Genomic DNA, 89,729 nt, shown 5'->3' on the forward strand with positions numbered 1-89,729 from the left:
AATCGATAGAGAGATTCATGTTGCTAGTTACTTCTTTTATAAATTTTTCCGTCTCTTGCACGGGATCTTTCGCTATACAAACCTTAACAACTGCGCGTTTAGATCCAAAGATGCCTAGTACACCTTTTTTTCCTTCATCAATGACATCAATTTCTACTTGATCTCTAGTTGCATTCAATTGAGCTAATGCAGATTGAATTGCTTCTTCAACTGATTGACCGCTAGCAGTTACTTCTCTCACTATCTTTCCCCTCCATTATTTTTTAGCCATCATTGGCTTATTAATAAGAAGCGTTTGGAATACCATAAATACGTTACCTGTAACCCAGTATAATGCCAACGCTGCTGGGAAGAAGAATGCCATTACACCAATCATAATCGGCATTACGTATAGCATAATCTGCATTTGTAATTTCATTTGCGGATTACTATTCATCGATGAATTTGTTGACATCATCATTTTCTGTTGTAAGAACGTAAATAATGCAGTTAATATAGGTAAAATATAATCTGGTGATCCTAATTGGAACCATAAGAAACTATGTGTACTAATTTCCGGTGTACGCATAATCGCATGGTACATGGCAACAAATATAGGCATCTGTACCAAGATTGGTAAACACCCTGCTAATGGATTAACTCCATTTTTTTGGAATAATTCCATTGTTTCTTGTTGTAACTTCTGCTGCGTATTTGCATCTTTAGAAGTATACTTCTTTTGAATTTCTTGAAGTTTTGGTTGAATTTCTTGCATCGCCTTAGAACTCTTAATTTGTTTTACATTTAATGGCATAAGTAATAAACGAACAAATATAGTAACGATAATAATAGCAAGTCCATAACCTTCATTAAATATCCCTGCTACTGCCGTAATTAACCAAGAAACTGGATATACAAAAATTGTATTCCAAATACCATCACTATCAGGTGTTATCGGTTCATTAATTTCCGTACAACCTGAAAGTAACATCGTTAGTGCTATTAAAGCAACTATAATTCCAAATTTTTTACGCAACGTTTTTCCTCCTTAACGCTTTCCTTGCTTACTTGTTATTCTAGCTTAATTGTATACATTATTCTATCTTAAACTTGTTTTACTTCTTGTATTTTTAAGTAATCCTTCTTTATATAAAAGATGAGATAAGCTTTTTTTGATTTCTCCACAATTCATGTTTTTAGTTGGATTTCTAGCAATTATAACTATGTCAAAGGCTGGTTTTATATCCGGTTCTAGTTCATGAAATGATTGACGTAAACAACGTTTTATTCTATTTCTCACTACGGCATTGCCAATTTTTTTTCCTACAGAAAGACCTACTCGAAAATGGCTTTGATCATCTATTTTCCGATAATATATTACCAATTGCCGATTCGCGAAAGAATGACCTTTTTTAAATGTATATTGAAATTCTTCATTTTGTTTTATACGATATTGTTTTTTCAACGTCATCACCTTTTACCCACATTAAACCGCCTAAGCTTGTACTTATTTATTAGTATGTATCCATTTATATGCTTTGTAACCCCTAAAATCTATCTATAACAGAAAAAAAACCACTGATTTTTCAGTGGCTTATGCAGATAATACTTTACGTCCTTTGCGACGACGACGAGCTAGTACATTACGTCCATTTTTAGTGCTCATACGTGCGCGAAAGCCGTGAACTTTTTTGCGTTTACGATTATTTGGTTGAAATGTTCTTTTCATGTCTATGCACCTCCTAGGAGAATTCAATTCATATTTAAACTCTTTCATCTTATAACTAATCAATTTAGACAGTCCTTGACATTATACGAAAAAAACAAACTACTTGTCAACCACTATTTAAATCCTCTTTTATCCACAGCTCTTGTTTGCTATTTTTTTCTTAGAATTAATTATCCACACAAGAAATTTACAAGTTAATCACAAAATATAGTGCTGTTTATAACTTTTGACCACAAGCGATTGAATATGTGGATAACCATGTAAAACCCATTGATTTTCTGCTCTTTATTTGGTATTATATTTATGTTTTAACCTGTGGAAACAGAAATCAACCTTTTGACTTATACACACAATGTGGATAATTTGTGGATATTTATCCAACCCTCGTTAATAATGTTTTCAACAGAGGTGTGGATAACGTTTATAATTCTTTTAAAGCTTATTATGCTCTTATATTGTTATCCACAGTAATTTATTTTACAAATTAAGTTGGTCATCTATGTTTTGATACATAGATAAAAGATATTAATGCCTTTCCATCTTTTTAGATTGAGAGAGGCTTTTTCTGTCATGATTAAATTAGGAAAGGAGTGAGCATTACTTTGGAAAATATTGAAGAATTATGGAGCGCTACATTAAAAAAAATTGAAGAAAAATTGAGTAAACCTAGTTTTGATACGTGGCTTAAAAATACCAAAGCAGAAGCATTAGAAAAAGATACCCTTATTATTTCTGCACCTAATGAATTTGCAAGAGATTGGCTAGAAAACCAATATACGAACCTAATTTCGCAAATGTTGCTTGAAGTAACTGGGTCTGAATTAAATACAAAATTTATCATTCCAGATTCATTAGAGGAAATTGAAGAACAAAAACCCATGCCAAAACCAAAACAGTCTGCAGATGCAGGTGATTCACCAAAATCGATGCTTAATTCTAAATATACATTTGATACATTTGTTATTGGCGCTGGTAATCGTTTCGCTCACGCTGCTTCGTTAGCTGTAGCTGAAGCTCCTGCAAAAGCATATAATCCTTTATTTATTTATGGAGGAGTTGGCTTAGGTAAAACACATTTAATGCACGCTATTGGTCATTATGTTCGAGATCATAATCCAAATGCTAAGGTCGTTTACTTAACATCAGAAAAATTTACAAATGAGTTTATTAACGCAATTATGGATAATAAATCCAATCATTTTCGTAATAAATATAGAAATATTGATGTTTTATTAATTGATGATATTCAATTTATTGCTGGGAAAGAATCTACACAAGAAGAATTTTTCCATACATTTAATGCATTGCACGGTGAAAGTAAACAAATTATTATCTCTAGTGATCGACCACCAAAAGAAATTCCAACTTTAGAAGATCGATTGCGTTCACGTTTTGAGTGGGGATTAATTACCGATATTACTCCTCCAGACTTAGAGACACGGATCGCAATTCTCAATAAGAAAGCAAAAGCAGAAGGGCTCGATATACCAAATGAAGTGATGCTCTACATTGCAAATCAAATTAATACAAATATTCGCGAACTAGAAGGTGCATTAATTAGAGTGGTAGCTTATTCATCATTGGTTAATCAAGATATCGATGCTTCGTTAGCAGCGGATGCTTTAAAAGATATTATTCCTAGTAGTAAACCAAAAGAAATTACCATACCAGCTATTCAAGAAATAGTTGCAGAACGCTATCACATTCGTTTGGAAGATTTCGCAGCGAAAAAACGGACAAAGTCTATCGCATTTCCTAGGCAGATAGCTATGTATTTATCGAGAGAATTAACCGATGCTTCCTTGCCTAAAATCGGAGAAGAATTTGGCGGTCGTGATCATACTACTGTCATTCATGCTCATGAAAAAATATCGAAAATGCTAGAACAAGATACAGAATTAGATAGAGATATAGAAGAATTAAAAGAAAAGCTTAAATCATTATAGAGATATCCTCATGTGTATACTGTGTAAAATGCGTCACACTCATGCACAGTTTATCCACATATGGAAAACCTTTTGTAAAATACAAAAATAGTAGTTATCCACATAATCACAAGCCCTATTATTATTATTACTGTATTTTATAAATAAAAATAATAAATATAACTTCCAAATTAGGAGGGAAATGAAATGAGATTTACAATTCAACGAGATAAGTTAATTAATGGTGTATCAAATGTAATGAAGGCCATTTCTGCAAGAACGGTAATTCCAATTTTGACAGGTATGAAAATTGAAGTAAAAAATCATGGAGTTACTTTAACTGGAAGTGATTCTGATATTTCAATTGAATATTATATTCCAACCGAAGAAGAAGGTATTATTCATGTTGAGAATATCGAAGAAGGAACAATTATACTCCAAGCAAAATACTTTCCTGATATTGTTAGAAAACTACCAGAAAGTACCGTTGATATTGTAGTAGATGACCAATTAAATGTACGAATTACTTCTGGAAAAGCAGAATTTAATCTAAATGGACAAAGCGCAGAAGAATATCCACAGTTACCAAAAGTTCAAACAGAAAATAGCTTTGAATTACCAATTGATCTTTTAAAAAGCATGATTAAACAAACCGTATTTGCGGTATCCACAATGGAAACTCGTCCCATTTTAACGGGTGTAAATATGAAACTTGTGGATAATTTACTTTCGTTCACGGCAACAGATAGTCATCGTTTAGCTAGAAGAGAAATTCCAGTTTCCAATGCACCTATGGAAGTATCACAAATTGTTGTACCTGGAAAAAGTCTAAATGAACTAAATAAAATTCTCGCTGATTCCGAAGAGACCGTAGAAATTAGTGTGACAAATAATCAAATTTTATTCCGAACCAAGCACTTAAACTTCCTTTCAAGACTGCTTGATGGAAATTATCCTGAGACTTCTAGACTGATTCCTGAACAGAGTAAGACAAAAATTCAAGTAAAAACTAAAGAATTGTTAGGTACAATTGATCGTGCTTCATTATTGGCAAAAGAAGAAAGAAATAATGTGGTAAAATTTAACGCACCAGGTAATTCAATGATCGAGATCTCCAGTAATTCACCAGAAGTTGGAAACGTTGTTGAAGAGATTACAGCTGATCAAATGGAAGGTGAAGAGGTTAAAATTTCATTTAGCTCTAAATATATGATTGATGCATTAAAAGCAATCGAATATGATGAAGTCCAAATTGAGTTTACTGGCGCAATGCGTCCATTTATCATACGACCAGTAGGAGATGACTCTATCTTACAACTCATCTTACCTGTAAGAACTTATTAATCAATCTAATAATATGGGAAGAAGCTCTTTCAACATAAGGGCTTCTTTTCATTTTAGGTAGAGGTACTGGAAAAGCTTAATAAAAAGTAGATTAAAGAAGTAATTTCTTCTGTTCAGTTTGCTAAATTATGATGGGAGTAGAATTAAAAAAGCAAAATTAAGCCATTTTAAGGCGTTTTTGTATATTTTGAGAGGTAAACTTCCTTTTCGAGCAAATCTTTAGTAGAATAGATATATAAGACTTTTAAAGTATATACGGTTTTAAAATACAAAAAGAATTTGGTGATAAACATGCACGAACAAATACAAATAGACACGGAGTATATTACTTTAGGACAATTAATTAAGCTTTTAAATTTCTTGGAATCTGGAGGGATGGTTAAGACTTTCCTTCAAGAAGAAGGTGCCTTAGTAAATGGACATCTCGAACAAAGACGAGGAAGAAAGCTATATCCAAAAGATGTCGTAGAAATTCAGGGCATTGGTTCATATATCGTGATTAAAGAGGACTAAGCATGCATATTGAAAAATTAGAACTAACGAATTATCGGAATTATGACCAACTGGAGATAGCATTTGATGATCAAATTAATGTGATTATCGGTGAGAATGCTCAAGGTAAAACCAATTTAATGGAAGCTATTTATGTTCTATCATTTGCACGCAGTCACCGTACTCCTAGAGAAAAAGAATTAATTCAATGGGATAAAGATTATGCTAAAATAGAAGGTAGAATTACAAAAAGAAATCAATCTGTACCGTTGCAAATCTCCATAACTTCCAAAGGAAAAAAAGCAAAGGTCAATCACCTTGAGCAACATCGTTTAAGCGACTATATTGGATCGGTCAATGTCGTGATGTTTGCTCCAGAGGATCTGACAATTGTCAAAGGTGCTCCCCAAATTCGACGACGCTTTATGGACATGGAACTTGGTCAAATACAGCCAACCTATATTTATCATTTAGCCCAGTATCAAAAAGTATTGAAACAACGAAACCATTTATTAAAACAATTACAACGAAAACCAAATTCCGATACGACCATGTTAGAAGTATTAACCGATCAATTGATTGAACATGCTTCTATTTTATTGGAACGACGTTTTATTTACTTAGAATTGTTAAGAAAATGGGCAGAACCGATTCATAGAGGAATAAGTCGAGAATTAGAGCAACTCGAAATTCAATATAGTCCAACAATTGAAGTATCAGAAGAGGCAAATAAGGAAAAAATAGGTAATATATATCAAATGAAGTTTTCTGATGTAAAGCAAAAGGAGATAGAGCGTGGAACCACTTTAGTTGGCCCACATCGAGATGATTTGATTTTTTATGTGAATGGAAAAGATGTTCAAACTTACGGTTCACAAGGTCAGCAGCGCACAACTGCTTTATCGATTAAATTGGCGGAAATAGAGCTGATTTATCAAGAGGTTGGGGAGTATCCTATCTTGCTATTAGATGATGTTCTAAGTGAATTAGATGATTATCGCCAATCGCATTTACTTAATACCATTCAAGGTAAAGTACAAACATTTGTATCAACGACAAGTGTGGAAGGTATTCATCATGAGACATTACAACAAGCAGAGCTATTTCGAGTTACCAATGGTGTAGTTAATTAAATTAGCAGAAATAAATTAAAAGGAAGTGACGATTTATGTTTATCCATATTGGAAACGGAAATGTCATTCGAACAAAGGAGATCGTAGCCATTATTGATTGCAATCTACTTTCGTCATCTTCCATTGTTGATGAAATGATTGAGGCTTGGGAAAAAATTAAAAAAGTCTCTGGCCCAAGAAAAAATGCTAAATCGATTATGCTAACGGAAGATCATGTGTATTTTAGCTCATTGTCCGTTTCAACGTTAAAAAAACGTTCAAGTATGATATCCACGATTAACAAACTGGATGATTATTCAGATGAACTATCCATTTAATCGTTTTAAATATAGAAAATAAGCTTCCGAATAGAAGGACACCGACAAAGATCGGTCTCCTATTTAAGTGTATTTCAACAGAAATGAGTGTGAGAAGATGTCTATGGAAGATAAAATTACGGAAAACCAAGAATATGGTGCAGATCAGATACAAGTTCTTGAAGGATTAGAAGCAGTAAGAAAAAGACCTGGTATGTATATCGGCTCAACTAGTGAAAAAGGGCTCCATCATTTAGTTTGGGAAATCGTCGATAATAGTATTGATGAAGCATTGGCAGGCTATTGTGACCATATTGAAGTAGTGGTTGAAGAAGATAATAGTATTACAGTAAAGGATAATGGACGTGGTATTCCAGTTGATATCCAACAAAAAACTGGAAGACCGGCACTTGAAGTAATTATGACTGTACTACATGCTGGTGGTAAATTCGGTGGAGGCGGTTATAAGGTTTCTGGCGGATTACACGGCGTAGGGGCATCAGTTGTAAATGCACTTTCTAGTGAATTAGAAGTATACGTACATCGTGATGGGAAAGTTCATTTTCTATCTTTCAAAAAAGGTGTTCCTGATGGAGAAATTGAAGTGATTGGAGATACCGATATTACTGGTACTGTAACTCACTTTAGACCAGATTCAGAAATCTTCACAGAAACAACAGAATATAACTTTGATACATTGGAGCAACGTCTTCGTGAGCTTGCATTTTTAAATAAAGGATTAAAAATCTCGATTGAAGATAAACGTACGGACAAAGAACAAGTGACGTATCACTATGAGGGCGGAATAAGTTCTTATGTTGAATTTATTAATAAAAATAAAGAAGTTCTTCATGAGCCTTTCTTTGCAGAAGGAGAAGACCAAGGGATTTCTGTAGAGGTAGCTATTCAATACAATGATGGATTTGCAAGCAGTTTATATTCATTTGCGAACAATATCCATACGTATGAAGGTGGATCACATGAAGTCGGTTTCCGTAGTGGTTTGACACGTATCATAAATGATTATGCGAAGAAAAACGGTTTAATCAAGGATGGAGATTCGAACTTATCTGGAGACGATGTTCGTGAAGGAATGACAACGATCGTTTCTATTAAGCATCCAGATCCGCAATTTGAAGGACAAACAAAGACAAAACTTGGAAATAGTGAAGTTCGTGCGATTACAGATGGAGTCTTTTCTGAAACATTTTCTAAATTTTTATATGAAAATCCTTCTATAGCAAAAATCATTGTAGAAAAAGGATTGATGGCGTCACGGGCACGTCTTGCAGCAAAAAAAGCAAGAGAACTTACACGTCGTAAAAGTAACTTAGAAATATCGAATTTACCTGGTAAGTTAGCTGACTGTTCCTCACGGGATGCCTCTATAAGTGAACTATATATTGTAGAGGGGGACTCAGCCGGAGGTTCCGCAAAATCAGGAAGGGATCGTCATTTCCAAGCAATCCTCCCATTGAGAGGTAAAATTTTAAACGTTGAAAAAGCACGTTTGGATCGTATTTTATCTAATAATGAAGTACGTGCCATGATAACAGCTTTAGGAAGTGGTGTTGGTGAAGAATTCGATATTTCCAAAGCACGTTATCACAAAATCGTTATCATGACAGATGCGGATGTAGATGGCGCACATATTCGAACATTATTATTAACTTTCTTCTACCGATATATGCGTCCACTTATTGAACACGGCTATATTTATATCGCCCAACCACCACTTTATCAAATAAAGCAAGGAAAAACGGTGAATTATGCGTATAATGATAAAGAATTGGATCGGATATTAGACGAAATTCCAAAAGCACCAAAACCAAATATCCAACGTTATAAAGGTCTAGGAGAAATGAACGCAGATCAATTATGGGATACAACGATGGATCCAGATACTCGTACACTCCTGCAAGTAGAGTTAAGCGATGCGATTGATGCTGACCAAGTATTCGATATGTTAATGGGTGACAAAGTAGAGCCACGTCGAATCTTTATCGAAGAAAATGCACAGTATGTGAAGAACTTAGATATTTAACCTTAGTATTTTCTTGTTTTAATATAAAGGATTAAATAGATAACGGAAGATCGATTGAAGGAAATCACTAAGTTGCACTTAGTGATTGGGAGGTATTGAAAGAATGGCAGATATAAATCGTCCGAGAGTATCGGAAATAAATATAAGTAATGAAATGCGTACATCATTCCTTGATTATGCGATGAGTGTAATTGTATCTCGTGCATTACCAGATGTACGTGATGGAATGAAACCAGTTCATCGTCGTATTCTTTATGCGATGAATGACTTAGGTATGCATTCAGATAAAGCATATAAAAAGTCAGCTCGTATTGTCGGTGAAGTTATTGGTAAATATCACCCACATGGTGATTCTGCTGTATATGAAACGATGGTACGTATGGCTCAAGATTTTAGTTATCGATATATGTTAGTAGATGGTCACGGAAACTTCGGTTCTGTCGATGGTGACTCAGCAGCGGCAATGCGTTATACCGAAGCTCGTATGTCTAAAATTTCCATGGAATTAATTCGTGATATTAATAAAGACACGATCGATTATCAAGATAACTATGACGGTACAGAAAGAGAGCCTGTTGTATTTCCAGCACGTTTTCCTAATTTACTAGTAAATGGTACATCTGGAATTGCAGTTGGTATGGCGACGAATATCCCACCTCATCATTTAGGTGAAACAATTGATGCTGTATTAGCCGTTAGTCAAAATCCTGACATTACTATAGACGAAATAATGGAAAATCATCTTCCAGGACCTGATTTTCCAACAGCGGCACAAATATTAGGACGAAGCGGTATTCGAAAAGCATATGAGACTGGTAAAGGATCGATTACTATTCGTGCGAAATTGAATATTGAACAAGGTAAAAATGATAAAGAAACAATTATTGTCACTGAGTTACCTTACCAGGTTAACAAAGCAAAGCTAATCGAAAAAATAGCAGAATTAGTACGTGATAAGAAAGTGGAAGGTATCACCGATCTGCGTGATGAATCTGATCGTAATGGAATGCGTATTGTCATTGAATTAAGACGTGATGCAAATGCGAATGTTGTACTTAATAATTTATATAAGCATACGTCCCTACAAACTACCTTTGGCATCAATATGCTAGCACTTGTAGATGGACAACCAAGAGTTCTTAATATAAAGCAATGTCTTAGCTACTACTTAGAGCATCAAAAAGTCATCATAAAACGTCGTACGCAATTTGAATTAAATAAAGCGGAAGCACGTGCACATATTCTAGAAGGTCTACGCATAGCACTTGATCACTTGGATGAAGTAATCGAATTAATCCGTAGTTCAAAGACAGCGGATATTGCCCGCGAAGGCTTAATGGAAAGATTTAAGTTAAGTGAGAAACAAGCACAAGCTATCTTAGATATGCGTCTTCAACGTTTAACTGGATTAGAACGAGAAAAAATTGAAGATGAATATAAAGAGCTTAAGGCTTTGATTGAAGAATTAAAAGCAATTTTAGCGGATGAAGAAAAAGTATTAGAAATCATTCGTGAAGAATTAATGGAGATCAAAGAAAAATATAAAGAAGATCGAAGAACAGAAATAGTAGCAGGTGGAGCAGGATTCTTTGAAGATGAAGATCTTATTCCAGAAGAAAATATCGTAATAACGTTAACTCATCAAGGTTATATCAAGCGATTACCTGCATCTACGTACCGCACACAAAAACGTGGTGGACGCGGAATACAAGGAATGGGTACCAATGAGGATGATTTTGTAGAACATCTAGTATCTACTTCTACACATGATACGATCCTCTTCTTTACCAACAAAGGGAAGGTATATAAGGCGAAAGGATATGAAATTCCGGAGTTCAGCCGAACTGCAAAAGGAATACCGATTATCAACCTCCTTCAAGTTGAAAAAGGAGAATGGGTAAATGCTGTAATATCAGTTAATCAATTTGATGAAGAAGCATACTTATTCTTTACAACAAAACATGGAATTGCGAAGCGTACAACACTTGAGAAATTCCGTAATATCCGTAAAGGTGGATTAATTGCTGTTAACCTTAGGGAAGATGATGAACTCATTTCTGTTCGTCTGACTGATGGCCAAAAAGAAATAATGATAGCAACGAAGAATGGTTATCTTATTCGTTTTGAAGAAACACAAATTCGGTCTATGGGACGAACTGCTGCTGGTGTAAAAGGAATTTCCTTACGTGGCGATGATGTCGTTGTTTCCATGGAAATTATAGAACCAGGATCTAAAATTCTTCATGTTACCAACAAAGGATTCGGTAAACAAACCGATGAAGCAGAATACCGTCGTATTAATCGTGGAGGTAAAGGGGTATTTACTTGTAAAATAGATGAAAAGACGGGATATGTTGTTGCTGTGAAAGCAGTAAATGGCGACGAAGACTTAATGTTAATTACTATTGCCGGTGTATTAATCCGAATACAAGTGCAGGACATTTCACAAACGGGTAGAAATACAAAAGGGGTTCACTTAATTCGATTGCAGGATGGTGAAGAAGTAGCTACGGTTACTCGTATAGAAAAAGATGAAGAAGAAGTCGAGGATATTGAAGTAGTAGAAGGAGAAACAACGGATTCATCAACAGAGTCAAACGAAGATAACGAATAGTTAATGAAGTGCTGTCTCTTATGTTAATAGAGGCAGCACTTCCATATTATCTATCTTAGGGGGAAATGTTATATGAAAGTGAAGACTTCACATCTCATGCCTGGATATGTATTACAAAAAGATATTATCGGTAAATCCAATCGGCCAATTGCATTAAAAGGGACAGAACTCACAGAACATCAAATCCAAATGATTCGTAAATTTCTAATCGATACTGTCGAAATTGATGAGCCGTTATCTGGTAATAAACCGAGTAAGAAAGTAAAAGAACAAACAGAAGAAAAGAAAGCAGTAGATAATATTCGTTCTGCTTCTATACAGGATAAGGAAAATGGATATAAATACTTTCTCAAAGTGTATAAAAATGTTGTAAATGTCTTTAAAGAACAATTTTTACAATGGCAACAATCTATGCCTATTTCTATACCAGATTTACGAAATGCTATTATTCCCTTGCTAGAGGAATTAGAGAACATAGATGCCAATGTGATTTTCTCTCTGCATCATTATGCACGTTCTGACGAATACATTTTTCATCATAGTGTAGCAACTTCATTGATATCGGCGTTCATCGCGAAGGAAATGGGCTATCGACGAGGGGAATGGATTCAAGTTGGGTTGGCTGGAGTTCTTTGTGATTGTGGAATGGCGAAAATGGATACAGATGTAATTCAAAAACAAGGATCTTTAACATCCGAAGAATTCAAAAATATCAAAAAACACCCACAAACAAGTTATGCCATGATCAAAGATCTTCCTTCTTTAACAAGTGGAGTACAACTCGCTGTTTTACAACATCACGAACGGGGCAATGGAGAAGGATATCCTTTAGGCATGACGTTAAATAAAGTACACCCTTATGCTCGGATTATAGCAGTTGCGGATTCTTATCATGCAATGGCAACCACGACCTGTTATCGTAAGGCAAGGAATCTCGTGAATGTAATAGAGGAATTACATATTAGCACGATTCGTTTATATGATCCAGACGTAGTGAACACATTTCTGAATATCTTCTCTAACTGGTTAGAAAATTCAAAAGTAGTACTAAATAACGGAATTACTGGAGAAATTGTATTTGTAAATAAACAAGAACCAACACGTCCGATTGTAAAAAGTAATGACAGCGATGATATATTCTCGTTAGAACAGCTTCCGGAATTATATATAGATAAGATAATTGGCTAAAATGATGAGCCTATTCTATTTTATTGGTATCTCTTATAGTATTCAAAAAGAGATTAATTACTTCTCGTTACATGCAGAATAAATAGAATGGAGCTCTTTCTCTATTAAATAAGGAATTTTCCTTCTCGTAATTTCTAAAAAATGATCAATCATTGGATAAGCACTATCTGCTTTTGATACCATTAATTCGCCCCACCACTCTGTCTCATAACGACAAAGCATACTCAAATTATACAAAATTAAATAATGTACGATTATTTCCGAGTATGGAAAGTAAATATCCCGTGATGCAGGAAAATATAATCGTTGATTATCCATATGAACAAAAAATGGACCATTAGCTTGCATTATTCCTTCTCGTAAATCGATTCTAAACAAAGTAGTTTGTTCACTAACCCTCTTAATAGGTGGAAGGAAAGGTTGAATACGCTGTACAAATGCATTTCGTGTCAAATGAAAACGATCTAATATCGATGTAGGAAATAATAATTGGTCACTATTAATTTCCCCTATATCAATTAATGTTTTCCGTTGTTGATAGTTCCATAACACATGTAATTCAGGAATGTTAGCTAATAATAATCGCATGGTTGCTTTCTCCAAAGGAAAAGGGTTGAAGTGATACATATGTTTTGCAAAATATGGGAAAAGTCCTTGTTGTTGAATCTTGACTTCATCATCAAAAAACTGATAATCCTTTCGTTTTCGCTTTCTTGAAGTTACTCCATGGGCAAGTAATGCAGTACTTTCAGGATAATCCGCACGCTTGGTTAATAACCATCCTTTTAAGAGATGGACCATGCCATAAAAATAAAGAACCGGTCTTACAATTGGACTGCTTTCTTCTCCACTTTTATAAAACTGTATGCCGTGTTGAATATAGTGCATAAACGTTGTGCCATTTTGATAGCTTTTTTTCGTTTGTCCATCGATATTTTGATAACATTTATGTAAAAATGACTGTGCATTTTCTTGAGCACTTAAATGTGTAAACAACTGATTTGTTTCCATCATTCTCCAACCTCATAACTATCATAATATTTTGAATTACAGTTCTTCTTTTTTACAAATTTATCTTCTTGAAAAAGCGAAAAATATAGAGTAATGTAAATAAAAATAGCTTTGTTAGTACTTTTAGTTTGAGCGAGATTACTGGCATTATTCATGCCTAGAAAATGATATTACCGCTATTAGCTATAATTGCAAAAGCGGTTAAAATATGGGAATTCAAATATAAAAGGAGGAAGTAAAAATGAGAGAAGACAAGTTTGCAAAAGAAGGATTAACCTTTGATGATGTATTATTAATGCCTGCAAAATCGGAAGTATTGCCAAATCAAGTAGATTTAAGTGTTGAATTGACTTCTACGCTTAAATTAAAATCTCCATTCATTAGTGCTGGTATGGATACAGTTACAGAAGCTGAAATGGCGATTGCAATGGCACGTCAAGGTGGATTTGGTGTTATTCATAAAAATATGTCGATTGAAGATCAAGCGGAACAGGTAGATAAAGTAAAACGTTCTGAGAGTGGTGTCATTACGAATCCATTCTTTTTAACTCCAGAGCATCAAGTTTATGATGCAGAGCATTTAATGGGTAAGTTTCGTATTTCTGGTGTTCCAATTGTAAACAATATTGAAGAACAAAAACTTGTCGGTATTTTAACGAATCGTGATCTTCGTTTTATACAAGATTATTCGATCTCTATTTCAGAAGTAATGACAAGTGAAAATCTTGTAACTGCTCCTGTAGGAACAACCTTAGAAGAAGCAGAAAAGTTACTTCAGAAATATAAAATTGAAAAACTTCCACTGGTAGATAATCAAGATATATTAAAAGGACTTATTACAATTAAAGATATTGAGAAAGTCATTGAATTCCCAAATTCAGCGAAAGATGCTCAAGGAAGATTAATCGTAGGAGCAGCTGTAGGTGTAACTGGCGATGCGATGAAACGCATTGAAAAACTAGTTAGTGTTGGAGTCGATGCAATTGTTATTGATACAGCTCATGGACACTCACAAGGAGTACTTGACCAATTAAGAAATATTCGTCAAGCATACCCAGATCTTCAAATCATAGCTGGTAATGTAGCTACATCAGAGGGGACAAAAGCATTAATCGAAGCAGGTGTATCGGTAGTTAAAGTAGGAATTGGACCCGGATCTATTTGTACCACTCGTGTTGTAGCTGGAGTAGGGGTACCACAAATTACTGCAGTTCATGATTGTGCTGTAGCTGCTGCAGAGTATGGTGTTCCGATTATCGCGGATGGAGGAATTAAATACTCTGGCGATATTGTAAAAGCACTAGCAGCTGGTGCACATGCAGTTATGATTGGAAGTATGTTCGCAGGTGTATCAGAAAGCCCGGGAGAAACAGAAATCTTCCAAGGACGTCAATATAAAGTATATCGTGGAATGGGCTCGGTTGGAGCCATGGAAGCTGGTTCAAAAGATCGTTACTTCCAGAGTGAATCGGAAAACAAAAAACTTGTACCAGAAGGAATTGAAGGCCGTGTAGCTTACAAAGGACCATTGAGTGACACATTCCATCAGCTTGTTGGTGGTTTACGTTCTGGAATGGGATATTGTGGTACAAAAACAATAGAGGATCTTCGTAATGATGGTAAATTTATCCGTATAACAAATGCTGGATTACGTGAAAGTCATCCACATGATGTACAAATCACGAAAGAAGCACCAAACTATTCGTTATAAAGTGAAACTTCATGAATAACTACTTGGTAAAGTGAATATCATCATTTTTTAATAAAAATGTAAATAAATTTTTCCTTTGCCATACAATTGCCATATTCCTAGATTAAAATAGATGGGGGGACAATCCTCATCTATTTTTTTTATGTCTGCTATGTTAAAATATGAAAGGTGCTAAGCAGAATACATAGTATTATGTAATATAGCGATACTTATGATGGAGGTACAAGAAATTGAGAAATAAATTAAACAAAGTTTTACTGTTAGCGGTAGCAAGCATCCTCGTATTTACATCCATGTTGACAGCCACAACAACTGTCCAAGCAAATGAATTAGACCTAGTATCTGAATCAGCAATACTCGTGGATGGTGAAACAGGCAAGGTCCTGTATGCAAAAAATCCTGATGTTGCGTTACCTCCTGCTAGCATGACAAAAATGATGACAGAATATCTTGTTTGGGAAGCAATTGAAAATGGCAATATCACGTGGGATACAACAACAGAAATTAGTGATTATCCATATAGTATATCCGCAAATAATTCTTTTTCTGGTGTTGGATTAAAACAACAACAGGAATATACAGTAAAAGAATTATATGAAGCGATGGCGATTAACTCCGATAATGCAACAACAATTGCATTAGCAGAATTAATTGCTGGTTCTGAATCTGAGTTTGTTAAAATGATGAATGAAAAAGGTGAAGAAATGGGTTTACAAGAATTTAAGTTTGTAAACTCTACTGGATTAGATAATGAAGATTTAGGTGATAATTATCCGGAGGGAACAAACCCAAACGATACGAATCTATTATCTGCACGTTCAGCAGCTCTATTAGCCTATCATTTAGTTAATGACTATGAAGAAGCATTAGAAATTTCTAGCATTCCGCAAACCACGTTTGGTGGACAAACCATCAATAACTGGAACTACATGCTTCCGCATGAAGGAGAAAACCTAGCATCGTATTATTACGAAGGTGTCGATGGGTTAAAGACAGGCTTTACGGACTTAGCTGGTTATAGTTTTACAGGAACAGCGGAACGTAATGGACAACGATTAATTACCGTAGTAATGAAAACTGGAAGTGAAACCGAACGATTTGAAGAGACAGCGAAGTTATTAGACTATGGTTTCTCTAATTTTGAAAATACAGAGCTATTTTCAGCAGGATATCAAGAAGAAGGAAATGAAACGGTACCGGTAGCAAAAGGTAAAGAAGACCAGGTGTCGATATCACTTCAAGATAGCGTTAGTGTACCAATTAAAGCAGACGAAAAAGATTTATATCATTTAGAATATAACATAGATCAAGATCGATTGAATGAAGATGGTGAATTAATTGCTCCCATTGAAGCAAATGAAGCAATTGGAACAGCGAAGCTTGTCTATGATGGTGAAACCGAAGATTATGGATATATAAGTGATGCAGGTTCGAATACAGGAGAGTTCACACTTGTAACGAATGAAGCAGTTGAAAAATCAAATTGGTTTATGCTAACGCTACAAGCAATTGGAGACTTCTTTGTAAATATATTTACAAGTGCAGTGGATTGGATTAAAGGCTTATTTAGCTAATCCTTTCTATTTTGAACGATACTAACTAGGCAATCTTATTAACTTTTGTATAAGGTCTTGCAATGTTGGTAAAAATTGATTATGATATACCTTAATAAATGAGATGTAATGATAGGAAGTAGTAGTGATAGTTTGATCTTTAGAGAGTCAATGGTTGGTGTAAATTGACGTTCAACTATAATGAATCCATCCTTGAACATGCTTATGAAGGAATTAATTCTGTAAGTAAGCACGGCAGACACCGTTAAAAGTTATTAGAGCCGGAAGGTATACATATGCCTTCAATCAGGGTGGCAACGCGGGAAATAACACTCTCGTCCCTTTTTCACAGGGACGGGAGTTTTTTATTTGGATATTTATATTTTTCCCTGTATTACTATCAATACCGATTTGATATATAAAAGGAGGAATTGGAACATGTTAGATATGAAATATCTACGACAAAATTTTGAAGATGTACAGCGACGTTTAAAGCATCGTGGAGAAGATTTAGCGGATTTAGATAAATTTGGTGAATTAGACACGAAACGTCGTCAATTAATTGCAGAAACTGAGAAGTTAAAGGCAAAAAGAAACGAAGCTACCAAGAAAATATCTGAACTTAAAAGAGAGAAAAAAGATGCAGAACCTGCAATTAAAGAGATGCGAGAAGTTGGCCAAGAAATTGCTGCATTAGATAAACAATTGAAGGATATTGAAGAAAAGCTAGAACAAATTATGCTGTCGATTCCAAATCTACCTCATGAGAGCGTTCCAGTTGGTGAAGATGAAGAAGATAATATTGAAGCAAGAAAATGGGGAGAGGTGCCTAATTTTGCATTTGAAGCACAACCTCATTGGGATGTTGCGACAAATCTAGACATTTTAGATTTTGAGCGTGCTGGAAAAGTAACAGGAAGTCGTTTTGTTTTTTATAAAGGCTTAGGAGCAAGATTAGAGCGAGCGTTATGGAACTTTATGATGGATTTACATGCAGATGAGCATGGCTATCAAGAAATGCTTCCACCGTATATTGTAAATCGAACAAGTATGACTGGAACAGGACAGCTTCCTAAATTTGAAGAGGATGCGTTTAAATTAGAAGAATGGGATTATTTTATGGTTCCGACAGCAGAAGTACCAGTGACTAACTATCATCGTGAAGAAATTCTTGGAATGGATGATCTCCCTAAAAAATACGTAGCGTTTAGTGCCAGCTTTCGTTCTGAGGCAGGATCTGCGGGAAGAGATACACGCGGATTAATTCGCCAGCATCAGTTTAATAAAGTAGAACTGGTTAATTTCGTAAAACCAGAGGATTCTTACGAAGTATTAGAAAGATTAACAGGGGAAGCGGAAAAAGTCTTACAACTGCTAAAGCTTCCTTATCGTGTAATGAGCATGTGCACTGGAGATTTAGGATTTACTGCAGCGAAGAAATACGATATTGAAGTATGGATTCCAAGTCAGGAAACATACCGAGAAATTTCTTCTTGCTCTAATTTTGAGGATTTTCAAGCCCGTCGTGCAGGTATTCGTTTCCGACGTGAAGTAAATGGAAAACCGGAATTTGTGCATACGTTGAATGGTTCTGGTTTAGCGATTGGACGCACAGTAGCAGCAATCTTAGAAAATTATCAGCAAGAAGATGGCACTGTCGTCGTACCTGAAGTTTTACGTCCTTATATGGGTGGAAAAGAAATTATTGGATAAACTAAAATTATCTATCTTTCCTGATCTTTGGTTAGCTTCATAGATCAGGTGAAGATAGATTAATTTAGGATTTTTTACAGGTTTTATCAATTTTTTTTAATAATTTGTTGACAATGCTCGAAAAAGCATGTTATATTATTTCTTGTGTTCAGGGAGGTATACCCAAGTCCGGCTGAAGGGATCGGTCTTGAAAACCGAGAGGCGGGTCAAACCGCGCGGGGGTTCGAATCCCTCTACCTCCTCCATTTTAAATTAGCGCATAAATATTGGAGATAAAAAACCCGTTGCATTTGGCAGCGGGTTTTTCTTATTGATGTATTATAAGCGTATCTTGACAAAATGATGGGAAAGCCTTATAGTACAAATCAATCTAGGTAAACAAGTACGTGGAACGGACGAGTAATACAGTATAAAAATTGTGTAGAGAATGGAATCCATTGGCTGGAAGATTCCTACAATTACCTGTGTGAACCTACCCGGGAGTATGTTAGTGTAATGCTAACCGCAGTGAACTGCGATATCAATGGAGCTGGGTAATGAAATACCAATAAAGGTGGTACCGCGGATAACTGATTCCGTCCTTTGACAAAGGATGTGTAATCAGTTTTTTTATTTATCTGCTCGTAAACGAATACATGTGTCAGTTAATGTATCTATGTGTATTCGATGCTCCACATATATTTTATACTTATCTCAACTCTATGATAAAAGAACATATCTTGTTAAGGAGGATATTAACATGAATCAAAAGATTGCATTTATGGGGGCAGGATCGCTTGCAGAAGCGATTATATCTGGAATTACAAAAGCTAAGATTGTCCCAAATGAAAATATACTCGTAACCAATAAAAGTGACAAAAACCGATTAAAACGAATGGAAGAGGGTTATGCCATTCAAGGAAATACAAATAAAAAAGAAGTAATCACACAAGCAGATATCATCATTTTGGCGATGAAACCAAAAGACGCTGCTACATCATTATCTTTTATGAAAGAATATATTCGTTCAAATCAAATGGTGATTTCTGTAATTGCAGGACTTACAACGGAAAGAATGGAATCGATCTTAGAAAAAGAAATTCCAGTTATTCGTACCATGCCTAATACCTCTGCATTAATCGGTCATTCAGCAACAGCGATTGCTAAAGGGACGTATGTTACTAATGAACAATTAGCGATCGCTGAACAATTATTTCAAACAGTTGGTATGACTACAATTATTGAAGAAGAAGATATGCATACAGTTACAGCTATTGCTGGTAGCGGACCGGCTTTCTTTTATTATATGGTGGAAGCGATGGAACAAGCAGCTACAGAAGCAGGATTAGATTCAGAATTAGCTTCCCAACTATTAGCTCAAACCGTCATTGGTGCAGGAAAAATGTTAGAATTATCTGGGGACCCAAAAACCCTACGAAAAAATATTACAAGTCCTGGCGGAACAACTGAAGCAGGTGTCAAGCAGCTAATGAGTGAAGATTTTGCAGCCATCGTACAATCCTGTGTTCAGCGAGCACGAGAACGTTCCATGGAACTTGCTGCGAAGTCATGAAGGGAGAAACGTCATGCATACACCATCTTGTAAATATTGTGAAGCACAGTGGAGCTATGGTGAAACGTTTAAAAATATCTTTAAACCTCGTATGATATGTTCACATTGTGGGGAAGAAAATTATTACCAATCCAATAGTAAAAATAGTTGGATTACGCTATTTGGAATACCGATTGTTTTAATTGTTGCTTTATTATTAGATTTGTCGACAAGTTTAATTATACTTATTTCCATAATATTAGTGATTGTGCACATCGCGCTTTTCCCGTATCGGACACAATTAAAGAAGAAAGAAAAGAAATAACAAAAAACGTGTAGAAAATAGAATCTTCTACACGTTTTTATTACTAGTTCGTGATAATCTCACCTTTTTTATATTTTCTAGAAAGTTGAATGGAACGCCCTATTTTTTCTAAAATTAACGCTAGGGAATCATTTTCTTTCATTAAATCATAATCAGAGATATTAATGCGTAATACCGGACAAGCATTGAAATTATCTATCCAGTCACTATAACGGCGATACATTTCTTCCCAATACTCAATTGGAGTGTTTTTCTCCATATCACGTCCACGACTTTTTATACGCGATACAACTTCATCAAAAGATCCTTCTAGATAAATGAGTAAATCCGGATGAGGAAAATACGGCGTCATTACCATTGCATCAAATAAACTTTTGTACGTCTCGTAATCAGTTGGATTCATGGTTCCATTATCGTAATGCATTTTAGCGAAAATCCCTGTATCTTCGTAAATAGAGCGGTCTTGAATAAATCCACCACCGTATTCAAAAATCTTTTTCTGTTCTTTAAAGCGTTCTGCTAAGAAATAGATTTGCAAGTGAAAGCTCCAACGTTCAAAGTCATTGTAGAAATCACTTAAATAGGGATTGGAATCCACTTTTTCAAAAGAAGTTTTAAATTGTAATGCCTCTGCTAATGCATTGGTCATGGTTGATTTTCCAACTCCAACTGTTCCTGCAATGGTAATAATACTGTCATTAGGAATTTGATATTTTTCTCGTAAATTCATTTTGTTACTCCCTTTTTTGGTTAGTTAGACGGTAATGCATCACAATGTTCGTGAATAAGGCTTTTGACATCACCAATGATTTTTTTTAAATGATCTTGATATTGAACAAAATCCATTTGGTCTCCATCAATACGCAATACAGGAATATGAGGGTGAGTACGTTCAAATTCCAACATAAATGCCTCGTAATCAGCAGATAGCTGTCGCAAGTATTCTGGATCAATTTGTTGCTCAACTTCACGTCCACGCATACGAATTCGTTTAAGAATCGTATCTAAATCTGCATGAATATAAATAAGTATATTTGGTGTTGGCATGTCTTCTGTTAATATTTGATAGATCTTTTCATATTTCTCTAATTTATCTTGTTGTAACGTACGTTTCGCAAAGATCATATTTTTCGTTATATGGTAATCAGCTATTACTGATTGCTTTTGTTGTAAATAATCACGATTAATATCTTCAAGTTGTTTGAATCGATTGCATAAAAAGAACATTTCTGTTTGGAAACTCCATTCATTGATGTTCTGGTAAAATTTACCTAGAAATGGATTTTCTTCTACAATTTCTTTTAGTAAATGAAATTCAAAGTGGTCCGATAGTTTTTTTGCTAAGGATGTTTTTCCAATACCAATCGGTCCTTCGATGGCGATAAAAGGTACATCTGTCATTGGTTCCCCTCCTATTTCCCACAGACATAAAACACGCTACTTATTCTACCATAAATCGACATTATCTACTACAGAACAACAAATAGTATTCATTTCTTGACAGAAAGGTAATGGACGATTAAAATTCTTCCATTAAGGAGTGATTGCTTATTTCACGCGAACAACAAGAAAAACCAAATTCTATATTACATAATCCCACTGGGAAAACGCGGATTGGATTAGCATTATTATTAGGATTACTGGCTTTTTTAGGCCCGCTTAATATTGATATGTATTTGCCAAGCTTTCCGGGGATTTCTGCAGATTTCGGCGTAAGTGCTACACTTGTCCAGTTTAGTTTGACTGCATGCTTAATAGGGCTAGCAGTTGGTCAATTAGTAGTTGGACCTATTAGTGATGCTCAAGGTAGGAAGAAACCATTATTAATTTCGACTTTCTTATTTGCATTATCTTCGCTTCTATGTGCTTTTGCACCCAATATTACAACGCTAATTATTGCGCGTTTCTTGCAAGGTTTAACTGCATCTGCAGGAGTAGTCTTATCTCGTGCTGTTGTACGTGATGTGTTTACAGGAAAACAACTGACGAAGTTTTTTGCACTTTTAATGGTAATTAATGCAATTGCACCAATGATTGCACCAATGATTGGTGGAGGGATATTAGCTATTCCGTCAACAAATTGGCAATCTATCTTTTATTTTCTCGCTATGATTGGAATTTTTATTGTGCTAATCGTTGCCATAAAATTAAAGGAAACCTTGCCTCTTGAAAAACGTATTCCAAGTTCGATTGGATCTTCTGTGAAAACAATGGGAAGTTTACTCAAGGATCGTTCATTTATCGGCTATGCATTAGTGGTTGGATTTGTGCATGGGGGAAGTTTCGCTTATGTATCCGGTACACCATTTGTTTACCAAGAAATCTATGGTGTATCACCACAGGTATTCAGTGTCTTATTTGGAATTAATGGACTTGCTATTATTACCGGAAGCTTTATCATTGGACGTTTTAGTGACATTATTTCAGAGAAAAAACTGCTACAAACAGCAGTTACAATTGCATTAACTGCGACTTCCCTTCTTTTACTAATGACAATAATTAAAGGTCCGTTAGCGTCACTAGTGATTTTAATCTTTATATACATGATTACTATGGGGATGACGATCACAAGCACATTTACTTTAGGAATGGCCAAACAGGGGCATCGTGCAGGAAGTGCTAGTGCCGTATTAGGCATGCTTCCAATGTTACTTGGAGCATTATTTTCTCCTCTTGCTGGTATTAATGAAGCATCTGCTGTTCCAATGGGGACGATATTGTTTACAACATCTCTTATCGGTTTCATTGCTTTCTATACATTGGTTAAAAAGGATCAAAATGAAAAGAAACAAGAAAAAGGTTAGAAAAAAGCTATATATTCAGTGATTTGTTAGCTTTTCAAATAGAAAAGTATTTAGTATAATAGCTTCTGTTATTACCTTTTTGCCCTCGTAGCTCAGGGGATAGAGCATCGGTTTCCTAAACCGTGTGTCGCAGGTTCGAATCCTGCCGAGGGCGTTGGTTTTATGTTCTAGCTTTTCTTAATCCAGTAATAAATTCATAATCAAGTATTTTGTATGATCTGAATGTTGATTCTTATTGCAGACGGACACTTTCTGCAGGAGTTGTCGTCTTCCATTACAATCAAAGCCAAATGTTTCTTATAATCTGAACTCTTTCAGAGGCGAATGATCTTATTAAAGAATTATATAAAAAAGTAAAAGAAAATGAATAAATTATATACTAAAAAGAGGAGTTTACTAATATAATATTTCAGAATAATCAAATATTAAATAAGATGGAATTAATTTTAATTTTCCATGTTGATTAAGGAGGAAAAGCTTAAAATCCAATCTACAACCACCTTTTTAAAGTTGTAAATTGGATTTATAAGCCGAAATGTAAGCTACACATTTCATGCAACAATTGCTACTTTAAATGTTTCAGCGCTATTTTTAGTTCATCAATCTGTTCGTTAATTTGCGTAATTTGCTCTCTTGTTAGATAATTTAACGACGATTTTAAATTTTTAAGGTAAAACAAGTCTCTAAGTAGCAGTGTTATTTCAGTGGAGTTCAATTTCATAATATCGCTCCTTGAAATGCGATTCATGTACTCTTTTTCCTTTTTATAAAGAAACTCAAACTATCAATTTACTAAAGCAAAAATAATGTTTTCATTAATTCAGTTTATTATAGAGAGAATTTAATGTAGCTTTCAATGATTGGTACCATAGGTTTAGTAAGTAAATACAAATTACCAATTTTTGTAACTGTTTTCATACTTATACAGATGAATGAATAAGTATATAAATCTTAATTTTAAAGGGTCTCATCGGAATTTTTAATGAAATTCAATGAAAGATAAGAAGGAGGTGTTTTAGTAACATAAGAAAAGATTAGTCTGTCCAAAATCTATTGTTTTATGATAGAATATTGTTTACCGGTTGGTAAACCGCGTGTAGTGGGGATTATAATCCCCACCGGGCACAGGATGTATTTTATTAATTCACCTATCTTAAGACACCAATTCAAAAAACTCCTTCCACAAATTAACATCATATCGTTTATTATCCCAATGCCCATTCATAATTACTAAGTATAGAGAGGATATCACACATATAAGAAAGAATTTTCAGAATAGAAAGGATGGAATTACACCATGAGTTTAACTAAAAAGATATTAATTGCGCTCATTGCAGGTGCTGTTGTTGGAGGAATTTTAACATTTACACCTGATTCATTTTTTGGACCAGTAGATAAGTATTTTCTAAATCCAATTGGTCAAATATTCTTAAATTTAATTATGATGCTTGTTGTACCGCTAGTATTCGTATCTATTACTCTAGGAACAGCTGGATTAGGTGAACCAGCTAAACTAGGTAAAATTGGTGTAACTACTGTTGGGTTTTTCTTATGTACTACTGCACTTGCAATTACAATAGGATTAGGTTTAGGTTATATCATACAACCAGGAGAAGCAGGAATGTTCGATACCGAAAATGCGAACTATGAGCCAAGTGAAGCTCCTCCGATAATGGATACATTAATAAACATCATTCCAGAAAATCCAATTGCAGCAATGTCATCAGGAGAAATGTTACAAATAATTGCTTTTGCAATATTTATTGGTATTGCTTTAGCTTACCTTGGAGATAAAACTCAAGGGATTTATAATTTATTTGAACAAGCAAATGAAATATTGAATTGGTTAGTTATGGTAGTAATGAAATTCGCCCCTTATGGAGCTTTTGCCTTGATCGCATCGGCCATAGGTGGTGCTGGGATAGACGCAGTAGGATCTATGCTAAGCTATATGTTAACGGTTATACTTGGATTATTTGTTCATGGTCTATTAGTATATGGTTTGGTCATTTGGTTCTTAGGAAAACAGAATCCATTTACCTTTTATAAAGGATTTTTCCCGGCAATGTCTGTTGCGTTTAGTACATCAAGTTCCAATGCAACATTACCACTTTCCATGAAGACAGCACAGGAAAATCTCGGGGTAAAGAAAGAAATTAGTAGTTTTGTTCAGCCTCTAGGCGCAACCATAAATATGGATGGTACTGCAATAATGCAGGCCGTTGCGACCGTGTTTATCTCGCAAGTATATAGTATACCATTAGGATTTTCAGAACTACTAATGGTAGTGTTAGTTGCAACATTAGCTAGTGTTGGAACAGCAGGAGTACCAGGTGTAGGAATGATTATGTTAGCAATGGTATTAAATCAAATTGGTTTACCTGCAGAGGGTATTGCATTAATTATTGGTATTGACCGTATTTTAGATATGCTACGTACATCATTAAACATTACTGGTGATGCAACAATAGCGTATGTAATTTCTGAAAGAGAAAAACGTAAAGAAGCAGCTAGCGTGAAATAGTAAAACAAATTTGCAGGAAGAAAACCATTCGCTATAAGAGTGGCTTTCTTCCTGTTTTTTTGCAAAATGCGGACAAGGGACTTTAAAAAAGTCACGAAATGTTCTAAAATAGATAACAGTTACCAAAATGTTTTAATAATTTCGTGTAATTAGAATTGTAATCGTTTGCAAAATCATAGTGAGGTGATTAAATGGATATGCAAGTAGTACCTGCACGTGAAGGTAATCATAATTTAAAGGATTATGAAGCTTTTAGAAAGAATTTTTCATGGGAGGAAGTCAAGAAAAATTTCTCTTGGTATGAAACAGGAAAGGTGAATATGGCCTATGAAGCAGTAGATAAGCATGCAGCTAATCCAAACAAAAAAGATCAAGCAGCCTTATTATACTCTGCTCCCAATCATGAAGAGAAAGTAACGTTTGAACAACTTCGACTAAAGAGTAATCAATTTGCAAATGTACTAAAGAAATATAACATTGAAAAAGGCGATCGTGTCTTTTTGTTTATGCCGAGGAGTCCAGAATTCTATGCAGCATTTTTTGGAATTCTAAAAATCGGAGCTATTGCCGGTCCATTATTTGAAGCGTTTATGGAACAGGCAGTAGGAGATCGGTTGGAAGACAGCGAGGCTCGAGTGTTAATTACAACGCCAGAATTATTATATCGTGTACCACAGGATAAGCTCCCGAATTTAGAAAAAATTGTACTTGTAGGTGATAATTCAGAAACAGATGATAAATATATTCATTATGATGAAGAGATGAAAGACGCATCTGAAGAATTTGATATTGTCTGGGTTGATTTAGAGGATGGAATGTTATTGCATTACACATCTGGTTCAACAGGAAAACCAAAAGGAATCCTTCATGTGCACAATGCCATGATTCAGCATTATGCTACTGCAGAATGGGTCCTTGATTTAAAAGAAGATGATATTTATTGGTGTACCGCAGATCCAGGTTGGGTAACTGGTACGAGTTATGGAATCTTTGCCCCGTGGCTTCACGGAGTAACCAATGTTATTCGCGGTGGACGGTTTACACCAGATGATTGGTATCAAACATTACAAGATTATAAAGTATCGGTCTGGTATACGGCACCAACTGCATTACGAATGTTGGTAAGTTATGGAGAAGACACAGTGAAAAAATATGATCTATCTTCTGTTCGGCACATCCTTAGTGTTGGAGAGCCATTGAATCCAGAAGTAATTACATGGGGGTTAAAAGCTTTTGATCTGCGAATTCATGATACATGGTGGATGACAGAGACAGGTGCGCAATTAATTGTGAACATCCCTTCTCTTGAGATTAGACCAGGATCCATGGGAAAACCAATACCTGGCGTAGAAGCTTCAATCGTTGATAATGAAGGAAATGAAATTCCACCAAACCAAATGGGGAACCTTGCTATTAAGGAAGGCTGGCCATCGATGATGCGGGAAGTGTGGAATAATAAAGGTAAGTATGATAGCTATTTCGTAAATGGCTGGTATGTGTCGGGTGATAGTGCATACCGTGATGAAGATGGGTATTTTTGGTTCCAAGGTCGTCTGGATGATGTCATTAATACATCAGGCGAAAGAGTCGGCCCATTTGAAGTAGAAAGTAAATTAATAGAACATCCAGCGGTTTCAGAAGCAGGTGTTATCGGAAAACCGCACCCTGAACGCGGTGAAATTATTAAGGCATTTATTACTTTAAATGCAGGGTATGAAGATAGTGAAGAATTATTAGAGGATATTCGTCAATTTGTCAAAACAGGCTTAAGTGCACATGCAGCTCCTCGAGAAATTGAGGTGAAGGATAGTATTCCAAAAACGAGAAGTGGGAAAATTATGCGTAGACTTCTAAAATCTTGGGAACTTGGTTTGCCTACAGGAGATACATCTACTTTAGAAAAATAATAATAGGGTATTAGAAGTGGCTGGGATGACCTCCCAGCCTTTGTCGTGCATTTTTACGACTTAAGAAAGGGTTTTGTTCAAAGTTAATGATGTTTAGCAAAAATGTAACTGGGGAACAAAATATTATATAAGTCATTAAAGGAGTGGATAAATAATGAAAAAACGTATAGCAACTGTAATTACGGATATGTTTGAAGATGTGGAATACACCGACCCTGTCCAATCCTTTAAAGAGGCAGGACATGAAGTGATTACGATTGAAAAAGAAAAAGGAAATTCAGTTAAAGGAAAATCAAATGATACCAACGTAACAATAGATGAAGGTATTGATAATGTGAATCCAGAAAACTTTGATGCATTATTTATACCTGGTGGTTTTTCTCCCGATATGCTTCGTGGAGATGATCGGTTCGTAACTTTTGCTAAGCATTTTATGGACGAGAAAAAACCAGTAATGGCGATTTGCCATGGACCACAGCTCTTAATTACTGCTAGATCGTTAGAAGGAAGAGGGGCGACTGGCTATAAATCTATTCAAGTAGACATGGAATATGCAGGTGCAAAAGTGAAAGACGAAGAAGTAGTAGTTTGCCAAAATCAATTGGTAACTAGTCGTCAACCTGATGATATCCCTGCATTTAATCGAGAATCATTAAAAGTTCTCGAAGGATAAATAATCAATGTATAGGAAAGCCTCAAGGAATTATGAAAAATCCTTGAGGCTTTTTTTGGACATAAGTAAGCACAAATATTTGGACTTTATATTTATTTATAATCAGGTGCCTAAGCTTTGTTCTTTCTTATTCTAGTTTGGTGATGGTGAATTGATCGTTTAGTAACAACCAGTTTTGTGGGAAGGCTAAGCCGAGTTTCCAATAAGCAATCCCAAGCAAGTTGAATTCACGAATTAAATCGAATTTACCTTGAATCGAACGAGCATCCTCAAACCAAACTTCATGATTTGCTCCAGCACTATCTGTATATGTGAAAAAAGGTGCTTGGGCTACAGGATCAAATTGAATAGCAGCATTATTTTCGATAGCAATTTGTATTGCTTGTTGTGGACTGACTGCTTGAGCTGGACCACCACCTTCTACAAAAGGAAGCGTCCAATCGTATCCATATAGATTTTGCCCCATCAATATTTTTTCCGGTGGGATAACGGAAACAGCATATTCAATTACATCACGGACCGAATTTAATGGGGAAACTGCCATTGGAGGCCCGTAGCTGTATCCCCATTCATATGTCATAAGAACAACAAAATCTACTATTTCTCCATGGGCCGCATAATCATGTGCTTCATACCACTGTCCAGTCTGAGTACCACTTGTTTTAGGAGCAAGCGCAGTGGAGACAAGTAACCCTTCCTGCGATAAACGTTCTTTTGCAGTCCGAAGAAATTGATTATAAGCTTCGCGATCATCTCCAGGCAGAAATTCAAGGTCAAAATGCACGTCTCTAAATCCTTGTTGAAGTGCTGTATTGATAATTTCTGTTAACAATGTATTTTGTACGGCACTTACGGTAACGATAATATGCCCCAGTTCATCACTGAACGCGCCCTCTTCTAAATTGGTTATAACCATGGCCATTGCTGTATTATTTGCATTTGCCGTTTGAAATAAATTACCAGCCGGAGGAGCCTTCAATGTTCCATCTCGGTTTACTTGATAACTAAATAGTGCAAGGTAGGTTAAATAAGGAGATCTATTTTCTGCTGCTGTTTCTAGAGTTGAAGATACTGTATCCCCGAAAGGTTCTACATAAGCATAAGAAGTGATAGGGCGTTTTTCAATCGGTGGTATATAAATCCGCATGCCAGACGATAATGTCTGATTTATAGATAATCCATTAATCCGTGCAATTTCCTGTACTGTAAAACCAAATTGATTAGCAATAGAAGTTAACGTATCACCAGGTTGAACAAAATAAAATTGACCAACAATTGGAATAACAAGTGCTTGCCCAATAGCAAGTGCATCAGGAGAAGTTAAATCATTTGCTTCTATAATATCAGCGACGGAGGATTCATATGTATTAGCAAGTTGATATACACTATCTCCTTGTTGCACAACGTGAATTTGCAAAGGAACTACCTCCTTACATAGAGTCTCTAACTATCTATATGAGGAGGTTGGAGGCATTATGCTAAACTGGAGATATATCTGCATCCATAACTGATTCCATTAAATATAAAGCGTAGTTATTGTTTTCTTTTTGTTCAGAAGCCATACAATTTTTGGGAATAGACATTTTTATTTTATACATGTAAGCATCTTTTGCACTAAACAAAATACAAATATCTCCTGCTATTCCAGCAAGAATAATATGGTTTTTCTCCAATTCTATAAGTAAGGAATGAAGAGGAGTTTGAAAAAAAGCGGAATGCTGTGGTTTAATCAAAAAGTAATCATTGTCATCGGGTTTAACCTGTTCGATAATTTCTCTACTTTTTTCATTCGAACAATAATCGATTACCTTGCTAAAATCAGCTTGCCACAAGCCATAATGATCATTAACATAGATAATAGGTAAATTGTTTTCTTTGGCAAAGGAGCGTAGTTTTATAATATTCGGTATGATTTGTTTCGTATTGTAAAGCAGGTCGTCTCCACCATCAAATTGAAAATCATTGATTAAATCGACAAAGACTACTGCAGTATTTGTAGGTGAAAAATCCATAATGCCCCTCCTTTGATATTCTAGTGTTATTATTACCGTTCAAATCTAAATTAAAACTCTAAATAAAGTGATGTGATACAGTGAAAGACGAAATAACAGTGAGCCAAGATGAATTATTTATGGCAGCTGCAATAAGAGAAGCAAGACGAGCGTGGGTTCTGAATGAAGTTCCAATTGGAGCAGTAATTGTTCATGATGGAGAAATTATTGGCAAAGGCTTTAATCTTCGTGAATCGATGCAAGCCACCCTCACACATGCTGAACTATTAGCCATGCAAGAAGCAAATAATGAAATTGGTAGTTGGCGATTAGAAGATTGTACGTTGTATGTCACATTGGAGCCTTGTCCGATGTGTGCAGGTGCGATTGTTCAATCAAGAATGAAACGGGTAGTTTATGGAGCATCTGATACGAAAGCAGGATGTGCGGGGACTTTAATGAACTTGTTAAATGAACCTCAATTTAATCACCAAGTTGAGGTAACATCTGGAATTTTAGAGCAACAATGTAGTACAATTTTAAAAGAATTTTTCAAAGAACTAAGAGAAAAAAAGTCTAAAAATACTTCGGCAGATGACTAGAACGGTTTGCTCATCCTAACAGTTAGTAGTACGGTGCTTCAAGACGATGAGTCTATAACCAAAAAGGATAATTCTGCTCGTAAAGATTCGATTCTGTTCATCTAATATTCGGTGATGCAGAACGAACACCGCCATAGAATGAAGTATCACTTTATCATTGCAATTTTATGTCGCTGACTTTATAATAGAAAATACGTGCTAAGCGGGGAGGTAGCGGTGCCCTGTACTCGCAATCCGCTATAGCGAGGCCGAATTCCCACTCGAGGTGGGACGACTTTATGGTCTGACTTAAGGGATTGGTGTTGACGCCCGGGTCCTGCGCAACAGGAACCCACGAATCCTGTCAGGTCCGGAAGGAAGCAGCAGTAAGTGGTTATTCTTGTGTGCCGCAGGGAAGCCTAGGCTGAGCCATGAACTTAAGTAGCGCATAGGGTCGTTTCATCGAAAGTGGGTGCACGTATACATATACGTGATAACTTAAATAATTTATAGCATTATGAATAAATTAATAATTTTAGGCTGATTAATTATATCAGCCTTTTTAATTTTTAATGAAGGGGTGCTTTAATGTTTAAGCAAAAAAGAAAAAAGGTAGTAGGATTTTTCAGTAGTCTATTTTTAGTGTTCTTATTAGCGGCTTGTGGTTCGGATGATGCAAGCAATGATAGTGCTGAAGAAGAAAGTGATAGTGCAGTAGTGGAGCACTCTATCACTGGTATTGAACCGGGTGCAGGAATCACGGTAACAACAGAAACAGCGATGGAAGAGTATGATCAGTTATCCGGATGGGAACTGGAGCAATCCTCAACAGCAGCAATGATTGTGGAATTGGAAAAAGCAATTGAAAATGAAGAACCAATTGTTGTAACGGGATGGAATCCACATTGGATGTTTGCAAAATTTGATAACCTTAAGTACTTAGAAGATCCACAAAATATTTATGGTGATACAGAAGAAATTCGTAGCTTAGCAAGAGAAGGATTTGAAGACGAAAATCCAAATGCATATAAATTAATTGACCAGTTCAACTGGAGCGTAGAAGATATGGAAAGTATCATGTACGAATCATCGGAGACTGGTCAAGATATAGCAGAAGTATCGAAACAATGGGTAGAAGATAATCCTGATAAGGTAGATGCTTGGACAGCAGGTGTGGAAGATGGAAATGGAGAAACAGTTGAATTAGTTTCTACTCCATGGGATTCCGAGCGTGCTTCTTCCAATGTAGTAGCAGAGGTACTGCGCTCCAAAGGGTTTGAAGTAAAAATTACCGATGTTGATGTTGCAGTAGTGTTTGAAGCTCTCGCAAATGGTGATGCTGACGCAACATTAGCAGCATGGATGCCAAATACACATAAAGACTTTTATGAAAGCATAGAAGGACAATTTGTAGATATGGGAGCAAATCTTGAAGGTGCTAAAATTGGACTTGTCGTACCGGATTACATGGATATTGACTCCATTGAAGATCTAGAAGCAAAATAAATATTAGTATTTTTTACCCGAGCAAATTCATATAGAAAATATATGGATTTGTTCTTTTTTTGTGGCATAGGAAACTATAAAATTTGTGTGCTGTGGATAACTAAATAACTGAACCAGCCACGTTCAGCGCTCGATAAAGCAGATAAATTGCATTACGTACAACGGGCTCGTAAGATGTAATATAATTACTATCTTGGAAAGAGGTGTTTACATGACTCAACTAGATAAGCAATACAAAGTAAAAGGATTATCATTAAAAAATAGAATTGTAATGGCTCCGATGTGCCAATATTCTGTAAATGAAAAGGATGGAGTACCAAATGATTGGCATTTTGTTCATTATGTATCACGGGCAGTGGGTGGTGCAGGACTAATTATTGTAGAGATGACAGATGTTGATCCTGATGGTCGTATTACAGATTATGATTTAGGGCTATGGTCAGACGATCATGTTCCAGCATATCGTCGTATTGTTGATGAAGTACATCGCCACGATGCAAAGATTGGAATTCAAATCGCACATGCGGGTCGTAAAGCAGAAGATGCGGAGCCGCCTGTAGCACCATCTGCAATCCCTGTAACGTCTGAAAGTAAAGTACCTCGTGCGTTGACTACAGAAGAAGTAAAACAAACAGTCAAACAGTTTCAAGATGCTGCAAAGCGTGCAGTAGAAGCGGGATTTGATACGATTGAAATACATGGTGCGCATGGGTATTTAATTCATCAATTTCACTCCCCATTGATTAACAAACGAAATGACCAATATGGGGAAGATCTATCTTTATTTGGTGTAGAAATAATTCAAGCAATAAAAGAAGTGATTCCAGAAGATATGCCACTTCTCATGCGTATTTCAGCGATGGAGTACATGGATGATGGATATGATTTAAATCATTCTATAGAAATTGCTAAAAAATATCAAGAAGCGGGTGTGGATGTTTTCCATATTTCTAGTGGTGGAGAGGGAACTCCAGGAAAACGTAAACCTGCCAATCATCCAGGCTACCAACTTCGATTTGCTCGTACATTTAGACAAGAATTAAATGTACCTATTATTGCAGTTGGCGTATTAGAGAATCCAAAAGTTGCGGAAGCGGCACTTGGTAATGAAGATGCAGATTTAATTGCCATTGGACGTGGAATGTTAAAAGATCCCTATTGGGCAATGCACGCGATTGAAGAAATTACAGGAATAGTGGTTCCGCCTAAACAATATGAACGGGCATTTCCACGAAAAAAATAATTGCTACAGAAAATGCTAATAACGAATGGGATAGGCTATGTTAGTGAATATTATGCTAATATAGCTTTTTCGTTATGTAGAGATAGAAAAATGTACGTTACTAAACGGGTGTTCTGTGCTTTTCTTAATCTCCAAGGTTCACATAAGACCCTTTCATCGGGTATAATGAAAATTAGATTAATAAGGGGAATGTAAACTATGAGTTATCAAGCATTATACCGTGTATGGCGGCCACGAACATTTGAAGATGTAGTAGGACAAACACATATTACTCGAACATTACAAAATGCGATTGAACAGGATAAATTTTCGCATGCTTATTTGTTCTCTGGTCCACGTGGAACAGGGAAAACAAGTGCTGCAAAAATATTTGCACAAACCATCAATTGTGAGCATGCCCCTGTGAAAGAACCTTGTAATGAATGTGCAGCATGTAGAGGCATTCAAGATGGATCAGTATCGGATGTTATTGAAATTGACGCTGCTTCCAATACAAGTGTAGATGATATTCGTGATATTCGTGATAAAGTGAAGTATGCACCAAGTACGGTGCCGTATAAAGTGTACATTATTGATGAGGTACACATGATATCGGTAAATGCATTTAATGCTTTGCTGAAAACATTAGAAGAACCACCAAAGCATGTTGTGTTTATTCTTGCAACAACTGAACCACATAAAATCCCCTTAACGATTATATCTCGCTGTCAACGTTTTGACTTTAAATCAATATCCAATCAATCGATTGTTGGAAGAATGCAAACGATTATGCAAGCCGAAAATATACAAGTGACGGATGAGGCTTTAGAATCTGTTGCGCTTGCTGCAGAAGGTGGAATGCGTGATGCCTTAAGTATACTGGATCAAGCCATTTCTTATAGTAAAGAGCAAGTCACCTTAGAAGATGTTTTAGCAGTTACAGGTGGCGTCTCGCAAATCGTTCTTCATAAAGTGGTTTCTGCGATGGAGGAAAATAATGTCCAAGATGTATTAGTAGCATTAGATGAGATGATTCGTACTGGTAAAGACCCAGGGAAATTTGTACAGGATTTAATTTATTTTATGCGAGATCTTTTATTATATAGAAGCTCTGCATCATTAGCAGATATGCTAGAAAGAGCAGTAGCTGATGATTCATTTAAACAACTGTCAGAACGTGTAACCAATCAATGGATTCAGCGCTCGATTATTGAATTGAATCAATGCCAACAAGAAATGAAATGGTCCAACAGCCCGAAAGTTTTTATCGAGATTGCCTTACTCACTATCACTAATTATGGACAAGAACATGCTGTAGAAGTTGGGAATCATGCAACATCTGCCTCTGAATCGGAAGTTGTATTACAATTACAAAGTAAGATGCAACAAATGGAAAAAGATATAATGACTTTAAAAGAAAATCCACCTGCATCTAATACACCTATTAAACAAACGCCAACCGAGCGAAGAAGACCAAATACCCGGTCATCGAAAAATAGTTATAAGATTCCATATGACCGAATTCGTGATACACTAGGGAGAGCAGAGAAGAGTGAATTAAAAAATGTACACGCGCACTGGGCTAATTTCTTAAGTAAGTTAAAAACTACAAATGCACCAGCGCATGCCACGATACAAGATAGTAAACCAGCTGCTGCTTCAAATGATACATTGATTGTTGCATTCAAATATGAAATTCATTGTTCTTTATTTTTAGATCACCGAGAAATGGCAGAGTCATTACTTGGAGGTATGGATAAACAACGTACTATTATCCCAATTCCAGAAGAAGCATGGAATGAAGTACGTAATGATTATATTCAAAATCAAGATAAGCCAAAAGAAGAATCTGAAGATCAACAATCAAATCCTGTAGTTGATGAAGCAAGAAAGCTGTTTGGTGATGACCTGTTAGAGATACATGATTAATAATTATAGTTAACTATTTAAAGGAGGTATTTTCCATGAAGGGAAATATGAACAATATGATGAAGCAAATGCAAAAAATGCAAAAGAAAATGATGCAAGCGCAGGATGAGCTACATGAGATGACATTTGAAGCTACTGCTGGCGGTGGAATGGTAACTGTAAAAGCAAACGGCAAAAAAGAAATTATCGATGTAGAAATTAAAGAAGAAGTGGTAGATCCAGATGATATCGATATGTTACAAGATCTTATTTTAGCAGCGACAAATGAAGTGCTTAATCAAATTGATGAAAAAACGAATGATACAATGGGTCAATTTACTAAAGGCTTAAATATGCCAGGAATGTTTTAAACAAGGTATACAAAGACAAGGCGTCTGGCTAATGCGAGACGCCTTATTTTAGCAGTTAAGAAAGTACAAATCTTTCTTTCTGTGTAGTTTGCAGCAGGTATTGGTTTTTACCAAGGAGTTCAACCATAAAATAGCACTTATGGTTGTGTAGGAGGAAACATCATGTATTATCCAGAACCTATCACTAAATTAATAGATAGCTTCTCCAAGTTGCCAGGAATCGGCCCAAAAACAGCCGCTCGTTTGGCTTTCTTTGTGTTGAATATGAAAGAAGATGACGTTTTAAATTTTGCTAATGCACTAGTTAGTGCAAAACGAGAGTTATCTCATTGTACAGTATGTGGACATATAACGGATCAAGATCCATGTGCGATTTGTACGGATACGAGCCGTGATGGATCAATTATTTGTGTTGTTCAAGATCCAAAAGATGTTATTGCAATGGAAAAGATGAAAGAATTTCATGGGAAATACCACGTGCTTCATGGAGCTATCTCACCTATGGATGGAATCGGACCAGAGGATATTAATGTTCCTGACTTAATTAATCGCTTAAAAGATGAGGAAGTAGAGGAACTTATACTTGCAACCAATCCTAATATTGAAGGAGAAGCAACGGCAATGTATATTTCACGATTAGTAAAACCATCTGGAATCCGAACGACGAGGATAGCCCACGGACTGCCAGTAGGTGGAGATTTAGAATATGCGGATGAAGTAACATTATCAAAAGCTTTAGAGGGTAGAAGAGACGTTTAATAATGCAGGAATGTAGGGGTTAGGTGAAGGGTTATGGGGAAAAAACTTAGAAAAAGAGATGTAGATCAAGAATTATTAAATTCTCTGTACCATGTAGATCATGAATGGAAACAACTTCAGAACATTGTAAGGCAAAGTATTGAACCAACACAAAGTGGTCAGCATGAAGAAAAGTTAGCGAAAGCTAAATATATGTTTCTTATTCGAGAAGCACGTATACGTAAAGTAAGTGCGGTACGTGTATAGTTTTATAAAGTGTAAGGAAAGTATAGAAGTTGTAAGATAACCATACTGCTGAATAAGTAGTGTACGATAATGTGAAACTTCATCTATTGGAGCTTTAGCTCGTTCTACATGCGGGATGTACGGCGAGTCTGTAAAAGTCTCTATGCTGTTCAGGTTTTTCTTAGAAAATATAGTTCTATCAACCAACCTTTCTTCATACGTTTACAGTAAGAGATATGGAGAAGAGGTTGATGCGAGATGAGTTCGACCATATTTATAAGCATTATTGTTGGATTAATAATTATTCTATTACTCGTTGGAGCGCCTGTGAAACCAATGAAGTATATTGGACAGGCTACTATTAAGCTAGGGATTGGAATGTTGTTCTTATTTTTTATTAATGTGTTTGGTGGAGCAATTGGCCTCCATATTCCGATTAATGTATTTACCGTGTTTGTATCAGGATTCTTAGGCGTGTTTGGTATCGGCTCACTTGCTGCCATTCATCTCTTTGTATTGTAGGAGCTTTCAAAGATTTTGGGTATACTTTCCGTTAGATTAGGAGATACTAGCTTTTAACGGAGGTGGAGAAATGGAGCATACAAACGTCTTTGAGTTAGAGTGTTGTGGGATATGTGAAGAAAGAAAAAAAGAAGGGATTCACTTATACACGATGTTCATTTGCACGGAATGTGAGTACAACATGATCCATACAGAACCTAGAGAAGAAAAATATAATTATTATTTACGTAAATTAAAAAATATGAATCAACCAAAATTATATTCATAGTTCAAAAATTTAAATTATGAAATAGTGAAAAGTCTTTGCTTACAAAGGCTTTTTTTGTTCGGGAAAAAGTACTAGTCTACCCGTTTTTGACAGGGCTTTGTGTTTTTCTTATTGTATATGGTAGAGGAAATAAGGGAGATGAACAAATTGGATCAATCTTGTATGCCATTAATAGATCATTTAAAAAATTTCAGTTCAAAAAAACCGGTATCATTCCATGTTCCAGGGCATAAGCATGGGGACATTTTTCCTGAAGCAGCTAAAGAATTATTTGATTCTGTATTACCTGTAGATGTAACTGAAATAGCTGGAATGGATGACTTGCATGCACCTAGTAAAATCATTGCAGAAGCAGAAGAATTAGCAAAAGATTATTTCAAGTCTGACCATACATTTTTTTTAGTTGGTGGATCCACTGTAGGAAATTTAGCAATGATCATGACTGCTTGTAATCCAGGAGATGAGGTAATTGTTCAACGAAATTGCCATAAGTCGATAATAAATGGTTTAGAACTTGCAGGTGCAAAACCAATCTTTATAGCTCCAGAGTGGAGAGTTGATCTACAACGTTATGCCGCACCATCCTACGATACAGTAAAACAAGCAATATTGAGGTTTCCGAATGCAAAGGCTCTTATTCTCACGTATCCAGACTATTTTGGAATGGTTTTTGACATTCAATCTATGATTGAATTCGCACATTTCAATCGTATTCCAGTATTCGTTGATGAAGCACATGGTGTTCATTTTTCAACGTCAGAAAAACTTCCACAATCGGCGTTGCAGTTAGGAGCAGATGTTGTCGTACAATCCGCACATAAGATGGCTCCAGCTATGACAATGGCCGCGTATTTACATATAGGCACTTCACGTGTAGAGAAAAATCAGGTCGCTTATTATTTGCAGATGTTACAGTCGAGTAGTCCATCTTATCCTATTATGGCTTCTTTAGATGCAGCTCGATTTTATTTAGCAGAATTATCGAAAGAAAAAATACAAGGCGTCTTAAATAGTGTGGAAGAGGTAAGAAACATATTCTCTCAAGCATCTTTTTGGGAATGGATACCTAGTGACGATCCGTTAAAATTAACGTTCCACGTGAAACATGGATATAAAATAAATGAGATAGAAACGATGTTCGAGAATCATGGAATTTATCCAGAGTTAACGACAGAAAATCAATTCTTATTCATACATGGTCTAGCACCTTTTGTACAACAAGACTATTTGAAAAAAACAATACAATTGGTAGAGGAACAATTAAAAAAATCAATGAAACATGCTACAATAGAAGGGGCAAAGCTTTTTACCAATCCTATAGAGGAACTAGCATTGTCATACCAAGAAATGAAACACATTACATCACTTCTTGTCCCATTTGCTCAAAGTGAAGGTGAAATTGCAGCAGAAGCAGTAATCCCATATCCCCCTGGTATTCCAGTCATACTCAAAGGCGAGAGAATTACGGAGGCGCATATTACAAAGATTCAGCTTTTGATTCAACAAGGAGTAACCATTCAGCAACGGGAAGAAGGAATACGTATATATAGGAAGGCATGAAGGAGACACATATATGGCTGGTTTGTTTATTACATTTGAAGGTGGAGAAGGTGCTGGAAAAACAACGGTTATCCAACATATCTTCCAGAAATTAATTGCTCAAGGGATTGATGTTATTCAAACAAGAGAACCCGGAGGAATAAAAATATCGGAGAAGATTCGAAGTATTATACATGATCCAGAACATCTGGAAATGGAAGAAAGAACGGAAGCTTTATTATATGCAGCCGCTAGAAGACAGCATTTAGTAGAGAAAGTGTTCCCTGCTTTGGAACAAGGAAAAGTAGTGCTCTGTGATCGCTTTGTGGATAGCAGTTTAGCATACCAAGGTTATGCTAGAGGGTTAGGGATCGATGAAGTTTATGCGATAAATCACTTTGTGATTCAAGATTGTATGCCAGATTTAACACTTTTTTTCGATATTGAACCAAAAAAGGGTTTAGAACGTATAGCGACGAATAAAAATAGAGAAAGAAATCGATTAGATCTAGAAAATATTCAGTTTCATGAAGCAGTTTATGAAGGGTATCAAAAAGTGATTGCACGCTTTCCGGAGCGGATAAAGACGGTGCAAGCGGAGCAATCATTAGAGAAAGTGGAACAGGATACCATAGAGATAATCAGTTCTTTTTTAAATGAAAAAGAAAAGGGTGGTAACAATGAAATTAATTATTACGGTGATTCAAGATAAGGATTCAAACCGTCTCGTTAATGCATTAGGAGAACATAATTTTAAGACAACAAAACTAGCAACCACGGGTGGATTTTTAAAAGAAGGAAATACGACGTTAATGATTGGTTGTAATGATGAAGATGTTGATCGTGCATTAGAAATAATTAAAGATAATTGTTCACACCGCGAACAGATGGTAGCACCAATTTCACCAATGGGCGGAAATGCTGACTCCTATATTCCAAAGCCTGTAAAAGTAGAAGTTGGCGGAGCAACGGTATTTATCGTACCAATTGAGTCTTTTTATAAATTTTAATAAATTATGGATGAAAGGGGACTGAACACATGAAAATTACGAATGAAATGCAAACAAAGACGGAACCAAAATTTCATCGGTCTTCAAAGGTGGAGGATCCTTCTTTTCAACGAATGGTTCAGTCCCAAACAAAGCATTTGAATCAGCAAGAATTTCATCAGCTTGTACAACAATTGAGCAAGCAAGGAAGCAAACTTGCTCAGTATCGTTCTTTCAGAGAACTAGTGAAATTTAAAAGGATGGTTAAAAGTTTTTTAGATAAAGCAGTGGCACAAGGTTACAAGCTTGAGAAATCACATAGCTTTGGACTGCAAGGAAGTCGACATCTTTCGATAGTAAAAGAAGTGGATGAGAAACTAATTCAATTAGCAGAAGATATAATGGATGAAGAAAAGAAGACAGTAGATATATTAGGTCTAATTGGTGAGATCAAAGGTCTATTGATTAATATATATACATGAATAACACGATCCCTATTTAAAGCGGGAATCAATTAGGATGGATGAATGATGGTAACTTGGGAGGAAATCACAGACCTTCAGCCGATTGCTAGTCGAACGATCATCAATAGTATAAATAAAGGAAGAGTATCCCATGCTTACCTCCTACAAGGCGAACGAGGAACCGGGAAGCGTGATATTGCGCTATTATTAGCAAAATACTTATTCTGTTTGCATCGTGAAGGAGCGAATCCTTGTCATACATGTAATAACTGTAAACGGATAGATTCGGGAAATCATCCTGATGTACATTGGATTGAACCAGATGGACAATCGATAAAAATTGAACAGGTACGTAATTTGCAAAAGGAATTCACGTATTCAGGGATGGAATCGAATCAAAAAGTATATGTCATTCAAGATGCCGATACATTAACGATAAATGCGGCAAATCGTTTGCTCAAATTTTTAGAAGAACCTAGTAAACAAACGACTGCTATTATGATGACTGAAAATGGACACTCGATTCTACCAACTATCCGTTCAAGATGCCAAATCATAGAATTACAGCCGTTACCTCCTGATGTACTGAATCAAAGATTGCAAGCTGAAGGGGTTCAACAATTTGAAGCGAATCTTTTAAGTGCTCTGACGAATAATACAAAAGAAGCATTATCATTACACCAAGATGAGTGGTTTGCAGGTGCAAGAAAGATAGTGGTACAATTAATAGAAATGTATGTTCAAAAGCCAGAGGATGTTTATTTATTTATTCACCAACAATGGATCCCTCATTTTAAAGAACGTACAGAGCAACAAATGGGATTGGATTTATTATTATTAGGATTTCAAGATATCCTTCATCAACATATAAAAGAAGTCTCTACAACAGTCTTGTTACCGCAAGATGATGCGAAAATGGAACGGGCAATGATGTCTTTTTCTAAAGAACAATTATTATTTACATTGCAGCTGATTTTAACAGCGAAACGTAAATTAAAGCAAAATGTCCAACCGACGTTAGTAATGGAACAATTAGCACTTCAAATACAGAGGTGAAAAAATGCTAGAAGTTATAGGGGTAAGATTTAAGAAAGCGGGAAAAATCTATTACTTCGATCCAGACGAAGATAATATAGAGTTAGATAGTTACGTCATTGTTGAAACGGTTCGAGGAATTGAATTTGGTAAAGTAGTGATCACGAATAAGCAGGTAGATGAAGAAGATGTTGTATTACCACTTAAGAAGGTTATTCGTGTAGCGGATGATAAAGACAAACGAACCGTCGTTGAAAATCAAGAACAGGCTCAAAAAGCCTTTGATATATGTACAGAGAAAATTGAGCACCATGATCTAGATATGAATTTAGTAGAAGTAGAATATACATTTGATAGAAACAAAATCATCTTTTACTTCACTGCTGATGGTCGTGTTGACTTTCGTAATCTAGTAAAGGATTTAGCGTCCATGTTTAAAACACGTATTGAATTGCGACAAATTGGAGTACGTGATGAAGCAAAAATGCTTGGTGGTATAGGTCCTTGTGGTCGAATGTTATGCTGCTCTACGTTTTTAGGTGACTTTGAACCAGTATCGATAAAAATGGCGAAAGATCAAAATCTCTCATTGAATCCAGCAAAAATATCTGGTCTATGCGGTAGATTAATGTGTTGTTTAAAATATGAAAATGACGATTATGAAACAGCAAAAAAAGAATTACCTGATATTGGCAAGTCTATGAAAACGCCATATGGAGAAGGTAAAGTAGTAGGACTTAATATCTTAGAGCGCATGATACAAATTGAGTTGCCTGAAAAAGAACGCGTGGTAGAATATACATTAGATGAATTAATCGAAGAAGGAATAGTTGCGCAAGCCACAGAATGATGAGGTGAGTGGGCGTGGGAAACAGAGAAATATTTGATCAGGTTTCCGACATGGAAAAGCAAATTGGAGAGCTTTATGAACAATTGGGTGATTTAAAAGGTAAGTTAAGTGATTTACTGGAAGAAAATCATCGTTTAGCACATGAAAATCACCATTTGCGCCATCATCTAGAAGAGTACCGACAAGATGGAGATACTGATTCAAAACAACCATTGAATGAAACAAAAAAGAAACCTCATGCACTTCCCGGTGAAGGGTATGATAATTTAGCCAGATTATATGAAGAAGGATTTCATATTTGTAACCTTGAATTTGGGAGTCCACGCAGAAATGAAGACTGCATCTTTTGTTTAGATTTCTTTGACAAAACGAAATAATATTATCTTGTAAGAATGATAGGTCCTTTCTTAATAAGATTTTACATGGGCTGTCTCTAGCTTAGTGATTTAATTTGTAGCAACGGGATGTTACCGCATATACGGGGAAAAATTAATGAAGTGACTTAAAAATAAGGTTATACTACTTATGAAGGAGCTTTTGATTCTCTGTATATTACGGGTACGGTTGCAAAGATTAGTCAACTAATTTGGAGATAGCCTTTCTTCATTTTAATAAAATCGAACAAGACAGGATAAAGAGGGATCACTATGGTAGAACTTTATGATGATGAACGAACAGATTATTTATTAGCAAACAATGAGATGAAGATAATACAAAGTCCAACCGCATTCGCATTTTCTTTAGATGCTGTATTACTTGCTGATTTTGCATCGATTCCTAAAAAAAGAGGTACCATATTAGATTTATGTACGGGAAATGGTGTTATTCCTTTATTGTTATCACGCAAAACAACAGCAGAGATCACAGGAGTGGAGTTACAAGAACGTATCTATCATATGGCTGAGCGGAATGTGCAATTAAATCAATTACAAGCACAATTGCATATGATTCATGGAGATTTAAAAGATATGCAAGCAGTACTTGGACAGAGCAGTTTCGATGTGGTTACTTGTAATCCACCATATTTTAAAACCCCTTCCAAATCAGAACATAATATAAATGAACACTTAACAATTGCCCGACACGAAGTGTATTGTACTTTAGAGGACGTGATACGCGCATGTAAATTACATGTGCGTCCGGGAGGAAAAGTAGCGATGGTGCATCGTCCAGGTAGGTTAGTTGATATTATGGAGCTGTTTAGAAAGTATAATGTTGAACCAAAACGAATCCAGTTTGTTTATCCGAAGCAAGGGAAAGAGGCAAATATGCTATTGATCGAAGGTATTCGAGATGGAAAAGCAGACATAAAAATCTTACCGCCTCTATACATCTATGAAAAGGATGGAACCTATACGAAACAGGCGGAGGAAATTATTTATGGATGAACAACATTATGTTTATATATTACGTTGTCGTGATCAATCTCTTTATACGGGGTATACGAATAATCTAGAGCATCGTTTACAAATGCATGAAACGGGCAAAGGTGCTAAGTATACACGAGGTAGAGGTCCATTTGAAGTATTGTATGTAAAGCAATTTCTCAATAAGTCAGAAGCAATGCAAGAAGAATATCGCATTAAACAATTACCCCGCTTTGAAAAGCTGAAGCTAATTGAATTCCAAGTACAGGAGTGATGACACGTGAATATACAAAAAAGCTTTGAGAATGAGGATGCCGCTTTGTATGTAGTACCAACACCAATTGGAAATCTTGAAGATATAACGTATCGTGCCATTCGTATGTTAAAAGAAGCATCGGTAATTGCTGCAGAAGATACTCGTAATACGAAGAAGCTTCTGCATTACTTTGAGATAGAGACACCTTTAATTAGTTATCACGAACATAATCATCAAAGTCGTGTGAATCAGCTGATGGAGCGAATAAAAGATGGAGAAATGGTCGCATTAGTCAGTGATGCTGGTATGCCTGCAATATCCGATCCGGGTGTTGAACTTGTACAAGCAGCAATAGCAGAGGAATTAAAAGTAATTGTTCTTCCAGGGGCAAACGCAGCTCTATCTGCATTAGTAGGTTCAGGATTAACGACACAACCCTTCACTTTTTATGGTTTTTTACCCCGGAAGAAAAAAGAGAAAAAACAAATACTAGAGGATTTACAAAAAACAGAAGGTACAATCGTTTTTTATGAATCTCCATATCGGGTTAAGGATACAGTAGAAGTGATCCAAGAGACATATGGAAATAGAAATATGGCATTAGGTAGAGAACTAACCAAACGCTTTGAAGAGTATGTTCGAGGGACAGCAGAAGAAATTTTTTCATGGTGTATGAAAAATGAAATGCGTGGAGAATTTGTTGTCATGGTGGAAGGTCGAAATATGTCGGATGAAGCCGATATTCGACAAGAATCGACATGGTGGGAGTCAATGACTTTACATGAACATGTCACTTATTATATAAGTACGTCAGGTTTTAACAGTAAAGAAGCGATAAAGCAAACTGCAGTAGATCGAGGAATTCCTAAACGAGAAGTTTATCAGGCTTATCATATCCAAACATAAAGAAAGCTGACAATTCAATAGAGTTGTCAGCTTTCTTTATACAACGTAAATAAGATTTAGCACCGAATATGGCTTATTTGAAACGGGACTGTATTTCTTCCAACAGAATTTGAGCACCTGCTGGACTGAGGACTAAATTACCATTTGCAATAGACAAATTTTCATCGGAAACTTCTCCAGTAATTTGACAAGTCATATTAGGTTTGTATTTCTTGAGAACAATTTTATCATTATCTACATAGATCTCCATTGTGTCTTTTTCGTGGATGTCCAATGTGCGACGTAATTCAATGGGTATTACTACACGGCCCAATTCATCGACTTTACGTACAATTCCAGTTGATTTCATTGTTTGACTCCCCCATACTCGAAAAAATACGGATATTAACTCTCCTCAAACAAGTATTTATCCGAATTTTCCTTATTGATGATACTACATAAAAAAATCGCCATGGTTCGACACCTATATTAAAATCAGAATACCAACAAATTGCTCACTTGTCAATCAAATTTTACTAAAAGTGGAAAAATTTGATTAGTTCTTTGGTCACCGTTTATTTCGTCACAATAATGGCAACGGTATAGAAGAAGCAAAGAGCGGTAAATGTACACGATTTGGCAAATTACGTTATAATAGCTACAATAGAATCTATATATAATAAGGAAGAGATTTAGGAGGCACAACGAATGGCAAGAGAAAATGCATTTTATATAACGACGCCAATATACTATCCTAGTGGAAAGTTACATATTGGAAATGCGTATACTACAATCGCATGTGATGTAATGGCACGATATAAACGCATGCGTGGATTTGACGTTTTTTATTTAACAGGTAGTGATGAGCATGGACAAAAAATAGAACAAAAAGCGAAAGAGATGAATATTTCTCCAAAAGCCTATGTAGATGATATGGCTGAAGGGATGAAAAAATTATGGAATACGTTAGAAATTAGTAATGATAAATTTATTCGTACAACAGAAGAACAACATAAAAAAGTAGTCGCGGATATATTTGAACGATTCTTAGAACAAGGTGATATTTACTTAGATGAGTATGAAGGATGGTATTCGGTTCCTGATGAGACATTCTATACTGAAACGCAGTTAGAGGATGTTGAAAGAGATGCCGATGGAAATGTTATCGGCGGTAAGTCTCCAGATAGTGGACATCCAGTAGAATTAATTAAAGAGGAATCTTATTTCTTCCGGATGAGTAAATATGCGGATCGCTTGTTAAAATTCTATGAGGACAATCCAGGATTTATCCAACCAGAATCTCGAAAAAATGAAATGATTAATAACTTTATTAAACCGGGTTTAGAGGATCTAGCAGTTTCTCGTACAACATTTAGCTGGGGGGTACAGGTTCCAAGCAATCCAAAACACGTTGTATATGTATGGATTGATGCACTTACCAACTATATTACAGCTTTAGGATATGGTACAGATGATACTTCCCTTTATGACAAATTTTGGCCAGCGGATGTGCATATGGTTGGAAAAGAGATCGTACGATTCCACACTATTTATTGGCCGATTATGTTAATGGCTCTAGACTTACCTCTACCAAAAAAAGTCTTTGCCCATGGCTGGCTTTTAATGAAAGATGGAAAAATGTCGAAATCAAAAGGGAATGTCGTTTATCCAGAAATGCTTGTCGAACGTTATGGTTTAGACGCGTTGCGTTACTACCTCATGCGTGAAGTTGCTTTTGGTAGCGATGGAGTTTTTACACCGGAAGATTTTATTTCTCGAGTAAATTACGATTTAGCAAATGATCTTGGAAACTTATTAAATCGCACAGTGGCGATGATTAACAAGTATTTTGATGGAAAGGTGCCTGAATTTAAAGGTGAAGTAACGAGTGTTGATGGTGAATTACAAACAATTGCAAATAACGCCGTCGAAGAATATGAAAAACAAATGGAAGGCATGCAATTTAGTGATGCATTAAAACAAGTTTGGATCTTAATTTCGAGAGCGAACAAATATATTGATGAAACAGAGCCTTGGATATTAGCAAAAGATGAAGGTCGTAGAAATGAGTTAGCAAGTGTAATGGTTCATTTAGCAGAAAGTTTACATGCGGCTGCACTTATGTTACAACCGTTCTTAACTCATGCACCGAAGAAAATTGCAGAACAACTTGGTCTAGGAGAAGAATATGGATTAGATTGGAATACAATTGGTTTCGGCAATTTCCCAAAAAATACAACCGTTGTTAAGAAAGGTACACCAATCTTTCCTCGTCTTGATTTGGATGAAGAAGCTGCGTATATTCGTGAACAAATGGCTAATGGCGCAAAAGGTACTACTTCAGAAGATAAGGCTGGCGACTGGGATCCTAATGAGACTGACCTTATATCTGAAAAAGAAAAACAGATTAAATATGATGTATTTGATAAGGTTGAGCTGAAAGTGGCTGAAGTTAAAGATTGTAGTAAAGTAGAAGGCGCAGATAAGCTATTAAAATTCCGATTAGACGCTGGAGATAAAGGAGATCGACAAATACTTTCTGGTATAGCTGAATACTACTCAGAACCGGAGCAATTAATCGGGAAAAAAGTTGTCATCGTCGCTAATTTGAAGCCACGTAAAATGCGTGGAGAAATTAGTCAAGGTATGATATTATCAGCGGAATACGACGGCAAACTACAAATTGTCGAAGCACCAAGTGAAGCCCCTAATGGTTCGTCAATTTCTTAAGTGTAAAAGAACTAAAGTAAAAAGTAAAAACTAAAAGGTAATTCGTACCGAGCTATAATTGGGTGACAGTTCTTGGATATCCGAATTATAGCTCGATTTTTATTCAACAAAAAGAAAAGGATGAACAGGTATGTTATTTGATACTCATGTACATTTAAATGCGAAACAATTTGAAGACGATCGTGAAAAAACTATTCAACGAGCGTATGATGCCGGCGTGAAGAATATGGTGGTTGTCGGGTTTGATCGAGAGACAATACCATTAGCAATAGAGATTGCAGAAAGCTATCCGGCTATTTATGCTGCAGTAGGTTGGCACCCTGTAGATGCTATTGATATGACTGAAGAAGATCTTAAATGGATTGAACAATTAAGTTTCCATCCAAAAGTGGTTGCCATTGGAGAAATGGGGCTTGACTATCATTGGGATAAATCACCAAGGGATATTCAAAAAGAAGTATTCCGTAAGCAAATAGCACTTGCAAAAAAAGTAAACATGCCGATAATTATTCATAATCGAGAAGCAACGGAAGATATTATAAAAATTTTACAAGAAGAAAATGCAAAAGAGATTGGCGGAATTATGCATTGTTACAATGATTCGGTCAAATATGTACAAGATTGTTTGGACATGAATTTCTATATTTCTTTAGGTGGACCTGTAACCTTTAAGAACGCACCGCTTCCAAAAGAAGTTGCAAAAGAAGTTCCTTTAGACCGTTTATTAATTGAAACAGATGCGCCGTTTCTAGCTCCTCATCCAAATCGAGGAAAAAGAAATGAGCCTGCTTATGTTCGATTAGTCGCCGAACAAATTGCTTCTTTAAGAGATATGAGTGTAGAAGAAATTGGTGAAATTACTACTAGGAATGCAAGACAATTTTTTAATATTAACGAATAAAAATTACTCTTTATTGTCATAATCGAACTAAAAAATGGAAAAAATCAAGAGGATAAACGGACTGTTTATCCTCTTTTTTTACAATTTGATAACAAGCTTTAGGACTAGGTGCATCATAGCATTTCGTCCAATATCCCTAGATTATTGATGAATTACCAGGATAAATGTAATTGGTTTGTAAACGAACCGTAAACGGAATAGCTTTGACTTTGCATATACCTGTTAATATAATCAATTGGAAGTGAGGGGGGCTTTTATGATGAAGCTAATTTCAAGGTTATCAAGGTCGAAACAGAAATTGATAACATCAGGTATTGGTGTTTTTGTATTAATTCTTTTTTCGAGTTTTGTAATGTACGAAGCGACAAAAGCGGAAGTAGTATTTGCTGAAAACGGAGAAGAACAAACAATCAACACACACAAAGATACTGTTGGAGAGCTTCTGACCGAATTAGGAGTTGATGTTGGCAAACATGATCTCTTATCGCATCAATTGGATGCCTTGATTCAATCAGGAATGACAATTGATTATGTAGCTGCTAAAGATATAACCATTGCGATTGATGGCAAAGAAAAAGATTACAGTACAACTGCCGAAACGATTGCAGCATTTTTTGAGGAAAATAATCTAATGTTTACAGAAGACGATCAATTATCTCATAAAACTTCAAGTAAGATAGAAGATGGACTACACATAGATGTTATAACAGCCTTTGAGGTAGAGATTCAGAATGGAAATGACAACACAACTGTCATGACAACTGGCGGAACAGTTAAAGAAATTATAGAAAAGGCTGGGGTATCTTATGATCAAGACAGCAAAGATAAAATAACTCCTGGTTTAGATGAAGAAGTTGAAAAAGGAGACAAAATAGAAGTAGTTCGAGTAACAAAGGAAGAAAAAGTAGTCGAAGAAACAATTGATTATGAAACACAAACAAAAGAGGATAGCTCCTTGCCAAAGGGAGAAGAAAAAGTAATTACTGAGGGTGAAAATGGTCAAGTCACAAAAACATACATGGTTACGATGGAGAACGGGGATGAAGTAGACAGAGAACTTATTGACGAAGTTGTAAAAGACAGTGTAGCAAAAGTAATTGCAGTTGGAACAAAAGAACCTAAAGCTCAGCAAGCATCCAGCAATCATACCAATCAATCATCTAAGAATGCGAGTTCGGGTTCAAATGGAAAAACTTTAACAATGAAAGCTAGTGCTTTTACAGCTAGTTGTAGTGGTTGTTCTGGTGTTACTGCTACCGGCATTAATTTAAGTAGTAATCCCAATATGAAAATTATCGCAGTAGACCCTAACGTCATTCCACTTGGTACGAAAGTACATGTAGAAGGATATGGTGAAGCTGTTGCTGGAGATACGGGCGGCAATATTGTCGGCAATCGTATCGATGTGCATGTGCCATCTAGTTCTGATGCGTATGCATGGGGTGTACGCACTGTGAAAGTGACAATTTTAGATTAGCATATTTTTATATGACGAAGGATAAAATGCTCTTATCATGCTATTATGGTAAGAGCATTATTTTTGTATGTTCGGAGGAAAGGTTATGAGAGTGAAGGAAATAATTGTGGTAGAAGGCAGGGATGATACAGCTCGAATCCAATTAGCAGTCGATGCGGATACAATTGAAACGAATGGTTCAGCGATAAACAAACAAACATTGGAAAAAATTCGTCATGCTAAAGAAAAACGTGGAGTAATTATATTTACGGATCCTGATTACCCGGGCGAACGTATTCGTAATATTATTAATGAACATATCCCAGGATGTAAACATGCTTTTTTACCAAAAGAAGAAGCCAAAAATAATAAATCTGACCGTGCGAGTTTAGGAATTGAACATGCCAGTGTAGAAGCAATACAAAAAGCGTTGGAACATGTATATGAATTAGAGGAAATGAAAACAAGTGATATCAATAAGGCGGACCTTATTGATTATGGACTAATTGGTGGAAAAAAGGCAAGTGAACGCCGTGAAAGGTTAGGGAAACGATTGAAAATCGGACACACTAACGGTAAGCAATTATTAAAGCGACTCACACAGTTCCAAATTAGTAAAAAACAGTTAGATGAAGCTATGGAATTAATAGATCAGGAGGTTCAACATGACGACCAAATACATCGCAACTCCTTCTAAAACGAAGGAAATTTTAGGTAAATATCATTTCACATTTAAAAAAAGTTTAGGACAGAACTTTTTAGTGGATGTTTCGGTTTTACAAAATATCATCCGCCATGCAGGTATTACAAAAGATACTGCTGCAATTGAAATTGGTCCAGGAATTGGAGCATTGACGGAGCAGTTGGCAATACATGCGGATAAAGTTGTTGCATTTGAAATTGACCAACGACTATTGCCTATATTAGAAGATACATTGGGTGAATATTCGAATGTATTTGTGATCCACCAAGATATTTTAAAGGCGGATGTGACACAAGTTATTGCAGAACATTTTCAAGAAGGTCAAGAAGTTCATGTCGTGGCAAATTTACCGTATTACATTACGACTCCTATTTTAATGAAATTAATTCGTGACCGGTTACCAGTAACAAGTTTAACAGTCATGATTCAAAAAGAAGTAGCAGATCGAATGTCTGGCAAACCGAATTCGAAAAGCTATGGTTCCTTAAGTCTTGCAGTACAATATTATAGCGAGGCAAAAGTAGTAATGAATGTACCAAAGCAAGTATTTATGCCACAACCGAATGTCGATTCAAGTATATTGCAACTAACTATCCGGCAACAGCCTCCTGTAGATGTTACCGATGAAGATTTCTTTTTTGAAATTATCCAAGCAAGCTTTGCACAGCGCCGTAAAACATTAAAAAATAATCTCTCCCGCTTTTTTAAAGGAGTTCATGATAAAGAGAAAATTGAACACATATTACAAGAAGCAGGGGTTGATGGGATTCGAAGAGGCGAGTCACTGACCATGGACGAATTCGCACAAGTAGCAAATTCGTTTTATCAATACCAAGAACTTAAATAATATGTATAGTAGGTTGGTATGCAAAAGGCACAATAGCCTGCTTTTTCTCATATGGTATAGGAGACATATCGTGTGAGGTGTACTGATGGTTATTGCAAATGGAGAGCTGGTGACACGAAAGTCATATGAACATGATTTATTATTTCGTGTAATAGAGATTAAAAAAGATATCGCTGTTTTGCATGGAGAGGATATGCGATTAGCTGCAGACGCCCCTCTTAATGATTTAACAAAAGTAGATCAGCGAGAGAAAAAGAGAAGAAAAGAACAGGAAAAAGAAAAGCAAGAAACATCGTATAGATTATTTAGGCAAGATTATCAGTTAATGAAGGAAAAACGAAATTATGAGGCAACCGAAGGGTATTCGAATGCAGCCAATTATTTTCAATTACCTGCGAAAGTATTGCATATGGATGGAGATGCAAACTATTTACGAAAATGTATACAATTATATCAACGAATAGGATTACAAGTTCACGGGGTGCATTTAACAGAAGTGCAAATGCCAGAAGAAATTAATGATCTATTGGAACGTATTCAACCAGATATACTTGTTATTACAGGTCATGATGCATATTCAAAAAACAAGGGATTAAAGAATGATTTGCGTGCATATCGGCATTCAAAGTATTTCGTGGAAACAGTAAGGGAAGCAAGAAGAGTGGTCCCTAACCTTGATCAGTTAATTATTTTTGCGGGCGCATGTCAGTCACATTTTGAATCCATTATTCGCGCTGGTGCCAATTTTGCTAGCTCCCCTTCGAGAGTAAATATCCATGCGTTAGATCCTGTTTATATTGTTGCCAAAATAGCATATACACCTTTTATGGAGAGTGTATCGGTTTGGGAAGCACTTAGAAACACGTTAACAGGAGAAAGAGGATTAGGTGGTATCGAAACGAAAGGTTTATTACGAACGGGTATGCCTTTTGTAGAGGATAGTAATGAAGAGGAAATGTAAAGAGTCTTCCAGAAAAGAGAGGGCTCTTTTTTTATTTATAGACAGTTATTAGCTATCTAAAATGATTATCAGTTTGCTTTTCTTAACAAAATATACATATTTAATGAATATCTACACATAATAACATAAATAGACAAAAATTATTGTTGACAGCAAAAACAATATGCTGATATAATATAAAGTTTTGTTTGACTTTTGGACAGGGGTATGTTAAAATTATCCTATGTGAGGTGGAGTGTAGTGGCAAAGACATTAATAGAAATTAAGCAAGGTCTTGAGTGTCAGGTAGGTCAACGATTAACACTCAAAGCAAATGGTGGACGGAGAAAGACGATTGAACGGTGTGGAATACTGGCAGAGACATACCCATCCGTTTTTATCGTAGAGCTTGATCAAGACGAAAATGCATTCGAACGTGTTTCCTATAGCTATGCAGACATACTAACAGAGACGGTAGAGTTGAATTTTCTAAAAGAAGTTCAACAATAACTTAGAAACAGTAGACAAGTCTTCGTCTACTGTTTTTTTAGTAAGTATAAAATTTTTGATTTCATATGTTTTTGCTTCAGGAAATGAATAATACATATTCTTATTTATCCCGCATGTAGATGAGGCAAAGCAAAAGAGGTATCTGAAGGAAACCACAGGACGTAAGTCTCCACTTTATGCATTTTAATTACTACCTCGCTTGGATAATTCTAACTCGTCTATCTTATATAAAGTTACATAAACTATAGTTGCCGGATAGTAAAAGCTTATTTAGAGGGGGAACTTTTTCATGGGAAGACGTGGAATTATGTCAACGCAAATGAAAGAGGAAATAGCTAAGGAGTTAGGGTTTTACGATACGGTAAAGCAAGAAGGTTGGGGAGGCATTAAATCAAGAGATGCCGGAAATATGGTGAAGCGAGCAATAGAGATCGCTGAGCAACAGATGAGAGGCAAATCCTAAATTTAGGGATTTGTCTTTTTTTTAATTCGTCTTTTGAGAATTTACTTAAGGAAGTATTTATACCTCTATTTATACCTCTATTTAATATTTATTCGCCTCAATATCTCGAATATGGTACAATAATCTATATTTTTAAGCCCGTGTATAAAGAAAGAAAGGTAGGTGATCTGGTGATTGTCATGGAGAAAGCACCTGCAAAGATTAATCTGTCTTTAGATGTTTTGCATAAACGAGATGATGGTTATCATGATGTTGAAATGGTGATGACAACCATTGATTTATCTGACCGAATCGAATTACAACAACTTCCTAAGGATGAGATTCAAGTTGCGTTGGAAAGCAGATATGTTCCCAGTGATGAACGAAATTTAGCTTACCAGGCAGCTAAATTATTTAAAAACACATATCAAATTCCATACGGAGTTCGTATCCATATTGAAAAAAACATTCCTGTATCTGCAGGTCTTGCTGGAGGGAGTACAGATGCTGCAGCTGTTTTACGAGGATTAAATCGCTTATTTCACGTAAATGCGCCTTTGAAAGATTTAGCAACATTAGGTTCAAACCTGGGGGCGGATGTAGCTTTTTGTGTATACGGAAAGACAGCAATCGCAAAAGGGTTCGGAGATCAAATTGAGTTGCTTCCATCACCACCAAACTGTTGGGTAATTACTGCAAGACCAGATATAGGAGTATCCACTAGAACGATTTTTGAACGGATTAATCTACAAAACCTTCATCATCCTGATACCAAAAAAGTTTTAGAGGCACTACAACAAAGAGATTTTTATCAAATTTGTATGAGTTTAGGAAACGCTTTGGAAGATATAACATTTGCGATTCATCCGGAGGTTTTCCGAATTAAGAATGCAATGCTACAAGCTGGTGCAGATGGAGCGATAATGAGTGGTAGCGGACCAACTGTATTTGGTCTAGTGCAACATTTCAGTAAAGCACAACGGATTTATAATAGTATGCGTGGTTTTTGTGAGGATGTACAATTGGTACGGATTTTAGGGTGAGTATTGTTTAAAGTCGTATATTAATGATATATTATATTTAAAACATTCGGATTTGGAGGTGTAACAACGTGAAAAGAAGTAATCGATTAGTAGTTTTGACAGATTATTTCCTGGAAAATCCAAGAAAGCACATTAAACTAACTCATTTTGTAGAGCTTTGTAATACAACGAAGTCCTCGATTAGTGAAGATTTAGATATCATTCATGACGTATTTCAGCAGCAAGGAATGGGATATTTACAACGAACCACTGGAGCTGGTGGTGGAGTACATTATATACCAGAATTTACTTCTGAAAAAAGTGAAGCATTTATAACGGAACTGCAACGTCAACTAGAAGACCCAGTCCGTATTTTGCCAGGTGGATATCTTTATATGAGTGATATATTAGGAGATCCAAAAATGGTTCGTGAAATTGGAAGAGTGTTTGCTTCTCGTTTTTCCAATTTAGAAATAGATGCAATTGTAACGGTAGCAACCAAAGGAATTCCCTTAGCGTATGCTGTTGCCTCATTTTTAAGTGTGCCAGTAGTGATCGCCAGAAGAGATCCAAAAGTTACGGAAGGATCATCTGTTAGTATTAATTACGTATCTGGTTCATCTCGTAAGATACAAACAATGGTATTACCTAAGCGTAGTTTAAAAGAAGGATCGAATGTCTGTATCATTGATGATTTTATGATGGCAGGAGGAACAATTGCTGGGATAAAGAGTTTACTGGAAGAATTTAATGCAACAGTAAAAGCAATTGGTGTATTAGCAGAAGCTGAAGATGAGGAAGAAAGAATTGTTAATGACTATACTTCTTTAATAAAAATTTCGCATGTAGATCTACAAAATAATACAATTACGATATTACCAGGTAACTATAACAATTAGATGTATAATTTATTAGGTCTTTTTATCCGTGATTTTTCATCTATTACCTTTTTCTTATATTATTATTAAAATATTTCATTTTTTTTGCAATTTAAAGCAGGAATTTTATTTGTTTTGTTGAATTAGTTAAGAAGTAAGATCAAAGAGAAAAGGTGGTGAAACATCATGGAAGTGACTGACGTTAGATTACGCCGCGTAAATACAGAAGGAAGAATGCGAGCGATTGCATCAATCACGTTAGACCAAGAGTTTGTTGTCCATGATATACGCGTAATCGACGGTAATAATGGACTATTTGTGGCTATGCCATCAAAACGAACTCCAGATGGTGAATTTAGGGACATAGCACACCCTATTAACTCCGGAACCCGTTCTAAAATCCAAGAAGCTGTATTAGCGGAATATCAAAAGGCGGGCGAAGATGAAGTAAACTACGAAGAAGCAGGTGCTTCATAATTAAATATGATTGTGATAGGAGAAGGATTTAATCTTAAAGCAGGTTATCCTTCTTTTTTGTTGTTATCAAAAAAGTTCCCCGAAATTTTCTATCCTATAAGGGAATTGTACTGAAACGATATATTTTTGCGATAATTGGACTTTAGTCCTTTGTAGCTTGCTTTTTAGCTAGATGCTGTGACACTCCATAATATTCTATTGTTTCCAACTAATTCCTTTAATGTATCAATGTTTTCACTTTTATTGAAAAGATGGGCCAATTACGATATATTTTTAAGTGGATATTTAGAGATAATGGAGGTTTCCTAATGGCGAATCGATTTGCTGTAATATTAGCAGCGGGGCAAGGGACTAGGATGAAATCAAAGCTACATAAAATGCTTCATCCAGTTGCTGGCAGACCAATGGTGCAACATGTCGTTGATCAGCTGCAACAGGTTAACTTAAATAAAATTGTTACTATTGTTGGATTTGGAGCAGAAAAGGTGAAGGCACAACTTGGCTCTTCAAGTGAATTTGCATATCAAAAGGAACAGCTAGGTACCGGCCATGCTGTTTTACAGGCAGAGGATCTATTGAAAGATGAAAAGGGTGTAACAGTTGTTGCTTGTGGAGATACACCTCTTATTCGTGATGAAACGTTCGAAGCACTGATTCAATATCATGAGCAAACAGGAGCTAAAGCAAGTGTTCTTACAACCAAAGTAGAAAACCCAATGGGATACGGTCGTGTCGTTAGAAATGATCAAGACGAGGTTGAGAGAATCGTTGAACATAAAGATGCCAATGAAGGTGAAAGATTAATTCAGGAAATTAATACGGGGACGTATTGTTTTGACAATCAAGCCTTATTTGCTGCTTTAAAAGAGGTTTCCAATGATAATGCACAAGGCGAATATTACTTACCTGATGTAATTAAGATATTGCGCCATCAAGGGGATACGGTTAGTGCGTTCTTGACTCCTGATTTTGATGAGACAATTGGAATAAATGATCGTATAGCACTTGCAGAAGCTGAAAAAATAATGAAAAAGCGCATTAATGAAGAACATATGCGCAATGGTGTCAGTATTATTGATCCTGAACAAACTTATATTGAACCGGATGTACAAATTGAATCAGATGTTATTCTCCATCCTGGAACAGTATTAAAGGGTGAAACAATTATTCGTACTGGGGCAGAAATCGGCCCGCATACTGAACTTGAGGATTGTGAAGTTGGAGAGGAAACTGTCATAAGACATAGTGTTGCTACAAGTAGTAAAATAGGGAATAGAGTAAATATTGGTCCATTTGCCCATATTAGACCAGCGTCACACGTGGGTAACGATACAAAGGTTGGAAATTTCGTAGAGATTAAGAAAACAACCCTAGGAGACCATAGTAAAGTATCTCATTTAAGCTATATTGGTGATGCTGACGTTGGAGAACGTGTTAATGTTGGCTGCGGAACCATTACAGTAAATTATGACGGTACGAATAAGTATTTAACTACAATTGAAGATGATGCATTTATTGGTTGTAATTCGAATCTAATTGCACCTGTAACGGTTGGAAAAGGTTCTTACGTAGCTGCCGGATCTACTATTACAAAAAATGTACCCGAAAATGCATTATCGATAGCAAGAGCAAGACAAACGAATAAGGAAGAATATGCATCTAAATTCAAAAAATAGATTAACAATTTTATGGAGGTAATCAAAAAATGACATCCAGTTATAAAGATTCGTCGTTAAAAGTTTTTTCATTAAATTCAAACCCTGAGTTAGCAAATGAAATTGCTACACATATAGGAACAAACTTAGGAAAATGTACGGTTTCAAAATTCAGTGATGGAGAAGTACAAATAAACCTTGAGGAAAGTGTTCGTGGCTGTGATGTATATGTAGTACAATCTACTTGTGCCCCTGTTAATCAGCATATTATGGAATTGTTAATTATGATTGATGCATTAAAGCGAGCTTCTGCAAAATCCATTAATATCGTAATGCCATACTATGGTTATGCACGACAAGATCGTAAAGCTCGTTCTAGAGAACCTATTGCGGCTAAATTAGTAGCTGATTTAATTGAAAAAGCAGGTGCAAATCGTGTGATTACATTAGATTTACATGCACCACAAATTCAAGGATTTTTTGATATACCTATTGATCACTTACAAGGTGTTCCAATTCTTTCGAGCTATTTTGAACAGAAAAATCTGGATGACGTTATTGTTGTCTCTCCAGACCATGGAGGAGTTACAAGAGCAAGAAAAATGGCAGACCGCTTAAAAGCACCAATTGGAATAATTGATAAACGTCGACCAAAACCAAATGTTGCGGAAATCATGAATATCATCGGGAATATTGAAGGGAAAACAGCGATATTAATTGATGATATTATTGACACTGCTGGTACCATTACGCTTGCAGCGAATGCCCTCATTGAGAACGGTGCAAAAGAAGTATATGCATGTTGTACACATCCTGTTTTATCTGGACCTGCGATCGAGCGCATCGATAACTCTAAAATTAAGGAACTAGTGATTACTGATAGTATTCCATTACCTGATGAAAAATTTAGTGCAAAAATTACAGCTTTATCGGTAGCTCCATTAATTGGTGAAGCGATTATTCGCGTTCATGAAATGCAATCCGTAAGTATCCTTTTTGATTAATGTTTAGTACGATCTGATTTCGGGTATTAATGATATTGACCGTTTTTTACAACCAAGATGAAGCATAAGTATTTAACAAAAAGAAAATATAAGTTATAACGAATGTTTTTAATAAACTTGGAGGGTGATTTTAATGGCAGTAAAATTAAACGCAACGAAAAGAGAAGATCTTACAAAATCAGCAACAAAACAAATTAGGTTAAGCGGAAGAGTACCAGCGGTTGTTTACGGTAAAGCAAAAGACCCTAAAAATGTTTCAGTTGATAGTGTTGAATTAGTAAAAACGGTTCGAGATGAAGGTCGAAATGCAATTATATCTCTACAAGTAGAGAATAATAGTGTTGATGTTATGCTTCATGACTACCAAATTGATCCGATTAAAGATGAATTACTACATGCAGACTTCTATATTGTGAATATGTCCGAAGAAATGGATGTAAATGTAGCGGTTCGTCTTGATGGGGAATCCAAAGGTGAAAAAGAGGGTGGCGTATTACAACAGCCATTCTATGAAATATTAGTTCGTGCAAAACCGAATGAAATTCCAGAAGAAATTGTTATCGATGTATCTGATTTGGATGTTGGTGATAGTATAATGGTATCTGATATTAAAGTAGTAGGTAACTATGAAATATTAGAAGATCCAGATACTTCTGTTGTTTCAATTACACCACCGACAACTGAAGAAGATCTAGAAGCAGACGATGTAGATGAAAATGCAGAGCCGGAATTAGTAGGTGCTGAGAAAGACTCTACAGACGAAGAATAAGAAGATAAGTATTAAATAAAAATGTAATAATAATATAATGCAACTGAAAAATCCCCTTCTTTGTTAGGATAGAATTATGCTTCTTGACAAGAAGGGTTGTTGTATTTGTATATGATAATAAAAGTACGAGTTCAAAAAGAAAAAACGACTAAGGTTAGGTAAGCTTACAACCAGTGGGCTGTGATCGTATCCTCAGAGAATTTTGTACATTGAAGGTCTTATTTTTAGATTTTTAAACATCGACTAAAAAGGAAGAATATAAATGAAACTTATTGTTGGTCTAGGGAACCCTGGAAGAAAATATAAAAAAACGAGGCATAATATTGGCTTTTTTGTCATTGATGAATTATTACATCGTTATAAATGGAAGCTAAATAATTCAAAGTTTGAAGGGGATTACTCCATAGAATATATCGATGGAGAGAAAGTCATCCTATTACAACCTCAAACATTTATGAATCTCTCTGGTAAATCAATTGGTCCGTTAATGGACTATTTTGATATAGATATAGATGATGTATTAGTTATTTATGATGATTTAGATCTACCTACTGGAAAAATTAGACTTCGTCAAAAAGGTGGTCATGGTGGACATAATGGTGTACGCTCTACGATTGATCATTTAGGCACAAAAGATTTCAAGAGAGTTCGTTTAGGTATTGGACGACCAATGAATGCCACTCCAGTGATTGATTATGTGTTAGGTAAATTTCCAAAACAAGAGACTTCTGCAGTGACAGAGAGCGTGGAAAAAGCGGCTGATGCAATAGAGGCCTGGATAAAAGGCAAACCATTTTTAGAAGTCATGAATGATTTTAACCAGTAGAGCATAGCTTATCATATATTAAGTATATTCTAATTCAACCCGGTTAAACTGTTAGTAACAGATTGTTTAACTGGGGTGGTAAAATGACAATTTATTATGATTGTAGGCATTGTGGTCAACGAATTGGAAAACTAGATCAAAAGGAAATTGATGTATCTTTACTTGGATTTGATCAATTAACAAATAAAGACTTAACCGATATGATATATTATGATCAAGACGGTAATATGCGGGTGAAATCAATTTGTGAAAATTGTCAACGTACACTGGAACAGCATCCAAACTACCATGAATTAGATTTCTTTTTACAATAAGATATAAAGCAAATATTTTTAAGGGCCTTTGGTATAAACCAAGGCATTTTTGCGCTTTTACATACAGTTATAAGAGGGGACAAACGATGAAAGCTATTCATACATTTTTAAAATCAAAAGAAGATATTCATTCCATAGTTGAAGGAGTAACTAGTGGAATGAAAGAACAGATGATAGCAGGGTTAAGTGGTTCTGCTAGAAGTTTAGTAATTTCTGCTATTCATGAATCGATTTATCGACCTGTGTTAATTGTGACCCATCAGTTAGCTCAAGCACAGCAACTATATGATGATTTCGTTGAACTAGTAGATGATGAACGTGTCTACCTTTATCCAATCAATGAATTGATTGCTTCAGAAATTGCGATTGCAAGTCCGGAATTACGTGCACAGCGAATAGAGGCATTGACAGAATGGACACGCCATAAGTCAGGAATTTTGATTGCACCAGTAGCTGCCTTGAAGCGTATCCTTCCACCACAAAATTATTGGGATAATTATCAACTTCTATTTAAATTAGGTCATGATATTAAGATAGATCACTATATGAGTTCACTAGTAGACATGGGATATGAGCATGCCTCTATGGTTACCTCGCCGGGAGAATTCAGTAAACGTGGTGGAATTATTGATATTTATCCGATTACGGAAAAACACCCAATCCGTATTGAACTTTTTGATGAAGAAGTCGACTCCATTCGATACTTCGATGCAGAGTCTCAGCGTTCGCTGGATAGACTTGATGAAGTTAGTATCGGTCCAGCAAGTGAATTGTTATTAACGGATGAGGATTTATTAAAGACTTCCGAACAATTAGAAGAAGCATTAGCTACAACATTAAGAAAAATGAATAAACCAGAAGCAAAAGAACAATTGGTAGAGGTCATCGAACATGATATTTCGCGTTTTAAACAGTTAGAGCGTTTTCAAGAAATGTATAAATATATTGGATATCTGTACACAAATCCAGCTAGTTTATTAGATTATCTACCTAATAACGGTCTCGTTTTCTTTGATGAGATGAGTAGAATCGGTGAAACAGCAATAAATCTAGACCATGAGGAAGCAGAATGGTATGCCAGCCTATTAGAAGGAAATAAGATGGTGCAAAATAGTCGATTTTCATTTGGTTGGGATGAAGTCATGGAGGGCATGAATCAACAACGTATTTATATGTCTGTATTTATGCGTCATATTCCAAATACCAATCCTGAGAATGTTATTAATCTATCTTCTCGAACGATGCAGGAGTTTCATGGTCAGATGCATTTATTTAAAAATGAATTACAACGGTGGGATAAAGGTGATTACTCCGTCATAATACTTGCCGCAGATGAACAAAGAGCAGAAAAGGTTCATTCTATACTAGATGATTATGATATTGAGACACAAATAAGTAAGAAAGATCCGGTATTACCAGTTAAAATGCCTACTATTATTGTTGGAAATATCCAGTCTGGAACGGAATTTCCTATGCATAAGCTAGCGGTTGTTACGGAACAAGAGTTGTTTAAGAAGCGAATGAAGCATAAACGAAAACAACCAAAAGTATCGAATGCCGAGCGCATTAAAAGTTATCAGGAACTAAAAATAGGAGATTATGTTGTTCATGCCAATCACGGTGTGGGTAAGTATTTAGGTATAGAAACTTTAGAAGTAAGCAACTTGCATAAAGACTATATGTTAATCAAATATTCTGGTGATGATAAGTTATTTGTACCGATTGATCAGATTGATCTTGTTCAGAAATTTGTTGGATCAGAAGCAAAAGAACCAAAATTATACAAGCTCGGTGGATCAGAATGGACGAAAGTAAAACGAAAAGTACAATCGTCTGTTGAGGATATTGCTGATGATCTAATTAAACTATATGCGGAAAGGGAAGCGAAGCAAGGCTATGCTTTCTCGCCAGACTCTGAATTACAACATGAATTCGAAGCATCGTTCCCTTATCAGGAGACGGAAGATCAGTTACGTTGTATTCAAGAAATTAAAGAAGATATGGAAAAAGAACGTCCTATGGATCGATTGCTTTGTGGAGATGTTGGCTATGGAAAAACCGAAGTGGCAATTCGTGCTGCGTTCAAAGCAGTATCTGATGGGAAACAAGTGGCGATACTAGTGCCAACAACGATTTTAGCACAGCAGCACTATGAAACGATTCGAGAACGTTTTCAAGATTATCCTATCAATATAGGGTTATTGAGTCGTTTTCGTACCAAAAAACAACAAACAGAGACAACTAAAGGACTAAAGAGTGGAAATGTTGATGTAGTTGTCGGCACCCATAGAATTTTATCCAAAGACGTAGAGTATAAAGACTTAGGATTATTAATTGTGGATGAAGAGCAACGATTTGGTGTGAAGCATAAAGAAAAGATAAAACAATTGAAAACAAATGTAGACGTTCTTACATTAACTGCGACACCAATCCCGCGGACATTGCATATGTCGATGCTAGGGGTGCGGGATTTATCTGTTATTGAAACACCGCCAGAGAATCGTTTCCCTATTCAGACGTATGTAACGGAGTATAATCCTATTTTCATGAGAGAAGCGATCGAACGAGAAATGGGAAGAGGCGGCCAAGTCTTCTTCTTATACAATCGTGTGGAGAATATAGATAAGGTAGCTCGTGATTTAGGTATGCTTGTTCCAGATGCAAAAATTGCGGTTGCTCATGGACAAATGAACGAGTCTGAATTAGAGAATGTTATATTTAGTTTTCTAGAGGGAGAATTTGATATTCTCGTTAGTACGACCATCATTGAAACAGGGGTAGACATACCGAATGTAAATACGTTAATCGTCAATCATGCCGATTACATGGGATTAAGTCAGCTCTATCAATTACGTGGTCGAGTAGGAAGGTCGAATCGTGTAGCATATGCATACTTTACGTATCAAAAAGATAAAGTACTTACAGAAGTCGCGGAAAAGCGCCTGCAAGCAATTAAGGAATTTACAGAGCTTGGATCTGGTTTTAAAATTGCAATGCGTGATTTATCCATACGTGGCACCGGGAATTTATTAGGGTCACAACAACATGGATTTATTGATTCTGTTGGTTTTGATATGTATTCTCAAATGCTGAAAGATGCAATAGATGCACGAAAAGCAGGAAAAGAACTTGAAGAAATCAAACCATTTGAACCTGAACTCTCATTGAAATTAGATGCTTACATTCCAGATGAGTATCTAGAGGATGAAAAACAAAAAATTGAAATCTATAAACAGTTTCAAACACTGGATAGTGAAGAAGCGATTGGTGATCTAAAAGATGAATTAATTGATCGGTTTGGTGATTATCCACAGGAAGTAGAACATTTATTTACCGTAAGTGAAATGAAAATGTATGCGAAAATACAGCGTGTAGAGTCAATTTTAGAGACACCTAAAAAGATAGAAATGCTTGTCGATGAATCACGTAGCCAAGAAATCGATGGATCAAAGCTATTTGCTTTAGCAAATGAGTATGGGAGAGATATTGGACTTGGCACAGATAATAAAAAGTTAAAAATTGGAATTAAGTGGAGTAAAGATTCAAAATTTAAGCGATATGATACGGTTACAAGCTTTATAAAACAGCTAGATAAAACAAATCGATAAAAATTTTATTTGGAATGTATAGTTATTACTGGATGATTTATACTAAAACCACAGCTGGTGATTGTTTCGTGTTTTTCCAAAAATTAATTATGAGGAAATACATGTGGACCAGAATCATCATTTAGAAAGCGAGGCTACTTAGAATGAAAGCAACAGGAATTGTACGTCGAATTGATGATCTGGGGAGAGTTGTGGTTCCTAAAGAGATCAGAAGAACCTTACGTATACGAGAAGGGGATCCACTAGAGATTTTTGTTGACCGAGAAGGGGAGGTTATTCTAAAAAAATATTCCCCAATCAATGAATTAGGACATTTTGCTAAAGAATATGCAGAAGCATTATTTCAATCTCTTCAGACTCCGGTAATGATTACTGATCGCGATGATGTTATTGCAGTTGCTGGGGAATCCAAAAAAGAATACTTGAATAAACCTATAAGCAATGTAATAGCAGATACTATTGAAGGTCGTTCACAAGTATTTGAGGTAGATTCGAAATCAATTGAAATTATTGATGGACAAGAACAACAATTGCAATCGTATTGTATTCATCCCGTCATTGCGAATGGAGATCCTATCGGCTGTGTAATGATTTTTTCAAAAGAAGAAAAGCTAAGCAAAATAGAGCAAAAAGCAGCAGAGACGGCATCAACATTTTTAGCAAAACAAATGGAATAGACATAAGTACCTCAGGAATTTTCCCCTGAGGTTTTCTTATGCCCTGTGATATATTCACAACCTTTATATCATCTAAGCCGATTATGAAATATGTTATAATTAGAGAAATTCATTGAAGTAAAGGAAATACATTATGAAAGAGAATGATACCAATAGATTGGTAAAAGGAGCATTATGGTTAAGTATTGCCGGATTGCTTAGTAAAATACTTAGCGCTGGTTACCGTATTCCCTTACAGAATCTAACAGGGGATATGGGTTTTTATATATATCAGCAAATTTATCCACTACTAGGTATAGCAACGATGCTTGCATTGTATGGATTTCCATCCGCTATTTCAGCAGTGACTTCCAGAGAACTTTCACAAGAAAAACGATTAACATGGAATTCCTTCTATGCACCGATATTAGCCATATTATGTATATTTCATTTCTTGCTAGCAGCTGTAATATGGATTAGTGCACCATTATTGGCAGAAACAATAAATGAAGCTTCACTTATATGGTCCTATCGGTTAACCGCAATTGTATTTTTATTTATTCCTGTTGTTGCTCTTTTTCGAGGAGTACTTCAAGGAATGTATCAAATGATACCAACTGCTGTATCACAAATTGGAGAGCAATTAGTAAGAGTGGGTATTATCATTAGTGCAGCGTGTTTGGTTGCTTTTTCGTCCTATTCCATCGATTGGATAGGAATGGCGGCAGTATATGCGACATTTTTTGGAATTTGTATGGCTACAATAATTTTATTGGTTTTCTATGTTAAGGAGAGAAATCAACTACAATCTTTCCCGAAAAATAGTGACAATAGCTTTTCTATTAAACCTTTTATATCAACCGTGCTAATTCTTGGAATTGCTGCTGCAATGAATCATATGACGCTATTGTTTATTCAATTAGCAGATGCTATCACCTTCGTACCACAGCTATTAGAGTTTGGTTGGGGAAATATAGAGGCCAAAGAGTTAAAGGGTGTATTCGATCGGGGACAGCCACTGATACAGCTTGTCACCGTCTTAGGCTCATCGATTGCATTAACGATTCTCCCGATGATTAGTGAAAAAAAATTAAAAACGGAAAAATTACATGTATATACATATGTACGAACGGCATTTCTAACTGGTTTTTACATTGTAATTGGAGCTGTTATTGGATTACTATTATTATTGCCTGAAATAAATCGGCTTCTATTTCAAAATGAACAGGGGAGCATAGAACTACGTGTTCTTATGTTATCGGTTGTCTTTGCTACATTGGCCATTATAGGATCAACCGTTTTACAAGGGTTTGGGTATATTAAACGTACTGCACTATTTATTGCAATTACCTTTTTTATTAAATGGATAGGGAACCAGTTATTGATTCCAAATCTAGGAATGATGGGGGCTGCTATTGCGACGGTATGCAGTCTGTTATGTTTGTTTTTATTAATTATGATGGAAATACGACGTAAACTACCAGAATTACACATCTCTCGCTCTATACAATGGAAAAGTATATTTGTTGCAGCGGGTATCCTTACTTTTTATGTGTGTATTTGGAAGCTTTTTATTCCAGAAATATGGTTGGGTTCTCGATTGTTTTTATTAATATATTTGATGGCTGTTTGCTTTAGTGGTGGTATCATATACTTTATATTTATTTTACGTATGCAAGGATTTACGAAACATCAATTACAATTATTACCCAAATCGACATTATTACTACGGTTAGCGGAAAAGAGGAATAAATTATGAGCAAAATAGAAATCATTGGACTGGGCGCTGGGAATTTGGATCAGTTACCTTTTGGTATGTATAAAAAGCTCATTCAAGCTTCAGGTCCTGTCCTAACAAGAACAATTGAACATCCGGTTATAACCGAATTACAAACAGAAGAAGTGAAGTTTGTTTCTTTTGATCATTTATATGAAGAAGAAGAAACATTTTCAATTGTATATGAACGGATTGTAACGGAATTAATTCACCAGGCAAAAAAAGACAATGAAACCATTCTTTATGCGGTTCCGGGACATCCGATGTTGGCAGAAAAAACAACGCAGCTTTTATTAGCACAGACGGAGGTAGAAGTAAGTATTTTAGGTGGACAGAGCTATTTGGATGATTTATTTACTGCAATGAAGATTGATCCGATAGATGGATTTCAATTTGTGGACGGGACGGATTTACACCGCGATCAATTAAACTTAAAAAACCATCTGTTTATTTGCCAAGTGTACGACGCATTTATCGCCTCTGAAGTAAAATTAACGTTATTAGAAGACTTGCCTGCTGATTTTGAAGTATATATCGTAGAAGCGGCAGGAAGCATAAATGAGCAGATAGTGAAAGTAACACTAGAAGAGTTAGATCAAAAAATGTGGACGAGTAATCTAATCTCAGTTTATGTCCCTCCGGTCCCAGATGAATTACTTCGTCATACATTTAATCATTTCCGTCAAGTTATGAAGACACTACGAGGTCCAAATGGTTGTCCATGGGATAAGAAACAAACACACGAATCCTTACGTTATCATACTATTGAAGAGGTGTATGAGTTAATCGATGCCATTGATGCAGAAGATGACGATAATATTATGGAGGAGCTTGGAGATTTATTGATGCACGTGTTGCTCCATAGTCAAATCGGAGAGGACAATGGGTACTTCTCTATCGAGGATGTTATACTGTCGATTACCAATAAGATGATTCATCGTCATCCTCACGTGTTTTCCAATCAAAATGTACAAGATGCCAATGAAGTAGAGAAGAACTGGGAAGAATTGAAAAAGGAAGAAAAAGGCCATCAACGAGCATTACTTTTAGATGGTATTCCAAACCACCTACCTTCTCTATCAACGGCATATAAAATACAGAAAACAGCAGCGAAAGTTGGATTTGAGTGGGAAGACGTCGGGGGAGTTTGGGACAAACTTTATGAGGAAATTGAAGAAGTGAAAGAAGCAGTTCGAGAAAAGAATTTAGACGAAGTGGAAGATGAAATAGGGGATGTCCTATTTGTTATGGCGAATCTAGCTAGATATTACAACGTACATCCAGAGATCGCGTTAAATCGTGCCAACAATAAATTCAAATATCGTTTTGGTTATATTGAAGACAAATTATTAGAGAATAATCGTACATTCGAAAACACTTCTCTTGAGCAAATGGATGATTACTGGAATGAAGCGAAAAAGGTGAAAAAAGAGGAGGAAAATAAATGAGACTAGACAAATTTTTGAAAATATCTCGCGTAATTAAACGGAGAACTCTAGCAAAAGAAGTTGCTGAGCAAGGTAGAATCTCAGTAAATGGCAACACAGCAAAAGCTTCTACAAAACTATCCGAAGGGGACGAGTTAGCAATACGTTTCGGACAAAAGATAGTTCACGTACGTGTGAATTCATTACGTGAAATTGTACGAAAAGAAGAAGCAGAGACATTATATACAATTATAAAAGAAGAAAAGATTGATGATAAATAGAGTTCTATACTTGTCCTTCCAATCATAGAGTAATAATGATAAGGAGGGTATTTAATATGAACTACTATGAACCGAAAGAAACAATAAATCGTGTCCAGACTGAACATTCCGTCAAGATAAATAATCGAAAAGACCTCGAGATTACCGGTGTAAAGGAAGTCGATAGCTTTGATAATGAGGAGTTTCTGCTAGAGACGGTTATGGGCTACTTAATCGTGCGTGGCCAGAACTTACAACTAAAAAACTTGGATGTAACGGAAGGTGTTGTAACGATTAAAGGGAAAATTTATGAACTTTCCTATGTGGATGAACAGCAACAGGAGAAAGCTAAAGGTTTCTTTAGCAAGTTGTTCCGATGACACTTAGTGTGCAGTTTATCACGATGATATCCATGGTTTTAAGTGGATTTTATTTGGGTATTATACAACAGACATTTCGAAGATTAACGACATATTGGCGAGATAATGCTTTTCTAACTTATTTTTTGGAGATAGGCTTCTGGCTGACGCAGGCAGGGGTCATCTTTTATGTACTTTACCGTGTAAACGCTGGAGAAGTACGATTGTATGTGTTGCTTGCTTGTTTACTTGGCTTTTCTATATATCAAGTGTTTGCGAAAAAACCATATATTCGAATTTTAGAAGTTATTATTCGTATTGTCAGCTCCATATATCATTTTATTCGCCGTTTATTGGATAAACTGCTGCTAACACCTTTTAAGTGGATAATTACCCTTATTTATCGTATGATAAAAACAATCTTTGGTTGGACAATTACTCTACTTTTGTTTATATTAAATGTGATTTTAGCACCATTTATTTGGATTGGAAAAGGAATCTATAAAATAATTCCAGATTCTTTTAAAAAATTTTTAAAGAAAATAGAAGGATTTTATAGTAAAATAAAGAATATATGCTATAGGTGGTTACAGTTATTTCGAAGGAGGTAATAGCTTTGGCGAACAGAAAGAAAAATGTAACTAGATTAGATTCCAATTATATGCAGCAACACGATGTGTACATAGAAAGACAAAAACGAAAAAAACAACGTTTGGTTCGTCGTCTAGTATTATTTGGTGTAGTCATTGCTATTGCATTTGGAAGTATGACTGCTTATCATGTTAATCAACGTGCTACACAATCGGACAAGTTGGAAGAGTACCAGCAATTAGAAGAAGAACTTGTCCAATTAAAAAATCAGGAATCCAATTTGGAAAAAGAAATTAAGTTATTACAGGATGAAGATTATGTGCTAGATATTGCACGGACTAATTATTTCTTCTCTAAAGAGGGAGAAAAAATCTTTAAGTTACCTGATGAGGATCCGTCTTATTGACACTTTTCGTTCTGATTAATATACTATATGAGAAGTACATTTAATCTTTTAAGGAGGAGCATTTTTTTTATGTCAATCGAAGTAGGCAGCAAGCTGCAAGGGAAAGTAACTGGAATCACTAATTTTGGAGCCTTTGTTGAGTTAGAAAAAGGAAAAACTGGGTTAGTTCATATTAGTGAGGTTGCTGACAACTATGTAAAAGATATTAATGAACATTTAACTGTTGGTGATGAAGTGAAAGTTAAAGTTATTAATGTCGAAAAAGATGGCAAGATTGGTCTATCTATAAAAAAGGCGAAGGATCGTCCTGTTCGCCAACAAAAGAATACCAAAGAGCGTACAGAGAATTTTGAATCGAAAATGAGTCGTTTCTTAAAAGACTCAGAGGATCGTTTAGCCTCTTTGAAGAAGCACACCGAATCTAAACGCGGGGGTCGAGGTGCTAGAAGAGGATAGCAGTTGCTGTCTATGATAATGCTCTAATATAAATGAAAGCAGACACATCCATTGGATGCAGTCTGCTTTTTTGGTTTTTAAAGATAGTCATATATAAAAAAGCTCGTCCTGCTATTATGCAAAACGAGCTTCTTGTTTATGATAGCGGCGGAGGGGATCGAACCCACGACCTCACGGGTATGAACCGTACGCTCTCGCCAGCTGAGCTACACCGCCATTTAACCAACAAAAAATATCATACAACAGCAAAGGACATGTGTCAATAGAAAATATAAGATTATAGAAATAAGTACATCTATATGATAACGTGGCTGTCCTAATTCAGTTAAAGTACTTACTTCTTTTACTTTGCATGTAATGAACACAAAAGATAAATCCGAATGAATGGCCATTATATTTCTCACGTTTATTCTATCTATTATTCGTCTTTTGACTAAAATCTTTGTTAAGTCCCACCCTCTAAATTTAACGATGAGACTAAACCAAGAAAACTGTTTGTTCAACTAGCACAGGGGAGAGAAAGAAAATTTTCAACTAAATGAAGCTTCTCTTTCATAAATTATCTTCCAACTGAATTTGTTCCACTCGCTACGCTTCTAAACGGGCGCTTGCGCTTTTGTTCTGTAGACACAGTTTCTTCAGATTCTTCAGGCGGATATCTTCTCTTTATAAAGAAAGAAAGTATAAATCCTAAAATAGCAAAAATTGTAGCAATCATAAATGAGTCATTAATTCCTTCAATAGTTGCTAAGTTCTCGATCACTTGTAATTGTTCTTCTGATACAACTGTTTGCGTCATTTCGTCCATATGCTTAACCGTTTGGCTACTCATTACAGTTACTAAAAATGCAGTACCAATCGCACCGGACATTTGCCGTAACGTGTTAGCCATTGCGGTTCCATGTGAATATAAACGCTGTGGTAACTGATTTAACCCTGCTGTCATAATTGGCATCATAATCATTGAGATACCTACCATTCGGAGACTATAGACGAACATTAAATAATAATACCCGGTCTCATTCGATAAATCAGAAAATAGAAAAGTAGTTATGGCAGTTATACCTAGACCAGTAATCGCTAACGGCCGAGCGCCAATCCGATCAAATAATTTACCGGTAATCGGAGACATGATTGCTGAAATCAACGCCCCGGGTAATAACATTAATCCCGATGCCAACGGAGAAAACCCTCGTAAGTTTTGTAAATAAATAGGAACCAGAATCATCGCTGCAAACATTGACATGGTTATAACAACACTAATGACGGTTGTTAGCGAAAACATACTATATTTAAACACTCGAAATTCGAGTATAGGAGTCTTTAGTTTCAATTGCATTCGAATAAAGAACACCATTACAATTGCTCCTATAATTAATGGGGCAATGACTTCTACATGCTTCCAGCCCATTTCCCCCGCCAAGCTAAACCCAAGGAGTAATCCACCAAATGCGACGGTAGACATTAATATCGAAACATAATTTACCTTTGGGTTTGATTGCTTCGTTACATTCCGTAAAAAGAAAAATGCCAAGATGATGTCGATAATGGCAATTGGGAGAACGATAAAGAATAATATGCGCCAAGAATAATTTTGAACCACAAGTCCCGATAATGTTGGACCAATAGCAGGTGCAAACATCATAGCAAGTCCGATATATCCCATCGCAGATCCACGTTTATTGACAGGGAAAAGACTTAAAATTACATTCATTAGCAAAGGCATCATTATTCCTGCTCCAGCCGCTTGAATGACGCGACCGAATAATAGTGAAGGATAACCAAAGGCTAAACCACAAACGAGTGTACCTAAGGAAAATAGTGACATTGCTGTTAGGAATAATTGTCTTGTGGTAAACTTCTCCATTAAAAAAGCTGTAATTGGAATGAGAATTCCATTCACAAGCATAAAGATAGTCGTTAATGATTGTGCCTGATTGGCAGACATATTCATATCCACAATCATGACAGGTAATGCAACATTTAATAATGTTTGATTAAGAATAGCGATGAATGCACCGATTACCATGACAAAAATAATTGGTATCTTTGGTAAGTTGGTTGCATCTAGATACATAGATCTATCCTTCATGTTGATCACTCCTCTCCACCGCCAATTTTTCTTTTATCAATTGATGGAGGCGAAATAAACTTTCTGTATCTTCGTCACTAACTTCAGATAACTCATGAAGTCTTGCATGGAAGAGTTTTTTACCTTCTGCTTCTTTCTTTTTACCTTCTTCCGTTAAATTAAGATTAATGGCACGTCTATCCGATGTGGATTGTTCTCGTTTAATAAAAGAGGCCTTTACTAATCTGTCAACGGTGCTGCTGACGGTACTCTTATTAATATTCATTTTTTCCGCAAGTTGTTGAAGACTTATGTTAGGTTGCTCGGATATATATTTCATCGTCTGAAGCTGTACGACAGTTATACCCAGATCATTGGCATGATGCCACATTTGTTTATAAAAAAATCGATTCACTTCTCGAAAGGAGTGAATGATTTTAGTAATTTTTTCTTCATCATTCATTTCTTAAAACTCCTTAGACTACAGAAATGTTCATGTGCGAACTATTTTGGTCACTGATAAATACTATAGGGTAGATTTAAATGGATTGCAAGAGAAATATTTCGCATTACGAACCTTTTTCTGCCTCTAATTTAAATTAACGTACTTCTTCCTTTTTAATTTCTACAAACGATACGACTTTCGGCAAATTACTTCATATATAAGCATGTTTTCAAATACGTCTATGATGAAAACTATGAATGGAGGTAGAATAGCGATACGGTGATGTTTTTGTGAAGAAATTATTTAAAATTCATACGGGAGACATAGGACGATATCCACACATTGCCATCATGGATTGTGTTGAAAGATGCTTCTTATATGGAAAACCGTCGAACGATTTTTGGTTGGGCCTATGTAATTTTGACAAAAAAAGAAGGCATCATGTGGTTTACTAGTTTGAAAGATAGGAGTGGATAACATGATAGGATCAATTCCAAGGGCGGAATCGGGAACGATAGGTTTTGAGAAGTCGGGGAAAAAAGGAAAGATACGTCAAAAGATACAATCGAAGGTGAAACGATTGTTAATAGACAAAGGATGGATCTTTTATTTAACAGGGTTTTTACTTGGACGAGCAGTAATTCTATCCGCTGTATCACCATTTGCGGTAGCTTTTATTGCCACAATATGGCTTGTCCATCGAGATAAAAGTCTAAAATCGATGATTGCAGTGTTTCTTGGAGCACTAAGTTATCATTTTGAGCATGCGATGTTCATCGCGTTAGCATTTTTAGTATTTATTTTAATAGGATCGCTAACGAAGAATATGAAGAATCAACAATTGGTTTTACCTGTAGTCGTATTTCTGTCTACAATACTTTCTCGAATCTTCTTCTACTCATTAAGTAACACGGTAACCTCCTATGAATGGGCCCTTTTAGCGATAGAGGGAGTATTAGGAGCAGTTCTTGTTATTATCTTTATGCAAAGCATTCCTCTTTTATCACCAAAACGATATAAACCAGCATTAAAAAATGAGGAGATTGTATGCTTAATTATATTAATTGCCTCCGTTTTAACAGGGTTTATTGGATGGCAAATTTATGGAGCTTCAGTAGAACAAATATTTTCGCGATACTTTGTATTAATTTTTTCATTTATTGGTGGAGCTGCAATTGGATCTACAGTAGGAGTTGTTGCAGGATTAATATTATCTCTCGCAAATGTTGCCAATCTCTATCAAATGAGTTTACTGGCTTTTTCAGGATTGCTAGGAGGATTGCTAAAGGAAGGAAAAAAACTAGGAACGGCAATTGGTTTGTTAGTGGGTACTTGCTTGATAGGAATTTACGGGAATTCTGTGGCATTAGTTCCTTCTTTAATGGAGTCTTGCATAGCTATCGGCTTGTTTTTATTAACACCAGCTAGCTGGTTTAATCATATAGCCAGATATATTCCAGGAACAGAAGCATATACGAATGAACAAGAACAATATTTACAAAAAGTAAGGAATGTTACCGCGAAACGTGTGGAGCAGTTTTCAGATGTATTTCGTGCGTTATCAAAAAGTTTTTCAGTTACAGACCCTACGGTTAATGATGAACAACAGGAAGCTCGTCGCGATACGGATTACTTTTTAAGTCAGGTTACAGAGAAAACTTGTCAAGGATGCTTTATGAAGGATCGTTGCTGGCAAAAGGAATTCGATCAAACCTATTCTTTAATGGAAGAAATGAAAGAAGATGTTACGTCTGGTAAAGATCCTAACCGAAAAGTGATGCGGAAATTTGAGAATCATTGCGTTAAATCCCGGAAGGTTGTAGATGCAATGAAAGAAGAAATGAGCTTCTATGAAGCAAATCATAAACTACGGCAGCAAGTCACAGAAAGTAAACGGCTTGTAGCAGACCAGCTGCAAGGGGTATCAGATGTGATGGAGGATTTTGCTAAAGAGATTGTAAAAGAAAGGCAACATCATGAACTCCAAGAAGCACAAGTTATCGCTGCTTTAAAGCATATAGGAATAGAATTAACACGATTAGACATTTATCAATTGGAAAAAGGGGATGTCGATATTGAATTAACAGCAAGTTTCGGAGAATATCGCGGAGAAGGAGAGAAATTAATTGCTCCGATATTATCTGATATACTTCATGAAATTATTGTTGTTAAGCAAGAAGATATCTCTCCGTTCCCACATGGATACAGTCATTTTACGTTTGGTTCAGCAAAAGAATTTGCCATTGAAACAGGTGCGGCAAATGCTGCAAAAGGAGGCGGTTTAGTTTCGGGAGATAGCTTTACAACGATTGAGTTAGGGGCTGGTAAATTTGCGATGGCAATAAGTGACGGTATGGGCAATGGCAAGCGGGCACGAGAAGAAAGTATGGAAACACTTCGATTACTTCAGCAAATTCTGCAATCTGGCATTAAGGAAAAAGTAGCGATTAAATCGATAAATTCTATTTTATCGCTTCGAACGACAGAAGAAATGTTTGCTACATTAGATTTAGCAGTGATTGACCTACATGATGCATACGCGCAATTTGTAAAGATTGGCTCTACACCGAGTTTTATTCGGCGTGGCGCTAATATGTTTAAAATAGAAGCGAGTAATTTACCGATTGGTATTATTAAAGAGTTTGATGTAGAAATTGTGAAAGAGCAATTACTTCCCGATGATTTATTAATTATGATGAGTGATGGAATATTTGATGGGCCACAACATGTAGAAAATATCGATATTTGGTTAAAGCGAAAAATTAAAGAGATGGACACAGATGATCCACAAGAAATTGCGGACTTGTTATTGGAAGAAGTAATTAGAACAAGATCAGGAGAAATTATAGATGATATGACCGTGCTTGTTGCGAAAGTGAAGAAAAACACCCCGCAATGGACAAGCATACCAATCTATGAAAGCAATGTTTTATAAAGTGAGTCAATATCATAATTGTTATAAAAAACGAATAATTGTCAGATTTAAATGAAGGACGGCTTCTCCTGCGGAAAGAGGCCGTTTGCAACGGAAATCCAATAGTGCAACAGTCTTATACAGGCTGTTACCGCCTATTAAACATATATACTGTTTGAATTTGGTTTGCCAATGAATTGTTCACCGAAGTAAACCGATGTAAATTGTGCAAGGATAGTTAATCTCCCTTACCACGAATAAATGTATAGTTTTTGATGTACTTGGCGAAGATGGTAGTGGAAAAAGAGGGAGGTAAAGGTCATTGAAAAGCGGTACACTTAAACAAATTTTATTATTAACAGATGGTTGCTCGAATAAAGGTGAAGATCCATCGGCAGTAGCAGCTTTAGCTAGTCAGCAGGGAATCACGGTAAATGTTATTGGTATTCTAGATGATGATCAATCAGAAAGCCCGGACGGTCTTCAAGAGGTAGAAGATATTGCACTTTCTGGAGGTGGTGTCAGTCAAATTGTCTATAGCGAAAATCTATCGCAAACCGTGCAGATGGTAACACGCCAAGCAATGACACAGACATTACAAGGATTTGTTAATAAAGAACTTCGCCAAATATTAGGTGATCAACAATCCATGGAAGATTTAGATCCTGAGAAACGTGGAGAAATTATGGAGGTTGTAGAAGACCTTGGTGAAACAAGTGATTTAGAGGTAGTAGTTTTAGTAGATACAAGTGCAAGTATGCGAGATAAATTACAGACAGTAAAAGAGGCATTAATGGATCTCTCCATTAGTTTAAATTCACGGGTTGGTAGAAACCGATTTTGTATATACAGTTTTCCTGGAAAACGAAAAGATATTGATCTAATCCTAGATTGGTCACCAAAGCTAGATTCAATATCAAGTGTATTCCCAAAGTTATCCAGTGGAGGTATTACTCCAACCGGTCCTGCTATTCGTGCAGCAATGTATCAGTTTAGTAAGAAAAACTTACTAAGGAGTTTGAAGCGTGAAGATGAATACGGCATCGAAGAATCCGGATATTAATTTACGTCCACAACAACAAATAAGAGGCAAGTGGCATCACAAAAACTATACCGTTATTCGCAAACTTGGGGCAGGAGCAATCGGAAGCGTATATCTATGTGACTATCTTGGGAAACCAGTAGCTTTGAAAATAAGTGAAAAAGGTTCTTCGATGACAGTAGAAGTTAATGTATTAAAGTCATTGGAAAAGGTCCAGGGATATCGCCTTGGACCTTCTTTATTGGACGTTGATGATTGGATGTCGACTAGTGGGAGACTCTACTCATTCTATGTAATGGAATATATCAGAGGAGAATCTCTAAGTAGCTTTGTCCGTGCGAAAGGAAAAGCCTGGATTGGTGTATTTATGTTACAGTTGCTAGAGGACTTAGAGAAGTTACATGAGTCAGGCTGGGTGTTTGGTGACTTGAAAACGGATAATTTAATGGTATCATCGACGCCTCCCCGTGTACGTTGGGTAGATGTCGGTGGTACGACAAAGGTAGGAAGATCAATAAAAGAATATACCGAGTTTTATGATCGTGGATATTGGGGTATGGGTACTAGAAAAGCAGAACCAAGTTATGATCTTTTTGCATTAACGATGGTATTTTTAAATATATATTATCCACGGCGATTTGATCGGGTAAAAGATTCTTCTGAAAAATTGTTAATGAAAAAACTCGATCAAGTGAGTGATTTAACTCTATATCGCCCCCTACTGCAAAAGGCACTTCGAGGTAAATATACGACAAGCACTGCTATGAAAAAAGATCTTATGTCGTTAATGCAACAGAAACAAAAACGAAAGCACTATCACCAACGAAGTAAAAAACCATCAAACTATTTACTTATTGAGTCAATTAGTATAGGTTGTATTGCGACTGTCTATTATTTGCTGTCTCTACTTTTATAGTAAAAAGAGGTATGATAGGATATAGACGATATTTTAGTGAAGCGGTGGGTTAAAATCGATGAAACAATCTATTCTTTCCTTTATTCAAAAACATCAATTACTACAAGAAGGCTCAAAAATTATTGTTGGGGTATCGGGTGGTTCTGATTCAATGGCACTACTGCATTTTTTAAAAGATTTGCAAGAGAAATGGAGTTTGGAGGTTATTGCGTTAACCATTGACCATCAATTACGTGGTGAAGATTCAACAGCCGATCAGAAATTTGTAAAACAATGGTGTCTACAATCAGATTTAAAGTGTATTGCTCATCAAGTGGATGTTGGTGAATATCAGCGTCAATACCAAGTTAGTGAAGAGCTTGCCGCACGTAGATTAAGATATGATATTTATGCTGCGGAGATGAAGAAACAAGGTGCTGACTATATTGCACTAGGACATCATGGAGATGATCAAGTAGAAACCTTATTCATGCGGTTAACACGTGTGGCTACTTCAAATGCTTTTGAAGGTATTCCAGTAAAGCGTTCCTTTGCAAATGGTCAACTTATTCGTCCTTTTCTCTGTGTAAACAAACAAATGATTTTACACTATGTTAAAGAAAATGAAATTCCTTTTCGTGAAGACCAAACAAATAAAGATAATAGATTTACAAGGAATTACTATCGTAATGAGATTATCCCGCTTCTTAAAAAGAATAATGAGCGCTTATTTGTAACAGCACAACGATTGAGTGAAACGTTAGGGGAAGATGAGAAATACTTGGCCGAACAAGCAAGAAAAATGGTGGAAGAGGTAATCGAACGGGATACAAATTCCACTGAAATTAGTTTCGTTAATCAAGCATTTATAGAACGTCCCCACGCTTTACAAAGACGTGCCTATCATCTAATATTAAACTATCTGTATGATACATTACCTAAGGATTTATCTCATATTCATGAAGAGAAATTTTTTGCATTAATAGAACGACAAGAGGGTAATACTTATATAGATTTCCCTTTATCATTACGTGTAGAAAATTCCTATGGCAAAATTCATCTATATTTTTCAAATCAACTTCCTCGTCAATTTGCATTTCACTTACCATTGCAAGTCCCTGATCGAGTGGAATTGCCAGATGGTGCTCAGATTACTTCTGAGTTGGTTGATGCTAAAACAGACAAAATAAGCCGCAATAATATTATTATTCCAATTGATTCTGTAGCATTGCCATTACATATACGAACGCGAAAACCAGGTGATCGAATGACGTGGGATGGCTTAAAAGGTACGAAAAAATTAAAAGATATTTGGATTGACGCAAAAATCCCAGCAAATGAGAGGGATAAGTGGCCTATCGTTACGGATGATAATGATAAGATTATCTGGTTAATAGGACTTAGAAAAGCGTTTGGTTCTAATCAATTTTGCCAGGGTGGAGAACAGATAAAACTTAGCTATCATAAAGGGACTATTTAGGAGGATGAATCATGCTTCAAGACAATATTCATGGTGATATTCAAGACATTTTAATAACAGAAGAACAAATTCAGGAGAAATGCAAAGAACTAGGAGCAACACTTTCTGAAGAGTATGATGGTAAGTTCCCGCTTGCTATTGGCGTTTTAAAAGGTGCTATGCCTTTTATGTCAGATATTCTTCGCTACGCAGAGATCCATTTAGAAATGGATTTTATGGACGTTTCTAGTTATGATGGCGGGACGACTTCAACCGGTGAAGTAAAAATCTTAAAAGATTTAAACACGAAAGTCGAAGGTCGAGATTTAATAATAGTGGAGGATATAATAGATAGTGGCTTAACGTTAAGTTACTTAGTAGATCTATTTAAATACCGTAAAGCAAATTCCATAAAAATCGTGACATTATTAGATAAACCGTCCGGAAGAAACGCAGCGATAAAAGCCGATATGGTAGGATTTGAAGTACCTGATGAATTTGTAGTTGGATATGGCCTAGATTACGCTGAAAAATATCGGAATTTACCATATATCGGTATACTTAAACCCGAAGTATATGGTGGATAATAATTTTAATTAATTAAAACAGGTTGGGTAAAATAAATAAGATATAGTAATTATTTAATATGGCTAATAAATAATTGGAAAAAATTAACCTAAAAAGGTTATATCATTTGTATTAAAACTTTTTCGTATGATACGATGAACTATAGTTTTTCCCCATCTGGGAGGAGGTAGGCAATGAGTCAGGTATTTCGTAATGTCTTATTTTGGTTACTCATATTCTTTGTAATTGTTGGAGTTGTTTCAGTAATCAACAATCAAGGCGAAGAAAGAGAACAATATGATGTACAGCAATTTATAAGTGCTTTAAATAATGGTGAAATCGAAGAACTCGTATTTCAGCCATCACATGGCATTATTCGTCTAACAGGGACATTAACTGATGGAGAGACAGAATTTGTCGCTCAAGTTCCTGATAATAATGACCTCGTGTCACAAATTACTAATACAGCTAGAGAACAAAGCCAATTAACCGTTATGGAAGAAGAACAGCCAAGTCCATGGCTTACATTCCTAACTGGAATTATTCCGTTCTTATTAATCGGTTTATTCTTCTTATTTATACTTAGCCAAGCACAAGGAGGCGGCGGTGGCGGCCGTGTAATGAACTTCGGTAAGAGTAAAGCAAAAATGTACTCTGAAGATAAGAAAAAGGTTCGCTTTAAGGATGTCGCTGGTGCCGATGAAGAAAAACAAGAGCTTGTTGAAGTAGTTGAGTTCTTAAAAGATCCACGTAAATTTTCACAAGTTGGTGCGCGCATACCTAAAGGTGTACTTCTAGTAGGACCACCTGGTACAGGTAAAACGTTACTTGCACGTGCGGTTGCTGGAGAAGCTGGAACACCTTTCTTCTCTATTAGTGGTTCGGACTTTGTGGAAATGTTTGTTGGGGTAGGTGCTTCACGTGTACGTGACCTATTTGAAAATGCGAAAAAGAATGCTCCATGTATTATCTTTATCGATGAAATTGATGCTGTAGGGCGTCAACGTGGTGCAGGCCTTGGTGGTGGTCACGATGAACGCGAACAAACCCTTAACCAATTACTTGTTGAAATGGACGGATTTGGAGCAAATGAAGGTATTATCATTATTGCAGCTACAAACCGTGCAGATATTTTAGACCCTGCATTATTACGTCCAGGACGTTTTGACAGACAAATTATGGTTGATCGACCTGATGTGAAAGGCCGTGAAGCTGTACTAGGTGTACATGCGCAAAACAAACCATTAGATGCAAATGTAGATTTAAAAACAATCGCAATGCGTACTCCTGGTTTCTCTGGTGCAGATTTAGAGAACTTACTTAACGAAGCTGCTTTAATTGCAGCTCGTGATGATCGTAAGAAAATCAATCAGTTAGATATTGATGAGGCAATCGATCGAGTTATTGCTGGGCCAGCGAAGAAGAGCCGAGTTATTTCTAAAAAAGAGAGAAATATTGTTGCATATCATGAGAGTGGTCATACGGTTATAGGTATGGTGCTTGATGATGCGGATGTCGTGCATAAAGTGACCATTGTTCCACGTGGTCAAGCCGGTGGTTATGCTGTAATGCTACCTCGTGAAGATCGGTATTTCATGACAAAACCAGAGCTCTTTGACAAGATTACTGGGTTACTCGGTGGACGAGTAGCAGAAGAAATTATCTTTGGAGAAGTAAGTACAGGAGCCTCTAATGACTTCCAGCGTGCTACAAATATTGCTCATAAGATGATTACAGAATATGGTATGAGTGACAAAATCGGACCATTGCAATTTAGCAGTGGCGGTGGAGGAAACGTCTTCTTAGGACGTGATATCCAAAATGAACAGACTTATTCTGATGCAATCGCACATGAAATTGATAAAGAAATGCAGGAGTTTATTAATTACTGCTATGATCGTGCGAAAACAATTCTTACAGAGAACAAAGATAAGTTAGAATTGATTGCAAAGACCTTATTAGAGGTTGAAACTTTAGACGCAAAACAAATTAAATCTTTATTTGAAGAAGGAATATTACCAGAACCAGATGAGGAATCAGATGAGTTGAAGGTAAATATTAATTCGAAAGAAGATGAAGATAAAAAAGGTATTTCCTATGAAGAAGCAAAACAAAAGCTTGAGGAAGAAGAAAAATCGGAACGAGAATCATTAGATCCCGAAAAAAATTCCAGTGATGAAGCGCAGGATGATTCTTCAGAAGATCAAAATCCTAAAAATTAATTGATGAGAAGTAGCCTATAAAAGGGCTGCTTCTTTTTTATGTGCATATGAACGTTTGACAACGAAGCTTTGAGCTTTTCTTATATTTCCTAAAGTATGTTATATTAAAGAACAGATAAGATTAGGAAGGTAGGCTGACAGATGCTATTTGTACTTGATGTAGGAAATACCAATACAGTCTTAGGGGTATTTGACCAAGGTGAATTAACCCATCATTGGAGAATTAAAACAGATCGCTACAAAACAGAAGATGAATTTGGAATGCTAATTCATTCTCTTTTTCAACATAAAGAATTAACATTTGAAGATATTAAGGGTGTCATCATATCTTCGGTTGTTCCACCTATTTTATTTGCTTTAGAGAAAATGAGTAGAGATTATTTTCATATAGATGCCATTGTAATTGGAAAAACTTCATATCAAACTTTTTTAAAAATGAATTATCCAAACCCTCAAGAAATTGGTGCAGATAGAATTGTTAATGCTGTAGCAGCTACGGAAGAATATGGTGCACCATTAATTATTATTGATTTTGGAACAGCAACTACGTATTGTTATATCGATGAGGATATTGCATATGCCGGTGGAATTATTACACCTGGAATTAATATTTCAATGGAAGCCTTATATAGTAAAGCTTCGAAATTACCAAAAATTGAAATTCAAAAACCGGAAACTGTGATTGGTTCTACGACGGTAGACGCCATGACTTCTGGAGTGTTTTATGGATATATTGGACAAGTAGATGGATTGGTAGAGAGAATCAAAAACGAAAAAGGCACAAATCCTACTGTTATTGCTACAGGGGGACTTGCTAAATTAATTGCACATGAATCAGCAACCATTGATATCGTAGAGCCATATTTGACGTTAAAAGGATTACATTTGATTTATCAAAAAAATAATTAGTAAAGTAGAAGGAGAGATATTCCCAATGAACGATTACTTAATAAAAGCGACAGCAAATAATGGGAAAATTAGAGCGTATGCTGTTCAGTCCACAAATACGGTGGAAGAAGCGAGAAGAAGACAAGATACATTTGCAACTGCATCTGCAGCTCTTGGTAGAACCATAACAATTACATCAATGATGGGGGCTATGTTAAAAGGTGATGACTCTATCACAACGAAAGTAATGGGGAATGGTCCACTTGGGGCAATTGTTGCTGATGCTGATGCTGATGGGCATGTTCGCGGATATGTTAAGAATCCACATGTAGATTTTGAATTAAATGAAAAGGGAAAACTGGATGTAGCGCGAGCTGTTGGTACAGAAGGAAACATTAGCGTTATTAAAGATTTAGGATTAAAGGATTTTTTTACAGGAGAAACACCGATCGTTTCTGGTGAGATTAGTGAAGACTTTACGTATTACTATGCTACCTCTGAACAAATACCATCAGCCGTTGGTGCAGGGGTTTTAGTAAATCCAGATCATACTATTTTAGCTGCCGGAGGCTTTATTGTTCAAGTAATGCCAGGTGCTGAAGAGGAAGTAATTAATGAATTAGAAGATCAAATTCAAGCTCTCCCAGCGATATCTTCGTTAATTCGTGAAGGAAAAACCCCAGAAGAAATACTTACCCAACTATTTGGAGAAAAACAACTAAACATTCATGAAAAAATGCCAATTGAATTTCGTTGTAAATGCTCAAAAGATCGTCTTGCACAAGCGATTGTTGGTTTAGGAAATGATGAAATCCAGGCTATGATTGAAGAAGATCATGGTGCGGAGGCTACTTGTCATTTTTGTAATGAAAAGTATCATTTTACAGAGGAAGAATTAGAAAACCTTAAACAGTAGAGAGAAGAAAGGAAGTTACACCTAAATGTCTAAAAAATTGTTGCTCGGGATCGTTGTGGTGCTACTGATTACGAATATTGCAACTCTACTGTTTGTAGGAGATGGCAATGATTCAGAAGTAGTGTCGGACGGCGAGGGAGAGAAAGAGATCAATCGTAATGAAGCAGTCGCAACAGTAGCGGATGAAGAAATATCCTATGATGAATGGATGACAGACTTAAGAAATATGCAAGGACAAAAATATTTAAAGCAAATGATTGATAAAGAAGTAGTTAACACTTTAGCAGAGCAAGAAGGTATTGAAGTAAGTGAAAAAATCATCGACAGGGAAGTTTCGTTCTTATATACCATGCAAGGAATATTAACGGAAGAAGATGCTGCAGTAGAGGAAGAGAGATGGAGAGAAGAAATCAAATACCGTTATCAATTGGAACAGTTGTTAACTAGAGACATTGAAATTCCAGAAGATGAAATAAAATCATATTATGATACATATGGTAATCAATATGATTTTTCATCTTCTGTTAAGCTTTCGCATATTTTAGTAGAAGATATGGAAACAGCTGAGCAAGTGTACCAAGAATTAGAAGATGGTGCTTCTTTTAAATTATTAGCTAGAGAATATAGTATTGATGATGAAACGAGACAAAATGGTGGCTATATGGGTGCTATTTACACATCAAGTCAGTTCTTATTGGATAGTTATGAAACACAAGCTGCGAATATGGAAAATCATACTTATAGTGAACCTTTTCAAGCAGAGAATGGTGTAGCAATCATGTACTTGCACCGTAAACTTCCCGCAATTGAATTTACTTACGAAGAAGTACAACCATATGTGCATAGTGAAATTGCAATGCATGAAGAAGGACTGACGTTAGAAGCAGACCAATTATGGGAAGAAGTGGATATTGAGTGGATTTACGAAAATAAATAATCTGAAATTATCAGACAAATTAGTTGACATTTTAGGATAAAGGAACTACATTAGATGTAAATCTTATAAAAATACTTGGAATTAGAGGAGGAAGTCAGATGAAGGTCTCTGATAATATTACAGGTTTAATCGGTGGGACACCAATTGTTAAATTACACAATGTTACAGATGATGATAGCGCAGATGTATACGTAAAGTTAGAGTTTATGAATCCTGGTAGTTCTGTGAAAGATCGTATTGCTATTGCGATGGTTGAAGCAGCTGAACAAGGTGGTAAACTAAAAGAAGGCGACACGATTATTGAACCAACTAGTGGAAATACTGGTATTGGTCTGGCGATGGTAGCAGCAGCTAAAGGATACCGTGCTGTTCTAGTAATGCCAGATACGATGAGTCAGGAACGTAGAAACCTCCTTCGTGCTTATGGTGCTGAACTAGTCCTAACTCCTGGAGCTGAGGGAATGAAAGGTGCAATTGGCAAAGCGGTAGAATTACAAAAAGAGAATGGTTATTTTATGCCGCAACAATTTAGCAATCCTGCTAATCCAGATATACATGAAAAAACAACTGGTAAAGAAATTGTGGAACAGATGAAAGATGGTCTAGATGGGTTTGTATCCGGAATTGGTACTGGTGGAACAATTACAGGGGCAGGTAAAGTACTAAAAAATCATTTTGATAATGTTAAGTTATACGCTGTGGAGCCAGCTGACTCTCCAGTACTTTCAGGTGGAACTCCAGGGCCACATAAAATACAAGGAATCGGTGCAGGATTTAAACCTGATGTGTTAGATACTGCAATTTATGATGAAGTTTTAACAATTTCTAACGAGGAAGCATATGAAGCAGCTAGGAAAGTTGCAACTACCAACGGAATATTGGGAGGTATTTCCTCAGGTGCGGCGGTTGCTGCAGCAGTTAAGGTAGCGAAAAAGTTAGGTAAAGGCAAGAAAGTGCTTGCTATTTTACCAGATAATGGTGAGCGTTACTTATCAACACCGTTATATCAATTTGATGAACAGTAAATAAGTAAGGAGGGCTGGCCAATATAGGTCGGCTCTTTTTTAATTTGCGTGGATTATGGGACTTAAAGGTAGTACTTCCGTTCTGCAAGTAGTTATTGTAGGATGATAGAATAGATTATGTAAGAAAAGAGGTAGAAGATAAGTTGAATATTCGAACGAAGAAACGTACTTTAAATGTATCTGAACGAACACATTTAATGGGAATACTAAATGTAACTCCGGATTCCTTTTCAGATGGAGGAAGTTATTCAACTGTAGATAAAGCTGTGAACCAAGCTTTGGAATTAGAAAAACAGGGCGCAGATATTATCGATATAGGAGGAGAATCAACACGACCAGGTTACACTCCAATATCTGCTAAAGAAGAGCTAGATCGAATTGTTCCAGTTATACGTATCCTTAAAGACAAATTAAGCATTCCAATATCGGTAGATACCTTTAAAGCAGAGACTGCTCAAAAAGCTTTAGAGGCAGGAGCAGATATTATTAATGATATATGGGGAGCGAAAAAAGATCCGGAAATGGCAAAGGTTGTAGCTAAATATAATGCTCCGATTATTTTAATGCATAATCGTAATGAAGAAAATTATAGAGACTTTATGGAAGATGTAAAATCCGATTTATTGGAAAGTATCCAAATAGCAAAAAATGCAGGGATTACCGATGACAACATCATTCTTGACCCTGGTGTAGGATTTGCTAAAAGCATGGAACAGAATATGGAAGTAGTACGAGAGCTACATCAATTAGTCGACCTAGGCTATCCTGTACTATTAGCAACTTCACGAAAAAGATTTATTGGACATGTATTAGATGTTCCTGCAGATGAACGTGATGTTGGTACGGCTGCTACCACGGTCATCGGAGTGCAACAAGGAGCTCATATAGTACGAGTGCATAATGTACATATCAATGCGGAAGCTGCCCAGATCGCAGATGCTATCTATGAAAAAGGAGTATCTAAAAATGGATAAAATTATTATAAAACAAATGCAGTTTTATGGTTACCATGGACTTTTTCCAGAAGAAAATAAACTAGGTCAGCGGTTTAATGTAGATCTCGAATTACATGTACCGTTAGATAAGGCGGGGAACTCCGATGATATGAATGAGTCCATTCATTATGGACAGGCTTATGAAACAGTGAAAAAAGTCGTCGAGGGTCAATCATATAATTTAATTGAAGCGGTAGCTGAGGAAATCTCTAAAGAGCTTTTCGCGTCCTTTTCATTATTGAATGCTTGCTTAGTAAAAGTAGTAAAACCAGACCCACCCATTCCAGGGCATTATCAATCTGTCGCTGTAGAAATTTATAGGGAGAGGATAAAATGAATGAAGCTTATGTAGCCTTAGGAACTAATATTGAACCACGTGAAAATTTTATTAAAGAAGCACTACAATGTTTGGATGATTATACAAACATAACCATTCAGAAGAAGTCTTCAATATATGAGACGGCTCCTGTAGGTTACACAGCTCAATCTCAATTTTTAAATATGGTGGTGCAAGTAATAACGAGTTTATCAGCAAATGAACTATTAGATGTATGTCAAAAGATAGAACAGAGGTTAGGAAGAGAGAGAACGATTCGATTTGGTCCTAGAACAATCGACCTTGACATTTTGACGTATAATCAAGAAAATAGTACAGTAGAAAGATTGATGTTGCCGCATCCTAGAATGCATGAACGCGCATTTGTCTTAATACCACTTCAAGAAATCGCACCGGGATATATGATCCCTGTAAAAAACAAAACAGTGGATTCTTATGTCAATGAACTTCCTGAGACAGATAAAAAGGATGTAAAAAAATGGATAAAAAGCGAATCGGAAGAAGAATAAAAGCTTTTCGAAAGCTAAAAGGATACACACAAATACAATTTGCTAAAGAGATGGAGATATCCACTTCAAAACTAGGAAATATTGAACGAGGTACAAAACAGCCTTCCGATCAACTATTAGATGAGATTGCTGAAAAGTTATCCATTTCCAGAGAAGAGCTCATACTAAAGAGCATTGCAACTGATACTGAGGACAAGTAGATATTCTAAACGATACGTCTTTAATACTTGTTATAGTAGAATTAATTATTTTTTAGCGAGTGAATTTCAAAAATACTAAGCTCCATAAAAAAACGAATAATAGTTATATATGAATGTTCGTTATGAACGCATGCGAAATTAACTCGGGTAATTGATGCATAAATTTAAGCATTAAGATTTATATCTGGAGGTTAACTGCCTACAGATGGGTTTGTATTAAAATCTTGTTAGGTGAATCATCATTGTGGATACGCTATACTTATTTTATGAAGAATTGGAGTGATAGAAGTGTCAGAAGAATTGAATGAACATATGCAGGTGCGAAGAGATAAATTAACGGAGCACTTGGAAAAAGGGTTGGACCCATTTGGGGGCAAATTTGAACGAAGCCACCTGGCAACCGGTCTTATTGATAAGTATAATCCTTATTCAAAAGAAGAGTTAGAGGAAATTACAGATGAAGTTACCATTGCTGGACGGTTAATGACAAAGCGTGGAAAAGGAAAAGCTGGATTTGCTCATATTCAAGATTTAAGTGGCCAAATTCAATTATATGTGCGTAAAGATATGATTGGTGACGATGCTTATGAAGTATTTAAGTCTACAGATTTAGGGGATATTGTTGGCGTAACCGGTGTTATGTTTAAAACAAAGGTAGGAGAAATTTCTGTTAAGGCAAAACAATTTCAATTATTAACGAAATCTTTAAGACCTTTACCAGAAAAATATCATGGATTGAAGGATATCGAACAGCGTTATCGTCAACGTTATCTTGACCTAATTACAAATCCAGATAGCAGAGAAACTTTTGTATTTCGTAGTAAGATCATTCAATCGATGAGAGAGTATTTAAACGGACAAGGATTTTTAGAAGTTGAAACTCCTATGATGCATAGCATCCCTGGTGGAGCTTCTGCCCGTCCATTTATTACACATCATAATGCTTTAGATATTGAACTATACATGCGAATAGCTATTGAATTACATTTAAAACGATTAATGGTTGGTGGTCTGGAGAAAGTCTATGAAATAGGACGTGTATTCCGTAATGAAGGTGTGTCTACAAGACATAATCCAGAGTTCACTATGATTGAGCTATATGAAGCGTATGCTGATTATCAGGATATTATGGAACTTACAGAGAATCTTGTAGCTCACATCGCAAAAGATGTCCATGGTTCCACAACTATTACTTACGGTGAAAACGAAATTAATTTAGAGCCAAAATGGACAAGATTGCATATGGTAGATGCTGTTAAAGATGTTACAGGTGTGGATTTTTGGAAAGAGATATCAGATGAGGAAGCACGTGCACTTGCTAAAGAGCACGGTGTACAAGTAACTGATTCAATGAGTTATGGTCATGTTGTAAATGAATTTTTTGAACAAAAGGTAGAAGAGACTCTTCTTCAACCGACATTTATACACGGACATCCAGTGGAAATTTCTCCACTAGCAAAGAAGAATAAAGAAGACGAGCGATTCACCGATCGTTTTGAGTTGTTCATTGTCGGGAGAGAACATGCGAACGCATTTAGTGAATTAAATGATCCAATTGATCAACGTGCTCGTTTTGAGGCTCAAGTAAAAGAAAGAGCTGAAGGAAACGATGAAGCGCATTATATGGATGAGGACTTCTTGGAAGCACTTGAATATGGTATGCCACCAACTGGGGGACTTGGTATAGGTGTCGACCGTTTGGTGATGTTATTAACGAACTCTCCATCTATTCGTGACGTATTACTTTTCCCACAAATGCGCACAAAATAACTCGGAAGTGTAAAAACCTTTATCAAAACGTTGTTATGATAAGGGTTTTTCTTGTTTAAAATAGGATTATATTGGGAATATATAAGTATGTATTTGTTATGGCGGAATAGCCTAAATTATAGAAATATTAATCAATCCATAATTTCTTTTAAAAAGTGCTTGATTTCGTTTTGGAATCATGATAAATTAAATATCGTTGCGTTAACAAAGCGCATCAGCAAAGCACATCGAAATGAACTTGAGTAAAAAAGTTAAATAAGTTGTTGACATCAACAATTAGATGTGTTAA

At 36.0% G+C, this 89,729-nt stretch carries 88 protein-coding genes, 3 tRNA genes, 1 other RNA gene and 1 other annotated feature (1 of these 93 running past the window's edge); of the genes, 79 read left to right on the forward strand and 13 right to left on the reverse strand.

Features of this window, described 5'->3' with window-relative positions; all coding sequences use genetic code 11:
* From jag to rpmH, 4 genes are all read right to left on the reverse strand, one after another.
* A protein-coding gene (gene jag / locus C794_RS18980) for an RNA-binding cell elongation regulator Jag/EloR (protein ID WP_017798761.1) crosses the window boundary here: on the reverse strand, positions 1-241 show its 5' portion. 377 nt of this gene lie to the left of the window's left edge; 241 of the gene's 618 nt are visible here — the first part of the coding sequence; it begins with the start codon at positions 239-241; its stop codon lies beyond the left edge, outside the window.
* 15 nt (positions 242-256) lie between these two features.
* Positions 257-1,015 carry a membrane protein insertase YidC gene (gene yidC / locus C794_RS18985; protein WP_017798762.1) on the reverse strand — a complete coding sequence of 253 codons (759 nt, stop codon included), beginning with the start codon at positions 1,013-1,015 and terminating at the stop codon, positions 257-259.
* A 63-nt stretch (positions 1,016-1,078) separates the two neighbouring features.
* Positions 1,079-1,444, reverse strand: coding sequence for a ribonuclease P protein component (gene rnpA, locus C794_RS18990; protein ID WP_026133863.1), 366 nt, complete (start codon positions 1,442-1,444; stop codon positions 1,079-1,081).
* Positions 1,445-1,573: 129 nt separating this feature from the next.
* Positions 1,574-1,708 carry a 50S ribosomal protein L34 gene (rpmH, locus tag C794_RS18995; RefSeq protein ID WP_011067894.1) on the reverse strand — a complete coding sequence of 45 codons (135 nt, stop codon included), beginning with the start codon at positions 1,706-1,708 and terminating at the stop codon, positions 1,574-1,576.
* Positions 1,709-2,310: 602 nt separating this feature from the next.
* On the opposite strand from rpmH, the gene dnaA reads away from it, so the two are divergent.
* The 8 genes from dnaA to C794_RS19035 all read left to right on the forward strand — a co-directional run bounded on the left by dnaA (position 2,311) and on the right by C794_RS19035 (position 12,744).
* Positions 2,311-3,654, forward strand: a complete 1,344-nt coding sequence (dnaA, locus tag C794_RS19000; RefSeq protein ID WP_017798764.1) for a chromosomal replication initiator protein DnaA — start codon at positions 2,311-2,313, stop codon at positions 3,652-3,654.
* 186 nt (positions 3,655-3,840) lie between these two features.
* Positions 3,841-4,977, forward strand: coding sequence for a DNA polymerase III subunit beta (gene dnaN / locus C794_RS19005; protein ID WP_017798765.1), 1,137 nt, complete (start codon positions 3,841-3,843; stop codon positions 4,975-4,977).
* Positions 4,978-5,268: 291 nt separating this feature from the next.
* The gene (gene yaaA / locus C794_RS19010; RefSeq protein ID WP_011064405.1) at positions 5,269-5,490 is read left to right on the forward strand and encodes a S4 domain-containing protein YaaA; all 222 of its coding nucleotides are present in this window, start codon (positions 5,269-5,271) and stop codon (positions 5,488-5,490) included.
* Between the two features lie 2 nt (positions 5,491-5,492).
* A complete protein-coding gene (recF, locus tag C794_RS19015) occupies positions 5,493-6,602 on the forward strand; it encodes a DNA replication/repair protein RecF (protein WP_017798766.1) in 1,110 nt (369 codons plus the stop codon).
* A gap of 35 nt (positions 6,603-6,637) precedes the next feature.
* Complete coding sequence (gene remB, locus C794_RS19020) at positions 6,638-6,919, forward strand: extracellular matrix regulator RemB (RefSeq protein WP_017798767.1); 282 nt, start codon at positions 6,638-6,640, stop codon at positions 6,917-6,919.
* 97 nt (positions 6,920-7,016) lie between these two features.
* Positions 7,017-8,942: a DNA topoisomerase (ATP-hydrolyzing) subunit B gene (gene gyrB, locus C794_RS19025; protein ID WP_017798768.1), complete on the forward strand. Its 1,926-nt coding sequence runs from the start codon at positions 7,017-7,019 to the stop codon at positions 8,940-8,942.
* Between the two features lie 103 nt (positions 8,943-9,045).
* Complete coding sequence (gene gyrA / locus C794_RS19030; RefSeq protein ID WP_017798769.1) at positions 9,046-11,556, forward strand: DNA gyrase subunit A; 2,511 nt, start codon at positions 9,046-9,048, stop codon at positions 11,554-11,556.
* 72 nt (positions 11,557-11,628) lie between these two features.
* Positions 11,629-12,744 (forward strand): HD-GYP domain-containing protein, encoded by a 1,116-nt coding sequence (locus C794_RS19035; RefSeq protein ID WP_017798770.1) that lies wholly within the window; start codon positions 11,629-11,631, stop codon positions 12,742-12,744.
* 57 nt (positions 12,745-12,801) lie between these two features.
* Here C794_RS19035 and C794_RS19040 read toward each other — a convergent pair whose 3' ends face one another.
* Complete coding sequence (locus C794_RS19040; RefSeq protein ID WP_017798771.1) at positions 12,802-13,758, reverse strand: YaaC family protein; 957 nt, start codon at positions 13,756-13,758, stop codon at positions 12,802-12,804.
* A gap of 238 nt (positions 13,759-13,996) precedes the next feature.
* On the opposite strand from C794_RS19040, the gene guaB reads away from it, so the two are divergent.
* From guaB to C794_RS19070, 6 genes are all read left to right on the forward strand, one after another.
* Positions 13,997-15,466 carry an IMP dehydrogenase gene (guaB, locus tag C794_RS19045; RefSeq protein ID WP_017798772.1) on the forward strand — a complete coding sequence of 490 codons (1,470 nt, stop codon included), beginning with the start codon at positions 13,997-13,999 and terminating at the stop codon, positions 15,464-15,466.
* A 230-nt stretch (positions 15,467-15,696) separates the two neighbouring features.
* Positions 15,697-17,040, forward strand: coding sequence for a serine hydrolase (locus C794_RS19050; RefSeq protein WP_017798773.1), 1,344 nt, complete (start codon positions 15,697-15,699; stop codon positions 17,038-17,040).
* 99 nt (positions 17,041-17,139) lie between these two features.
* Positions 17,140-17,365 (forward strand) — a binding site (T-box leader).
* Positions 17,366-17,457: 92 nt separating this feature from the next.
* Positions 17,458-18,732 (forward strand): serine--tRNA ligase, encoded by a 1,275-nt coding sequence (gene serS, locus C794_RS19055; protein WP_017798774.1) that lies wholly within the window; start codon positions 17,458-17,460, stop codon positions 18,730-18,732.
* Positions 18,733-18,884: 152 nt separating this feature from the next.
* Positions 18,885-18,977 (forward strand) — tRNA-Ser (locus C794_RS19060).
* 494 nt (positions 18,978-19,471) lie between these two features.
* A complete protein-coding gene (gene proC / locus C794_RS19065) occupies positions 19,472-20,284 on the forward strand; it encodes a pyrroline-5-carboxylate reductase (RefSeq protein WP_017798775.1) in 813 nt (270 codons plus the stop codon).
* A 13-nt stretch (positions 20,285-20,297) separates the two neighbouring features.
* Positions 20,298-20,588, forward strand: coding sequence for a TIGR04104 family putative zinc finger protein (locus tag C794_RS19070; protein WP_017798776.1), 291 nt, complete (start codon positions 20,298-20,300; stop codon positions 20,586-20,588).
* 43 nt (positions 20,589-20,631) lie between these two features.
* On the opposite strand, the gene C794_RS19075 is transcribed toward C794_RS19070, so the two are convergent.
* On the reverse strand, positions 20,632-21,318 hold the full coding sequence (locus C794_RS19075) for a deoxynucleoside kinase (protein WP_017798777.1): 687 nt from the start codon (positions 21,316-21,318) through the stop codon (positions 20,632-20,634).
* Between the two features lie 20 nt (positions 21,319-21,338).
* The gene (locus tag C794_RS19080) at positions 21,339-21,989 is read right to left on the reverse strand and encodes a deoxynucleoside kinase (protein ID WP_017798778.1); all 651 of its coding nucleotides are present in this window, start codon (positions 21,987-21,989) and stop codon (positions 21,339-21,341) included.
* Between the two features lie 182 nt (positions 21,990-22,171).
* Between C794_RS19080 and C794_RS19085 the strand changes: the two genes are divergently transcribed.
* The 5 genes from C794_RS19085 (at position 22,172) to C794_RS19120 (ending at position 28,496) form a co-directional block, all read left to right on the forward strand.
* Positions 22,172-23,392, forward strand: coding sequence for a Bcr/CflA family efflux MFS transporter (locus C794_RS19085; RefSeq protein WP_026133864.1), 1,221 nt, complete (start codon positions 22,172-22,174; stop codon positions 23,390-23,392).
* An 81-nt stretch (positions 23,393-23,473) separates the two neighbouring features.
* A tRNA-Arg gene (locus C794_RS19095) sits at positions 23,474-23,546 on the forward strand.
* 1,143 nt (positions 23,547-24,689) lie between these two features.
* On the forward strand, positions 24,690-25,916 hold the full coding sequence (locus C794_RS19110) for a dicarboxylate/amino acid:cation symporter (protein WP_017798782.1): 1,227 nt from the start codon (positions 24,690-24,692) through the stop codon (positions 25,914-25,916).
* A gap of 191 nt (positions 25,917-26,107) precedes the next feature.
* The gene (gene acsA, locus C794_RS19115; RefSeq protein WP_017798783.1) at positions 26,108-27,823 is read left to right on the forward strand and encodes an acetate--CoA ligase; all 1,716 of its coding nucleotides are present in this window, start codon (positions 26,108-26,110) and stop codon (positions 27,821-27,823) included.
* Between the two features lie 154 nt (positions 27,824-27,977).
* On the forward strand, positions 27,978-28,496 hold the full coding sequence (locus tag C794_RS19120) for a type 1 glutamine amidotransferase domain-containing protein (RefSeq protein ID WP_017798784.1): 519 nt from the start codon (positions 27,978-27,980) through the stop codon (positions 28,494-28,496).
* Between the two features lie 127 nt (positions 28,497-28,623).
* Here the strand turns inward: C794_RS19120 and C794_RS19125 are convergent, their stop codons facing one another.
* The gene (locus tag C794_RS19125; RefSeq protein WP_017798785.1) at positions 28,624-29,913 is read right to left on the reverse strand and encodes a glycoside hydrolase family 18 protein; all 1,290 of its coding nucleotides are present in this window, start codon (positions 29,911-29,913) and stop codon (positions 28,624-28,626) included.
* 61 nt (positions 29,914-29,974) lie between these two features.
* Complete coding sequence (locus C794_RS19130) at positions 29,975-30,508, reverse strand: cysteine hydrolase family protein (RefSeq protein WP_017798786.1); 534 nt, start codon at positions 30,506-30,508, stop codon at positions 29,975-29,977.
* Between the two features lie 80 nt (positions 30,509-30,588).
* On the opposite strand from C794_RS19130, the gene tadA reads away from it, so the two are divergent.
* The 20 genes from tadA (at position 30,589) to rsmI (ending at position 45,255) form a co-directional block, all read left to right on the forward strand.
* Positions 30,589-31,089, forward strand: coding sequence for a tRNA adenosine(34) deaminase TadA (gene tadA, locus C794_RS19135; RefSeq protein ID WP_017798787.1), 501 nt, complete (start codon positions 30,589-30,591; stop codon positions 31,087-31,089).
* 193 nt (positions 31,090-31,282) lie between these two features.
* Positions 31,283-31,548, forward strand: an RNA gene (gene ffs, locus C794_RS20575) — signal recognition particle sRNA large type.
* 108 nt (positions 31,549-31,656) lie between these two features.
* A complete protein-coding gene (locus tag C794_RS19140; RefSeq protein WP_017798788.1) occupies positions 31,657-32,574 on the forward strand; it encodes a glycine betaine ABC transporter substrate-binding protein in 918 nt (305 codons plus the stop codon).
* A 211-nt stretch (positions 32,575-32,785) separates the two neighbouring features.
* On the forward strand, positions 32,786-33,817 hold the full coding sequence (locus tag C794_RS19145; RefSeq protein WP_017798789.1) for an NADH:flavin oxidoreductase/NADH oxidase: 1,032 nt from the start codon (positions 32,786-32,788) through the stop codon (positions 33,815-33,817).
* 198 nt (positions 33,818-34,015) lie between these two features.
* Complete coding sequence (gene dnaX, locus C794_RS19150) at positions 34,016-35,725, forward strand: DNA polymerase III subunit gamma/tau (protein ID WP_017798790.1); 1,710 nt, start codon at positions 34,016-34,018, stop codon at positions 35,723-35,725.
* A 35-nt stretch (positions 35,726-35,760) separates the two neighbouring features.
* The gene (locus C794_RS19155; RefSeq protein WP_017798791.1) at positions 35,761-36,075 is read left to right on the forward strand and encodes a YbaB/EbfC family nucleoid-associated protein; all 315 of its coding nucleotides are present in this window, start codon (positions 35,761-35,763) and stop codon (positions 36,073-36,075) included.
* 162 nt (positions 36,076-36,237) lie between these two features.
* Positions 36,238-36,834, forward strand: a complete 597-nt coding sequence (gene recR, locus C794_RS19160; protein WP_017798792.1) for a recombination mediator RecR — start codon at positions 36,238-36,240, stop codon at positions 36,832-36,834.
* 33 nt (positions 36,835-36,867) lie between these two features.
* Positions 36,868-37,080, forward strand: a complete 213-nt coding sequence (locus tag C794_RS19165) for a YaaL family protein (protein ID WP_017798793.1) — start codon at positions 36,868-36,870, stop codon at positions 37,078-37,080.
* Positions 37,081-37,317: 237 nt separating this feature from the next.
* On the forward strand, positions 37,318-37,581 hold the full coding sequence (locus C794_RS19170; RefSeq protein WP_017798794.1) for a pro-sigmaK processing inhibitor BofA family protein: 264 nt from the start codon (positions 37,318-37,320) through the stop codon (positions 37,579-37,581).
* 70 nt (positions 37,582-37,651) lie between these two features.
* The gene (locus C794_RS19175) at positions 37,652-37,849 is read left to right on the forward strand and encodes a sigma factor G inhibitor Gin (RefSeq protein ID WP_017798795.1); all 198 of its coding nucleotides are present in this window, start codon (positions 37,652-37,654) and stop codon (positions 37,847-37,849) included.
* Between the two features lie 138 nt (positions 37,850-37,987).
* Positions 37,988-39,409 (forward strand): aminotransferase class I/II-fold pyridoxal phosphate-dependent enzyme, encoded by a 1,422-nt coding sequence (locus tag C794_RS21260; protein WP_026133865.1) that lies wholly within the window; start codon positions 37,988-37,990, stop codon positions 39,407-39,409.
* Between the two features lie 13 nt (positions 39,410-39,422).
* A complete protein-coding gene (tmk, locus tag C794_RS19185) occupies positions 39,423-40,100 on the forward strand; it encodes a dTMP kinase (protein WP_017798797.1) in 678 nt (225 codons plus the stop codon).
* Positions 40,069-40,398 (forward strand): cyclic-di-AMP receptor, encoded by a 330-nt coding sequence (locus C794_RS19190; RefSeq protein WP_017798798.1) that lies wholly within the window; start codon positions 40,069-40,071, stop codon positions 40,396-40,398. The genes tmk and C794_RS19190 overlap by 32 nt, the downstream gene beginning before the upstream one ends.
* Positions 40,399-40,427: 29 nt before the next feature.
* The gene (locus C794_RS19195; RefSeq protein WP_017798799.1) at positions 40,428-40,859 is read left to right on the forward strand and encodes a YaaR family protein; all 432 of its coding nucleotides are present in this window, start codon (positions 40,428-40,430) and stop codon (positions 40,857-40,859) included.
* Positions 40,860-40,907: 48 nt separating this feature from the next.
* Complete coding sequence (gene holB, locus C794_RS19200) at positions 40,908-41,897, forward strand: DNA polymerase III subunit delta' (protein ID WP_017798800.1); 990 nt, start codon at positions 40,908-40,910, stop codon at positions 41,895-41,897.
* A 4-nt stretch (positions 41,898-41,901) separates the two neighbouring features.
* Positions 41,902-42,726, forward strand: coding sequence for a PSP1 domain-containing protein (locus tag C794_RS19205; RefSeq protein ID WP_017798801.1), 825 nt, complete (start codon positions 41,902-41,904; stop codon positions 42,724-42,726).
* Between the two features lie 14 nt (positions 42,727-42,740).
* On the forward strand, positions 42,741-43,103 hold the full coding sequence (yabA, locus tag C794_RS19210) for a DNA replication initiation control protein YabA (RefSeq protein WP_017798802.1): 363 nt from the start codon (positions 42,741-42,743) through the stop codon (positions 43,101-43,103).
* 270 nt (positions 43,104-43,373) lie between these two features.
* On the forward strand, positions 43,374-44,114 hold the full coding sequence (locus C794_RS19215) for a tRNA1(Val) (adenine(37)-N6)-methyltransferase (protein ID WP_017798803.1): 741 nt from the start codon (positions 43,374-43,376) through the stop codon (positions 44,112-44,114).
* Positions 44,107-44,367, forward strand: coding sequence for a GIY-YIG nuclease family protein (locus C794_RS19220; RefSeq protein WP_017798804.1), 261 nt, complete (start codon positions 44,107-44,109; stop codon positions 44,365-44,367). The genes C794_RS19215 and C794_RS19220 overlap by 8 nt, the downstream gene beginning before the upstream one ends.
* Before the next feature lie 6 nt (positions 44,368-44,373).
* Complete coding sequence (gene rsmI, locus C794_RS19225) at positions 44,374-45,255, forward strand: 16S rRNA (cytidine(1402)-2'-O)-methyltransferase (RefSeq protein WP_017798805.1); 882 nt, start codon at positions 44,374-44,376, stop codon at positions 45,253-45,255.
* Between the two features lie 73 nt (positions 45,256-45,328).
* On the opposite strand, the gene C794_RS19230 is transcribed toward rsmI, so the two are convergent.
* Positions 45,329-45,604 (reverse strand): AbrB/MazE/SpoVT family DNA-binding domain-containing protein, encoded by a 276-nt coding sequence (locus tag C794_RS19230; protein ID WP_017798806.1) that lies wholly within the window; start codon positions 45,602-45,604, stop codon positions 45,329-45,331.
* 338 nt (positions 45,605-45,942) lie between these two features.
* Here C794_RS19230 and metG point away from each other — a divergent pair, with 338 nt between their 5' ends.
* The 25 genes from metG (at position 45,943) to C794_RS19355 (ending at position 70,248) form a co-directional block, all read left to right on the forward strand.
* Positions 45,943-47,964: a methionine--tRNA ligase gene (gene metG, locus C794_RS19235; protein ID WP_017798807.1), complete on the forward strand. Its 2,022-nt coding sequence runs from the start codon at positions 45,943-45,945 to the stop codon at positions 47,962-47,964.
* A 130-nt stretch (positions 47,965-48,094) separates the two neighbouring features.
* Complete coding sequence (locus C794_RS19240; protein ID WP_017798808.1) at positions 48,095-48,865, forward strand: TatD family hydrolase; 771 nt, start codon at positions 48,095-48,097, stop codon at positions 48,863-48,865.
* 256 nt (positions 48,866-49,121) lie between these two features.
* Entirely contained in the window at positions 49,122-50,342 is a 1,221-nt protein-coding gene (locus tag C794_RS19245) for a G5 and 3D domain-containing protein (protein WP_017798809.1), read from the forward strand.
* 85 nt (positions 50,343-50,427) lie between these two features.
* The gene (rnmV, locus tag C794_RS19250) at positions 50,428-51,018 is read left to right on the forward strand and encodes a ribonuclease M5 (protein WP_017798810.1); all 591 of its coding nucleotides are present in this window, start codon (positions 50,428-50,430) and stop codon (positions 51,016-51,018) included.
* Positions 50,987-51,871: a 16S rRNA (adenine(1518)-N(6)/adenine(1519)-N(6))-dimethyltransferase RsmA gene (gene rsmA / locus C794_RS19255; RefSeq protein WP_017798811.1), complete on the forward strand. Its 885-nt coding sequence runs from the start codon at positions 50,987-50,989 to the stop codon at positions 51,869-51,871. The genes rnmV and rsmA overlap by 32 nt, the downstream gene beginning before the upstream one ends.
* A gap of 85 nt (positions 51,872-51,956) precedes the next feature.
* Entirely contained in the window at positions 51,957-52,832 is an 876-nt protein-coding gene (gene yabG, locus C794_RS19260) for a sporulation peptidase YabG (RefSeq protein WP_017798812.1), read from the forward strand.
* 240 nt (positions 52,833-53,072) lie between these two features.
* Positions 53,073-53,321: a biofilm formation stimulator Veg gene (veg, locus tag C794_RS19265; protein WP_011064455.1), complete on the forward strand. Its 249-nt coding sequence runs from the start codon at positions 53,073-53,075 to the stop codon at positions 53,319-53,321.
* A 289-nt stretch (positions 53,322-53,610) separates the two neighbouring features.
* On the forward strand, positions 53,611-53,784 hold the full coding sequence (locus C794_RS19270) for a small, acid-soluble spore protein, alpha/beta type (protein ID WP_011064456.1): 174 nt from the start codon (positions 53,611-53,613) through the stop codon (positions 53,782-53,784).
* A 170-nt stretch (positions 53,785-53,954) separates the two neighbouring features.
* Positions 53,955-54,806, forward strand: a complete 852-nt coding sequence (gene ispE / locus C794_RS19275; RefSeq protein ID WP_017798813.1) for a 4-(cytidine 5'-diphospho)-2-C-methyl-D-erythritol kinase — start codon at positions 53,955-53,957, stop codon at positions 54,804-54,806.
* 68 nt (positions 54,807-54,874) lie between these two features.
* Positions 54,875-55,684, forward strand: a complete 810-nt coding sequence (gene purR / locus C794_RS19280; RefSeq protein ID WP_017798814.1) for a pur operon repressor — start codon at positions 54,875-54,877, stop codon at positions 55,682-55,684.
* Between the two features lie 165 nt (positions 55,685-55,849).
* Complete coding sequence (gene spoVG, locus C794_RS19285; RefSeq protein WP_011064459.1) at positions 55,850-56,140, forward strand: septation regulator SpoVG; 291 nt, start codon at positions 55,850-55,852, stop codon at positions 56,138-56,140.
* Positions 56,141-56,448: 308 nt separating this feature from the next.
* Positions 56,449-57,816: a bifunctional UDP-N-acetylglucosamine diphosphorylase/glucosamine-1-phosphate N-acetyltransferase GlmU gene (gene glmU / locus C794_RS19290; RefSeq protein ID WP_017798815.1), complete on the forward strand. Its 1,368-nt coding sequence runs from the start codon at positions 56,449-56,451 to the stop codon at positions 57,814-57,816.
* A 29-nt stretch (positions 57,817-57,845) separates the two neighbouring features.
* Positions 57,846-58,799 carry a ribose-phosphate diphosphokinase gene (locus C794_RS19295; RefSeq protein WP_017798816.1) on the forward strand — a complete coding sequence of 318 codons (954 nt, stop codon included), beginning with the start codon at positions 57,846-57,848 and terminating at the stop codon, positions 58,797-58,799.
* Between the two features lie 133 nt (positions 58,800-58,932).
* A complete protein-coding gene (locus C794_RS19300) occupies positions 58,933-59,568 on the forward strand; it encodes a 50S ribosomal protein L25/general stress protein Ctc (RefSeq protein WP_017798817.1) in 636 nt (211 codons plus the stop codon).
* Between the two features lie 262 nt (positions 59,569-59,830).
* Entirely contained in the window at positions 59,831-60,394 is a 564-nt protein-coding gene (gene pth, locus C794_RS19305) for an aminoacyl-tRNA hydrolase (protein ID WP_017798818.1), read from the forward strand.
* A gap of 83 nt (positions 60,395-60,477) precedes the next feature.
* Positions 60,478-60,708 carry an anti-sigma-F factor Fin gene (locus tag C794_RS19310; protein WP_017798819.1) on the forward strand — a complete coding sequence of 77 codons (231 nt, stop codon included), beginning with the start codon at positions 60,478-60,480 and terminating at the stop codon, positions 60,706-60,708.
* Positions 60,709-60,794: 86 nt separating this feature from the next.
* Positions 60,795-64,316, forward strand: a complete 3,522-nt coding sequence (gene mfd / locus C794_RS19315) for a transcription-repair coupling factor (RefSeq protein ID WP_017798820.1) — start codon at positions 60,795-60,797, stop codon at positions 64,314-64,316.
* 143 nt (positions 64,317-64,459) lie between these two features.
* Entirely contained in the window at positions 64,460-64,993 is a 534-nt protein-coding gene (gene spoVT, locus C794_RS19320; protein WP_017798821.1) for a stage V sporulation protein T, read from the forward strand.
* A 133-nt stretch (positions 64,994-65,126) separates the two neighbouring features.
* A complete protein-coding gene (locus C794_RS19325) occupies positions 65,127-66,731 on the forward strand; it encodes a putative polysaccharide biosynthesis protein (protein ID WP_017798822.1) in 1,605 nt (534 codons plus the stop codon).
* Positions 66,728-68,197 carry a bifunctional methyltransferase/pyrophosphohydrolase YabN gene (yabN, locus tag C794_RS19330; protein ID WP_017798823.1) on the forward strand — a complete coding sequence of 490 codons (1,470 nt, stop codon included), beginning with the start codon at positions 66,728-66,730 and terminating at the stop codon, positions 68,195-68,197. Before C794_RS19325 ends, yabN begins: the two co-directional genes overlap by 4 nt.
* Positions 68,194-68,457 (forward strand): RNA-binding S4 domain-containing protein, encoded by a 264-nt coding sequence (locus C794_RS19335; RefSeq protein WP_017798824.1) that lies wholly within the window; start codon positions 68,194-68,196, stop codon positions 68,455-68,457. The genes yabN and C794_RS19335 overlap by 4 nt, the downstream gene beginning before the upstream one ends.
* Positions 68,458-68,513: 56 nt before the next feature.
* A complete protein-coding gene (yabP, locus tag C794_RS19340; protein WP_017798825.1) occupies positions 68,514-68,816 on the forward strand; it encodes a sporulation protein YabP in 303 nt (100 codons plus the stop codon).
* Positions 68,813-69,406: a spore cortex biosynthesis protein YabQ gene (gene yabQ / locus C794_RS19345; RefSeq protein ID WP_017798826.1), complete on the forward strand. Its 594-nt coding sequence runs from the start codon at positions 68,813-68,815 to the stop codon at positions 69,404-69,406. The genes yabP and yabQ overlap by 4 nt, the downstream gene beginning before the upstream one ends.
* A gap of 5 nt (positions 69,407-69,411) precedes the next feature.
* On the forward strand, positions 69,412-69,792 hold the full coding sequence (locus C794_RS19350) for an FtsB family cell division protein (RefSeq protein ID WP_017798827.1): 381 nt from the start codon (positions 69,412-69,414) through the stop codon (positions 69,790-69,792).
* A gap of 69 nt (positions 69,793-69,861) precedes the next feature.
* Entirely contained in the window at positions 69,862-70,248 is a 387-nt protein-coding gene (locus C794_RS19355) for a S1 domain-containing RNA-binding protein (protein ID WP_017798828.1), read from the forward strand.
* A gap of 142 nt (positions 70,249-70,390) precedes the next feature.
* Here C794_RS19355 and C794_RS19360 read toward each other — a convergent pair.
* The 3 genes from C794_RS19360 to C794_RS19370 form a co-directional block, all read right to left on the reverse strand.
* Positions 70,391-70,464: transfer RNA gene (locus tag C794_RS19360), tRNA-Met, on the reverse strand.
* A 343-nt stretch (positions 70,465-70,807) separates the two neighbouring features.
* On the reverse strand, positions 70,808-72,340 hold the full coding sequence (locus tag C794_RS19365; RefSeq protein ID WP_017798829.1) for a DHA2 family efflux MFS transporter permease subunit: 1,533 nt from the start codon (positions 72,338-72,340) through the stop codon (positions 70,808-70,810).
* Entirely contained in the window at positions 72,330-72,782 is a 453-nt protein-coding gene (locus tag C794_RS19370; protein ID WP_017798830.1) for a MarR family winged helix-turn-helix transcriptional regulator, read from the reverse strand. Before C794_RS19370 ends, C794_RS19365 begins: the two co-directional genes overlap by 11 nt.
* 460 nt (positions 72,783-73,242) lie before the next feature.
* Between C794_RS19370 and spoIIE the strand changes: the two genes are divergently transcribed.
* The 15 genes from spoIIE to lysS all read left to right on the forward strand — a co-directional run bounded on the left by spoIIE (position 73,243) and on the right by lysS (position 89,440).
* The gene (spoIIE, locus tag C794_RS19380; RefSeq protein WP_017798832.1) at positions 73,243-75,699 is read left to right on the forward strand and encodes a stage II sporulation protein E; all 2,457 of its coding nucleotides are present in this window, start codon (positions 73,243-73,245) and stop codon (positions 75,697-75,699) included.
* A gap of 301 nt (positions 75,700-76,000) precedes the next feature.
* Positions 76,001-76,741, forward strand: a complete 741-nt coding sequence (locus C794_RS19385; protein WP_017798833.1) for a VWA domain-containing protein — start codon at positions 76,001-76,003, stop codon at positions 76,739-76,741.
* Complete coding sequence (locus tag C794_RS19390) at positions 76,704-77,636, forward strand: serine/threonine protein kinase (RefSeq protein ID WP_017798834.1); 933 nt, start codon at positions 76,704-76,706, stop codon at positions 77,634-77,636. Before C794_RS19385 ends, C794_RS19390 begins: the two co-directional genes overlap by 38 nt.
* A gap of 58 nt (positions 77,637-77,694) precedes the next feature.
* Entirely contained in the window at positions 77,695-79,095 is a 1,401-nt protein-coding gene (gene tilS / locus C794_RS19395) for a tRNA lysidine(34) synthetase TilS (RefSeq protein WP_017798835.1), read from the forward strand.
* A gap of 11 nt (positions 79,096-79,106) precedes the next feature.
* Positions 79,107-79,661 (forward strand): hypoxanthine phosphoribosyltransferase, encoded by a 555-nt coding sequence (gene hpt / locus C794_RS19400; protein ID WP_017798836.1) that lies wholly within the window; start codon positions 79,107-79,109, stop codon positions 79,659-79,661.
* A 174-nt stretch (positions 79,662-79,835) separates the two neighbouring features.
* Entirely contained in the window at positions 79,836-81,863 is a 2,028-nt protein-coding gene (gene ftsH, locus C794_RS19405; RefSeq protein ID WP_017798837.1) for an ATP-dependent zinc metalloprotease FtsH, read from the forward strand.
* 141 nt (positions 81,864-82,004) lie between these two features.
* Positions 82,005-82,772, forward strand: a complete 768-nt coding sequence (locus C794_RS19410) for a type III pantothenate kinase (protein WP_017798838.1) — start codon at positions 82,005-82,007, stop codon at positions 82,770-82,772.
* Between the two features lie 25 nt (positions 82,773-82,797).
* Positions 82,798-83,667 (forward strand): Hsp33 family molecular chaperone HslO, encoded by an 870-nt coding sequence (gene hslO / locus C794_RS19415; protein ID WP_017798839.1) that lies wholly within the window; start codon positions 82,798-82,800, stop codon positions 83,665-83,667.
* A gap of 25 nt (positions 83,668-83,692) precedes the next feature.
* Positions 83,693-84,604, forward strand: a complete 912-nt coding sequence (locus tag C794_RS19420) for a peptidylprolyl isomerase (RefSeq protein WP_017798840.1) — start codon at positions 83,693-83,695, stop codon at positions 84,602-84,604.
* 98 nt (positions 84,605-84,702) lie between these two features.
* The gene (gene cysK, locus C794_RS19425; protein ID WP_017798841.1) at positions 84,703-85,629 is read left to right on the forward strand and encodes a cysteine synthase A; all 927 of its coding nucleotides are present in this window, start codon (positions 84,703-84,705) and stop codon (positions 85,627-85,629) included.
* A 197-nt stretch (positions 85,630-85,826) separates the two neighbouring features.
* Positions 85,827-86,603, forward strand: coding sequence for a dihydropteroate synthase (folP, locus tag C794_RS19430; RefSeq protein ID WP_375544869.1), 777 nt, complete (start codon positions 85,827-85,829; stop codon positions 86,601-86,603).
* Positions 86,596-86,961, forward strand: a complete 366-nt coding sequence (gene folB / locus C794_RS19435) for a dihydroneopterin aldolase (RefSeq protein WP_017798843.1) — start codon at positions 86,596-86,598, stop codon at positions 86,959-86,961. The genes folP and folB overlap by 8 nt, the downstream gene beginning before the upstream one ends.
* Positions 86,958-87,470: a 2-amino-4-hydroxy-6-hydroxymethyldihydropteridine diphosphokinase gene (folK, locus tag C794_RS19440; RefSeq protein ID WP_017798844.1), complete on the forward strand. Its 513-nt coding sequence runs from the start codon at positions 86,958-86,960 to the stop codon at positions 87,468-87,470. Before folB ends, folK begins: the two co-directional genes overlap by 4 nt.
* Positions 87,440-87,670, forward strand: coding sequence for a helix-turn-helix domain-containing protein (locus tag C794_RS19445; RefSeq protein ID WP_017798845.1), 231 nt, complete (start codon positions 87,440-87,442; stop codon positions 87,668-87,670). Before folK ends, C794_RS19445 begins: the two co-directional genes overlap by 31 nt.
* Positions 87,671-87,958: 288 nt before the next feature.
* The gene (gene lysS, locus C794_RS19450) at positions 87,959-89,440 is read left to right on the forward strand and encodes a lysine--tRNA ligase (protein ID WP_017798846.1); all 1,482 of its coding nucleotides are present in this window, start codon (positions 87,959-87,961) and stop codon (positions 89,438-89,440) included.
* Positions 89,441-89,729: the final 289 nt, after the last annotated feature.

The organism is Oceanobacillus kimchii X50, assembly GCF_000340475.1.
In the GTDB taxonomy this organism is placed as follows: Bacteria; Bacillota; Bacilli; order Bacillales; family Amphibacillaceae; genus Oceanobacillus; species Oceanobacillus kimchii.

Excerpts from the sequence above, each read along its gene's own strand:
- rnmV (WP_017798810.1), top strand. The coding sequence starts at position 50,428 with ATGAGAGTGAAGGAAATAATTGTGGTAGAAGGCAGGGATGATACAGCT.
- folB (WP_017798843.1), top strand. The coding sequence starts at position 86,596 with ATGGATAAAATTATTATAAAACAAATGCAGTTTTATGGTTACCATGGA.
- yaaA (WP_011064405.1), top strand. The coding sequence starts at position 5,269 with ATGCACGAACAAATACAAATAGACACGGAGTATATTACTTTAGGACAA.
- C794_RS19070 (WP_017798776.1), top strand. The coding sequence starts at position 20,298 with ATGCATACACCATCTTGTAAATATTGTGAAGCACAGTGGAGCTATGGT.
- C794_RS19205 (WP_017798801.1), top strand. The coding sequence starts at position 41,902 with ATGCTAGAAGTTATAGGGGTAAGATTTAAGAAAGCGGGAAAAATCTAT.
- C794_RS19370 (WP_017798830.1), bottom strand. The coding sequence starts at position 72,782 with ATGAATGATGAAGAAAAAATTACTAAAATCATTCACTCCTTTCGAGAA.
- spoIIE (WP_017798832.1), top strand. The coding sequence starts at position 73,243 with ATGATAGGATCAATTCCAAGGGCGGAATCGGGAACGATAGGTTTTGAG.
- rsmA (WP_017798811.1), top strand. The coding sequence starts at position 50,987 with ATGACGACCAAATACATCGCAACTCCTTCTAAAACGAAGGAAATTTTA.
- spoVG (WP_011064459.1), top strand. The coding sequence starts at position 55,850 with ATGGAAGTGACTGACGTTAGATTACGCCGCGTAAATACAGAAGGAAGA.
- cysK (WP_017798841.1), top strand. The coding sequence starts at position 84,703 with ATGAAGGTCTCTGATAATATTACAGGTTTAATCGGTGGGACACCAATT.
- C794_RS19040 (WP_017798771.1), bottom strand. The coding sequence starts at position 13,758 with ATGATGGAAACAAATCAGTTGTTTACACATTTAAGTGCTCAAGAAAAT.
- tmk (WP_017798797.1), top strand. The coding sequence starts at position 39,423 with ATGGCTGGTTTGTTTATTACATTTGAAGGTGGAGAAGGTGCTGGAAAA.
- pth (WP_017798818.1), top strand. The coding sequence starts at position 59,831 with ATGAAACTTATTGTTGGTCTAGGGAACCCTGGAAGAAAATATAAAAAA.
- C794_RS19245 (WP_017798809.1), top strand. The coding sequence starts at position 49,122 with ATGATGAAGCTAATTTCAAGGTTATCAAGGTCGAAACAGAAATTGATA.
- proC (WP_017798775.1), top strand. The coding sequence starts at position 19,472 with ATGAATCAAAAGATTGCATTTATGGGGGCAGGATCGCTTGCAGAAGCG.
- C794_RS19080 (WP_017798778.1), bottom strand. The coding sequence starts at position 21,989 with ATGACAGATGTACCTTTTATCGCCATCGAAGGACCGATTGGTATTGGA.
- C794_RS19365 (WP_017798829.1), bottom strand. The coding sequence starts at position 72,340 with ATGAAGGATAGATCTATGTATCTAGATGCAACCAACTTACCAAAGATA.
- C794_RS19335 (WP_017798824.1), top strand. The coding sequence starts at position 68,194 with ATGAGACTAGACAAATTTTTGAAAATATCTCGCGTAATTAAACGGAGA.
- C794_RS19295 (WP_017798816.1), top strand. The coding sequence starts at position 57,846 with ATGACATCCAGTTATAAAGATTCGTCGTTAAAAGTTTTTTCATTAAAT.
- C794_RS19195 (WP_017798799.1), top strand. The coding sequence starts at position 40,428 with ATGAAAATTACGAATGAAATGCAAACAAAGACGGAACCAAAATTTCAT.
- C794_RS19215 (WP_017798803.1), top strand. The coding sequence starts at position 43,374 with ATGGTAGAACTTTATGATGATGAACGAACAGATTATTTATTAGCAAAC.
- spoVT (WP_017798821.1), top strand. The coding sequence starts at position 64,460 with ATGAAAGCAACAGGAATTGTACGTCGAATTGATGATCTGGGGAGAGTT.
- metG (WP_017798807.1), top strand. The coding sequence starts at position 45,943 with ATGGCAAGAGAAAATGCATTTTATATAACGACGCCAATATACTATCCT.
- C794_RS19130 (WP_017798786.1), bottom strand. The coding sequence starts at position 30,508 with ATGGATTTTTCACCTACAAATACTGCAGTAGTCTTTGTCGATTTAATC.
- guaB (WP_017798772.1), top strand. The coding sequence starts at position 13,997 with ATGAGAGAAGACAAGTTTGCAAAAGAAGGATTAACCTTTGATGATGTA.
- C794_RS19420 (WP_017798840.1), top strand. The coding sequence starts at position 83,693 with ATGTCTAAAAAATTGTTGCTCGGGATCGTTGTGGTGCTACTGATTACG.
- recF (WP_017798766.1), top strand. The coding sequence starts at position 5,493 with ATGCATATTGAAAAATTAGAACTAACGAATTATCGGAATTATGACCAA.
- recR (WP_017798792.1), top strand. The coding sequence starts at position 36,238 with ATGTATTATCCAGAACCTATCACTAAATTAATAGATAGCTTCTCCAAG.
- C794_RS19270 (WP_011064456.1), top strand. The coding sequence starts at position 53,611 with ATGGGAAGACGTGGAATTATGTCAACGCAAATGAAAGAGGAAATAGCT.
- C794_RS19445 (WP_017798845.1), top strand. The coding sequence starts at position 87,440 with ATGGATAAAAAGCGAATCGGAAGAAGAATAAAAGCTTTTCGAAAGCTA.
- C794_RS19410 (WP_017798838.1), top strand. The coding sequence starts at position 82,005 with ATGCTATTTGTACTTGATGTAGGAAATACCAATACAGTCTTAGGGGTA.
- C794_RS19190 (WP_017798798.1), top strand. The coding sequence starts at position 40,069 with ATGAAATTAATTATTACGGTGATTCAAGATAAGGATTCAAACCGTCTC.
- gyrA (WP_017798769.1), top strand. The coding sequence starts at position 9,046 with ATGGCAGATATAAATCGTCCGAGAGTATCGGAAATAAATATAAGTAAT.
- serS (WP_017798774.1), top strand. The coding sequence starts at position 17,458 with ATGTTAGATATGAAATATCTACGACAAAATTTTGAAGATGTACAGCGA.
- C794_RS19165 (WP_017798793.1), top strand. The coding sequence starts at position 36,868 with ATGGGGAAAAAACTTAGAAAAAGAGATGTAGATCAAGAATTATTAAAT.
- hslO (WP_017798839.1), top strand. The coding sequence starts at position 82,798 with ATGAACGATTACTTAATAAAAGCGACAGCAAATAATGGGAAAATTAGA.
- tilS (WP_017798835.1), top strand. The coding sequence starts at position 77,695 with ATGAAACAATCTATTCTTTCCTTTATTCAAAAACATCAATTACTACAA.
- C794_RS19110 (WP_017798782.1), top strand. The coding sequence starts at position 24,690 with ATGAGTTTAACTAAAAAGATATTAATTGCGCTCATTGCAGGTGCTGTT.
- C794_RS19075 (WP_017798777.1), bottom strand. The coding sequence starts at position 21,318 with ATGAATTTACGAGAAAAATATCAAATTCCTAATGACAGTATTATTACC.
- hpt (WP_017798836.1), top strand. The coding sequence starts at position 79,107 with ATGCTTCAAGACAATATTCATGGTGATATTCAAGACATTTTAATAACA.
- yabG (WP_017798812.1), top strand. The coding sequence starts at position 51,957 with ATGGTTATTGCAAATGGAGAGCTGGTGACACGAAAGTCATATGAACAT.
- C794_RS19240 (WP_017798808.1), top strand. The coding sequence starts at position 48,095 with ATGTTATTTGATACTCATGTACATTTAAATGCGAAACAATTTGAAGAC.
- C794_RS19145 (WP_017798789.1), top strand. The coding sequence starts at position 32,786 with ATGACTCAACTAGATAAGCAATACAAAGTAAAAGGATTATCATTAAAA.
- C794_RS21260 (WP_026133865.1), top strand. The coding sequence starts at position 37,988 with ATGAACAAATTGGATCAATCTTGTATGCCATTAATAGATCATTTAAAA.
- acsA (WP_017798783.1), top strand. The coding sequence starts at position 26,108 with ATGGATATGCAAGTAGTACCTGCACGTGAAGGTAATCATAATTTAAAG.
- folP (WP_375544869.1), top strand. The coding sequence starts at position 85,827 with ATGGGAATACTAAATGTAACTCCGGATTCCTTTTCAGATGGAGGAAGT.
- yabQ (WP_017798826.1), top strand. The coding sequence starts at position 68,813 with ATGACACTTAGTGTGCAGTTTATCACGATGATATCCATGGTTTTAAGT.
- glmU (WP_017798815.1), top strand. The coding sequence starts at position 56,449 with ATGGCGAATCGATTTGCTGTAATATTAGCAGCGGGGCAAGGGACTAGG.
- C794_RS19230 (WP_017798806.1), bottom strand. The coding sequence starts at position 45,604 with ATGAAATCAACTGGAATTGTACGTAAAGTCGATGAATTGGGCCGTGTA.
- C794_RS19140 (WP_017798788.1), top strand. The coding sequence starts at position 31,657 with ATGTTTAAGCAAAAAAGAAAAAAGGTAGTAGGATTTTTCAGTAGTCTA.
- holB (WP_017798800.1), top strand. The coding sequence starts at position 40,908 with ATGGTAACTTGGGAGGAAATCACAGACCTTCAGCCGATTGCTAGTCGA.
- rpmH (WP_011067894.1), bottom strand. The coding sequence starts at position 1,708 with ATGAAAAGAACATTTCAACCAAATAATCGTAAACGCAAAAAAGTTCAC.
- dnaN (WP_017798765.1), top strand. The coding sequence starts at position 3,841 with ATGAGATTTACAATTCAACGAGATAAGTTAATTAATGGTGTATCAAAT.
- C794_RS19220 (WP_017798804.1), top strand. The coding sequence starts at position 44,107 with ATGGATGAACAACATTATGTTTATATATTACGTTGTCGTGATCAATCT.
- yabN (WP_017798823.1), top strand. The coding sequence starts at position 66,728 with ATGAGCAAAATAGAAATCATTGGACTGGGCGCTGGGAATTTGGATCAG.
- ftsH (WP_017798837.1), top strand. The coding sequence starts at position 79,836 with ATGAGTCAGGTATTTCGTAATGTCTTATTTTGGTTACTCATATTCTTT.
- C794_RS19155 (WP_017798791.1), top strand. The coding sequence starts at position 35,761 with ATGAAGGGAAATATGAACAATATGATGAAGCAAATGCAAAAAATGCAA.
- C794_RS19175 (WP_017798795.1), top strand. The coding sequence starts at position 37,652 with ATGGAGCATACAAACGTCTTTGAGTTAGAGTGTTGTGGGATATGTGAA.
- C794_RS19325 (WP_017798822.1), top strand. The coding sequence starts at position 65,127 with ATGAAAGAGAATGATACCAATAGATTGGTAAAAGGAGCATTATGGTTA.
- C794_RS19300 (WP_017798817.1), top strand. The coding sequence starts at position 58,933 with ATGGCAGTAAAATTAAACGCAACGAAAAGAGAAGATCTTACAAAATCA.
- gyrB (WP_017798768.1), top strand. The coding sequence starts at position 7,017 with ATGTCTATGGAAGATAAAATTACGGAAAACCAAGAATATGGTGCAGAT.
- C794_RS19035 (WP_017798770.1), top strand. The coding sequence starts at position 11,629 with ATGAAAGTGAAGACTTCACATCTCATGCCTGGATATGTATTACAAAAA.
- C794_RS19170 (WP_017798794.1), top strand. The coding sequence starts at position 37,318 with ATGAGTTCGACCATATTTATAAGCATTATTGTTGGATTAATAATTATT.
- dnaX (WP_017798790.1), top strand. The coding sequence starts at position 34,016 with ATGAGTTATCAAGCATTATACCGTGTATGGCGGCCACGAACATTTGAA.
- C794_RS19310 (WP_017798819.1), top strand. The coding sequence starts at position 60,478 with ATGACAATTTATTATGATTGTAGGCATTGTGGTCAACGAATTGGAAAA.
- C794_RS19120 (WP_017798784.1), top strand. The coding sequence starts at position 27,978 with ATGAAAAAACGTATAGCAACTGTAATTACGGATATGTTTGAAGATGTG.
- remB (WP_017798767.1), top strand. The coding sequence starts at position 6,638 with ATGTTTATCCATATTGGAAACGGAAATGTCATTCGAACAAAGGAGATC.
- mfd (WP_017798820.1), top strand. The coding sequence starts at position 60,795 with ATGAAAGCTATTCATACATTTTTAAAATCAAAAGAAGATATTCATTCC.
- folK (WP_017798844.1), top strand. The coding sequence starts at position 86,958 with ATGAATGAAGCTTATGTAGCCTTAGGAACTAATATTGAACCACGTGAA.
- yabP (WP_017798825.1), top strand. The coding sequence starts at position 68,514 with ATGAACTACTATGAACCGAAAGAAACAATAAATCGTGTCCAGACTGAA.
- C794_RS19355 (WP_017798828.1), top strand. The coding sequence starts at position 69,862 with ATGTCAATCGAAGTAGGCAGCAAGCTGCAAGGGAAAGTAACTGGAATC.